This is a genomic window from Cobetia sp. PDI-23MA (assembly GCF_059507735.1).
On record NZ_CM183352.1, the window covers coordinates 1258543 to 1372864 of the forward strand.

98 protein-coding genes, 3 tRNA genes and 1 riboswitch (1 of these 102 cut by a window edge) are annotated in these 114322 nt (G+C 63.6%); of the genes, 60 read left to right on the top strand and 41 right to left on the bottom strand.

The features are described 5' to 3' along the window. Nucleotides 1–173 precede the first annotated feature (173 nt). Entirely contained in the window at nt 174–1037 is an 864-nt protein-coding gene (locus AC5WNJ_RS05405) for a lipopolysaccharide kinase InaA family protein (RefSeq protein ID WP_495930601.1), read from the bottom strand. Nucleotides 1038–1619: 582 nt separating this feature from the next. Between AC5WNJ_RS05405 and AC5WNJ_RS05410 the strand changes: the two genes are divergently transcribed. The 10 genes from AC5WNJ_RS05410 (at nt 1620) to AC5WNJ_RS05455 (ending at nt 11970) form a co-directional block, all read left to right on the top strand. Further along, nucleotides 1620–3236 (top strand): cytochrome ubiquinol oxidase subunit I, encoded by a 1617-nt coding sequence (locus tag AC5WNJ_RS05410; protein ID WP_495930602.1) that lies wholly within the window; start codon nt 1620–1622, stop codon nt 3234–3236. 6 nt (nt 3237–3242) lie between these two features. Next, complete coding sequence (gene cydB / locus AC5WNJ_RS05415; protein WP_495930603.1) at nt 3243–4376, top strand: cytochrome d ubiquinol oxidase subunit II; 1134 nt, start codon at nt 3243–3245, stop codon at nt 4374–4376. Between the two features lie 75 nt (nt 4377–4451). Beyond that, nucleotides 4452–4553 carry a cytochrome bd-I oxidase subunit CydX gene (gene cydX / locus AC5WNJ_RS05420; RefSeq protein ID WP_024951692.1) on the top strand — a complete coding sequence of 34 codons (102 nt, stop codon included), beginning with the start codon at nt 4452–4454 and terminating at the stop codon, nt 4551–4553. 58 nt (nt 4554–4611) lie between these two features. Next, the gene (locus AC5WNJ_RS05425) at nt 4612–4917 is read left to right on the top strand and encodes a cyd operon YbgE family protein (RefSeq protein WP_131431628.1); all 306 of its coding nucleotides are present in this window, start codon (nt 4612–4614) and stop codon (nt 4915–4917) included. A 518-nt stretch (nt 4918–5435) separates the two neighbouring features. After that, a complete protein-coding gene (locus AC5WNJ_RS05430) occupies nt 5436–6578 on the top strand; it encodes a glycosyltransferase family 2 protein (RefSeq protein WP_495930604.1) in 1143 nt (380 codons plus the stop codon). Further along, nucleotides 6568–7002, top strand: a complete 435-nt coding sequence (locus tag AC5WNJ_RS05435) for a GtrA family protein (RefSeq protein WP_495930605.1) — start codon at nt 6568–6570, stop codon at nt 7000–7002. The genes AC5WNJ_RS05430 and AC5WNJ_RS05435 overlap by 11 nt, the downstream gene beginning before the upstream one ends. Continuing rightward, a complete protein-coding gene (locus AC5WNJ_RS05440) occupies nt 6999–8198 on the top strand; it encodes a putative hexosyltransferase (RefSeq protein ID WP_495930606.1) in 1200 nt (399 codons plus the stop codon). Before AC5WNJ_RS05435 ends, AC5WNJ_RS05440 begins: the two co-directional genes overlap by 4 nt. Beyond that, complete coding sequence (locus tag AC5WNJ_RS05445; RefSeq protein ID WP_495930607.1) at nt 8173–8868, top strand: hypothetical protein; 696 nt, start codon at nt 8173–8175, stop codon at nt 8866–8868. The genes AC5WNJ_RS05440 and AC5WNJ_RS05445 overlap by 26 nt, the downstream gene beginning before the upstream one ends. Before the next feature lie 288 nt (nt 8869–9156). Continuing rightward, nucleotides 9157–9996: a mechanosensitive ion channel family protein gene (locus tag AC5WNJ_RS05450; RefSeq protein WP_495930608.1), complete on the top strand. Its 840-nt coding sequence runs from the start codon at nt 9157–9159 to the stop codon at nt 9994–9996. Nucleotides 9997–10140: 144 nt separating this feature from the next. After that, nucleotides 10141–11970 (top strand): glucosyltransferase domain-containing protein, encoded by a 1830-nt coding sequence (locus AC5WNJ_RS05455; RefSeq protein WP_495930609.1) that lies wholly within the window; start codon nt 10141–10143, stop codon nt 11968–11970. 132 nt (nt 11971–12102) lie between these two features. Here AC5WNJ_RS05455 and putP read toward each other — a convergent pair whose 3' ends face one another. From putP to AC5WNJ_RS05475, 4 genes are all read right to left on the bottom strand, one after another. Next, nucleotides 12103–13584 (bottom strand): sodium/proline symporter PutP, encoded by a 1482-nt coding sequence (gene putP, locus AC5WNJ_RS05460; RefSeq protein WP_176676658.1) that lies wholly within the window; start codon nt 13582–13584, stop codon nt 12103–12105. Nucleotides 13585–14049: 465 nt separating this feature from the next. Continuing rightward, nucleotides 14050–17229, bottom strand: a complete 3180-nt coding sequence (gene putA, locus AC5WNJ_RS05465) for a bifunctional proline dehydrogenase/L-glutamate gamma-semialdehyde dehydrogenase PutA (RefSeq protein ID WP_495931024.1) — start codon at nt 17227–17229, stop codon at nt 14050–14052. A gap of 632 nt (nt 17230–17861) precedes the next feature. Continuing rightward, on the bottom strand, nt 17862–18620 hold the full coding sequence (locus AC5WNJ_RS05470; RefSeq protein WP_285460260.1) for an AraC family transcriptional regulator: 759 nt from the start codon (nt 18618–18620) through the stop codon (nt 17862–17864). Continuing rightward, nucleotides 18620–18985: a hypothetical protein gene (locus tag AC5WNJ_RS05475; protein ID WP_043335450.1), complete on the bottom strand. Its 366-nt coding sequence runs from the start codon at nt 18983–18985 to the stop codon at nt 18620–18622. Before AC5WNJ_RS05475 ends, AC5WNJ_RS05470 begins: the two co-directional genes overlap by 1 nt. Before the next feature lie 200 nt (nt 18986–19185). Here AC5WNJ_RS05475 and AC5WNJ_RS05480 point away from each other — a divergent pair, with 200 nt between their 5' ends. Then, nucleotides 19186–19851 carry a helix-turn-helix domain-containing protein gene (locus tag AC5WNJ_RS05480; RefSeq protein ID WP_495930610.1) on the top strand — a complete coding sequence of 222 codons (666 nt, stop codon included), beginning with the start codon at nt 19186–19188 and terminating at the stop codon, nt 19849–19851. A 140-nt stretch (nt 19852–19991) separates the two neighbouring features. Here the strand turns inward: AC5WNJ_RS05480 and AC5WNJ_RS05485 are convergent, their stop codons facing one another. From AC5WNJ_RS05485 to AC5WNJ_RS05500, 4 genes are all read right to left on the bottom strand, one after another. Next, nucleotides 19992–21512 (bottom strand): tripartite tricarboxylate transporter permease, encoded by a 1521-nt coding sequence (locus AC5WNJ_RS05485; RefSeq protein WP_176676661.1) that lies wholly within the window; start codon nt 21510–21512, stop codon nt 19992–19994. Then, a complete protein-coding gene (locus AC5WNJ_RS05490) occupies nt 21512–21949 on the bottom strand; it encodes a tripartite tricarboxylate transporter TctB family protein (RefSeq protein WP_176676662.1) in 438 nt (145 codons plus the stop codon). Before AC5WNJ_RS05490 ends, AC5WNJ_RS05485 begins: the two co-directional genes overlap by 1 nt. After that, on the bottom strand, nt 21949–22935 hold the full coding sequence (locus tag AC5WNJ_RS05495) for a Bug family tripartite tricarboxylate transporter substrate binding protein (protein ID WP_495930611.1): 987 nt from the start codon (nt 22933–22935) through the stop codon (nt 21949–21951). Before AC5WNJ_RS05495 ends, AC5WNJ_RS05490 begins: the two co-directional genes overlap by 1 nt. A 948-nt stretch (nt 22936–23883) precedes the next feature. After that, nucleotides 23884–24951 (bottom strand): Bug family tripartite tricarboxylate transporter substrate binding protein, encoded by a 1068-nt coding sequence (locus AC5WNJ_RS05500; RefSeq protein WP_495930612.1) that lies wholly within the window; start codon nt 24949–24951, stop codon nt 23884–23886. A 322-nt stretch (nt 24952–25273) separates the two neighbouring features. Between AC5WNJ_RS05500 and AC5WNJ_RS05505 the strand changes: the two genes are divergently transcribed. Together AC5WNJ_RS05505 and AC5WNJ_RS05510 are read left to right on the top strand one after the other, a co-directional pair. After that, nucleotides 25274–26314, top strand: coding sequence for an adenosine deaminase (locus tag AC5WNJ_RS05505; RefSeq protein WP_495930613.1), 1041 nt, complete (start codon nt 25274–25276; stop codon nt 26312–26314). Between the two features lie 158 nt (nt 26315–26472). Beyond that, nucleotides 26473–26546, top strand: a tRNA-Gly gene (locus AC5WNJ_RS05510). 244 nt (nt 26547–26790) lie between these two features. Here AC5WNJ_RS05510 and AC5WNJ_RS05515 read toward each other — a convergent pair. Both AC5WNJ_RS05515 and AC5WNJ_RS05520 read right to left on the bottom strand, forming a co-directional pair. Continuing rightward, nucleotides 26791–27789, bottom strand: a complete 999-nt coding sequence (locus AC5WNJ_RS05515) for a TRAP transporter substrate-binding protein (RefSeq protein WP_495930614.1) — start codon at nt 27787–27789, stop codon at nt 26791–26793. 151 nt (nt 27790–27940) lie between these two features. Further along, on the bottom strand, nt 27941–29050 hold the full coding sequence (locus AC5WNJ_RS05520; RefSeq protein ID WP_495930615.1) for a TRAP transporter substrate-binding protein: 1110 nt from the start codon (nt 29048–29050) through the stop codon (nt 27941–27943). Between the two features lie 262 nt (nt 29051–29312). On the opposite strand from AC5WNJ_RS05520, the gene AC5WNJ_RS05525 reads away from it, so the two are divergent. From AC5WNJ_RS05525 to xylB, 10 genes are all read left to right on the top strand, one after another. Then, the gene (locus tag AC5WNJ_RS05525) at nt 29313–29906 is read left to right on the top strand and encodes a Yip1 family protein (RefSeq protein WP_175089801.1); all 594 of its coding nucleotides are present in this window, start codon (nt 29313–29315) and stop codon (nt 29904–29906) included. Nucleotides 29907–30087: 181 nt separating this feature from the next. Further along, entirely contained in the window at nt 30088–31044 is a 957-nt protein-coding gene (locus AC5WNJ_RS05530; protein ID WP_176676667.1) for a sugar-binding transcriptional regulator, read from the top strand. 396 nt (nt 31045–31440) lie between these two features. Continuing rightward, nucleotides 31441–32802, top strand: a complete 1362-nt coding sequence (locus AC5WNJ_RS05535) for an ABC transporter substrate-binding protein (RefSeq protein ID WP_495930616.1) — start codon at nt 31441–31443, stop codon at nt 32800–32802. 247 nt (nt 32803–33049) lie between these two features. Beyond that, on the top strand, nt 33050–33937 hold the full coding sequence (locus AC5WNJ_RS05540) for a carbohydrate ABC transporter permease (protein WP_495930617.1): 888 nt from the start codon (nt 33050–33052) through the stop codon (nt 33935–33937). Nucleotides 33938–33968: 31 nt separating this feature from the next. Further along, the gene (locus tag AC5WNJ_RS05545) at nt 33969–34853 is read left to right on the top strand and encodes a carbohydrate ABC transporter permease (RefSeq protein WP_176676670.1); all 885 of its coding nucleotides are present in this window, start codon (nt 33969–33971) and stop codon (nt 34851–34853) included. A gap of 89 nt (nt 34854–34942) precedes the next feature. Continuing rightward, nucleotides 34943–36190, top strand: coding sequence for an ABC transporter ATP-binding protein (locus tag AC5WNJ_RS05550; protein ID WP_495930618.1), 1248 nt, complete (start codon nt 34943–34945; stop codon nt 36188–36190). Between the two features lie 41 nt (nt 36191–36231). Next, nucleotides 36232–36942, top strand: coding sequence for an HAD family hydrolase (locus tag AC5WNJ_RS05555; RefSeq protein ID WP_495930619.1), 711 nt, complete (start codon nt 36232–36234; stop codon nt 36940–36942). 57 nt (nt 36943–36999) lie between these two features. Beyond that, nucleotides 37000–37809: an L-iditol 2-dehydrogenase gene (locus tag AC5WNJ_RS05560; RefSeq protein ID WP_495930620.1), complete on the top strand. Its 810-nt coding sequence runs from the start codon at nt 37000–37002 to the stop codon at nt 37807–37809. Between the two features lie 59 nt (nt 37810–37868). Continuing rightward, a complete protein-coding gene (locus AC5WNJ_RS05565) occupies nt 37869–38570 on the top strand; it encodes a nucleoside/nucleotide kinase family protein (protein WP_495930621.1) in 702 nt (233 codons plus the stop codon). Between the two features lie 24 nt (nt 38571–38594). Then, nucleotides 38595–40112 carry a xylulokinase gene (gene xylB, locus AC5WNJ_RS05570; RefSeq protein WP_495930622.1) on the top strand — a complete coding sequence of 506 codons (1518 nt, stop codon included), beginning with the start codon at nt 38595–38597 and terminating at the stop codon, nt 40110–40112. Between the two features lie 138 nt (nt 40113–40250). Here xylB and mgrA read toward each other — a convergent pair whose 3' ends face one another. After that, nucleotides 40251–41279 (bottom strand): L-glyceraldehyde 3-phosphate reductase, encoded by a 1029-nt coding sequence (gene mgrA / locus AC5WNJ_RS05575; protein WP_495930623.1) that lies wholly within the window; start codon nt 41277–41279, stop codon nt 40251–40253. A 194-nt stretch (nt 41280–41473) separates the two neighbouring features. Here mgrA and AC5WNJ_RS05580 point away from each other — a divergent pair, with 194 nt between their 5' ends. After that, complete coding sequence (locus AC5WNJ_RS05580; protein ID WP_495930624.1) at nt 41474–42379, top strand: LysR family transcriptional regulator; 906 nt, start codon at nt 41474–41476, stop codon at nt 42377–42379. A 126-nt stretch (nt 42380–42505) separates the two neighbouring features. On the opposite strand, the gene AC5WNJ_RS05585 is transcribed toward AC5WNJ_RS05580, so the two are convergent. The 4 genes from AC5WNJ_RS05585 to glcD all read right to left on the bottom strand — a co-directional run bounded on the left by AC5WNJ_RS05585 (nt 42506) and on the right by glcD (nt 47137). Next, nucleotides 42506–42913: a GlcG/HbpS family heme-binding protein gene (locus tag AC5WNJ_RS05585; RefSeq protein ID WP_043334532.1), complete on the bottom strand. Its 408-nt coding sequence runs from the start codon at nt 42911–42913 to the stop codon at nt 42506–42508. Between the two features lie 91 nt (nt 42914–43004). Further along, nucleotides 43005–44327, bottom strand: coding sequence for a glycolate oxidase subunit GlcF (gene glcF, locus AC5WNJ_RS05590; RefSeq protein ID WP_495930625.1), 1323 nt, complete (start codon nt 44325–44327; stop codon nt 43005–43007). Between the two features lie 28 nt (nt 44328–44355). After that, nucleotides 44356–45558 (bottom strand): glycolate oxidase subunit GlcE, encoded by a 1203-nt coding sequence (gene glcE / locus AC5WNJ_RS05595; protein WP_495930626.1) that lies wholly within the window; start codon nt 45556–45558, stop codon nt 44356–44358. A gap of 79 nt (nt 45559–45637) precedes the next feature. Next, nucleotides 45638–47137, bottom strand: coding sequence for a glycolate oxidase subunit GlcD (gene glcD, locus AC5WNJ_RS05600; protein WP_495930627.1), 1500 nt, complete (start codon nt 47135–47137; stop codon nt 45638–45640). Nucleotides 47138–47545: 408 nt separating this feature from the next. On the opposite strand from glcD, the gene glcC reads away from it, so the two are divergent. Then, the gene (gene glcC, locus AC5WNJ_RS05605; RefSeq protein ID WP_495930628.1) at nt 47546–48361 is read left to right on the top strand and encodes a transcriptional regulator GlcC; all 816 of its coding nucleotides are present in this window, start codon (nt 47546–47548) and stop codon (nt 48359–48361) included. 157 nt (nt 48362–48518) lie between these two features. Next, on the top strand, nt 48519–49103 hold the full coding sequence (locus tag AC5WNJ_RS05610; RefSeq protein WP_153635414.1) for a YqaA family protein: 585 nt from the start codon (nt 48519–48521) through the stop codon (nt 49101–49103). Nucleotides 49104–49107: 4 nt separating this feature from the next. Here AC5WNJ_RS05610 and dsdA read toward each other — a convergent pair whose 3' ends face one another. The 4 genes from dsdA to AC5WNJ_RS05630 form a co-directional block, all read right to left on the bottom strand. Beyond that, nucleotides 49108–50535: a D-serine ammonia-lyase gene (dsdA, locus tag AC5WNJ_RS05615; protein WP_495930629.1), complete on the bottom strand. Its 1428-nt coding sequence runs from the start codon at nt 50533–50535 to the stop codon at nt 49108–49110. A 614-nt stretch (nt 50536–51149) separates the two neighbouring features. Then, nucleotides 51150–51569, bottom strand: a complete 420-nt coding sequence (locus tag AC5WNJ_RS05620; RefSeq protein WP_175089817.1) for a CBS domain-containing protein — start codon at nt 51567–51569, stop codon at nt 51150–51152. Nucleotides 51570–51727: 158 nt separating this feature from the next. Further along, nucleotides 51728–53212 (bottom strand): dihydrolipoyl dehydrogenase, encoded by a 1485-nt coding sequence (locus AC5WNJ_RS05625; RefSeq protein ID WP_495930630.1) that lies wholly within the window; start codon nt 53210–53212, stop codon nt 51728–51730. Between the two features lie 113 nt (nt 53213–53325). After that, nucleotides 53326–54075 carry a glutathione peroxidase gene (locus AC5WNJ_RS05630; protein WP_107335176.1) on the bottom strand — a complete coding sequence of 250 codons (750 nt, stop codon included), beginning with the start codon at nt 54073–54075 and terminating at the stop codon, nt 53326–53328. Nucleotides 54076–54448: 373 nt separating this feature from the next. Between AC5WNJ_RS05630 and AC5WNJ_RS05635 the strand changes: the two genes are divergently transcribed. The 6 genes from AC5WNJ_RS05635 (at nt 54449) to AC5WNJ_RS05660 (ending at nt 60214) form a co-directional block, all read left to right on the top strand. After that, complete coding sequence (locus AC5WNJ_RS05635; RefSeq protein WP_495930631.1) at nt 54449–54727, top strand: hypothetical protein; 279 nt, start codon at nt 54449–54451, stop codon at nt 54725–54727. Nucleotides 54728–54890: 163 nt separating this feature from the next. Further along, a complete protein-coding gene (locus tag AC5WNJ_RS05640) occupies nt 54891–55052 on the top strand; it encodes a YqaE/Pmp3 family membrane protein (RefSeq protein WP_043334518.1) in 162 nt (53 codons plus the stop codon). Nucleotides 55053–55420: 368 nt separating this feature from the next. After that, entirely contained in the window at nt 55421–56569 is a 1149-nt protein-coding gene (locus AC5WNJ_RS05645; protein WP_495930632.1) for an ABC transporter ATP-binding protein, read from the top strand. 177 nt (nt 56570–56746) lie between these two features. Then, the gene (locus AC5WNJ_RS05650) at nt 56747–57883 is read left to right on the top strand and encodes an extracellular solute-binding protein (RefSeq protein ID WP_495930633.1); all 1137 of its coding nucleotides are present in this window, start codon (nt 56747–56749) and stop codon (nt 57881–57883) included. A gap of 174 nt (nt 57884–58057) precedes the next feature. Then, nucleotides 58058–59359 (top strand): ABC transporter permease, encoded by a 1302-nt coding sequence (locus tag AC5WNJ_RS05655; protein WP_054556762.1) that lies wholly within the window; start codon nt 58058–58060, stop codon nt 59357–59359. Nucleotides 59360–59362: 3 nt separating this feature from the next. Then, nucleotides 59363–60214 (top strand): ABC transporter permease, encoded by an 852-nt coding sequence (locus AC5WNJ_RS05660; protein WP_495930634.1) that lies wholly within the window; start codon nt 59363–59365, stop codon nt 60212–60214. Between the two features lie 232 nt (nt 60215–60446). On the opposite strand, the gene AC5WNJ_RS05665 is transcribed toward AC5WNJ_RS05660, so the two are convergent. Further along, entirely contained in the window at nt 60447–62573 is a 2127-nt protein-coding gene (locus AC5WNJ_RS05665) for a sigma-54-dependent Fis family transcriptional regulator (RefSeq protein ID WP_495930635.1), read from the bottom strand. A 438-nt stretch (nt 62574–63011) separates the two neighbouring features. On the opposite strand from AC5WNJ_RS05665, the gene AC5WNJ_RS05670 reads away from it, so the two are divergent. From AC5WNJ_RS05670 to AC5WNJ_RS05700, 7 genes are all read left to right on the top strand, one after another. After that, on the top strand, nt 63012–64166 hold the full coding sequence (locus AC5WNJ_RS05670; protein WP_495930636.1) for an ABC transporter ATP-binding protein: 1155 nt from the start codon (nt 63012–63014) through the stop codon (nt 64164–64166). Then, nucleotides 64166–65404 carry an ABC transporter ATP-binding protein gene (locus tag AC5WNJ_RS05675; RefSeq protein ID WP_495930637.1) on the top strand — a complete coding sequence of 413 codons (1239 nt, stop codon included), beginning with the start codon at nt 64166–64168 and terminating at the stop codon, nt 65402–65404. Before AC5WNJ_RS05670 ends, AC5WNJ_RS05675 begins: the two co-directional genes overlap by 1 nt. Continuing rightward, a complete protein-coding gene (locus tag AC5WNJ_RS05680; protein ID WP_043334509.1) occupies nt 65404–66273 on the top strand; it encodes a carbohydrate ABC transporter permease in 870 nt (289 codons plus the stop codon). Before AC5WNJ_RS05675 ends, AC5WNJ_RS05680 begins: the two co-directional genes overlap by 1 nt. A gap of 11 nt (nt 66274–66284) precedes the next feature. After that, nucleotides 66285–67085 (top strand): carbohydrate ABC transporter permease, encoded by an 801-nt coding sequence (locus AC5WNJ_RS05685; RefSeq protein WP_043334505.1) that lies wholly within the window; start codon nt 66285–66287, stop codon nt 67083–67085. A 73-nt stretch (nt 67086–67158) separates the two neighbouring features. Beyond that, the gene (locus tag AC5WNJ_RS05690) at nt 67159–67431 is read left to right on the top strand and encodes a DUF2160 domain-containing protein (RefSeq protein WP_176678314.1); all 273 of its coding nucleotides are present in this window, start codon (nt 67159–67161) and stop codon (nt 67429–67431) included. Between the two features lie 167 nt (nt 67432–67598). Then, entirely contained in the window at nt 67599–69641 is a 2043-nt protein-coding gene (locus tag AC5WNJ_RS05695; RefSeq protein ID WP_495930638.1) for a DUF4955 domain-containing protein, read from the top strand. A gap of 296 nt (nt 69642–69937) precedes the next feature. Beyond that, nucleotides 69938–71590 (top strand): ABC transporter substrate-binding protein, encoded by a 1653-nt coding sequence (locus AC5WNJ_RS05700; protein WP_225348116.1) that lies wholly within the window; start codon nt 69938–69940, stop codon nt 71588–71590. A 195-nt stretch (nt 71591–71785) separates the two neighbouring features. Here AC5WNJ_RS05700 and gcvP read toward each other — a convergent pair whose 3' ends face one another. After that, nucleotides 71786–74680, bottom strand: coding sequence for an aminomethyl-transferring glycine dehydrogenase (gene gcvP, locus AC5WNJ_RS05705; protein ID WP_495930639.1), 2895 nt, complete (start codon nt 74678–74680; stop codon nt 71786–71788). A 306-nt stretch (nt 74681–74986) separates the two neighbouring features. Next, nucleotides 74987–75379, bottom strand: coding sequence for a glycine cleavage system protein GcvH (gcvH, locus tag AC5WNJ_RS05710; RefSeq protein ID WP_043334495.1), 393 nt, complete (start codon nt 75377–75379; stop codon nt 74987–74989). An 878-nt stretch (nt 75380–76257) separates the two neighbouring features. Here gcvH and AC5WNJ_RS05715 point away from each other — a divergent pair. Continuing rightward, on the top strand, nt 76258–77619 hold the full coding sequence (locus AC5WNJ_RS05715) for an alanine/glycine:cation symporter family protein (RefSeq protein ID WP_495931025.1): 1362 nt from the start codon (nt 76258–76260) through the stop codon (nt 77617–77619). Nucleotides 77620–77761: 142 nt separating this feature from the next. Next, nucleotides 77762–78895: a glycine cleavage system aminomethyltransferase GcvT gene (gene gcvT, locus AC5WNJ_RS05720; RefSeq protein WP_495930640.1), complete on the top strand. Its 1134-nt coding sequence runs from the start codon at nt 77762–77764 to the stop codon at nt 78893–78895. 320 nt (nt 78896–79215) lie between these two features. Here gcvT and AC5WNJ_RS05725 read toward each other — a convergent pair whose 3' ends face one another. The 3 genes from AC5WNJ_RS05725 to AC5WNJ_RS05735 form a co-directional block, all read right to left on the bottom strand. Next, complete coding sequence (locus tag AC5WNJ_RS05725) at nt 79216–79422, bottom strand: cold-shock protein (RefSeq protein WP_495930641.1); 207 nt, start codon at nt 79420–79422, stop codon at nt 79216–79218. 635 nt (nt 79423–80057) lie between these two features. Next, the gene (locus AC5WNJ_RS05730) at nt 80058–80720 is read right to left on the bottom strand and encodes a 3-oxoacid CoA-transferase subunit B (RefSeq protein ID WP_495930642.1); all 663 of its coding nucleotides are present in this window, start codon (nt 80718–80720) and stop codon (nt 80058–80060) included. A 128-nt stretch (nt 80721–80848) separates the two neighbouring features. After that, nucleotides 80849–81550 (bottom strand): CoA transferase subunit A, encoded by a 702-nt coding sequence (locus AC5WNJ_RS05735; RefSeq protein ID WP_495930643.1) that lies wholly within the window; start codon nt 81548–81550, stop codon nt 80849–80851. Between the two features lie 410 nt (nt 81551–81960). Here AC5WNJ_RS05735 and AC5WNJ_RS05740 point away from each other — a divergent pair, with 410 nt between their 5' ends. Next, nucleotides 81961–82857, top strand: a complete 897-nt coding sequence (locus tag AC5WNJ_RS05740; protein ID WP_495930644.1) for a LysR family transcriptional regulator — start codon at nt 81961–81963, stop codon at nt 82855–82857. Nucleotides 82858–82914: 57 nt separating this feature from the next. Here the strand turns inward: AC5WNJ_RS05740 and AC5WNJ_RS05745 are convergent, their stop codons facing one another. The 5 genes from AC5WNJ_RS05745 to yihG all read right to left on the bottom strand — a co-directional run bounded on the left by AC5WNJ_RS05745 (nt 82915) and on the right by yihG (nt 87572). Beyond that, nucleotides 82915–83724, bottom strand: coding sequence for an alpha-ketoglutarate-dependent dioxygenase AlkB family protein (locus AC5WNJ_RS05745; RefSeq protein WP_495930645.1), 810 nt, complete (start codon nt 83722–83724; stop codon nt 82915–82917). An 85-nt stretch (nt 83725–83809) separates the two neighbouring features. Next, the gene (locus tag AC5WNJ_RS05750) at nt 83810–84361 is read right to left on the bottom strand and encodes a phosphatase PAP2 family protein (protein WP_495930646.1); all 552 of its coding nucleotides are present in this window, start codon (nt 84359–84361) and stop codon (nt 83810–83812) included. Then, the gene (locus AC5WNJ_RS05755) at nt 84333–85490 is read right to left on the bottom strand and encodes a glycosyltransferase family 4 protein (RefSeq protein WP_495930647.1); all 1158 of its coding nucleotides are present in this window, start codon (nt 85488–85490) and stop codon (nt 84333–84335) included. The genes AC5WNJ_RS05750 and AC5WNJ_RS05755 overlap by 29 nt, the downstream gene beginning before the upstream one ends. Nucleotides 85491–85726: 236 nt before the next feature. Continuing rightward, complete coding sequence (locus AC5WNJ_RS05760) at nt 85727–86680, bottom strand: LysM peptidoglycan-binding domain-containing protein (protein WP_495930648.1); 954 nt, start codon at nt 86678–86680, stop codon at nt 85727–85729. After that, entirely contained in the window at nt 86670–87572 is a 903-nt protein-coding gene (yihG, locus tag AC5WNJ_RS05765) for a 1-acylglycerol-3-phosphate O-acyltransferase, YihG family (RefSeq protein ID WP_495930649.1), read from the bottom strand. Before yihG ends, AC5WNJ_RS05760 begins: the two co-directional genes overlap by 11 nt. A gap of 271 nt (nt 87573–87843) precedes the next feature. On the opposite strand from yihG, the gene nhaD reads away from it, so the two are divergent. Beyond that, nucleotides 87844–89133: a sodium:proton antiporter NhaD gene (gene nhaD, locus AC5WNJ_RS05770; protein ID WP_495930650.1), complete on the top strand. Its 1290-nt coding sequence runs from the start codon at nt 87844–87846 to the stop codon at nt 89131–89133. A gap of 480 nt (nt 89134–89613) precedes the next feature. Here nhaD and AC5WNJ_RS05775 read toward each other — a convergent pair whose 3' ends face one another. Further along, nucleotides 89614–90396 carry a VOC family protein gene (locus AC5WNJ_RS05775; protein WP_495930651.1) on the bottom strand — a complete coding sequence of 261 codons (783 nt, stop codon included), beginning with the start codon at nt 90394–90396 and terminating at the stop codon, nt 89614–89616. 116 nt (nt 90397–90512) lie between these two features. Here AC5WNJ_RS05775 and AC5WNJ_RS05780 point away from each other — a divergent pair, with 116 nt between their 5' ends. After that, a complete protein-coding gene (locus tag AC5WNJ_RS05780) occupies nt 90513–91412 on the top strand; it encodes a DMT family transporter (protein ID WP_495930652.1) in 900 nt (299 codons plus the stop codon). A 148-nt stretch (nt 91413–91560) separates the two neighbouring features. Here AC5WNJ_RS05780 and AC5WNJ_RS05785 read toward each other — a convergent pair whose 3' ends face one another. The 3 genes from AC5WNJ_RS05785 to AC5WNJ_RS05795 all read right to left on the bottom strand — a co-directional run bounded on the left by AC5WNJ_RS05785 (nt 91561) and on the right by AC5WNJ_RS05795 (nt 95028). Next, nucleotides 91561–93318: a monovalent cation:proton antiporter-2 (CPA2) family protein gene (locus AC5WNJ_RS05785; RefSeq protein ID WP_495930653.1), complete on the bottom strand. Its 1758-nt coding sequence runs from the start codon at nt 93316–93318 to the stop codon at nt 91561–91563. Nucleotides 93319–93531: 213 nt separating this feature from the next. Next, complete coding sequence (locus tag AC5WNJ_RS05790) at nt 93532–93798, bottom strand: GrxA family glutaredoxin (protein WP_495930654.1); 267 nt, start codon at nt 93796–93798, stop codon at nt 93532–93534. A 177-nt stretch (nt 93799–93975) separates the two neighbouring features. After that, a complete protein-coding gene (locus tag AC5WNJ_RS05795; RefSeq protein ID WP_495930655.1) occupies nt 93976–95028 on the bottom strand; it encodes a YeiH family protein in 1053 nt (350 codons plus the stop codon). A gap of 214 nt (nt 95029–95242) precedes the next feature. Here AC5WNJ_RS05795 and AC5WNJ_RS05800 point away from each other — a divergent pair, with 214 nt between their 5' ends. The 3 genes from AC5WNJ_RS05800 to AC5WNJ_RS05810 all read left to right on the top strand — a co-directional run bounded on the left by AC5WNJ_RS05800 (nt 95243) and on the right by AC5WNJ_RS05810 (nt 98379). Next, nucleotides 95243–96151: a LysR substrate-binding domain-containing protein gene (locus AC5WNJ_RS05800; protein ID WP_495930656.1), complete on the top strand. Its 909-nt coding sequence runs from the start codon at nt 95243–95245 to the stop codon at nt 96149–96151. Nucleotides 96152–96289: 138 nt separating this feature from the next. Further along, entirely contained in the window at nt 96290–97114 is an 825-nt protein-coding gene (locus AC5WNJ_RS05805; RefSeq protein WP_495930657.1) for an alpha/beta fold hydrolase, read from the top strand. Then, the gene (locus AC5WNJ_RS05810) at nt 97111–98379 is read left to right on the top strand and encodes an MFS transporter (protein WP_495930658.1); all 1269 of its coding nucleotides are present in this window, start codon (nt 97111–97113) and stop codon (nt 98377–98379) included. Before AC5WNJ_RS05805 ends, AC5WNJ_RS05810 begins: the two co-directional genes overlap by 4 nt. A 113-nt stretch (nt 98380–98492) precedes the next feature. Here the strand turns inward: AC5WNJ_RS05810 and AC5WNJ_RS05815 are convergent, their stop codons facing one another. The 3 genes from AC5WNJ_RS05815 to AC5WNJ_RS05825 form a co-directional block, all read right to left on the bottom strand. Then, complete coding sequence (locus tag AC5WNJ_RS05815) at nt 98493–99797, bottom strand: ABC transporter substrate-binding protein (protein WP_495930659.1); 1305 nt, start codon at nt 99795–99797, stop codon at nt 98493–98495. Nucleotides 99798–99934: 137 nt separating this feature from the next. Further along, on the bottom strand, nt 99935–100702 hold the full coding sequence (locus tag AC5WNJ_RS05820; RefSeq protein ID WP_495930660.1) for an ABC transporter permease: 768 nt from the start codon (nt 100700–100702) through the stop codon (nt 99935–99937). After that, the gene (locus tag AC5WNJ_RS05825) at nt 100699–101451 is read right to left on the bottom strand and encodes an ABC transporter ATP-binding protein (protein WP_495930661.1); all 753 of its coding nucleotides are present in this window, start codon (nt 101449–101451) and stop codon (nt 100699–100701) included. The genes AC5WNJ_RS05820 and AC5WNJ_RS05825 overlap by 4 nt, the downstream gene beginning before the upstream one ends. Before the next feature lie 58 nt (nt 101452–101509). Then, a riboswitch (TPP riboswitch) is annotated at nt 101510–101623 on the bottom strand. 187 nt (nt 101624–101810) lie between these two features. Here AC5WNJ_RS05825 and AC5WNJ_RS05830 point away from each other — a divergent pair. From AC5WNJ_RS05830 to AC5WNJ_RS05840, 3 genes are all read left to right on the top strand, one after another. Then, on the top strand, nt 101811–102776 hold the full coding sequence (locus tag AC5WNJ_RS05830) for a phosphotransferase family protein (RefSeq protein WP_495930662.1): 966 nt from the start codon (nt 101811–101813) through the stop codon (nt 102774–102776). A gap of 137 nt (nt 102777–102913) precedes the next feature. Continuing rightward, entirely contained in the window at nt 102914–104623 is a 1710-nt protein-coding gene (locus tag AC5WNJ_RS05835; RefSeq protein ID WP_495930663.1) for a potassium/proton antiporter, read from the top strand. Nucleotides 104624–104820: 197 nt separating this feature from the next. Beyond that, a complete protein-coding gene (locus AC5WNJ_RS05840; protein WP_495930664.1) occupies nt 104821–105945 on the top strand; it encodes a GGDEF domain-containing protein in 1125 nt (374 codons plus the stop codon). A 164-nt stretch (nt 105946–106109) separates the two neighbouring features. Here AC5WNJ_RS05840 and AC5WNJ_RS05845 read toward each other — a convergent pair whose 3' ends face one another. The 3 genes from AC5WNJ_RS05845 to AC5WNJ_RS05855 form a co-directional block, all read right to left on the bottom strand. Further along, a complete protein-coding gene (locus tag AC5WNJ_RS05845) occupies nt 106110–107321 on the bottom strand; it encodes a DEAD/DEAH box helicase (protein ID WP_495930665.1) in 1212 nt (403 codons plus the stop codon). 222 nt (nt 107322–107543) lie between these two features. Further along, nucleotides 107544–107634: transfer RNA gene (locus tag AC5WNJ_RS05850), tRNA-Ser, on the bottom strand. A 233-nt stretch (nt 107635–107867) separates the two neighbouring features. After that, nucleotides 107868–107958, bottom strand: a tRNA-Ser gene (locus AC5WNJ_RS05855). Nucleotides 107959–108212: 254 nt separating this feature from the next. Between AC5WNJ_RS05855 and AC5WNJ_RS05860 the strand changes: the two genes are divergently transcribed. The 10 genes from AC5WNJ_RS05860 to rlmF form a co-directional block, all read left to right on the top strand. Next, nucleotides 108213–108881: a Bax inhibitor-1/YccA family protein gene (locus AC5WNJ_RS05860; protein ID WP_054557334.1), complete on the top strand. Its 669-nt coding sequence runs from the start codon at nt 108213–108215 to the stop codon at nt 108879–108881. 127 nt (nt 108882–109008) lie between these two features. Then, complete coding sequence (gene tusD / locus AC5WNJ_RS05865) at nt 109009–109398, top strand: sulfurtransferase complex subunit TusD (RefSeq protein ID WP_495930666.1); 390 nt, start codon at nt 109009–109011, stop codon at nt 109396–109398. Nucleotides 109399–109450: 52 nt separating this feature from the next. Continuing rightward, complete coding sequence (gene tusC, locus AC5WNJ_RS05870; RefSeq protein ID WP_495930667.1) at nt 109451–109861, top strand: sulfurtransferase complex subunit TusC; 411 nt, start codon at nt 109451–109453, stop codon at nt 109859–109861. Between the two features lie 121 nt (nt 109862–109982). Beyond that, nucleotides 109983–110273: a sulfurtransferase complex subunit TusB gene (gene tusB, locus AC5WNJ_RS05875; protein ID WP_495930668.1), complete on the top strand. Its 291-nt coding sequence runs from the start codon at nt 109983–109985 to the stop codon at nt 110271–110273. Nucleotides 110274–110328: 55 nt separating this feature from the next. After that, nucleotides 110329–110682 carry a TusE/DsrC/DsvC family sulfur relay protein gene (locus AC5WNJ_RS05880; RefSeq protein ID WP_175089848.1) on the top strand — a complete coding sequence of 118 codons (354 nt, stop codon included), beginning with the start codon at nt 110329–110331 and terminating at the stop codon, nt 110680–110682. Nucleotides 110683–110887: 205 nt separating this feature from the next. Then, nucleotides 110888–111616, top strand: a complete 729-nt coding sequence (locus AC5WNJ_RS05885; protein WP_495930669.1) for a YebC/PmpR family DNA-binding transcriptional regulator — start codon at nt 110888–110890, stop codon at nt 111614–111616. 326 nt (nt 111617–111942) lie between these two features. Further along, entirely contained in the window at nt 111943–112539 is a 597-nt protein-coding gene (gene rloA3 / locus AC5WNJ_RS05890) for a retropepsin-like aspartic peptidase RloA3 (protein WP_495930670.1), read from the top strand. A gap of 69 nt (nt 112540–112608) precedes the next feature. Beyond that, nucleotides 112609–113004 carry a thiol-disulfide oxidoreductase DCC family protein gene (locus AC5WNJ_RS05895; RefSeq protein WP_175089852.1) on the top strand — a complete coding sequence of 132 codons (396 nt, stop codon included), beginning with the start codon at nt 112609–112611 and terminating at the stop codon, nt 113002–113004. Nucleotides 113005–113145: 141 nt separating this feature from the next. Further along, nucleotides 113146–114027: a siderophore-iron reductase FhuF gene (fhuF, locus tag AC5WNJ_RS05900; RefSeq protein WP_495930671.1), complete on the top strand. Its 882-nt coding sequence runs from the start codon at nt 113146–113148 to the stop codon at nt 114025–114027. 98 nt (nt 114028–114125) lie between these two features. After that, on the top strand, nt 114126–114322 hold the 5' portion of the coding sequence (gene rlmF, locus AC5WNJ_RS05905) for a 23S rRNA (adenine(1618)-N(6))-methyltransferase RlmF (RefSeq protein WP_495930672.1). The gene runs 970 nt beyond the window's last position; only the first 197 of its 1167 coding nucleotides appear in the window; the start codon lies at nt 114126–114128; its stop codon lies beyond the right edge, outside the window.

Sequence of the window (114322 nt, forward strand, 5' to 3'; positions counted from 1 at the left end):
CGGATGTTACTGATTATTTCAGGGAAGTTTAATGTCTCACGAGTGAGACTTGTGGTGACGCATTCGAGCGACATCCTCATTCATCCTCGCGCAAGGTGATCAAGACCTTGGTCGCATGCCGTGTGCGAGGTCAGTAATCACTGCGCCAAAGATCGTCACCGGGCTCTGCAGACTCAGCGACGCTTGCGTGCGGCGCGTGCTTCCAGCTTTTCCAGCCACTGACTGACCTCTGCGCTCTGCGCATCCGAATCGCGATAGACGGCAAGAAATTGTCGCCATTCGTCGTGCTGCCAGCCCTTCAGGCGGCGCCACAGCACGTAGAGATCGCGCAGGCACTCGTGGCGGCGCAGCACGAAGCGGCGCGTCTTCTCGAGATCGATGATGACGGCGTCCATCTGCCAGGTGCTGTCCGGCGACTCACTCGGCGGGCGACTCAGGAAGATGTGCTTGGGGAACAGACAGCCATGCATCAGGCCAGCCTGATGGATCTCGCGAACCAGGCGAGCGCTGGCGGTGATGACCTGAGAGCGCATGCCGGTATCGAGTTCCGCCCAGCGTTGGTGCCAGTGATCCAGATCAGCGCGCCCGGCGAGATCGAAGGTGATCAGGATGGCACGCCATTCCCGGCCTGCGCGCCGCTCGCCGTACCAGCCGGCGTCCACTGCCGGTATCCCCAGCGTGTGATAGTGACGGATGGCACGCCATTCGCGAGAGAAGGTCGGTTCGCCCAGCGGTCGCGCCAGACTGCGGCCCAGATGGTTGGTCTGGCGCTTGAGGTAGAGGCGATGGCTGTTGCCGTCCTCATCCTCGAGTGTCAGCAGCGAGACCGTCGAGACGCCGCCGCGTTCACGATTCGGCGCGTCGACGTCGTGGGCTGCCACTTGCCACAGGGCATCGAAGCTATTGAGGTCGTGCTGCTCCAGCAGGCGGGCAAGTCCGGCTTCGCAGTAATCGCCGTGGCCGCGCGGCGCCGTGGCGCTGGGGCTGTTGGTGGCGGTATGACCAGCAGAAGGATGAACGGGGGAGCGATGCGTCATGTCAGGTAGGAATCACGGTCTCGGGTGATGGGCGGTAAGCGTGCACTGGCAATCCTTGTCGGTGAGCGCTGCGATGACTGGCCATGATAGTTAGCCTGCTGGGGAAGTGACAGGCCTGTGGCATAAAACTCTCCTTCCCACTGCGGCAATGGTGTGAAGGCGTGATGGTTTTGAGCGTGGCGCTGGCGCCGCTTGGGTGCGCCAGTCGGTCGCAGCGTGGTGCAACGTCGCAGTGTGGTCGATGGTCGCAGCGCGCGCAGGGGGTGAGGAGTCAGCGTTGAGTTGGCGCCAGGCCAGCGATGCCCGTCGTTCCAGCATCCATGCGGCTTGCAGCGGAGTTGTCCTGTGACGACAGCCACTTGGCTGAGATGGAGGGTGCGACATTCGCTCGGTGAGTGCGACAACCTGACATCTGGAGGCTGGCGCGGGAGGGTAGACAATGCCGACCAAGGTCTTGGTGCCACGGTGCCATTGCCTGTGTGCTTGCCGGCGACAGTCGGCCTGATATTCCGCCCGACGTCGGTGGCAAGCGCATGCAGGGACGGCGCCTGACCGTCCGCCTTATCGCAAAGGGGTTAAGACATGATCTCCGATACCGTCGTGGAGCTGTCGCGGTTCCAGTTCGGCATGACCGCGCTCTACCACTTCCTGTTCGTACCATTGACCATCGGAATGGCCTTTCTGCTGGCCATCATGGAATCCCTGTATGTCATGACCGGCAAGCAGGTCTACCAGGACATGACCAAGTTCTGGGGCAAGCTGTTCGGCATCAACTTCGCTCTTGGCGTGGCCACGGGCCTGACGATGGAATTCCAGTTCGGCACCAACTGGGCCTACTACTCGCATTACGTCGGCGACATCTTCGGTGCGCCGCTGGCTATCGAGGGCCTGGTGGCCTTCTTCCTCGAGTCCACCTTCGTCGGCCTGTTCTTCTTCGGCTGGGACCGCCTGAGCAAGCGTCAGCACCTGATGGTGACCTGGCTTGTCGCCTTCGGCTCCAACTTCTCGGCACTGTGGATCCTGATCGCCAACGGCTGGATGCAGAATCCGGTCGGTGCGGCCTTCAATTTCGAGACCATGCGCATGGAGCTGACCAGCTTCGCGGATGTCATCTTCAACCCGGTCGCCCAGGCCAAGTTCGTGCATACCGTGTCGGCAGGCTATGTGACCGGCGCCATGTTCGTGCTCGGCATCAGCGCCTTCTACCTGCTCAAGGGGCGTGATCTGGGCTTCGCCAAGCGCAGCTTCGCCATCGCCGCCGCCTTCGGTCTGTTCTCGGTGGCCTCGGTGATCGTGCTGGGCGATGAGTCCGGCTATGAAGTCGGGGATGTCCAGAAGGCCAAGATGGCCGCCATCGAGGCGATGTGGGAAACCGAGCCGGCGCCGGCGTCCTTCACGCTGATCGGTCTGCCCAACGAGGAGACCCAGCACACCGATTACGGCATCCATATTCCCTATGTGATGGGCCTGATCGGCACGCGATCGCTGGATACCGAGATCCCCGGCATCAAGGAGCTGACCGAGGAGCACCGCGGACGCATCCTCAATGGCATGCAGGCCTATGACCTGCTCCAGCAGCTGCGTGATGGCCAGGACGACATCGCGACCCGCAAAGCCTTCGATGCGGTCAAGGATGATCTCGGCTACGGCATGCTGCTCAAGCGCTACGTCGAGACGCCCTCCGATGCCACGCCGGAGATGATCGACAAGGCCGCCGCCGACTCGATTCCGCCGGTCGCGCCGATGTTCTTCTCGTTCCGCATCATGGTCGCCTGCGGCATGGCGATGCTGGTGATCTTCATCGCGGCGGTGTGGATGACCGCCAGGCATCGCTTCGACGTGCGGCCCTTCCTGTGGATCTGCCTGCTGTCCATCCCGCTGCCGTTCATCGCCGTGGAAACCGGCTGGTTCGTGGCCGAATTCGGGCGTCAGCCGTGGGCGGTGGGGGAGATCCTGCCGACCTTCATGGCGGCCTCGAGTCTGGATGAGTCCGACCTGTGGTGGTCCATCGGTGGCTTCCTGGCCTTCTACAGCCTGTTCTTCGTCATCGAGATGTGGCTGATGTTCCACTTCGCGCGCAAGGGGCCGTCTTCCCTGCACACCGGTCGCTATCACTTCGAGCGCGGCGGCATCCACCATGGCGCCATGTCCGAAGATGACGGCATGTCACTCAATCCTTCGCTGTCATTCAAGGAGTAACGGATCATGTGGGATTACGAGATCCTCAAGCTGTTCTGGTGGGTGGCGGTAGGGCTGCTGCTGATCGGCTTCGTCATCACCGATGGCATGGACATGGGCGCGGCGATGCTGATGCCGCTGGTCAGCCGCAATGACAGCGAGCGCCGTGTGGTGATCAATACCCTGGCCCCGCACTGGGATGGCAATCAGGTGTGGCTGGTCACGGCCATTGGCGCGGTGTTCGCGGTGTGGCCGGTGGTCTACGGCGCCGTGTTCTCCAGCTTCTATTTCGCGATGCTGGCCATCCTGTTCTCGCTGTTCTTCCGCCCGCTGGGCTTTGACTACCGCTCCAAGCTCGAGAACACCCAGTGGCGCGGCTGGTGGGACCGCGGCATCGTCGCCGGCAGCCTGATTCCCACCGCCTTCTTCGGGCTGATCTTCGGCAACCTGCTGCAGGGCGTGCCGCTGGAAGTCGATCAGTTCATGCGTGCCAGCTACGCCGGCAGCTACCTGGGCCTGTTCAACCCCTTCGCTCTGCTGTGCGCCGCGCTGTCCGTGGTGATGGTGATGCTGCATGGCGGCACCTGGCTGGTGGCACGTGCCGATGAGGCCGTCGCCGCACGCAGTGCGCGTCTGGTGCAGCCGCTGGGCCTGCTGACGCTGGGGCTGTTCGCGCTGGGCGGGCTGTGGGTGTGGTTGTCTGGCATGGGCTACAGCATTGATCAGATGGGCGACACCGCCTCGGCCCTCAAGCTGCTCGACAAGCAGGTGGGGCCGGGTAGCTGGCTGGATGTCTATGCACGTGAGCCGCTGACGTTGCTGGCACCGCTCAGCGCGATCGCCGGTGTGCTGGCCGCGATGGTGCTGTCGGCTCGGCGCAAGGGCGGCGCGGCCTTCACGGCAAGCTCCGTCGGGGTAGGGGGCGTGGTCGCCACCGCAGGCATCAGCATGTTCCCGTTCATCGTGCCGTCCTCGCGCATGAGCGAGGCCAGTCTGACGCTGTGGGATTCCGTTTCCAGCGAGCTGACGCTCTCCATCGTCACCGTGGCGGGTCTGGTGATGGTGCCGACCATCATCCTCTACACCACCTGGTGCTACGTGAAGATGTGGCGTCGCGTCACCGTCGCGCATATCGAGCAGGACGGTCACAGTCTGTATTGAGTTGAGCTAGCTGAGCCAATTGCTCCCATTTGCTATCAACAGGCGAGGGCAGTGCCTTCGTCAGGAGACGACACCATGTGGTATTTCGCCTGGATTCTCGGTGTGTTGCTGGCCTGCTTCGCGGGCATCATCAATGCATTGTGGCTTGAGCAGACCCACACCTTTGACGATGATTGAGTGAGGCGGCCCCAACGTTACTTCTGCGCCGCTGACCGTTCCGATCAAGGAGAGCTCGATGTCACGACCCTGGTACGCCTCACGACCACCGGCCTGGTGCCGAACTCGACCTGCCCATCTGGCCTCGCTGCTGCTGTCTGCCATGGTGGCCATCTGGATGCTGCTGGGGCCGGATGCGATAGCCTCGATGCAGACAGGGCCGCGCTATCTGATGTTGCTGGTCGCGCTTTGGGGGCTGGGCGCCGGCTTCACGCATGGCGTCGGCCTGGTGCCGCGCCATGCGACTCGCGCCTGGCTGCTGGGGGCGCCGCTGAGCTGGTGTCTTCTGCTCATCACGCTGGTGGTCCTCGCGTCCAGCCAGTAACGCGATTGCGCAGATTCCATTTATTACATCAACAAGCACGGCCGCTCCAGGGAGCGGCCGTGCTTGTTTTGGGCCAAAGGCATGGCTTGCGAGCCCTTGAGTGATTCAGGCTTTACTTGTCGAGGCCGCAGGCTCTGTGACGCAGCGAGGTGGTGTCGCGCTCATTGCACCGCACAGGCCGCTCTCACAGACCGCTCTCGCAAGCCCCTTGCCGGCCCTGCAGGCCCTCGTAATCGCTCGCGGTCCCTTGCCGACTTCTGGCGCTGTGCGGGGGCTTTTCACGGATTCTTGCAGTTGGCAGGTCCGTTCGCGCTGGTCACCGTCAGCATTGACGCTGCGTTGTAATCGTCGCCCTCGGCCCCAAGAGGTAATGGAGCGGAGGGAGGAGAGGCGCCGATCGAGAGCGAGAGTGTCTGGCAAGGCGCTGGTGCAGCCCCTGTGTCCTCTTCATTCTCATTTTGTCAGATGATGACGCCCTGGCGTGCATGATTGACGGGGCTCTCGATGGAGGAAATACCATGCGGTCCTCAGCTGATGCATCCTGCGGCCAGACGTCTGGCAGGCAGTCCTCGACTTCGTCGGTGCACATTCCCCGCGACATGTCGCGCCGCCTTTCCGGTGACTGGGTCTTGTCATTGGTGGTGCCGGTGATGAACGAGGAGGAGACCATCGGTCTCTTTCTGGAGGCCATCGAGAAGACACTGAGCTCGCAGGTACCGCATCTTGAAGTGCTGTTCGTCGATGATGGCTCGACCGACGGCACCCTGGCGTGTCTGGAGGCTGCGGCAGCCGGCGATGCTCGCGTGCGCTACCTGAGCCTGACACGCAACTTCGGCAAGGAAGCGGCCATGTCCGCGGGCATCGAGCAGGCGCGCGGCGATGCCATCGTGCCGATGGATGTCGATCTGCAGGACCCGCCGGAGGTGATCCTCGAGTTCATCAGTCAATGGCAGGCCGGCTACGACATGGTCTATGGCGTGCGCGCCGCGCGCCCTGAAGACACCGCCACCAAGCGCAAGACGGCAGGCTGGTTCTACCGCATCTTCAACCGCCTGACCTTCACCGAGATACCGCGCGATGCGGGCGACTTCCGCCTGCTGGACCGCCGTGTCGTCGAGGCGCTGCGGCGCCTTCCCGAGCGCAACCGCTTCATGAAGGGCCTGTTCTCGTGGCCCGGCTATCGCTCGGTGAGCGTCACCTACCAGCGCCCGTCGCGCACGGCCGGCACCACCAAGTTCAACTACTGGAAGCTGTGGAACTTCGCCCTCGATGGCGTGGTGAGCTTCTCGACCTGGCCGCTGCGGGTCTGGACCTATATCGGCAGTGTCGTCGCCGCTCTTTCCTTCCTCTATATCCTGGTGATCATCAGCAAGACGGTGCTGTTCGGCGTCGATGTGCCGGGCTATGCCTCACTGATGGTCGCGATCCTGTTCTTCGGCGGCATGCAGCTGATCTCGATCGGCGTGCTGGGCGAATACCTCGGTCGCCTGTTCATGGAAACCAAGCAGCGTCCGCTTTACCTGATCGACCATGACAGCCTGCACGACAGCCTGCCGGGCAGCGTGTCACCGGACAGGGGGCTCGACAGCGGCCTGAGCACTGCGCGCGTCGTGCGCGGTGGGCCACGCGATGCGGCGCGAGGTGAATCACTTGAGCGCTGATCGTGAAGGTGTCAGCGAGTCCGACAGGTCAGTCACTGCGCGCGCCAGGGAGGAGGCGGGCACCGCGACCCGCTTCGGGCTGGTCGGGCTGGCGGCGACGGGCGTGCACCTGGGCGTCGCCGCCTTGCTGTTGTTCCTGTGGCCGCAGCTCAATGAGTTCATCGCCAATCTCATTGCCTTCTGCGTCGCCTTTCAGGTCTCGCTGGTCGGCCATCGCCGGCTGACCTTCAAGCGCCAGGGCAGTGCCTGGCGCTTCGGGTTGGTCGCGGCGGGCGGCTTTGCGCTCAACAATGGCCTGTTGGCCCTGCTGATGCAGGGGCTGGACCTGTCGGGCTTCGTCGCCATCGCGATCGCCACGCTCTCGGTGCCGATCGTGACCTATCTGGCCTCACGGCTGTGGGCTTTCAAGGAAGACCCTGCATGAATGACAGTGTCACCGCAGGACCGCGCTCGACGCTGGGAGAGCGCCTCAAGCCCCTGGCGGCCGAGACGCCACCCCCTGCCGAGGCACTCGCGCGGGCGCAGGCCGTGCGCATTCCCTGGGGGCACATCCTGCTGGCGCTGCTGGTGACGCGCGCCGTCTGGATCGCCATCGCGCTGTGGGGCGATCACAGCTATCTGCACGCCATGGCGCAGTTCGACGGCAGCTGGTTCAAGGGCATCATGACGCGCGGCTACGATGTCGAGGCGCGCAGCATGAGCGATGGCGACGCCGCCAACTGGGCCTTCTTCCCGCTTTATCCGGCGCTGCTGTGGCTGGTGACGCTGGGCGGTCAGCTCGACCCCGAATTGATGGGCGTGCTCTTGAGCAATGCCTTGCTGGCCGTGGCGCTGGGGCTGGGCTGTCGCTATCTGGCCATCACGCGTCCCGGCGCGCCGTTGCAGCTGTTCGTGTGGCTGGCAGCCAGCATGCCGTACAGCTTCTATTTCAGCGCACTCTATTCCGAGTCACTGTTCTGGCTGCTGTGTCTGGCGTCTTTGATCGACTGGCGGTGTCAGCGCACCGGCCGCGTGATGCTCTGGACGCTGCTGTTGTCGATGACCCGCGCCACTGGCGTGTTCTGGGTCATCGCGATGGGAATCGAACTTGTGGCGCGCCTGCGCCTGCGGGCCTTCGCCGAGCTGTGGCGGCGGCCCGATTGGCTGCTGGTCGGCGTGGTGGGGCCCCTGGGGTTGTTTCTGTTCATGGCGCTGCTCTATCACCGCACGGGCGATGCGCTGGCCTTCAGTCACGTGCAGATCTCCTGGGGACGCGAGATGGGCAACCCCCTCATCAACCTCATTGAAGGGCTGAGCTACTGGCAGAGTGCGCCGGAGACGCTGCGTCCGGCGTGGCAGGCGAGCATGGCGCTGGTCGGTGTCGGTCTGATCGGCTGGCTGGGCGTGCAGCGGCGCTGGCTGGAGATGGGGCTGGCGGGCTTCACGCTGTTCATACCGCTGGCGACCGGGCTGGACGCCATTCCGCGTTACATGATCGGCATGCCGGTGTTCGTGCTGGCCCTCCATGACCTGCTCGTGCGGCTGCCACGCACGCTGGCCTGGGGCCTTGTCATGCTGGGTGCGCTCGCTAATCTCTGGCTGGTGGAGAACTGGTATGACGCCGTCTTCTGGCTCGTCTGATGCCCTGTATGGCGCGCCACGCTCGCGCCGCAGCCAGCGGATCTGGTGGCTGCTGGCCACCGTAGTGGTGCTGGCCTTCGAACTCACCATTCTGTGGCTGGCGCGCACGCCCAGGGTCGATGATCACTATCGGCGCTACTTCATCGAGCATGCCACCACCTGTTATCGGCCGATGGGCGAGGTTCCGGTACTGACGCCCGGTGAGCGCTACTCCGTCCGCAAGGGCGAGCCGCTGGGCAATTGCGGCGTGCTGTGGGCCGGTTTCTACTCGCCACAGCCAGACGTGCCGGTCAGTGCGCGGCTGGCGGAGGTCACCTTGCGTCTGCGAGTGGCGCCCGAGGTCTCGCCGGCAGGTTCACAGGCGGTGGTCGTGGCGCTTGAGCTGTCACGTTTTCCGGATTCGGCCACCGCGCTGCCGGTAGCGGTCATGATCAAAGAGCAGACCGTCACGCGTTGGCCAGTGGGCGGTGATTATGAGCGCTTCGAGGTCGAGGTGCCCGCCGCGCTGATCGCGAGCGATGGCAGCTTCAGCCTGACCCTCAAGGGGCCGCCGCCCATCGCGCCGCGTGATGCGGGTCTGGATGCCAACAAGTTTCCTGTGGGCCTGCGCCTGGACGCGCTGACGCTGCGCTCACCGCTGGGACTGACGCCCGCTCGAGCGCAGCCCTGACGTGCGCCCTGAATTTAAGTGCGCCCTGAATTGAAGTGCGCCCTGAATTGAGGACTGGCGTGATTGATGCCTTGATGAATGACGTGATGAGCGCAGAGCAGGGCACACGGCCCCAACTGCAAGAGCACTGACGTGACGCCGATAGTCAGGTAAATTGTGCGCGTGTGAATACCCAATGATCCATTCGGCCGAGTGTCAGTGCGTCCCCGGCGCGCGCCTCGTGCCCTATAACGATAAAGCACCCGGTGGTCTGCTGACTGCCACACAAGGGATGCTCAAGGAGTTGTCGTGGAATTTTTGAATGCCATTCCCATGGATACCAGTCAGCTGTTCGAGATAGGGCTGCAATGGGGCGGAACCCTGCTGTCGGCGCTGGCCGTGCTGGTCTTCGGCATGTGGGTCGCCAAGCGTCTTACCCAGTGGGCGACCTCGCTTCTGCACCGCAAGAGCATGGACGAGGCAGCGGCCGGTTTCGTCGGCCAGATCGCCTACGCCATCCTGGTGGTCATGGTGCTGCTGACCGCTCTGGACCAGCTCGGCGTCGATACCACCTCCATGATCGCCGCGCTGGGTGCGGCGGGTCTGGCGATCGGTCTGGCGCTGCAGAGCTCGCTGTCCAATCTGGCCTCCGGCTTCCTGCTGGTCACGCTGCGTCCGTTCAAGAAGGGCGATTACGTCGAAGCCGCCGGTACTTCCGGTAGTGTCGATCAGATCACCATGCTGCAGACCCGCCTGGTGACGCCGGACAACCGCAAGGTCACCGTGCCGAACTCCAGCGTCATGTCCAACACCATCACCAACTACTCGGCGCTGCCGACGCGTCGTCTGGACCTGGTCGTCGGTGTCAGCTATGACGACGACATCCGTCAGGTCAAGGCGGTGCTCGAGGAGCTGGTCGCCGGTGACGAGCGCATCATGAAGGAGCCGTCCCACCTGATCGCCGTGTCAGAGCTGGCCGACAGCTCGGTCAACTTCAACTTCCGCATGTGGTGCAGTGCGGCCGACTACTGGGCGCTGAAGTGGGACATGACCGAACGCATCAAACTTACCTTCGATGAGCGCGGCATCAGCATTCCCTATCCGCAGCGCGATGTGCACTTCCATCAGGCCAGCACGCCGGCCGAGTAACTCCCGCAAGACGTAAGCATGTCGACAACGCCACCCTCGGGTGGCGTTTTTGATGGGCTTTCGTCGGGGCATTCCATCGCGCCCCGAGTCAGGTACTCTCGACGTCATCCGTCCTGGGTATCGTTCTGATCGGGAGTCCAGTGCATGACAAGGTCGCAGCCGTTGTCCCAAGCGTGTGATGCCGCTGATGCCAGACGGCGTCAGGCATGGCGCATTCTGCTTGCCAGTCTTGTGGTGATCGGCCTCGGGCTTGTGCCGCTGATTGCCACGCGTGCGCTGTATCTGGATGACATGAGTCGCGCGCTGGATGGCTATTTCGGCTGGATGCTCAATGCACGCCCGGCCGCCGAGGGTATCATGCGTCTGCTGGGCTTCGGCGACGTGCTGGTCAATGTTGCGCCCTTGCCGCAGCTGGCGGCCTGGGGACTGGCGGCGAGCATGGCACTGGCCTGGTGGCGATGGCTGCCGGGGCTCTCGCTGGCGGGCTGCGTCGTGGGCAATGCGCTGATCTGGCTGACGCCCTTCACCCTGCAGAATTTCAGTTACGCCTTCGACAGCCTGCCGATGAGTGTGGCGCTGGCCAGTGCCATATTGGCCAGTCTGGTGTTGCGTGCTGGCGGGAAGACCAGAACAGAGGGAGAGCAGGCCGGCGGGGTAAACGAAAGACGAGGGCTATGGCAGGCCTGGCAGCCACCGCTGAGCGCCTTGCTGCTGTTGTTGCTGGCGCTGTGCTGCTATCAACCGGCCCTGAATGCCTTTCTGGTGCTGAGCCTGCTCGAAGCCCTGTTCGCGGGCCCTGCCAGCACGTCACTGTGGTCGCGTTGGCGGATGCTGTTGCAGCGTGGGGCGCTGGCCGCCGTCGCCTTGCTGCTCTATCTGCCCATCACGCGGCTGCTGGTGGCGGGGGAGTACAGTCAGCAGCATGGCCAGATGCTGCCCTTCGCCGACCCTCAGGCCTTGCTGGCGGGGCTCGAGCACAACCTTAACGTGGCGTTGGGCGCGCTGCGTGAGGGGCTGGGGCAGGTCACGCTGCTGCTCAGTCTGGCGCTGCTGGCCGGGGCGGCGCTGTTGCGACTCCTGCCTCACGGCGTGCCTTTACGTCACGCCGAGGCCACTGGCGCGCCCGCGGTCAGGTCTCGCTCGGCGCGCCAGCTATCGCTGCAGCGCATGAGCTGGGCCCTGTGGGCGCTGCTGCTGGCTCCCGCCCTGTGGGGGCCGATGCTGTTGCTGGCCGAGCCGGTATTTCATTCGCGCACCCTGATCGCCTGGGGACCGCTGCTGGGCGGTGCCCTGATGCTGGTTCTGAGTGCGAGAGCGAGTGCCGGCGCAACGCCGAGCATGACGGAAACGGCCAACACGCAGCGCAAGCCTCCTGTCTGGCGGCGGCTGAGGCAGTGCTCGTTGATGCAGTGCCTGTTGATCGTCGCCTGCCTGTTGCTGGTGCGCCATGAGGTGATCTTCGCCGCCTGGAGCAATGCGCTGGCCGCCCAGCAGGTCCATGAGACACAGCTGGCCCGCACCCTGGTAGCTCAGGCTCGGGAACAGGGGCTGCCGCTGGACTCGCCCCGCGATGCCGAGCGCTACCAGCCGCGCGATGCCTTGCCGGTACTGGTGCTGGGCGAGGCGCCAGTAGCGCCACTGGCGCGGGTCGCTCGCCAGCAGGTGGCGGCCGTGGGCCAGAATCTGGTCGCCGCCTTCACGCCCGACAACTACTGGGCCGTGGTGCGGCTGCGCCTGGTGGGCGCCAGTGCGGTGACCTTGCTGCGCGATGAGGCGCTCAAGGCACGCCTGCAAGCGCGGTCGCCCTGTGCGCCGGGCGATGCTGTCAGTCAGGCCTCCGATCAGCTCACCAGTCAGTCCTCAGCCCCTTCATCCGCTCAATCTCAAGTGCTGTCGCAAGTGCAATCGCCAGCGCTGTCACTGCAAGAGGGCGTCTGGGTGATCGATTTTCGCAAGCCTCGCCAATGTGATTAGGCCATATGAGAGAGCCATGACAGCGTGAGTCAGTGAGGACCAGTTGCCATGAACGACAACGCCGCCCCGAGGGGCGGCGTTGTCGTATTGCCGAATAGGTACAGGCTTCAACAGTGTCCTGTCACACCTCGATCAGGCGTGGTTCTCGACCTTGTCGAATTCCGTGGTGACCTCATCAGCCGGTGCTGCGCTCATGATGCTGACCACGTAGATGGCGATGTAGGCGAAGATGACGCCCGGCACGATCTCGTAGAGATCGAAGATGCCACCGGAAAGCTGCTTCCAGACCACCACGGTCACGCCACCGACGATGATGCCGGCCAGCGCGCCGAAGCGGTTCATGCGACGCCAGTACAGCGACATGATCAGCGCCGGACCGAAGGCAGCACCGAAGCCGGCCCAGGCGTAGGACACCAGACCCAGCACGCTGGAATTCGGGTCCAGCGCCAGGATCCAGGCGATGATGGCGATACCGACCACCGCGAAGCGACCGACCCACACCAGCTCGGACTGGGTCGCATCCTTCTTGAACAGCGCCTTGTAGAAGTCATCGGCCAGGGCAGAGGACGACACCAGCAGCTGGGAGTCAGCGGTGGACATCACGGCAGCCAGGATGGCGGCCAGCAGCACGCCGGCAACCGCCGGGTGGAAGATGAAGTTCACCATGACCATGAAGATCTTCTCGCTGTCGGCCAGGTCCTTCGGCACGTAGACGAGACCCAGCAGGCCGATGCAGATGGCTGCGAACAGACCCAGTGCAGACCAGACGACGGCGATGGTGCGTGCCGCGCCGATGTCCTTCTCGCTGCGGATGGCCGCGAAACGCGCCAGGATATGCGGCTGACCGAAGTAGCCCAGGCCCCACGCCAGTGAGGAGACGATGCCGACCAGGGTCAGCGCTTCGCCGGTGGAGGCGTCACGGAACCATTCCAGCAGCAGCGGGTTCTCGGCGGTGATGCGCGAGGTCGCTTCTGCCACGCCACCCATGTCGGTGAGTGCCACGATGGGCACCACGATCAGGGCCGCGGCCATCATCAGACCCTGGATCAGGTCAGTCCACGACACGGCGAGGAAGCCGCCGAAGAAGGTGTAGGACACGATGGCGATGGTACCGACGGTCACGGCGATGGTGTAGTCGAGGCCGAAGACGGTCTCGAACAGCTTGCCACCTGCCACCAGACCGGAGCTGGTGTAGAAGAGGAAGAACAGCAGGATGAAGACGGCCGAGATGACGCGCAACATCTTGGAGTTGTCGCGGAAGCGCTTCTCGAAGTAATCCGGCAGGGTCAGCGAGTCGCTGGCGACGAAGCTGTAGATACGCAGGCGCTTGGCGACGATCAGCCAGTTGAGCCAGGTACCTGCCAGCAGACCGATGCCGATCCAGGCAGCGGACAGGCCGCTGAGGTAGGCAGCGCCGGGCAGGCCCAGAAGAAGCCAGCCGGACATGTCAGACGCACCGGCGGAAATGGCGGATGTCCAGGGGCCCAATGAACGGCCACCCAGGATGTAATCCGACATGTTGGAGGTGCGCTTGTAGGCCAGCAGGCCAATGCCGAGCATCACCGCCAGATAGATTGCGAACGTGATGAGTATGGTGGGGCTGTTATCGACCATCGTGGAGTAAATCCTTTGCATTTATTGTTGTCGGACGGCGAGCGTCGTGATGATTTACTGCCAGTGACGGTTCCTGTCAGACCGTCACCGGGAGTCCTGCGTCATGCATCGAACGTCCTTCGAGGGCCATGTCGCGGCGGCTCTCGCAAGTTCCTACCAATCTTGCACGTTCAGACTAGCGCATAAACGAATCTTCTGACGTTCGTCCGTCCCCGCATATTGCTGTCGAGTCAAAAGGGGAAACGGCAACGGACACCGCAGGGCACGAGCATGGGGGGCCAGTCGCTGGCGATCCATGTCCGTGGGCGTCCCTGTCGGTGTCCGGGGCAGATGACGGCCTGGCGTGCTCGCCGTCATCCACTGGGCATCGTCCTGATGCCCTGTCACCTGGCTACCTCATGCACGTCCAGCATGCAGTCTTCCGCCAGGCATGACCTCTGCTGCCGCGAGAGCAGGTAGCGTCGGTCATTCGTCGCCCATGGCGAGAAGAGACGCGTTGCCGCCGAGAGCCGTGGTGTTGACGGTACGGGTCTTCTCGGTAGCGAAGCGGTACAGGTAGTGCGGGCCGCCGGCTTTCGGGCCAGTACCGGAGAAGCCCTGGCCACCAAACGGCTGTACACCTACTACAGCACCGATGATATTCCTGTTGACGTAGACATTACCAACACGAATTTTCTGTGCAACGGCATTGGCAAAACTTTCGTTTCGCGAATGCACACCGAAGGTCAGGCCGTAGCCGAGGCCATTGATGGTATCGATGACCTTGTCCACTTCGCCGCCTTTCCAGGTCGCGATGTGCAGTACCGGACCGAACTGCTCGCTTTCCAGGCTATCGATGCCGTCGATGCGCAGGGCGACCGGCGCGACGAAGGTGCCGTGCTCGGTGATGGTCTTGTCGACGGCGGCTTCGGCGATCACGCGGCCCTGGCTGCGATATTCCTCGATGTGCTTGAGCAGACCGGCACGCGCTTCCTCGTCGATGACCGGGCCGACGTCGGTGCCCAGGTCACGCGGGTCGCCGATCTTCAGCTCGTCCATCGCGCCCTTGAGCAGGCTGATGACGCGCTCGGCGACGTCTTCCTGCACGTAGAGCACGCGCAGGGCGGAACAGCGCTGACCGGCACTCTGGAAGGCGGACTGCACCACGTCGTTGACGACCTGCTCCGGCAGGGCGGTGGAGTCGACGATCATGGCGTTGAGGCCACCGGTCTCGGCGATCAGGCTCGGCAGCGGAGCGTTCTCACGCGCGGCCAGCGAGCGGTTGATGATCTGTGCGGTCTGGGTGGAGCCTGTGAAGCACACGCCAGTGATGCGCGGGTCGCTGGACAGCACGCTGCCCACTGTCGGGCCATCCCCCGGCAGCAGCTGGACGACATCGCGCGGCATGCCGGCTTCGCGCAGCAGTTCCACGACGCGGTGCGCGACCAGCGAGGTCTGCTCGGCGGGCTTGGCGACCACGGTGTTGCCGGTGACGGCAGCGGCGACCATCTGGCCGCAGAAGATCGCGACCGGGAAGTTCCACGGGCTGATGCAGGCGAACACGCCCTTGCCGCCGAGCATGATCTGGTTGTGCTCACCGGTCGGGCCCTGCAGCTCGGTCGGCTCGGCGAAGTCGGCACGCGCACGGTTGGCGTAGTAGCGGCAGAAGTCGACCGCTTCACGGATCTCGGCGATGCCGTCGGTGAGAAGCTTGCCACCCTCGCGGGAGCACAGGGTCATCAGCTCGGCGGTGTGGGTTTCCATCAGGTCACCGAAGCGCTCGAGAATCGCGGCGCGTTCCTCGACCGGTGTCTGCTCCCAGCGCGGGAAGGCAGCCCAGGCGGCGTCGATGGCCTTGGAGGCTTCCTCGGCGCTGGTCCACTGCACGTGGCCCAGGGTGTCACGACGGTCGAACGGGCAGGTGACGGCCTGACGACGCTCGGCATTGACCTCGACATCGAAGGCCAGCTGCGGACGCACGTCGTAGGTAGTGTCCATGTGCGTGGCCATCTCGTCGATCAGCGGCTGGTACTGGCTATTGATGTTCAGATTGATGCCCCGTGAATTCAGGCGGTCTGCGCCATAGATGTTCGGCGGCAGCGCGATGCGTGGGTTGTGGTAGGTCTTGTACTGATTGAGCGTGACCACCGGGTGGGTACACAGGCTCTCGACCGGCACGCGCGGGTCGACCAGCTGGTGAACGAACGAGGAGTTGGCCCCGTTCTCCAGCAGACGACGTACCAGGTACGGGAGCAGGTCCTTGTGCGCGCCGACCGGCGCATAGATACGGCACCAGGTCCCCTTGGGGGCACGCTTCAGCGCGGCTTCATACAGGGCTTCGCCCATGCCGTGCAGGCGCTGGAATTCGAACTGACGTGTCTCGCCGGCGTTGGCCACATCCAGGATGGTGCTGATGGTGTGGGCATTGTGGGTGGCGAACTGCGGGTAGATGCGTCCGCGGGTGTTCTCGGACAGCAGGAAGCGCACGCAGACCAGGTAGCTGACGTCGGTGGAGGCCTTGCGGGTGAACACCGGATAGCCTTCGACACCCAGCTCCTGGGATTCCTTGATCTCGCTGTCCCAGTAGGCGCCCTTGACCAGGCGCAGCGGGATCTCGTCGCCTTGCAGATCGGCGATGCGGTTCAGGTACTGCAGGGTCGGCAGGGCACGCGTCGAATAGGCCTGCACGACGAGGCCGAACTTGCCCCAGCCGCGGCAGGTGTCGCTCTCGTAGACGGCGCGGAACACTTCCAGCGAGATCTCGAGGCGATCGACTTCCTCGGCATCGATGGTGATGGCGACGTTCAGCTCGCGGGCGATGCCGGCCAGTTCACGCACGCTCGCCACCAGCTCTTCCAGCACCTGCTCACGACGGCCGAATTCATAGCGCGGATGCAGGGCGGACAGCTTGATGGAGACGGACGGTGACGGGGTGGATTCCTTCAGCTTGCGTGAGGTTTCGCCGACGGTGCGGATGGCACGCGCGTAGTCGTCGAAGTAGCCCTTGGCGTCGGCACGGGTGCAGGCCGCTTCACCCAGCATGTCGTAGGAATAGGTGTAGCCCTTGTCGAACAGCGGCTGGGAGCGCTTGAGCGCTTCCTTGATATCGCGGCCCAGCACAAACTGCTTGCCCATCACCTTCATCGCCTGGTACATGGCGCGGCGGATGACCGGCTCGCCGAGACGATTGACCATGCGATTGATGAAGGTGGCCGGCTTGCCGTCGCCCTTGGGCAGATCCATCTTGATGACGTTGCCGGTCATCAGAAGGCCCCAGGTGGAGGCGTTGACGAACCAGGACTCGCTCTGGCCCAGGTGGGACTTCCAGTCGGCCACGCCGAGCTTGTCCTCGATCAGCGCATCGGCGGTTTCCTTGTCCGGAATGCGCAGCAGCGCCTCGGCCAGGCACATCAGCAGCACACCTTCCTGAGTGTCGAGGCTGTACTGCTGCAGCAGCTCGTCGATGGAATCGACAGCGGTGTCCATGGTGCGAATCTCGCGCACCAGTTCTGCCGTCTTGTCGCCGATGCGCTTGACATCCTTCTCTTCGGCATTCAGCAGTCCGACCAGCTCGCTGACGTAGGCACTTTCATCGACCAGATAGTGGTCGCTGACGCGCGCGAACAGCGCCTCCGGAGACTGCTGCCAGGTGCTGGCGGCCAGCATCTGGTCACTGCGCAGGATGTTGTCCTTGAGCACATCGCCCTTGAGAACCCCTTGCTTGACAGTATTCGTGGACGAATTGTTCGAGGACTGGGCGGCTGTGGACGTGGCCGAGGCGATCGCGGCATTCACTGCACTGGACTGATCGGAGGAAGTGGAGGTGGTCATGGTGCGAACCCCTTGCTGCTGGGCGTCGAAGCGCCGAATGGGATTGCCGAGTCACAGCGCCGGGAGTGATGCAGAACGCATCAGAAAGCGCGACAGCGGCACGTCTGGATGTATGACTGAGAATGTAGGGTGGCGCAGGGGGGCGGGTCTTTCCAATTTCTCGGCTGCGCATGTCAAATTCACGGGCATGTCTGAAAAGTGACACGCTTCTCCGACCTTTGTCGAAGGATGTGCCGCGAAATGACGCGATCTTGTTATACCAAGGTGGTAGAGGTCTGGAGGAGAATTGGTTTGCAGCTGACGGTGGGGGTGCCGTTGAACGACGTGCGTGCCCCAAGCGACGCACTTCCCGCGCGGGGGAGGAATTGAAGAGCGGGGTGTCAGAAATGCGGCCGTGAATGAGGGAGGCAAGGGCGTGTCAGATACCCGAGGGGATGCGCACGTCCCATCGGCTTCTGCCAACTCGATCAGGCTTTGCGCAGTGCCGAGGGCGGGAAGCCGAGATGCTTGCGGAAAGCATGGGAAAGGGCGCTCTGGTTGGCAAAGCCGCAGCGATCCGCGATCTGGGACAGGGATAGCTCGCTGGTGCCCAGTAGCTGGCGTGCCTCCTCCAGCCGACGGCGCAGCAGGTACTGATAGGGCGAGAGGCCGGTCAGTACGCGGAAACGCTCGCTGAAATGCTGCTCGGAGAGATGCGACTGGCGGGCAAGATCCGCCACGCTGAGGCGCTGGCCGAGATTGGCGTCGATGAAGCGGTTGAGCGCGACCAGATCCAGCTGACGACCACTGGTGCTCAGCGCGCTCATCGGCTCTTCGATGCGCGTGTTGAGGCAGGCGAGGAAGGTGGCGGCGAGCAGGTCACCCGGCGCCTGCTGGTAGTCGTTGACTTCCGCGAGCATGAATTCGAGATAGCCGCGCAGGCGGGTGTCCAGCGTGAAGAAGCGTGGACGCTCGAACAGACGCTTGAGTTCACGGTGATGGCCGGTCAGGTAGGGCGCATCATCGGGCAGGTCGAGAATCAGCTGGCGATTCTCGCCGATGCCCGCGTAGTAGTGGACATGATCGGCCGGCACGATGCAGCCGGTCAGTGGGCGAATCTCGCCGCCCTGGCCCTCGATCTCGAACTCGGCCAGACCATCGAGGCCGATCACCAGCTGGTGGTAGCTGTGATCATGGTGCTCGCGCAGGTTGGAGAGCGGGATCAGGCGCATCTCGCTGGCGGCCATCAGGCGCGAGTCTCCGCGACACCGGTGCGGGCACGCAGATGGCCCAGCAGCACGTTGAGCTCTTCACGACCGGCGCGCGAGAACAGCGCGCCGCCCTGGGCCAGCTGCCACGGCCTGGCATGGTTGTCGAAGATGCCCTGGCAGCGGCGCCGCAGACTCTCCAGATACTCATCATGGCGAATCGGGTAGCCGATCACGCTGTGCCACTCGTTCTCGTTGATTTCGCCGCTGATCGCCTGATCCAGCACGCGGGCGATGTCGCTGTAGTCGGTACGAAAGCGCGGCGTACGCGACATCATCAGCATGGCCACGGTGCCGACGGTGACGATCAGGCAGACCACGAAGGTGATGATGAAGATGGACATGTGTGAACCCTGTGCGGACGTAACCGGAAATAGCGTCGTAGCTCACCATTCTACCACGCTGCACGGCCAGTATCGTCAGTGCGACAGGCGTGTCATGTTCTGTCTGTCAGAACGTTATGGCATGATTCAAGTCCTGTGAGGCGGCATGGCGCAAGCCGCCTGTCAGCCTCGTTCTTCACCTGCCGTGGGAGTCCCGCCGCATGGCCAATCAACGTGTGGAAGCGGTCGAGCGTGCCTTGACGCTGCTGGAAGCCTTTACCCCCGCGACACCTCGCCTGACGCTCAACGAGCTGGCCCAGGCCAGTGGTTTCTACAAGAGCACGATTCTGCGGCTGATGGGCTCGCTTGAGCACTTCGGCTATGTGGCGCGTGACAGCCACGGTATCTACTCCATCGGCGCGGCGCTGGGGCGTTTTGCCCAGTTGGCACCCGCGCTGCCGGCCCGCGAGGTTCAGCTGCGCGGCTGGCTGGCGGCGCTGAATGCCGCCAGTGGCGAGACGGCCAGCCTGATGCTGGTAGAGCATGGCTCGCAGGCCGAGGCGCGCCCGGTGGAGGGCGTGACGCGACCGCGTCAGGCAATGTGTCAGTACGCGCATGTCAGCCAGTGGCCGCTGCGCCATCAGCTGGAGGAAGGCGAGCTGGTCGATGAGGCGCTGTCCGCCTTGCTGCAGCAGTGTGTCGACAGTGGCGAGATCGAGACCGGCGAAGCCGCCGGCCTGTCGGTGGCGGCGTTGGCGGTCAGCGTCGCCCAGCATCACGACGAGGGGCTGGCACCGGCTGAGGTCATCGTGCTCAGTGGCCCGACGGCGCGCCTGACGCCTGCCCAGGCCCACCGCCTGCTCGCCCAGTGGCAGCAGGGCGACTGATGCGCGCTCACCAGTGTCAGGAGTCTTGAAGTGCTGAAATGACATCGCCCCCGCCGGCAAGACCGGCGAGGGCGATGTCATTTCAGAGCGCTGTCGTTCAGGGCGTGTCACCTCATGAGAGGCGTGGGCCCTGGCCTGGATCAGGCGTCGGTGGCAGCCTTGGCGGCGCTCATGCGGCGACGCAGGATGGGGCCGACGATCACCGGCAGCAGCAGACCGGCGATGGCGATGCACCACAGGGTCACGGCCAGGGGGCTACCGATCAGGATGGTCCAGTCGCCGTCGGACAGCTGCATGGCGTGACGCAGGTTCTTCTCCATCTCCGGCCCCAGCAGCATGCCGAGAATGACCGGCACCAGCGGAATTTCCAGCTTGCGCAGGAAGTAGCCGGCGACCCCGAAGGCGACCATGAAGTACAGATCGAAGGTCGAGTGGCTGATGGAGTAGATGCCCACGAAGGCGACCATGGTCACCACCGGCAGCAGGTACTTGGGCGGCACGGACAGCAGCTTGACGAAGATGCCGACCATCGGGATGTTCATCAACAGCAGGATGACGTTACCGATCAGCAGCGCCGCGATCACGCCCCACACGATGTCGCCGTGCTGGGTGAACATCAGCGGGCCCGGGGTGATGTTGAGCGAGATCAGCATCGCCAGCAGTACCGCGGTGGTACCGGAGCCCGGCACGCCCAGCGTCAGCATCGGCACCAGGGCGCCAGAGGCGGCACCGTTGTTGCCGGCTTCCGGGGCGGCCACGCCGCGTGGATCGCCTTCGCCGAAGTTGCCTTTCTTGCCGACGGTCTTCTTCTCCAGCGTGTAGCTGATGAAGCTGCCCAGCGACGCACCAGCACCCGGCAACACGCCGGAAATGAAGCCCAGCACACCCCCGCGGAAGGAAGTCGGCAGGATGGCGACGATCTCCTTCAGCTTCAGGGTCATCTTGTTCATGGCGATCATCGGCTTGCCTTCACCGGCGTGCTGTTCGATGAAGAACAGCAGCTCCGAGATGGCGAACAGACCGACGATGGCGATGATGAAGTCGATGCCCTCGAACAGCTCCAGCACATCAAAGGTGTAGCGCTGGGTACCGGTGGAGCCATCGATGCCGACGGTGGCAATCATCAGGCCGATGGCGGCTGCCATGATGGTCTTGACCGGATTCTTGCCGGTGATGCCGCCCAGGGTGGCGAAGGCCAGCACGAACAGCGCGAAGTATTCCGCCGGGCCGAAGGTCAGCGCGAAGCTGGCCAGCCACGGCGCCATCACGATCAGGCCGATGGTGGCGATCAGGCTGCCGATGAAGGAGGCGATCGCCGAGATGGCCATCGCTTCGGCGGCCTTGCCTTTCTGGGCCATCGGATAGCCATCGAGACAGGTCATCATCGCCGGCTCATCGCCCGGGATGTTGAGCAGGATCGAAGAGATGCGCCCGCCGTACATGGCACCGGCGTAGACCGAGGTCAGCAGGATCAGCGAGGTTTCCGGGCTCAGGCCCAGGGTGAAGGCCAGCGGAATCAGGATGGCCACACCATTGGCCGGGCCCAGGCCCGGCAGTGCGCCGATCAGGGTGCCCAGGAAGGCCCCCAGCACGGCGAACATCAGATTCTCAGGCTGCAGGGCGATGCCGAAGCCCTGCATCAAGAAGCCAAGACTTTCCATTACGCCACCTCCAGAATGCCCAGCGGCAGTGGTAGCTCAAGCACGAAGTTGAACAGGGCGAAGACGACGATGCCGCCGAGCAGGCCTGTCACGTAAGCGCGAATCGGCCTGGAACCCATGCGCCAGCACAGGGTGCCGACCGCAGCGGTGGTCGTGACGATGAAGCCCAGCGGCTCAAGCAGTGCGGTGTACAGGCACAGGATGACGATGGCCAGCACCATCTCGGCGCCGGTGCGGCTCCACGGCCATTGCTGGTCCGGGTCGGGGCGCAAGATCAGATACAGGCTGCTCAGCGCCAGCACGATCGAGAGCAACGTGGGGAAGGTTTCGGGCCCGATGGACTCGGCCCCGCCGAAGGGTTCCGGGAACTGCTGTGCACCCCAGCCGTACGCGACGGCCAGGGTGAGCATCAGCAGACCAAAGATGCGGTCATTCATCAGCGAATCAGCCCAATGTCCTTGGAAAGGGTCTGGATGTCCTTGATCTGTGCCTTCACGAAGGCATCAAACTCGGCACCCGATTTGTGGAACGGCATCAGGCCGCTCTTGGTCATCACGTCTTTCCATTCTTCGCTTTCATAGACGCTGTCCAGCGTGGTGGTCCAGTACTGCTCGGCATCGTCGCTGACACCGGCCGGGATGTAGAAGCCGCGCCAGTTGGGGGCGACGGCATCGATGCCCTGTTCGCGAGCGGTCGGCACGTCAGCCAGCTTGCCCGGCAGGCGTTCTTCGGAGAGCACGGCCAGCACTTTCAGATCGCCGGATTCCATGAAGCCCTGAATCTCGGAAATATCACCGGTGAAGGCCTGCACGTGGCCGCCGACGACCTGGGTGATGGCTTCGCCGCCGTTGTTGTAGGACAGGTAGGAGACCTTGGGCAGGTTCTCGACATCGGCAGCCTGGGCGGCGATCAGCACCTTGAGGTGATCCCAGCCACCTGCGGCACTGCCGCCGGCGAACTTGACGGATTTCGGGTCTTTCTTCAGCGCGTCCATCACCTCGCTCAGGGTGTCGTACGGCGAATCCTTGGAGACGGCGATGGCGCCGTAGTCCGCCCCCAGTGCGCCGATCCACTCGACCTGGTCCTGATTCATGCCCGGGAATTGGCCCTGGGCCAGACGGGTGGTGGTCGCGGTGGAGGCGGCCACCAGCAGCTGCTCGTCACCGGCACGCTTGGAGACGGTGTGCGCGAAGGCGACGCCGCCACCGGCACCCGCCATGTTGATGGTCTGCACGTTGCCCGGCACGAAATCGAGCTCAGACAGGATCTTGCCGACGCTGCGGCAGGTGAAGTCCCAGCCGCCGCCCGGATCAGCCGGCGCGATACAGTCAACCTTGCCCTTCGGTTCGAAGGCGAAGGCCTGGGCGGACATGGCGGTGACCATCGCAGCTGTCAGGAGTTTGAGTGTTATATGACGTGTCATGGCGACCTCTGGTGTTATTGGATTGTGGTAGCGGCACATGTCGTGGGTCAGGCGCTGGCAGCGGTTGAGCGAGAAGCTCGCCCTGCAGCCGCGAACCTGACACTAACCTTACAATTCTGTAAGGCGGAACTTTATTCTGTATGGTGAAATTAGACTGCCGCCCGACGGCTCGCAAGATACCCATTCGTCGCACCGACCTTGGTCGAAAGGTGTATTTGTGCACCTTTGTGGTGCATTTTTGTGCATGATCCGCCTGGATATCGTGTCGGTATCTGGCGGTTTACGACGCTCTGTTGCTCCTCTCTCGTCCCTCTTTTTTCTCTACTCACTTCTCTCTTGCTGCTCTTCTCTTGCTGCTCTTGCATGCCTCCTTCGCACCTCTCCCATCAGGCCCGAGCGGGGCGCTTGCGCCGCCTGTGTGAGTTGTCCGTCCACGGTTGCCCTGGTTTGCCAGTCGTGTTTGAAACGTTATGCGGCGTTGCAGCACAAGCGTGGCCATTTGGCTTTGGTCTAGCGTGTAGCCGGTGGCCAGACTGCGTGCTGACCGGGTGCCATCGGCAATCGTGCAGGGGACAGGGGAGGGGGGAAGGCTCATGGCCAAGGCGTTGGGCAGTGTGTGGGCATTGTTGCTGGGGAGCGGAGCTGACAACTGAGACAGAAGCAGCGCCGGAGGCAGAGCCTCGGTCACAGGCAGATTCAGAGATAGATTCTGAGCCGCACGAAGAGCGCGACCAGGTATCGTCCTATCAGTTCGACCCCGATCATCAGCCGCCCAAGGGGCCCTGGCCCTCCATGCCCTGAGATTGCAGGGGCAAGCCAGCCAGTCGCAAAAAGACGCCACCCTGGATGACGGGGCGGCGTCTTTTTTTGGGGGAAGCCTTGAGCGTTTGCCGGTGGGGGCGTGGCGCTCAGGGCTTGTGGGAGTCAGTACCTCAGTGTTTCAGTTGATCACTGCAGGCCCAGCTCCTGCGACAGCTGCTCCACATCGCTGACCTGCTGGGTGATGAAGCGATCCAACGCCTTGCCGGACTTGTGGAACGGCATCAGGCCGTTGTCCTGCATCACCTGCTGCCACTCGGGCGTCTCGGCCATGCGGTTGAGAGTCTGCTCCCACCAGTCGAAGGCGGCATCCGATGCGCCGCCCGGCAGGTAGAAGCCGCGCCAGTTGGGTGCGACCACATCGATTCCCTGCTCACGCGCGGTGGGAATGTCACTGTACTGACCGGGCAGGCGCTCTTCACTGAACACTGCCAGCAGGCGCAGGTGGCCGGATTCGACGAAGCCGCGGGCCTCGGTCATGTCGCCGGTGAAGGCTTCCAGGTGGCCGCCCATCACCTGGATGATGGCGACGGAGCCTGAGTCGTAGGCGAGGTACGGCAGGGCGCGCAGGTTGTCGATGCCCGCCTCACGCGCCGCCATCAACACCTTGAGGTGATCGAAACCGCCCGCGACATCGCCACCGGCGAAGCGCACCGTCTTGGGGTCTGCCTGCATGGCGGCCAGCAGCTCGGTCAGCGATTGGTAGGGCGAGTCCTGGGCCACGGCAATCACGCCGTAGTCGGCGCCGAGGGTCATCAACCAGCGCACGTCGTCGACCTTGCCGTCCTGATAGGCATGCTGCCCCAGGCGGGTGGTGGTCGCGCTCGAGGCGGCGACGATGACCTGCTCATCGTCATGGCGCTTGGACTTCACATGCGCGAAGGCGACGCCTCCGCTGGCACCGGGCACGTTCAGCGTCTGCATACCGGCGGGGATCAGGTTCTGCTCATCCAGCAGGCGGGCCACGCTACGACAGGTGAAATCCCAGCCACCGCCGGGCTTGGCCGGCGCGATGCACTCCGTCTTGCCCTGCGGGGCGAAGTCGGTCTGTTCATTCTGCTCCTCTTGGGCGGCGTTGGCGCTCAAGGGTACCAGCAGGCCAAGGCTGAGCAGCAGCGCAGCGGGCAGGACGCCAGCACGCTGTCGAGCATGCTTGCGGCGTGAGAAGGGATGGCGGGCAGGGGATGTGGCGTGCATGGCTATCGTGTCCTTGGTGTTCAGCGTCGATCGTTATGGTTATGTCAGTCAGCGCGGCATGGGGCTGCGCGTTGCTGGCTGCCGCACGCTTATGACTGTTGTGATGAGCTTGTGTCGTGAGCTTGCGAGAGTGCGAATGAACGAAAATAGCCTATTTCGGCGAGCCGCGAAAAGTCACGGCAGGTGGGCAGTGCGCAGAGAAATCGCATTTCCCGCGCCGTCTCTCCTCAAGGTGGTCTCGGGATTGCTAGAATTGCGCCATCAGGCTGTGGTGAGCGCTCCGCGATCTTCCAGCCGCCGCCTTTCATTGAGGAGACGGGCCATGACCCTTACCCCGCGCATGCACGACTTTCTCGCCCGCCTGCCCAAGGTGGAGCTGCACCTGCACATCGAAGGCTCGCTGACGCCGGCCTTGATGTTCGAACTGGCGGCGGAGCAGGGCATCACATTGCCCTACGCCACCCTGGAAGAGGTCGAGGCGGCCTATGACTTCGCGGATCTTCCCGCCTTCCTCGCGCTCTATTACCAGGGCATGGGCGTTCTGAATGACGAGTCACATTTCTATCGCCTGGCGCAGGACTACTTCCGCCGCGCCAGCGCCGATGGTGTCAAGCATCTGGAGCTGTTCTTCGATCCGCAGGCGCATCTCGCGCGTGGCGTGAGTCTGGAAACCCAGTTCGCGGGGCTGGAGCGCGCCTGTCGTGAGGCGGTGAAGGAATTCGATATCACCTCGGCGCTGGTGCCGAGCTTCCTGCGCTGTCATTCCGCGGAGTCTGCGCGTGAGCTGTTCGAGGCGCTGATTGCCTTCGAATCGCGCTTCGTGGGTGTCGGCCTGGACAGCGCCGAGATCGGCAATCCGCCGGAGAAGTTCACCGAGGTCTTCCAGCTTGCGGGGGAGCGCGGCTGGCATCGTGTCGCTCACGCAGGCGAGGAAGGGCCGGCTGCGTACATCCGCGCGGCGCTTGAGGTGCTGGGGGTGGAGCGTATCGACCACGGTGTGCGCTGTCTGGAAGATGCCGCCCTGGTCGCGGAGCTGGCCGAGCGGCGTATCCCGCTGACGGTGTGTCCGCTGTCCAATGTCGCGCTCAAGGTGGTGGAGCGCATGGAAGACCACCCGCTGCCGAAGCTGATCGAGGCGGGCCTCAATATCACCCTCAACTCGGATGACCCGGCCTATTTCGGCGGCGGCATGCTCGACAACTTCATCGCCGTGCAGCAAGCGCTGGATCTCAGCGAGGCGCAGTGGCTCACCCTGTGCCGCAACGCCATCGACGCCGCCTTCCCGCAGCGTGCCGAAGGTCTCGGCATGAGTGACGCCCGCCGTGGCGTGCTGCTGGCGCAACTCGATAGCTGCGCTGCCTGAGGATTATCACCGGCGCTTGAATAGTGAATGCAATCAACGGCTTGGCCACCAACATCGCCAGTACGATGCCGTCTGCGGCAACCACTCCATCAGATGTTGCTTGACCGCGCTAAGTCGTTGAGTACAATGCAGTTCTGGCGTGCGCAATGCACCGCCCTGCGGGTGTAGCTCAATGGTAGAGCAGAAGCTTCCCAAGCTTAAGACGAGGGTTCGATTCCCTTCACCCGCTCCAGATTCTTCAAAAAAGCCTCCCGAACGGGAGGCTTTTTTGTGTCTAGGATTCCATGCGGCACGCATGCGCATGGAATTCGTTCTTGATCATCTTTCCGGGACCATTTGTGTTGCTGTGCATGGATCATGGCCTGCGCCACGGCCGACGGCGTTCGTTCGCGACGGTGGCGGGCGGGGCGGTGCCTTCACTGATACTGATGGTCTTGTCGTGTCTGGAGACTTTGGATCATCAGGCGTTTTCGGGCTCAGCGCTCAGGGCGTGATTCGAGATACCTGCTCAGCAATTCGCGATCTTCACTGGTGACTTTCTGCTTCCAGCTTTCCACCACATGCTGGCTGGCCTCCTCGAGGGCATCCTGCAACTCAGGCGGGGCTGGCGTGATCAGCTTCGCGCCGTTCTCCTGCAGGGTGGCGTAGGCCTGGTCCAGCACGCTGTGGGTGGCCGTCCAGCCGGCAGACTCGGCGGCATGCGCGGCATCGATCAACGCCTGCTGCTGGGCCTCTGTCAGGTCGTCGAAGCTATCGCGATTCATGTGGATGATATTGAGCGGCATCGCGTAGTTGAGCGTGGTGAAGTGAGGCATGTAGCGGTAGAGCTCCGCACTGACGCCGCCCATCGCGGAGGTCAGCGCGCCGTGGATGCTGCCACCGGGCAGCAGGGGCTTGAGCTCTCCCCAGCTCATGACCTGAGGTGCCGCGCCCAGGTTGAGCAGTACTCGCTGCGTGTTGCGGTCGTAGGTGCGGATCGGCATGTCCTTCAGGTCATCACCGTCAGCGATGGGCGCTTTCGACCACAGGCCGCTGGGTGTCCACGGCAGGGCATACAGCAGGATCTGGTTGTACTCGGCGAGCAGTTCCTCGTAGCGTGGCTTCGCGACCACGTACAGGCGGTGAGCTTCATCGAGGTCGTAGGCGATCGCCGGCAGCGACGAGATGCCGAAGAAGGGGGCTTCCTCGGCGAGTGCACCACTGAGTGTCGCGGCGATGTCGATGACACCGCCGGCAGTGGCCTGCAGGTGACTGGCAGAGCGAATGTCCGAGCGCAGCGTCAGCGTCAGGTCACCTCCGGACTGGCTGGCGACCTGCTGGCTGAATTCGGCAGCGCGTTGGCCCATCATCGTGTCGGGCTGGTAATCGCTGCTCATGTTGAGGGTCGTCTGAGCGTGCGCGCTGAGTGCGCCGATCAGGCCTGCCGCTGCCAGCCAGGCGGACAACAGGGCGGCAATACGTGAGGAAGACGTCATGGGGAATCCTTTCTTTTTGTCTTTGGCCTTTGCCCGCTAGGGTAGTGCATGCCTGCGTTTATGCTCAGATGAATCGTGTCTCCACGGACTTTCAGCACTTCCATCGAAGGTGGCCGTCATGGCCAAGGATGGTGGCGTGGGAGCGCCTGGCTCAGAGGGCGTCGGGTTGTCGAAGATAGCGGTCCAGCAGTTCGCTTTCCTCGGGGGCGACCTTGCTGCGCCAGCTCTCGATCACGCTGACACTGGCGCGTGCCAGTGAGCGCTTGAGTTCGGGCGAGAGCGGATTGCTGACCGTCACGCCGGCCTCTTCCAGCTGGGCATGGGTCTGTTCCAGGACGCTGGCGATGGCGTTCCAGCTGGTGTCTTCAATTTCGGTCGCGGCAGCGAGAAGGGCCTCGCGCTGGGTGTCGTCGAGCGCTTCGAAGCGTGACCGGCTCATGTGAACGATATTGAGCGGCATGGCGTATTGCAGCGCGGTGTAGTGATCCAGCGTGCGGTTGAGCTCCGCCGTCAGGCCGCCCAGGGCCGAGGTCATCACCGCCTCGATACGGCCTTCGGCCAGTTGCTGCTGCATCGGCTCCCAGCCGAGCACGCTGGCGATGGCGCCGAGGTTGAGCAGCACGCGCTGGGTATTGCGGTCGTAGGCCCGCACGGGCACGCCCCGGAGGTCATCGCGTGTGGTGATCGGCTTGCGCGACCACAGCCCGCTGGGCGGCCAAGGCAGGGCGTAGAGCAGAATCTGGTCATGCTCTTTCAGCTGCGCTTCATAGTGGGGGCGCGCCAGACGGTAGAGTTCGCGCGCATGATGCGGATCATCGACCAGGGTCGGCAGCGAGCTGAGGCCGAACAGCGGCATCTCGGCGGCCAGCGCGCCGCTGTGGGAGTCGGCCAGCTGGATGATGTCAGCGCTGATGGCCTCGAGATGATTCACCGAGCGCAGCCGACCCAGCGGGCCTTCTCCGAAGGTGATCTCGAGCTCGCCCCCGCTGAGCGCTGCCACCTGATCGACGAACTGCTGGGCGCGCTGGCCCATCATGGTCTGGGGGCCGTATTCGCGGCTCATGGTCAGCTCGACAGGCTCCGCCCGGGCGGGCGTGCCCGGGACGGAAAGCCCCAGCGCCAGGGCCACGCCGAGCGCTCTCTTGATGCCGATCTCTCTCTTGATGCCGAGCATTCTCTTCATACCGAACATTTTCTTCATGTCGAGCACTCCCAGCATGACAAGCACTGCCTGCATGCCGCTACGCTGTCCGATTGGCATTCGTCGTCATCCATCCATAGGAGGTGAAATCAAGTATCCCTCAACGGTGCAGGATGCTGTCGCTGTCTCCGTCAACGCTTCCCCATTATGGCCTGTTCCATGCCTGCGCCGGCACGATTCGGAAGGGGTAACGGGCGTTGAACTGCCAGTTGGCGCAATGTGGTCTACGCTCAGTACAAGGCTGTGCAACTGCCCTGACACGCACTCCGCGCCGGGACCGCATGGCCGGATTGTCGACGACTGTCAACGGGAGGTAGACCACATGCTGACCCACGTATGGGGCTTGATGGCGCATCCGCAACGGGAATGGCAGACCATCCGCAAGGAACACGAATCCATCACCCACCTCTATGCACACCATGTGCTGCTCATGGCGCTGGTGCCAGTCATCTGTGCCTATATCGGGACCACACAGTTCGGCTGGAGCCTGACGGAAGGCCACGCCATTCTTCTGGAGCCACTGGATGCCTTCTTCGCTGGTATCGCGTTCTATATCGCCATACTGACAGCGATCGGCTTCATGGGCACTGTCATCCACATGCTCTCGAAGCGCTTCTCGGGGCACCCCAGCCGCCGGCGTTGCATCATCTTCGCGGGCTATGTCGCCACGCCGATGTTCCTCGCGGGGCTGGTCGCGCTCTATCCTGTCATCTGGGTGTGTATCCTCGCGGGGACCATTGGCCTGTGTTACAGCGCATATCTGCTGTATCTGGGGATTCCGCCACTGCTTGATATCTCCAACAAGGAAGGCTTCCTTGTCACCGGGTCGACACTGGGGATCGGGGTACTGGTCCTAGAGGGTCTGCTGGCGGTCACTGTGCTGCTGTGGGGGTATGGCGCACGCTGGTTCATGTAGTCCTTCGCGGCACGTAGGCGTCAGTCTGCTGACGCCATCGGCGCGAAAAAGCGTCTCTGCAACGCCTCGCCTTCATCGGCGGGGCGTTGTCGTTTCGTGCGCGGGTTGGCGCGTGGCACTTGTGCTCGGTGGCGGCGGCGTGGAAAGTGTTGGACTCAATCGACAGTGTGGAAGAAAGCGCATGGACAAGTTTGAACAGCGACTGGAGCAGGCTGCGCGGGCTGCATGGTTGTCATATGTCGGTGGACGGACCCAGGACGACATCGCGGTTCAGCTGGGGGTGTCGCGCCCCGGCGTGCAGCGCCTGCTGTCGTTGGCGCGCCAGGAGCGGCTGGTCAAGATCTCCATCGATCATCCCGTGGCCAGCAGCATGGCGCTGTCGGATACGCTGGTGGAGCACTTCGGGCTGAGCTTCTGCGATGTGGTGCCCTCTGACACCCAGTCACCGGAAAGCATCGCGGAATATCTGGCGGTGGCGGGTGCCGAACGCCTAGCGTTCTATCTCGGTCGCCAGCAGCCGCAGACCATTTCGCTGAGTACCGGGCGTGCGGTACGCGCAGCGGTGGAAGCGCTGAGTCGCAGCGAGCGCCCCCAGCATCGCATCGTGTCACTGGTCGGCAATGTGGCGTTGGATGGTTCTTCCAACCGCTATGACGGCGTGATGCTGCTGGCTGACAAGATCGGCGCTGATCGCTTTCTGTTGCCCGCGCCCGTGGTGGCGGCCAGCATCGAGGAGAAGGAGTCGCTGCTGAGTCAGAATCTGGTCAAGGCGGTATTCAAGGTCGCTTGTGAGGCCGATGTGGGCATGATCGGCATCGGACGTCTCGATGCCCAGGCGACGCTGTTCCAGGATCAGTTCATCAGCGCCGCGGAACGCGATGAGTTGATGGAAGTCGGCGCAGTGGGGGAGTTGATGGGGTGGCCGCTGGACACCCATGGCCGGCTGATCGATTGCCCGCTGGCGCAGCGCATCACCAGTGTGCCGCTGACCTCGCTCAAGGCGCAGCCGCTGATCGGGCTGGCGGGTGGGCACGACAAGGTGCCGGCCATTCTGAGTGCGTTGCGCGGTGGTTGGCTGCAAGGGCTGATCATCGATGAGGTGGCCGCCCAGCGTGTCTGCGCGGCCCTCAAGGAGTGAGCGGTGGCGGCCTGGGTCTGACAATCGCCCACCTTTATTCGTCTCGATGATGGCGCCTTGGCGTGACCTTCCTGGCGGATGTCATTTTATTAAACGCTGATATTTGCTCAGACTAATTTCAGCACCACCCCAGTGGCCATGCCGCCTTGTGGCCTACACCCAAAGGATCAGATCCCAAGGTTGTATAGCCCAAGGTATAGCGCTTCAGGGTTTGCTTTTTCACAGGTCTGATCCGATCATTTGTTCATTAAATGACGTTTTGATCGAACGTGTTTGCGTCGCGATGTCCCGCCAGGACATCCGTTCACCAAGCCGGTTGATGGGAAGGCAACGGTGCCCAAGGCGCTTTTGCCCTCGAAAAGAACAATGCCAATAACGCCCCGATGGAGTGCCCTCATGCGCCTACCTCACATCACCAAGTCCCCTCACATGACCAAGTCCCGCCGTCATCTGCTCTCGCTCGCCAGTGTCGCTGCCCTGGCGCCGCTCAGCGCCCAGGTCAGCGCCGAGACCATCACCGTCGCGACCGTCAACAACGCCGACATGGTGGTCATGCAGAGCCTGACCAGCGAATTCGAGAAGGCGCATCCGGACATCACCCTCGACTGGGTGGTACTGGAAGAGAACGTGCTGCGCCAGCGTCTGACCACCGATGTGGCGACCCAGGGGGGCCAGTTCGATGTCATGACCATCGGCACCTATGAAGTGCCCATCTGGGCCAAGCATGGCTGGCTGACCAAGCTCGACAACCTGCCGGAAGACTATCAGGTCGATGACCTGATCAAGCCGGTGCGGGATGGTCTGAGCGTGACCGAAGGCGAGAAGAAGGGCCTCTACGCGCTGCCGTTCTATGGCGAAAGCTCCATGCTCTACTACCGCAAGGACCTCTTCGAGCAGGCCGGTATCGAGATGCCGGAGCAGCCGACCTGGAGCCAGGTCAACGACTGGGCCGCCAAGCTCAACTCCGCGGATGAAGGCGTCTACGGCATCTGCCTGCGCGGCAAGCCGGGCTGGGGCGAGAACATGGCGGTGCTGGGCACCATGGTCAACAGCTTCGGCGGTCGCTGGTTCAATGAGGAGTGGGAGCCGCAGCTGGATTCCCCGGCCTGGAGCGAGGCCATCAACTTCTACGTCGACATGATGGGCAAGTACGGCCCGCCGGGCGCGACCTCCAACGGCTTCAACGAGAACCTGGCGCTGTTCTCCAGCGGCAAGTGCGGCATGTGGGTCGACGCTACCTCGGCGGCCGGCAAGCTCTACAATCCGAAGGAATCTTCCGTGGCCGACAAGCTGGGCTTCGCGCCGGCGCCGATCGCCAAGACGGAGAAAGGCTCGCATTGGCTGTGGTCCTGGGCGCTGGCGATTCCGGAATCCTCCAAGTCCAAGGATGCCGCCCAGACCTTCATCACCTGGGCCACTTCCCAGGAATACGTGAACCTGGTCGGCGAGCGTGAAGGCTGGGCCAGCATTCCGCCGGGCACACGTGTCTCCACCTACGAGAACCCGTCCTACAAGGACGCCGCACCCTTCGCCGGCTTCGTGATGGACGCCATCACCAGTGCCGACCCGACTGATCCGACCCTGGAGCCGGTGCCCTATGTCGGCGTGCAGATGGTGACCATTCCGGAATTCCAGTCCATCGGCACCCAGGTGGGGCAGATGATTGCCGCGGCGCTGGCCGGCCAGATGTCGGTCGAGCAGGCACTGTCCTCCGCCCAGCGTTCCACCGAGCGCACCATGCGCCAGTCGGGCTACTGATCTGATCCAGCCGATCTGATCCCCACGGATTTGATCTGAACGGATCTGATCTGAACGTTGCAACGGCCTCCCGCCTTGCCTTGAGCCTCAATCGACATTGGCTCGAAGCACGGCGGGAGCCCCGTCCGGCGCCCGCGGTACCCCTTCCTCTCGAGACTCTTGCAACGCCCTCGCGGCGTGGCACGGACAGCCTCGGCCTGAAGCCCACCGCATTGCCTGACTTCCTCACCGTATCGAAGGACTCACCATGCGAACGAGAGCATCCGGACGCACCGTCGGGGGATTGCGAACCCTGTCGCTGCAAGCCCCAGCCGTAAGCCTGTTGTTGATGTGGATGCTGGTACCACTGGTCATGACCCTGTGGTTCTCCTTCCAGCGTTACAACCTGATGATGCCGTCGGTGTCCGGTTTCGCCGGCGTCGACAACTATTACTACCTGCTGACCGACCCGTCCCTTTGGACCGCCATGGGCAACACCCTGCTGCTGGTGGGCTGGGTGCTGGTCGCCACCGTGGTCGGCGGCACGCTGCTGGCGGTATTGCTGCAGCAGGAATTCTTCGGCCGCGGCGTCGCGCGCCTGTTCGTGATCGCGCCTTTCTTCATCATGCCCACCGTGAGTGCCCTGGTGTGGAAGAACATGATGATGCACCCGGTCAACGGCATTCTGGCCTGGGTCGCCGGGCTGTTCGGTCTGCCGGCCATCGACTGGTTCGCCAGCCTGCCGCTGACCTCCATCGTGATCATCGTCACCTGGCAGTGGCTGCCGTTCGCGGTGTTGATCCTGCTGACCGCCATCCAGTCACTGGATGACGACCAGGTCGAAGCCGCGCGCATGGACGGGGCAGGGCCGATCGCGATCTTCTTCTACATCACCCTGCCGCACCTCAAGCGCGCCATCAGCGTGGTGGTGATGATCGAGATGATCTTCCTGCTGACCATCTTCGCCGAGATATTCGTCACCACCTCAGGTGGCCCGGGGCTGGCCTCGACCAACCTGGCGTACCTGATCTACATCCGCGCCCTGCTGGACTTCGATGTGGGTGGTGCCTCCGCCGGTGGCGTGATCGCCATCATCCTGGCCAATATCGTGGCCTTCTTCCTGGTGCGTACCGTCGCCAAGAATCTCGAGAACTGATGACAAGCGCTCAGCACAGGGAGACTCAATGATGTCGACTTCAACTTCCAATTCCGTGGCCGCCGCCAGCGCTGCCGTCAGCGCCAGTCGCGCGCGCCGCAGCGTGATCAACAAGAAGCTTGTCCTGACCCTGGTGGCCTGGACCATCGCGCTGGTGATGTTCTTCCCGATCTTCTGGATGATCCTCACCAGCTTCAAGACCGAGGCCGAGGCGATCGCCACGCCGCCGAGCCTGTTCTTCACGCCCAGCGTCGAGGGCTATATCGAGATCCAGGCACGCGCGGACTACTTCAAGTACGCCATGAACAGTGTGGTGATCTCACTCGGGGCAACGCTGCTGGCGCTGCTGATCGCGATTCCGTCCGCCTACTCGATGGCCTTCCTGCCCACCAAGCGCACCCAGGGCACGCTGCTGTGGATGCTCTCCACCAAGATGCTGCCGTCCGTGGGTGTGCTGCTGCCGGTCTACCTGATCTTCCGCGATCTGGGGCTGCTGGATAGCCGTACCGGCCTGATCATCATCTACATGCTGATGAACCTGCCGATCGTGGTCTGGATGCTCTACACCTTCTTCAAGGACATTCCCAAGGACATTCTCGAAGCCGGCCGCATGGATGGCGCCAGCACCCTGCAGGAGATCTTCCACCTGCTGTTGCCGCTGACCCTGCCGGGCATCGCTTCCACCGGTCTGCTGTGCGTGATCCTGAGCTGGAACGAGGCGTTCTGGAGCCTGAACCTGACCACCTCCAACGCCGCACCGCTGACCGCCTACATCGCGTCCTTCTCCAGTCCGGAAGGACTGTTCTGGGCCAAGCTGTCCGCGGCTTCCACGCTCGCCATCGCGCCGATCCTGATCTTCGGCTGGATGACCCAGAAGCAGATGGTACGCGGCCTGACCTTCGGTGCCGTCAAGTAACGGTTCGCCATACGCATGTTGCACGCATGCCATGCCACCCAAATTTGCCATCACCTGCCCACGGGCAGGTGCGGATAAGGAAACTTCCCATGTCCACACTCACGCTCAAGAACATCGTCAAGGAGTTCACCTCCGGCAGCGGCGCCAGCGCGACCACCACCCAGGTCATCAAGGGGGTCGATCTGGAAGTGAAAGACCAGGAATTCGTGGTCTTCGTCGGCCCGTCCGGTTGCGGCAAGTCCACGCTGATGCGCATGATCGCCGGGCTCGAGAACTCGACCTCCGGTGACATCCTGATCGATGGCAAGCGCATGAACGACATCGGCCCGGCCGAGCGCGGTCTGGCGATGGTATTCCAGAGCTACGCGCTCTACCCGCACATGACCGTGGGCGAGAACATGGGCTTCAGCCTCAAGCTCGCCGGCGTCTCCAAGGAAGAGCGCGCCGAGAAGGTCAATGCCGCCGCCGAGGTGCTGCAGCTCGGGCCGCTGCTGGACCGCAAGCCCAAGGCACTCTCCGGGGGACAGCGTCAGCGTGTCGCCATCGGTCGCGCCATCGTGCGCAACCCGAGCATCTTTTTGTTCGATGAGCCGCTCTCCAACCTGGACGCCGCGCTGCGGGTGCAGATGCGCATCGAGCTGGCGCGCCTGCATGCCGAACTCAAGGCGACCATGATCTACGTGACCCACGACCAGGTCGAGGCCATGACCATGGCCGACAAGATCGTCGTGCTGCAGGGCGGCGTGGTCGAGCAGGTCGGCTCGCCGATGGAGCTCTACCATCACCCGCGCAACCGCTTCGTGGCCGGATTCATCGGCTCGCCGAAGATGAACTTCCTCGATATCACCGTCACTGGCGTGGCGGACGAGGGCGTCACGGTGCGCCTGCCGGATGGCAGCGAGCGCCTGATTCCGGTGGCGAGCCAGACCGAGGATGGCGTCTCGGTCAACGTCGGCGACACCCTGACGCTGGGCGTGCGCCCCGAGCATCTGATGCTCGATGAGCAAGGCCCGTTCACGGGTCAGGTTCAGGTCATCGAGCGTCTGGGCGGGGTGACGTCGCTCTATCTGGCGACTCCGGATGGCTCCGGCGATGCGCCGATCGGCGGCCTCAAGTCCGACGAGCAGTCCGACAGCGGCTGGATCCTGATGGCGGATGGCGACGTCAACAGCCGGGTGGGTGACAGCATCCGCTACGGCTTCGATGTCGAGCGCGCGCACCTCTTCACCCGTGAAGGGCTAGCGCTGCAGAATCTCAACCGTCACCCGCTGACCAGCCTGACCCGTCAGGACAATTCCCTGTCCAGTGCCAGTGCCGCACAGGAAGCCCGCGCATGAACCGGGCAGCCGCGAATCGGGAAGCCAGAGAGGATGATGAGATGAGTACCCCCTTGCAGCAGGTGATCTTCGATTGTGACGGCGTGCTGGTGGACAGCGAAGTGCTGGCCGAGGAGGAGCTGTCGCGCCAGCTGGGGGAATGGCTGCCGGATCTCGACACCGAGGCCGAGCTGCGTGCGGCGCTGGGCATGACCACCGAGGCCATCCTGGGCCATCTGGAGGCCATGAGTGCTCACACCCTGCCACCGCAGGCAATGGAGCGCATCGATCACGCCATCGAATCACGTCTGGCGAAGGAACTTGCGCCCATCACCGGCATGGCGGAACTGCTTGGCGGGCTGTTGGCGAATGGCGTGGCCGTGGCGATCGTCTCCAACAGTGCCGAGCGCCGCGTGCGCGCCTCGCTGGCCGCCACCGGTCTGGATCGCTGGCTGGCGTCGGTGCCGCTGTTCACGGCCGAGCAGGTCGCGCGACCCAAGCCCGCGCCGGATGTCTATCAGCTGGCGCTGCGTCAGCTGGGGCGTGATGCCCAGGAGTGCGTGGTGGTCGAGGATAGCCTCGCCGGCGTCAGCGCGGCGGTCGCGGCCGGTCTGCGCGTGATCGGCTTCACCGGCGCCGGGCACATCCCGCCGGGCCACGCCCAGCGTCAGCTGGAGGCGGGCGCCTGGCAGAGCCGTGCGAGCATGGAGGAGGTCAGCGCCTTGATCAGCAAGCTGCGTATCGGTCAGGTCAGCGATCTGAGCGCCACATGAGCACCATCAGGGGGTAATGTCATGCACAAGGCGGCTAAACCCGTACAGACATCCTCAGTGCCAGCGACTCAGGCCGTCGGCAAGCTCGCCGGCAAGGTGGCGGTGGTCACCGGCGGTGCGGGCGGTATCGGCCTGGCCATCGCCACCCGCTACGTCGCCGAAGGCGCCTTTGTGGCGTTGGCGGACATCAACGGTGAGGCGGCGGAGCGTGCCGCGAAGCGACTGCGTGAGCAGGCCGGGCCGCAGGCACGAGTGCTGGCAGTGACGCTGGACGTGACCTCCAGCGTCTCGCGCCAGAGCATGCTGGAATGCGTGCAGGCACAGCTGGGGCCGATCGATATCCTGGTCAACAATGCCGCCGTCTTCGCCATGGCGCCGGTGCTGGAGGTCAGCGAGGGCATGCTGCGCCACCAGCTGGCGGTCAATGTCGAAGGCCTGTTCTTCACTCTGCAGGCGGTGGCCAGAACGATGGTCGAGCGCGGGCAGGGCGGCAAGATCATCAACATGGCCTCGCAGGCCGGACGACGCGGCGAGGCGCTGGTCAGCGCCTATTGTGCCTCCAAGGCCGCCGTCATCAGCCTCACCCAGTCCTGCGGGCTTGATCTCATCCGCCATGGCATCAATGTCAATGGCATCGCGCCGGGCGTGGTGGATACGCCGATGTGGGATCAGGTCGATGCGCTGTTCGCCCATCATGAACAGCGCCCGCTGGGCGAGAAAAAACGTCTGGTCGGTGAGGCGGTGCCCTATGGACGCATGGGGCTGCCGGACGACCACGCCGGTGCCGCGGTATTTCTGGCCTGTGAAGACAGCGATTTCGTCGTCGCCCAGACGCTCAATGTCGACGGTGGCAACTGGATGAGCTAAGGATGAGAGACGCCTTCCGTCCTGCTGCAAGGGTGCGCATCCATGAATGAGGTAGTCACGTGACATCTTTATCCGATTCCCGCCTGGCCCACATGTCGCCCTCGTTGGACGACATGGCCAGCCGTGTGCTGGCGGAACACGCCTCCAGTCAGCGCACACGTACCATCGTGGCCCTCGCCGGCCCGCCTGCGGCGGGCAAGTCGACGTTGTCGGAATCCCTGTGCGAGACCCTCAATGCGCTGGAACCCGGCATCGCCGTGGTGGTGCCGATGGATGGCTACCACTACGACAACGCCGTGCTGGCGCCCTTGGGTCTGCTCTACGTGAAGGGCGCACCGGAAACCTTCGATGCGCGCGGGCTCTATCATGATCTCGTCAGGGTGCGCGCCAATGATGGCCCGGTCGCCGTGCCGGTCTTCGATCGCCCGCTGGACCTGGCACGTGCCGGTGGCCGCGTGGTCGAGAATCACCACCGCATCGTGCTGGTCGAGGGCAACTATCTGCTGCTGCGCCACGCGCCCTGGGATGCGTTGCTCGACCTGTTCGACATCAGCATCTTCCTGGATATCGAGGATGAGGTGCTGGTGCCGCGCCTGCTGCACCGCTGGCGCGAGATGGGGCAGGATGCCCGTGGTGCCCATGAGCGTACCCATCACAAGGACATGCTCAACGCGCACCTGATCAAGCAGGACTCGCTCAACGCCGACTGGCGTTGGCGTCTCGCGAATGCCCCCATCGGCCCCGATGGGGAGGGCAGCTGAATGACGGATGGCAGGGAGAGCCGCATGTGGGTAGGTGTTGATTGTGGGACCCAGAGTACCAAGGTGGTGATCGTCGATCCGGCCTGCGGGAGCATCGTGGCCCAGGGCCAGCGCAGTCATGCGCTGCAGGAAGGCGCCAACGGGCGCCGCGAGCAGGACCCGCAGGACTGGGTGGCGGCGCTTGAGGGCGCCTTCGATGATGCACTGGCCACCTCGCGGCTGGACCCGCAGCGCATCGCGGCGATCGGGGTGTCCGGCCAGCAGCATGGCATGGTGGTGCTGGATGAGGCCGGCGTGCCGCTGCATCCGGCCAAGCTGTGGTGTGACACCGAGACCAGCGAGCACAATGCCGCGCTGGTCGAGGCGCTGGGAGGTGAGGCGGGCTGCCTGGAGACGCTCGGTCTGGTGCTGCAGACCGGCTACACCGCCTCCAAGCTCGCCTGGCTGCGTGAGCAGCATCCCGAGCGCTACCAGCGCATCGCTAGCATCCTGCTGCCGCATGACTATCTCAACTTCTGGCTGACCGGTGAGCGCGTCGCCGAATACGGCGATGCCTCGGGCACCGGCTATTTCGATACCCGTCGGCGCTGCTGGCATCAGGATGTCTTCGCGCAGATCGCCCCGGAGCTTGATGCCCGGCGCGTGCTGCCCCGATTGATCGAGTCCCAAGAGCCGGCCGGGCGCATTCGCCCCGAGATCGCCGCGCGCTTCGGGCTGCGTGACGACGTCATCGTCTCCAGTGGCGGCGGTGACAACATGATGAGCGCCATCGGCACCGGCAATATCGCGCCGGGGCGGGTGACGCTCAGCATGGGCACCTCCGGCACGGTATGCGCCTGGTCGGCGGACTATCCGGTGGGCTGTGATCCTCAGGTGGCCAGCTTCAGCGCCAGCGATGGTGGCTGGTTGCCACTGGTGTGCACCATGAATGTGACGTCGGCCACCACCCGAGTGCGCGAGATGTTCGGTTTCGACATCGCCACTTTCTCCGCTCAGGTGGCAAGCGCCCCGCGCGGAGCCGAGGGTGTGCAGGTGCTGCCGTTCTTCAATGGCGAACGCGTGCCGATGCTGCCGCGTGCCCAGGCCAGTTTCCATGGGCTGGACAGTCGCAATGCCACCCCGGCCAACCTGTGTCGCGCGACCATGGAAGGCGCAAGCTACGGCCTGCGTTATGCACTGGAGTGCATGGGGCCGCTGGCCAATGGGGCGCGCCAGATCCGTCTGGTGGGCGGTGGCGCCAAAAGCCCGTTGTGGCGTCAGATGCTGGCCGACATTCTCGGCCTCGAGGTGGTCTGCCCGCAGGTGACCGAGGCCGCAGCATTAGGCGCCGCCATTCAGGCGGGCTGGTGTCTGGGCCAGTCCGGCGATGAAGGGCAGGGTCGCCCCAGCGAGACGCTTGAGCAACTGTGTGAGCGGCTGGTCGCGCTGGATCATGCGACACTCGCCCAGCCCCAGGCAGAAGGCGTGGCCGCCTACCGCAAGGGCTACGCCGATTACCGCGCGCTGCTGGAAGCCGAGCACGGCATTGCCGCCGGCGGCTGAGCACGTTGTCAGAGCACGTTGTCAGAGCTCGATACATCAGCGCGTCACGCCAAAGCACATCGCCCCCGTCGAGACTCACTCGGCGGGGGCGATGTGTTTCAGGCACTTCACTGCTTCAGTCGCGGCTCAGGTACGGGCTCAGGCATTGGACGAACGCGCCCATAGATTGACGCCGCCATCGACGGCGTAGCGGTCGATCTCGTCGAGCTCGGCCTGGGTGAAGTCGAGATGATCCAGCGCCTTGACGCAATCGCTGACCTGTTCCGGGCGGCTGGCACCGATCAGTGCGGTGGTGACACGGTTGCCGCGCAGCGCCCAGGCGAGGGCCATCTGGGCCAGCGACTGGCCACGGCGCTCGGCGATGGCGTTGAGGGCGCGCACCCGCTCCAGATTGTCCTCGGTGAGGTGGTCTTCCTTGATCGCTCCGCCGCGTGCCAGACGGCTATCCTGTGGCACGCCACCCAGATACTTGTTGGTCAGCACGCCCTGGGCCAGCGGCGAGAACACGATGGAACCGATGCCCCCGTCATCAAGGGTGTCGAGCAGGCCGTCTTCCTCGATCCAGCGATTGATCATCGAATAGCTGGGCTGATGGATGATGCACGGCGTGCCCAGTTCGCGCAGGATGGCGGCGGCTTCGCGGGTGCGTTGGGCATTGTAGGAGGAAATGCCCGCATAGAGTGCCTTGCCGGAACGTACGGCGCTGTCAAGCGCGCCCATCGTCTCTTCCAGCGGCGTGTCCGGATCGAAGCGGTGCGAATAGAAGATGTCGACATAATCGAGATCCATGCGCTTGAGGCTCTGGTCCAGACTCGAGAGCAGGTACTTTCGGCTGCCCCATTCGCCGTAGGGGCCAGGCCACATGTGGTAGCCCGCCTTGGTGGAGATCACCATCTCATCGCGATAGCCGGCGAAGTCTCGCTTGAGCATGCGACCGAACATTTCCTCGGCACTGCCCGGCGGCGGCCCGTAGTTGTTGGCCAGATCGAAGTGGGTGATGCCCAGATCGAAGGCGGTCTGGCAGATGGCGCGCGCATTGTCTTCGTGGGCGTTGTTGCCGAAGTTGTGCCAGAGCCCCAGTGACAGGCGGGGCAGTTTGAGGCCGCTCTTGCCGCAGCGCTGGTAGTGCATGCGTTCGTAGCGATCTTCAGCCGGGGTATAGCGCATGGCGGAGTCCTTTCGCGAGTGGAGGCGTCGATGTCACACAGGGGGGGAGTGACATCGAATGACGCCTTCAGTCTAGGTCGCGTCTGCAGGCCTGATAAGCACATGCGAACGAATAGATTGTTCGCCAGAGCGTACAATACTGTGGCAGGCTCGATCACTGAAATTACGGGTGGCTGGCATGAGGAGCAGGCAGGATGCGGCATCACAAGCAGGTGGAGCGACTGATGTTGTTCGCTCAGGTGGCGGAAACCCTCAGCTTCACCCGGGCGGCCAAGGCGCTGGGCGTGTCGCGTGCACATCTTTCCGAGCAGGTGCGGCGGCTGGAGCAGGACATCGGGGCGCCCTTGCTGATCCGCACCACGCGGGCGGTCCGTCTCACCGAGGAGGGTGAGCGCATTCGAAAGCGCATGCAGTCGGTACACGGCGAGCTGCTGGCAATGGAGCGCGAGCTTGAACACGACATCGCTCAGTCGAGTGATTCGGAGCGCCAGGGCTACAGCGGCGTGTTGCGCATCACGGCACCGGTACTGTTCGCCGAGCGTTATCTGGTCGAGGTCTGCAATGCCTTTCAGGCCCGCCATCCGGCGGTCGAGCTGCGTCTGGACGTCAGTTACGAGAGCCATGACCTGACCCGTGAGCCATTTGATGTGGCATTTCGTGCCACGCGCACACCACCGGACAACATGATCGCGCGTCGCCTGCTCGATTATGTCCACTGCTGCTGCGCTTCGCCCGAGTATCTTGCCGCGCATGGCACGCCGTACACGGCCGCAGCGCTTGGCGATCATCGCTGCCACGTCTGGTCAGGGCAGTCCGGCTGGCCGCTGGCCAGTGGTGAGGTCAGTCTCGCGGGGGGATTGGCCATCAATGATCACCGCCTGCTCAAGCAGCAGGCGCTGGGTCATGCCGGCATCATCCGGGTCGCCCATTACCTGGTCGATCGTGAGCTGGCCGAGGGCCGTCTGGTGCGTCTGCTGGCGCATGAGGAGGGCGAGCCCAACAGCATCTACATGCTCTATCCCCAGCGCCTGCCGCAGTCGGGCAAACTGCGTGCCTTCATGGCGGCGGTGGAAGCCGCCATGCCACCTCGCAGTGCGTGATCGAAAGACACGGATGCAGGAGAGGCATATGCAAAAAGACCGCCGTGCCCCGAGGGGCGCGGCGGTCTTTTCATTCGCCTCATTTATTCAGACCGGTGAGGCCTCTTTATCCAGGCTGGCGGCGCCTCAAAGGCCCAGCGCGGCGACCCCGGCCTTGGCGATCTGGGCATCCTGCTCCGGCTTGACGCCGGACACGCCGATGCTGCCGGCGATCTGGCCTTCGACCATCACCGGCACGCCGCCGCCCAGCATGCCTTCAAGCTGTGGCGCTGACAGGAAGGCGGTGCGGCCGCCGTTGATGGAGTCCTCAAACAGCTGGGTCTCGCGGCGACCCAGGGCGGCGCTCTTGGCCTTCTCCTGGGCGAAGTAGCCGGTCATCGCCGGGGTGTCGTCGAGGCGACGCAGGCCCAGCGGGTGGCCGCCATCGTCGGCAACGGCGATGGAGACGGCCCAGCCATTGGCCTCGGCTTCCTTCTGGGCGGCATCCAGCATCTGATTGACGTCAGCGAGGGTCAGTACGTGGCGAGTGATCATCGGGCTTCCTTGGCAGTGGTGGGGGGAAAAGGACAGTGAAAGAGAGAGTGCAACAGATAGTGAAAGAGATAGTGAAAGAGATAGTGACGCTTCATTTCTGCGGGAGCGTCTCGGGCAGGGCGTCATCCACCAGTTCGATCCAGTGACTCACCGGCGTGCGTCCGGCGCTCGAGAGATGCGTCTGACAGCCGATGTTGGCGGTGGCGATGCGCGCAGGCCCGTTGGCCTCCAGCGCCTCAAGCTTGCGGTCTCGCAGCTGGCGTGACAACTCCGGTTGCGTGATCGAGTAGGTGCCGGCGGACCCGCAGCACAGATGGCCCTCCATGACAGGCGCCAGCGTAAAGCCCAGTTGCGACAGAATCTTCTCCACCTCGCCGCCCAGTCCCTGGGCATGTTGCAGGGTGCAGGGGCAATGGAAGGCCAGCGGCTGTTGGTCGGGCGCGGCCGCGAGACTCTGTCGATCATCGCGCCCGATCTCCTCGCCGAGTACCTCGACGATATCGCGGGCCAGGGCGCTTACGCGTGCGGCGCGCTCAGCATAGTCCGGGTCATCGGCCAGCATCTCGCCATATTCCTTGACGAAGGCCCCGCAACCACTGGCGGTCTGCACGATCGCTTCCGCGCCGGCCTCGATGGCCGGCCACCAGGCATCGATGTTGGCACGCATGCGCGCGCGACCGGCTTGCTGGGCGTTGAGGTGATAGTCGATGGCACCGCAGCAGCCGGCCTCCTGAATGGGCGTGACGCCGATGCCGAAGCGCGCCAGCACACGGGCGGTGGCGGCATTGATGTTGGGGGCCAGGCCCGGTTGCACGCAGCCCTCCAGCATCAGCACCTGGCGAGGCAGCAACTGATCAGAAGGCGTCGCGGTGACAGGGGTGGTCGGGTGCTCGGCTTGATGGTCGCGCTCGCGGGTCAGCGGGATCTTGTCGGCCAGCGCGCCAGGCGCGAGGGGACGAAAGCGCACGCCAAGTGCCAGCAGGGCCTTGAAGCGCGCGGGTTCGACCAGTGCATGGCGCAGGCCGCTGCGCAGCAGGCGCTCTCGCCACGGGCGGCCGACGCGGCGCTCCAGCTCCTGACGCCCGATATCGAGCAGGGTGTGATACTGCACGCCCGACGGGCAGGTGGTCTCGCAACTGCGACAGCTCAGGCAGCGATCCATGTGCCGCTGGGTTTCGCGGGTGATCTCGCTGGCCTGCTGGCGGGTGCTTGCGTCCTGGCTCTCGGGGTCGCTCTCCAGCAGCTGCTTGATCAGATAGATGCGCCCGCGCGGGCCGTCACGCTCATCGCCCAGCAGCTGATAGGTGGGGCAGGTGGCATTGCAGAAGCCGCAATGCACGCAGCTGCGCAGGACCTTGTCGGCCCGCTGGATATGCGGTCTGGCAAGTGCGGCGTCACTGAAGTGGGTCTGCATTCAGGTGCGTCTCCCGTCATGAAGTGAATCACATCTCGGCATATAGACGACCGGGATTGAGGATGCCGTGAGAATCCAGCTGCTGCTTGAGCTGGAGGTGATAGCGAGCATTGATGGCCGCCAGTGGCATCAGTGGACTGTCCTCGGCAGCGACGGCTTCCGGGGTGTAGCAGATGGCATGGCCACCCAGCCGACTGGCCAGCGAACGAATCCTGTCAGCGGGGGCGTCGCTGTAAAGCCAGCGCTGGGCGCCCGCCCAGTCACACAGCAGGTCAGCGTCCTCAAGATGACCCAACAGCTCGCCGACGGCGGCTTGCCATTCGACGTGATCCAGTGACAGCGGCAAGGACAGTCGCCACAGGGCCTGATGTGGTGCGCGTGCGGTGAAGAAGGGCAGGCGATGCTCACGCAACTCAGTCCAGTGCGCTGATGCCTGGTCAGTCGTCAGTGCCTGGCCACCCAATTGCTCGCGCCCGGCCTGGACCGAACGCTCGCCGCCTTCAAGGCGCAGGGTGAGGCAATCGTCATGCCAGCTGGTGGCCGTGACCGGCAGCGGCGTGCGCCCCCAGGCATCCAGGCGAGTCAGCGCCTCGGCGAGACTGAGCTCCAGGCACAGCGAGTCGCTCGCCACCGGGCGCGGCATCACCTTGAGCGAGACTTCGCTGATCACGCCCAGGGTGCCCTGGGCACCACACATCAGGCGCGACAGGTCGTAGCCCGCCACGTTCTTCATCACTTCGCCGCCGAAGCGCAGCGCCTTGCCATCGGCGCTGATGATGCGCGTGCCCAGCACCAGGTCGCGCAGGCTGCCGCTCCAGGGGCGGCGTGGGCCGCTGAGTCCAGAAGCGAGAGTGCCGCCGACGGTCGCTTCGGGGCCGAAGTGGGGCGGCTCGCAGCTCAGATGCTGGCCTTGTTCGGCGAGCACGGCTTCCAGCGTCGCCAGTGGGGTGCCGGCACGCACCGAGACCATCAGCTCCACGGGATCGTAGTGGGTGATGCCATGATGCGCGCGCATGTCGAGCACTTCCTCGGCCACGACCTCACGCCCGAGGAAGGCCTTGCTACCGCTGCCGGCGATGCGCAGCGGGCGCCTCGCCTCATGGGCGGCGCGGACCTGCGCGCAAAGTGCCTCGCTGGCATCCTGTTGCTGCGGGGGCTGGCTGGCGGCAGGTGTGGCGCACTCGGCATGGCCTGGCACCTGATCCTGGAGCGAATCATCTGGCTCTGGCATGGCATGTCTCTATTGAAGTGGCGATGAAGTGGCGATGAAGTGGCGAACGTCAGGTAGCGAAAGGTCCCGCCGCAGCTGTCTAGAAACGCGGAAGCTCCGGATGCGGCAGCTGGTTGTGATGCACATGCATGGCACCGAATTCGGCGCAGCGCGCCAGCGTCGGGATGTTCTTGCCGGGGTTGAGCAGGCCTGCGGGGTCGAAGGCGGCCTTCACGGCATGGAAGGCGCTGATCTCCTCGCGATTGAACTGGGCGCACATCTGATTGATCTTCTCGCGGCCCACGCCATGTTCGCCGGTGATGCTGCCGCCGGCGGCCACGCACAGTTCGAGAATCTTGCCGCCGACCTCCTCGGCCCGCTCAAGCTCCCCGGGCTGGTTGGCATCGAACAGGATCAGCGGGTGCATGTTGCCGTCACCGGCATGGAAGACATTGGCCACCGCAAGCCCCGATTGGCGCGAGAGCTCCGCGATGCCGTTCAGCACGGCGGGCAGCTCACGGCGCGGAATGGTGCCATCCATGCAGTAGTAGTCGGGCGACATGCGGCCCACGGCGGGGAAGGCATTCTTGCGTCCGGCCCAGAAACGCGCGCGCTCGGCCTCATCCTGTGCCTGGCGGATCTCGGTGGCGCCGGCGCGCTCCAGCACCTCACGGACTCGCGCGCAGTCATCGACGACATCGGCCTCGGCGCCGTCCAGCTCGCAGAGCAGGATGGCGGCGGCCTCGACCGGATAGCCCGCGTGGATGAAGTCCTCGGCGGCGCGGATCGCCAGGTTGTCCATCATCTCGAGCCCGCCGGGGATGATGCCGCAGGCGATGATGTCGCCCACCGCGCGGCCGGCCTTGTCGATATCGGCGAAGCTCGCCATCAGCACCTTGGCGGTCTCGGGCCTGGGCAGCAGGCGCACCGTGACTTCCGTGACCACCCCCAGCATGCCTTCGGAGCCGGTCATCAGCGCCAGCATGTCCAGGCCGGGCGAGTCGAGGCTGTCGGCGCCGATCGTCATCGCCTCGCCTTCGATGGTCAGCATCTCGAGCTTGAGCAGGTTGTGAACGGTCAGGCCGTACTTGAGGCAGTGCACGCCACCGGCATTCTCGGCCACGTTGCCGCCGATGGAGCAGGCGATCTGCGAGGAGGGGTCCGGCGCGTAGTAGAGCCCGAAGGGCGCGGCGGCCTCGGAAATGGCGAGATTGCGCACCCCGGGCTGCAGGCGCGCGGTGCGGGCGTCGGGATCGATCTCGAGAATCCGCGCCATGCGCGACATCACCAGCAGCACGCCTTGCGCCAGCGGCAAGGCGCCGCCGGACAGCCCGGTGCCGGCGCCACGTGTCACCACCGACACGCCCAGCGCATGACATTCACGCAGCAGGGCGGCGACCTGCTCGACCCGCTCCGGCAGGGCGACCAGCATCGGCATGACGCGATAGGCGGACAGGCCATCGCATTCGAAGGGGTGCAGGTCCTCCTCGCGGTGCAGCAGCGTCAGGTCCGGCAGCAGGGTGGTGAGATGCGCCAGCACCTGGCCCTTGTCGTGCTGGGCCAGCGGTCCATCCAGCGTCGGGTCATAGAGGATATTCATGCACTGCCTCCCGGGAGGTTGGGGTCTGCGCGGCTGCTGTCTGTCGTTTCTGTCTGCTGGTGCTGTCTGTCGTTACTGTCGGCTGATGCGGGGTTCGAGCGAGTCGCCTGTCGATTCCGCCGCACCTGATCTGCACACAATCTGGCCTGCCTCCCTGGCCTTGTCCATGCTTCACATCAGTGGTCTGACCAGACATTCGTCTAGTGTTTGTGCAAGGAAAACCACGCTTTACTGGCCTCACACCCACTGCCATCAGGCGCCTTTGCGCCCGCTGATTGACAGGTCTGACCAGTCGAGAATCGCCAGGCGCTGCCAGCGGGTCGATCAAGCGCCACGAGGGTGTTGATCAAGGCCCTGCACACGAAGGTTGGGCACACGAAGGTCGAGCACAGGAAGGGGAGGGGCAGGATGCTGCAAACCATCGCCGAGTCAGGAGCTGACCCCCGCGCCGCGGATCAGGCCGCGGCGCGCCTGGAGCAATTGATTCTGGATGGCGTGCTCAAGCCCGGGCAGATGATCCCCTCGGAGCGCCGGCTATGTGAGCGGCTGGGGATCTCGCGGGCCTCGCTGCGCGAGGGGCTCAGGCTGTTGCGTGGCAAGGGCATCATCGAGACGCGACACGGCAAGGGATCGAGCGTCGCGGCGCTGTTGCCGAGCGGCGATATCAGTCCGCTGATGCACCTGTTTCGGGATCAGCCGCGCACCCTGTATGACCTGCTGGAAGTGCGGGCCTTGCTGGAAGGGCAGTCGGCGCGACTGGCTGCCCTGCGCGGCACGCCGGCGGATAGAGTGCTGATCCGGCGTCATTACGAGGCAATGGCGGCCTGTGTGCGCGAGTATCCGCCCGACTTCGAATCCTCAGCGCCGGGCGATGTGGCGCTGCCGGATGCCCAGCAGCTGGCGCGTCACGATCACGCCTTCCACCACGCCATCTGTGAGGCGTCCCACAACCCGGTGCTGGTGCATACGCTCAAGGGCATCAATGACCTGCTGCTCAGCTCGGTATTCGCCTCGCTGCGCAATCTCTACCATCGCCCGATTCCTCGCGGCCAGATCAATGCCCAGCACACGGCCATCTACCGCGCGGTGATGGACCAGCAGCCGGAGGCGGCGGAGAAGGCGGCGCTGGAGCACCTGCACAGCATTCGCGACAACCTGCGCGAGCTGGAGGCGGAGGACGAGCGGCTGGTGCGCTCGGCCATGCGGCTGGAAGGCTTCGAGTAGCGCGTCAGGGTTTTTGGCTCAGGCTCAGGCTCAGGCGTGTGCGCTGGCTGGCATGGGGGCTGGAATGGAGTGCGCGCTGGCGGACAAGCAGGCTGGCAAGCGGGGCGGACTCAAGGCAAAGTGGTCAGCTCATCGCCCAGGACAACGTGCTGCCTTCATGTGGAAACTCTCTTCCGCGAGTGATTGGCTCGACCGCCTAAATCACTCCCGCCACGCCATGCTGTGGCTGTTCATCGCCTCGATGCTGGAAACCCTGCTGATCCCGATTCCCATCGAGGTCGTTCTGATCCCGTGGATGCTGCGCCACCCCGAGCGCCGCTGGCGCGTGGCCGCGGTGGCACTCGCCGGCAACCTGACCGCGGCGTTGCTGGGCTTCTATCTGGGAGCCTACGCGCTGGCGGCGTGGGGCGATGGGCTGATCGGCTTCTTCGGCGGGCAGCAGGCCTTCGAATCCTTCCAGCAGCGCTTCAGCGAGCAGGGCTTCCTTGCCATCATGCTGATCGGCATCGTGCCGATTCCCTTCCAGAGCGCCATGCTGGTCGCCGGTGCCAGCGGCTATCCGGTCGCGTTGTTCCTGCTGGCGGCGTTGATCGGGCGCGGGGTGCGCTATTTCGGACTGGCGGCCCTGGTGGCACTGGTCGAGGATCAGGCGCTGGCGCTCTGGCAGCGCTACTCGCGTCCGCTTGGAGTGATCGGGCTGGCGCTGACCGGCGTCTGGCTGTGGCAGGCCTTCATCGCTTGATCGCTCACTCTCGCCGGCTTGCGCTGGCCTGGGAGAGCAACGCCTTGCCGCGCTGATAGTCGGCCTGCCAGACCGCCTCGGGCACCATGCTGCCGCCGGTAGCCCAGACGACATGGGTGGTATTGGCCTGGACCTCCCGGTCATCCAGGCCGACAGCCGTTCGCCAGGCTTGCCACTCGGGCGCGTCATTGCGCAGTACGTGGTGAATACCGGGCACGCCGGCCAGCGCGGAGGGTTCGAGCTTGAGCCCTTCGCTGTCATATGCCAGCGCGAGCAGTTCGAGCAGATGCTCATCACGCACGGTATGGATGCCGCTGAGCAAGGGGGCCATAACACGCCCGACGAAGGCCGAGGCGCGACCCACCGCCAGGCCATCGGCGCAGGTGCGATTGTACAGCCCGATATCCTCGACCGCGATGCCGTCATGTTCGCCGGTCAACATGCCCAGCAGCATGCAGGGGGAGTTGACCGGCTCGGCGAAGAAGCAGTGCACGGCGTCACCGAAGACCAGCTTGAGGCCCCAGGCCACGCCACCCGGCCCACCGCCGACGCCGCAGGGAAGATAGACGCAGAGCGGATGGCGAGCATCCACCGGGATGCCCTGCGCCGAGAGCTGTTCCGCGAGGCGGCTGGCCGCCGTGGCATAACCCACGAACAGGTCCCGCGAGCTTTCGTCATCGATGAAGTGGGCGTTGTGCTGCTGCGCTTCCTGGCGCCCAGCGGCGACGGCCTTGCCATAATCTCCGCTGTGTTCCACGACCTCCGCGCCCCGCGCGCGCAGCAGGTCCTTCTTCCACTGCTTGGCATCCGCCGACATGTGCACGGTGACGCGAAAGCCGAGCCGCGCGCTCATGATGCCGATGCTGAGCCCCAGATTGCCGGTAGAGCCCACCACGACCTGGTGACCGGCCAGCAACTCGCGTATCTCATCCCGCTGGAAAGCGCGGTAGTCGTCGTCCTGACGCAGCAGCCCTGCGTCAATGGCGAGACGCTCGGCATGCTTGAGCACCTCATGGATGCCGCCGCGCGCCTTGATGGAACCCGAGATGGGCAGGGCGTTGTCGCATTTGATCATCAGGCGTCCGGGCAGCGAGGATTCGGCTGCGCTGAGGGGAGATGCAGTCGAGGCTATGCCGCTCAGCCCCTGCTGCAAGCCGTGCGCTGCCACCAGCGGTGATTCGATGCGCCCTGACGCGGCGGCGGTCTCGGGGAAGGCTTCGGCAATCCAGGGAGCGAAACGCATCAGGCGTGCGTCGGCATCCTCGATGTCGTGGGCTTCTACGCCACTTGTCTGCAGCGCAGGTGAGGCGAGCGCCTTGGCGGTCGCGACGCGTTCAGGGTTGAGCCAGCCGATTTCGCGGCCGGCCATCAGGCTGGTGATTTCCGGGTGACGCAGCGCCAGGGTGTGGAGGTCATGGGGCGTGGCAGACATGCGGTGTCCTTGTGGCGGTTCGATCCTGCGATCAGGTCAGGTCACAGGTTAGCGCGTCTTCCACTGGCAACGCACGTAGCGCAGCTTTCACATTCCGTAAAGGACAGTGACAAAAAAGACCGGATTTTTTGGCAACCGTCGGGATAGAAATGCAAAAGGTGCAGTCATAGTAAGCAAGGACATGATGTTATCGCGATGTTATGTCTGGCCTTAACTGTTCTTTGGTCCGCCACGGTTTTCCTGGCGGATTTTTTTATGCTTGAAATATGTGGGCTTTTGCCGGTTTTCGCTGGGGCTTTCGGATTCTCCCGGACTTTCAGCGACTTTCACCATGACCAGAAGCCTTGGTGGCAGGGCGCGGCACAGGGCTTTCCGGCGACTGTCGCCGCCCCGGGTTGCGGCGCGTAAATTGGTGGGCGTCAGGCTGGCGGCAGAGAGTGATTAGCCATTGGGTAATCTTCGAGGCGTTGGCCTGCTGGTGCAAGCATGCTGAAGGCGCTCTCGATGCACTCGGTTTTCTCAGCCATCGCGCACAGAGCCCCCAGCGGTGATGACCGCTGGGGGCTCTGTGCGTTAGGTCTGGCTCCAGGCAGTTTCTTGATGGATGAACTGTCTCAACAGCCGTTCTGCATCACCAGCAGTGCACTCAGGACATCGCGGCGGGTGACCATGCCGATCAAGCGGCCCTGCTCGACCACCGGATAGACCTTGGGACGCTGCCCATTCATGTGCTGCGCCAGATCCGTGATGCTGTCGTTCGGGCCGACGCTCAGGACTTCGTGACGCATCAGATCGCCGACCTGGGCATGTTGGCCGCAGTGATAGGCACTGTCGAGCAGCTTGCCGAGGATGTCCTGCTCGGAGATGAAGCCGATCAGACGGTCCAGATCATCCACGACCGGCACACCGGGCAGACGGTGGTGGGTCAGGCCCTGAGCGAGTTCGAGAATGCTGGTGCGTGCCTTCACGCGATAACAGTCGCGGGACATGATGTCGCGGATGGTCGAGGGCACCTTGAGCTGGGTGGCTTTCATGGGCAGATCTCCTGCGTCACTGCTCTTCGACTCTCCGGTGAGGGAGCCGTGCGATGAATGCCGGCAGCCACTCTCGTGACTGCCGGCGACATTCAACCTCTGTTCAGAGCATAGGGCATCACTGCGTGAGCTGCGCGTCTCGTTGCCTTGAGGGGGTATCAGTCACCCGGACCGCATTCCATGCAGCGCTCGACGATGGCCGGGCCCAGCTGCAGGTTGGCGTTGAGGTCACGCAGCGCGGTGCGCAGGCCTTCCTCGATCACCGGGTGATAGAAGGGCATTTCCAGCATCTGCTCGATGGTCATGCGTTGCTGATGGGACCATGCCAGCAGGTGGGCGAGGTGCTCGGCACGCGGGCCGAAGATCTCGGCGCCCAGCAGCAGGCCGGTGCCTTGCTCGCCATAGACACGCAGCATGCCCTTGTTCATGCGCATCACGCGGGAGCGACCCTGGCCGGTGAAGTCGACTTCGCCCACCGCGTAGCAGTCGCAGGCACCGTAGCGCTGTTCGATCTCGGCGGTCGAGAGGCCGATGGTGGCCATCTGCGGATCACTGAACACGACAGCGATGGTGCTCTTGCGCTGCCCGGCACGTACGTCGGGGAAGCGACCGGCGTTGTCACCGGCGATACGCCCCTCATCGGAGGCTTCGTGCAGCAGCGGCAGGTCGTTGTTGGCGTCGCCGGCGATGAAGACATGGCTCGGCGTGTCGTCGCTCAGACGAGTCTGCAGGGTGTGACGATTGAAGATCGGCACGCCGCGCTCGTCCAGCTTCAGGCCCAACGCCTCAATATTGAGGCGGTCGACGTTCGGGCGACGGCCGGTGGCCGCGAGCAGGTAGTCGAAGCGCTCGGTGAGGCGCGCTTCGCTGCCGCGCTCGATGAAGGTGATCTCGACACCGGCACCGTTCTCGTCCTCGACGCGTTCGATCTTCTCGACCTTGGCGTCCGGGTCGAGATAGAACTCCTCGTTGAAGACGCGATCGGCATTGGCACGCAGCTTCTCGTCACGCAGCGGGCCGATGGCGCCGCCGACACCGAACATGCGAATGCGCACGCCGAGGCGCGTGAGCGCCTGGCCCAGTTCCAACCCGATGACGCCCGGGCCGAAGACGGCGACGGATTCCGGCAGGTCGTCCCAGTCGAAGACGCTGTCGTTGATGATCAGGCGGTCTCCGGCATTCTCGAAGAAGCCCGGATAGCTGGGGCGTGAGCCGGTGGCGATCACGACACGCTCGAAGGTGACGCGGGTCTCGTTGTCGCCGATGATCAGGCTGTTGGCGGACTCGAAGCGCGCATTGCCGCGCAGCTTGTCGTGGGAGGGAATGCCTTCCACGGACTCGACCACGAAACCGACGAAGCGGTCGCGCTCACGCTTGACGCGGTCCATCACGGCGCGGCCATCCACCTTGACCTCGCCTTCGACATTGATGCCGAACGGTGCGGTATCACGGGCGTGATGCGCGGCTTCTGCCGCACTGATCAAAAGCTTGGACGGCATGCAGCCGACACGGGCACAGGTGGTGCCGTAGGGGCCACCTTCGATCATGACCACGGAATCGGTGTGTGCCTTGGCGGCGCGATAGGCACCCAGTCCGGCACTGCCTGCACCGATGATGGCGACTTCAACCTGGCGTTCGTTCACGTCGTACTCCTCAAGGCGCGCCAGTGGCGCACCTGACAATGGGGGCTCAGGCGCGGGCGTGGCCCGCGCGTGATGAAAAGAGAAAGTTATCGGGGCCTGTCAGCGTGATGCGTTCAAGCGCTGGTCAGGCTGCCGAAGTAGCGGGCGACTTCATCGCTGCCGCCGACATGCTCACCGTCGATCCAGACCTGCGGCACGGTGGCCTGGCCGGTCATGGCGCGCAGGGTGCGTGAGGTCACGCCGCGGGTGCCGACTTCGATGACTTCGTAGCTGATGCGCGCTTCGTCGAGCATCTGCTTCGCACGTGCGCAGTACGGACAGCCCGGCTTGCTGAACAGGGTAGCGAAACTGGGACGACCGGCGTCGGGGTCCAGATAGTCGAGCATGGTATCGGCGTCGGAGACTTCAAAGGGGTCGCCCGGCTTCTGCGGCTCGATGAACTGCTTCTCGACCACGCCGTTGCGTACCAGCATGGAATAGCGCCAGCTGCGCTTGCCGAAACCGATGTCGCTCTTGTCGACCAGCATGCCCATGCCGGCAGCGAAGTCGCCGTTGCCATCGGCGATCAGGCTCAGGTTCTCGGCTTCCTGATGCTCGCCCCAGGATTCCATGACGAAGGCGTCATTGACGGACAGGCAGACGATCTCGTCGACGCCGACAGCATAGAAGCGATCGGCCAGCTCGTTGTAGCGCGGCAGGTGAGTGGAGGAACAGGTCGGGGTGAAGGCCCCCGGCAGGGCGAAGACCACCACGTTGCGGCCCGAGAAGATCTCCTCGCTGGTGCGCTCGACCAGGCGGCCGTCGCGACGGATCTTGAAGCTGACGTTCGGGACCTGCTGGCCTTCGTGTGATTCGAGTTGCATGACATTGGCTCCGGTCTCGATGAGACGTATCTAAAAGGGATGGCAGGCGACCGAGGCTCGATGACGCTGTCGAGTGCATGAGAAATCAGTGCCTTGCGAACTGGAGCCAGTCTAGGGGCAAGCCTCTCGCGGGTGAATTTGATTGCATCAAGCGAGGCGATAGCTTTTCTTGATGATGGTGCTGACAGTCAGGCGTGGGCTGGCGCATGGCCTTGTTCTCGGCAGGAACGTGCTGGCCGGCAAGCGGTTTTTTGGCGGAAATAGTTATACAGTCTTGATATTTGCCCCTGTCAGCCATAGGTGGTGGGTAGATCACAGCATCGTCAGGCGTCGAGTCTGGCAAGCGAGGCAATAGATGAACGCACGAGAGTACATGGCGAAGCACGGCCTGGACGGCGACAAGGGCAAGGAGGAGGACAAGCCTCAGAGTCTGGAAGAACATGCCTGGGCACGTGCACGTGAGTCCGGCAGCCATCGGCCACGCACGGGGACGCCGCATGACTGGGAAGACTGGGAGCGCTACCACGAGCAGCTCGCGGCGGACTCCGAGAAGCTGTCCCAGAAGATCGATCGTCAGGCCCGCGCCGGCGGATCCGCCTCTGCGCACGACGATGACGTCGACAAGGCCGACGCTGATAAAGACAAACAATGATCAAGGCCGTCAGTCTTCAAGACGGGAGCTGTTATAGAAGACAGTGATCAAGAAGGACAGTGATCAAGAAGGACAGTGATCAAGAAGGACGCTGATCAAAACGAGCATCGAACATTCATGACCTCCGTGGAGTCACGGTTGTCACAATCGCAAGGAGCAACTCATGGATATCATTCGCATCATTCTGGCCATCATCCTGCCGCCGCTGGGCGTTCTCATGCAGGTGGGTGTCGCCAACAAGCATTTCTGGATCAACATCATCCTGACCTGCTTCGGTTTCCTGCCGGGGATCATCCACGCGGTATGGGTCATTACCAAATTCTGACCGCCGCTGAGCTTCCGATGCTCTGATATGGCTGCCCATCTCGGGCAACCCAGAGTTGAAAGACCCAAAGCCCCCGCTGCCTTGTGTGCAGCGGGGGCTTTTCAGTGGGCGCTCACCGGGGAGACGCCATGTGGCGTCGGTGAATCAGCGGCGGGGCCTGTCGAGGACCCTTGGCGAATGGCTGGCTACGGTAGTTCAACATGTAGGCTTTCGCATAGCCTGATTTCAACGCTTTTCAGCGAGCGCGGCGCTTGTCGCCTCTCGACTGTCACCGTAGGGTCAAATGGGACTGAGGGCAGCGATCAGGGCCAGTGAAGCCTGTTCGATCACATGCTCCACGATAACAACAACACGTATGGATACCCCGCATGGTCACGACTGCTGAGCCCGACGCGCCGCAGGAGACCAGCTCCTGCTTCGCGATCTTCAATGATGTACAAAAGAGCTATGACGGCGAAACGCTGGTGGTCAAGGGCTTCAATCTTGAAGTCCAGCGCGGCGAATTCGTCACCCTGCTGGGGCCGTCCGGTTCCGGCAAGACCACCTGCCTGATGATGATGGCAGGCTTCGAAACGCCGACCCACGGCGACATCCTCCTCGACGGTACCCCCATCAATGACTTGCCACCGCACAAGCGCGGTATCGGCATGGTCTTCCAGAACTATGCGCTGTTTCCGCACATGAGCGTGGCCGAGAACCTGGCCTTCCCGCTGGAAGTGCGCGGCATGAGCAAGGAGGAAATCTCGACCAAGGTAGCCAACGCGCTGGATATGGTGCGACTCGGCGAATTCGGCGATCGCCGCCCGGGGCAGCTCTCCGGTGGTCAGCAGCAGCGGGTCGCCCTGGCACGTGCGCTGGTCTTCGAGCCGGAGCTGGTGCTGATGGATGAGCCGCTGGGGGCACTGGACAAGAACCTGCGCGAGGAGATGCAGTTCGAGATCAAGCGCATCCACCAGCGCCTCGGCGTCACCTTGCTCTACGTGACCCACGATCAGACGGAAGCGCTGACCATGTCGGACCGCATCGCGGTCTTCAATGACGGCATCGTCCAGCAGCTGGCGACCCCCGAGGCGCTGTATGAAGCGCCTGAGAATGCCTTCGTCGCCTACTTCATCGGCGAGAACAATCGCCTCAACGGCCAGGTATCGCAGCTCGACACCCAGAGCGCGCATTGCACGGTGACCCTCGACAGCGGCGAGCAGGTACGGGCGCTCAAGGTAGCCGTCAATGAGGTCGGCGAGCGCACCCAGCTGTCACTGCGCCCGGAGCGGGTGCGTCTGCTGTCGGCGGAAGAGCCAGGCGCCGCGGGCACGCAAAGCCCTCCCGACAATGTCTTCTCCGCCGAGGTGCTCGAGGTGATCTATCTTGGCGATCATCTGCGCACGCGCGTGGCGGTATGTGGCAGTGACGAATTCATCATCAAGACACCCAACGCCGAGGGCTATCCGCCATTGCGACCCGGGCAGACCCTGCAGGTGGGATGGGACGCCTGCGATTGCCGGGCGCTGGATGCCTGAGGCCAGCAAAGGTCAGAACAGGCCAGTTAAGGACAGACTAGAAAAGCACAGGCGAGAAAAGGACAGGCGAGTAAAGACAAGACAGCAAGGAAGGTGAAGCACGCTTCCTCAGCAAAGCAAGAGCAGGTTTCGCGACAAGAGTGCAGCACAACAACAAGAAATCAGGGAGATTCATCCATGTCAGTCATCAATCAGTTCACCGCATCATTCACTACCTCGCGCCCGGGCATGCCGCTGCGCAGTCTGCTGGCGATTGCCGTGGCAGCGGCCGGCATGAGCGCCGGTGCGGCCCAGGCCGAGACGCTCAATATCGTTTCATGGGGCGGCGCCTATACCGACAGCCAGAACAAGGCCTATCACGAGCCCTGGGAAGAGAAGAGCGGCGACACCGTCGTCAATATCGATAAGTCATCCAATGCGCTTTCCGGTCTGCGCGCTCAGGTCCAGGCCGGCAACGTCACCTGGGACCTGGTCGACATGCTGCCCAGTGATGCCTTGATCGCCTGTTCGGAAGGCCTGATCGAGCCGCTGGACCCGGACACCCTGTTCGCGGCAGCGCCGGATGGCACGCCGGCCAGCGAGGACTTCATCGAGAACTCGCTCAGCGAGTGCTTCGTGCCGCAGATCGTCTACTCCAACATCGTGGCCTTCAATACCGAGATGTTCCCCGAGGACAAGCAGCCGGATTCCATCGATGACGTCTTCAATCTCGAGGAATTCCCCGGCAAGCGTGCGCTGCAGAAGAAGCCGATCAACAACATGGAGTGGGCGCTGGTGGCCGATGGCGTGGCCCCGGAAGATGTCTACGAGATGCTGGATTCCGAGGAAGGCATCGAACGTGCCTTCGCCAAGCTCGATACCATCAAGGACAGCGTGATCTGGTGGGAAGAGGGCGCACAGCCGCCGCAGCTGCTGGCGGACAAGGAAGTGGCTTTCGCCTCGGCCTACAACGGCCGCATCTTCGATGCCGAGGTCAACGAGAAGCAGCCATTCTCCATCGTCTGGGATGCCCAGGTCTTCGAGCTGGATGGCTGGGTGGTGCCGACCGGCAAGCTCGACAAGGTCAAGGATTACCTGATGTTCGCCACCGATACCCAGCGTCTGGCGGATCAGGCCAAGTACATCTCCTACGGGCCGGCGCGTACCTCCTCCGCGGCACTGGTCTCGACCCATGCGGACACCGGCATCGACATGAAGCCGCACATGCCGACCTATGGCCCCAACTTCGCGACCGCCATCCCCAAGGATGACGAATTCTGGGCCGACAACCTCGATGAGCTGAGCCAGCGCTTCAACGCCTGGCTGGCACGCTGATCCCTGCTCTGACCCGCTGGCCCCGGTGGCGCACACCCGCGCGCCGGGGCCTTTTTGATCATGCCTGATGGCCCCTCGGCCATGCTCGATTCCGCCAGCTTGGCTTCCGTCACTGTCACGCGGAAGCCGGCTGGCGGCCCAGGCATCCTCGGATAGCCGATCAAGGAGTGCAGGATGAGCGATTCCTCCGCCCCGGCCACGTCCGGAAGCGCAGCACATGACCCCAATGGTGCCCCCGGCGCGGCGCTGACCACCGCCGATGGCGTACCGCTGAAACAGAGCCTCAATCGCGCCATCCGTCGCAGCCGCATCAAGGCGTTGCTGCTGGTGGCGCCGTTGCTGGTCTTCATCGGGCTGGCATTCGTCATGCCCATCTTCGACATGCTGTCACGCAGTGTCGACAACCCGGAAGTCTCCACCTATCTGCCGCGCACCAGCGAGGTGCTGGTCGACTGGGACGGCGAAGGGCTGCCGGAAGAAGCCGCCTACGCCGCCCTGGCGCAGGATCTGGCCGCGGGACTCAAGGCGCGCAATCTCGGCCGCGTCGCCTCGCGTCTCAACTACGAAAAGTCCGGCATGCGGTCGCTGTTCATGAAGAGCGCCCGCCGTGCCGGTCGCATGGAGGCCCCCTACAAGGCCGCGCTGATCAAGGCCGATGAGGATTGGGAGGACCCGGATATCTGGCGTCTGATCAAGCGCGAATCGTCGCCTCTCACCGCTTCCTACTATCTGGCGGCGGTGGATCGCCAGTTCTCACCGACAGGGGAGATCGTCGAGAAACCGGAGTATCTGCAGATCCACGTCTCGCTGTTCATCCGCACCTTCTGGATGAGCGCCGCGATCACCGGGCTATGTCTGTTGCTGGCCTATCCGGTGGCCTGGCTGCTGGCGACCCTGCCGGCCAGTCGCGGCAATCTGCTGATGATCCTGGTGTTGCTGCCGTTCTGGACCTCGCTGCTGGTGCGAACCACCACCTGGATCGCGATCCTGCAGCAGCAGGGGGTGCTCAATGACATGCTGGTGGGCGTCGGGATACTCGCCGAGGAGGCGCGTATCCAGATGATCTACAACAAGACCGGCACCATCATCGCGATGACCCACATCCTGCTGCCGTTCATGATCCTGCCGCTGTACTCGGTGATGAAGACCATCCCGCCCAGCTACATGCATGCGGCGCGCTCGCTGGGCGCCGGGCCGATCACCGCCTTCCGGCGCGTCTACTTTCCGCAGACCCTGCCGGGCATCGGGGCGGGATCGATTCTGGTCTTCATCCTCTCCATCGGCTACTACATCACGCCGGCACTGGTGGGCGGGCAGTCGGGCCGCTTCATCACCAATTTCATCGCCTATCACATGCAGACCTCGCTCAACTGGGGGCTGGCAGCGGCCATTGGCTCGATTCTGCTGGTCGTGGTGATCCTCTTCTATCTCGTCTACAACCGCCTGATCGGTGTGGACAAGGTCAAACTGGGGTGACAGATGGCCATACCTTCCTATGCAACTCGTGGTGAGCGGATCTGGCATTGGGTGTTCTGCGTGCTCTGCGCGCTGATCTTCCTGTTCCTGATCGGGCCGATCCTGGTGATCATTCCGCTCTCGTTCAATGCCGAACCCTACTTCACCTTCTCGGAGAAGATGCTGTCGCTGGACCCCGATGGTTACTCGCTGCGCTGGTATCAGGAGTTCTTCACCTCGGATGAGTGGATGCGCTCGATCAAGAACAGCATCATCGTGGCGGTGTGCGCGACGGTGCTGGCCACGGTACTGGGCACGCTTGCCGCACTGGGGCTTTCCAGCCGCTTCATGCCGTTTCGCAATACCATCATGGCGATCCTGATCTCGCCGATGATCGTGCCGCTGATCATCAGCGCCGCGGCGATGTTCTTCTTCTTCTCGAAACTGGGGCTGACCCAGACCTATCTGGGCGTGATCCTGGCGCACACGGCGCTGGGCATTCCCTTCGTGGTGATCACGGTGACGGCGACACTGTCCGGCTTCGATCACTCGCTGACACGTGCGGCACACTCGCTGGGGGCCAGTCCGAGCCGCACCTTCTTCCGCATCATCCTGCCGCTGGTGACGCCGGGAGTGGTGTCCGGTGCGCTGTTCGCCTTCATCACCTCGTTCGATGAGGTGGTGGTGGTGCTGTTCATCGCCGGGCCGGCGCAGACCACCATCCCGATCCAGATGTGGTCCGGTATCCGCGAGGAGATCAGCCCGACGATTCTGGCGGTGGCCACGCTGCTGGTGCTGGTCTCGATCCTTCTGCTGGCGACACTGGAGCTGATTCGCCGTCGCAATGAACGTCTGCGCGGCCTGACGCCGAGCTGATCTTTGTCCTCTGCCCTCTGCTCTCTGCTCTTGAGTGCTGGGCGCTCGATAGCGGTGAGAAACAGGAGTCGCAAGAAACGCCTGTGCCCCCGCAGAGTCTGTCTGCGGGGGCGCGGGCGTTTCAGGGTCGGGCTTGGAGATAGGTTTTGGAGATAGGTTTTGGAGATAGGTTTTGGAGATAGATCTTGGAGATAGTGCTTGGAGGACAGGGCTTGAGAAAAAGCCTGCTTCGTCAGGCCGCGCCGAGTCGCTTGTAGAGCGTGGTGCGACTGATGCCCAGCTCCCGCGCGAGACGCGAGACGTTGCCGCCCAGCGCGTCCAGCGCGCTCTGCAGCTCCTCGGCACTGGAAAGATTCGGCAGCGAGGACAGGCGGCTCGGTTGAGAGGACTGGTGAGCAATCTCGCCCTCTGCTGCGGGACAGTCGCCTTCTACCGCGAGGCAGTCGCCCTGTGATGCGAGACAGTCGCCCGCCAGCATCACATGGCACGGCTCCAGGGTCGGCCCGTCGCACAGTGCCAGTGCCAGGCGCAGCACGTTGTCCAGCTCGCGCACGTTGCCGGGCCAGTCATGCCGGGTGAGGCGATCGAGGAAGGCGGGCGTGATGGGCGGCAGCTCACGTTGCTGCTCCCGGCACAGCCGTGTCAGCAGGGCACGACTCAGGCCGGCGATGTCGTGACGCTCCCTCAGCGGCGGCAGGGCGATGGTGGCGCCACACAGGCGATAGTAGAGATCCGCTCGGAAGCGCCCGGCCTTGACCAGCTCACTGAGGGGCTGATGGGTGGCGGCGACCAGTTCGAAATCGACCCGCTGCGGCTTGCCGCCGCCCAGTGGGGTGACTTCACGCTCCTGCAGCACGCGCAGCAGGCGCGCCTGTACATGCAGTGGCATGTCGCCGATCTCATCCAGGAACAGGCGCCCGCCATTGGCCTCGAGCAGGCGGCCTTCGCGTCCGGCGGGGTCGGCACCGGTAAAGGCGCCGCGCCGATAGCCGAACAGCTCGGCCTCGACCAGCTCATCAGGCAAGGCGGCGCAGTTGATGGCGACCAGCGGCTGATGGGCGCGATGACTGGCCTGATGCAGCGCCTTGACCACTTCCTCCTTGCCGACGCCGGTCTCGCCCTGCAGCAGCAGTGGCAGGCGGGCGTTCACCAGCCGCGTCAGCAGCTCGCAGACCCTGGCCCAGCCGGCATCGCCATGATGCAGGCGCGCAAGGCTCGGGTGGCACGCTGCCTCGCGAGTGGTGGTCTCGGCCGGTGTCTGGCTTTCCGGGGGCTCAGCCGGTGCGCGGGCCACGACCCGTGGCCTGGGCAGGACTGCGCGCAGGGTGTAGCCAGTGAAGCGTGGGTGCTGGGTGAGCGTCAGACACTGCGCATCGGCGAGCATGGCCAGCGGTGCCCAGTCCAGCTGCCAGCGTGCCAGCGGCTGGCCCAGCAGCAGGTGGATGTCGTCGCGAGTGGCGCAGCTATCGCTGTCCGCTTCATGGGGTGCGCTGTCAGGGGCTGACGGAAGCTCAAGATGAGACGCCAGCAACTGCAGCCCCCGGCGACTGGCAGCCGCGACCTGGCCTTGCGGCGTGACGGCCAGCAGGGCCGCGCTGGGTGAATCCAGCTGCGAGCGGTTGAGATGCAGGCGCAACAGGTGATGGTCGTGCCCGTGCGCCTCGCCCAGACGGCGTTGCTCGATGTCATCCGCCAGTACGCCGAGCATGCCAAGGCTGTATTGGCGCACACGGTAGGGATCGCAGATCAGTCCCAGGCACCCCTCGCAGGCGCCGGGCGTCAGGCCGCGACTGGCACTCCAGCTGGCGGGTGCCAGCAGAGCGGCACTGGCGCTGGCCAGCCCCTTGAGACATTCGGCGTCATGCGCCTCGAGGGCGATGCGCGCCAGACGATTGGCGCGCGGTGCATTCAGGGTCTCGGCGATGGCGTTGTGGCCCAATGACTCCTCACGCCAGCGCGCGCCGGGGTGCAACAGGGCGGCATCATGGCCCAGCAGCTGTTGATGGCCGTAGCTTGCCAGCACCACGCCGTCGCGGTCGGTCAACACCAGACACGCCTGCCAGTGATCGAGCAGGTTGAGGGTATGGCCGGCTACCGCTGACGCCACCGTCGCCATCAGGCTGGCGGCCTGACGCTGACGCCAGACGAGCTCCTCCGGCGGGCACCTGAGGGTTGAGGCCGGCAGCGCCGAGGGGAAAGAAGAGGGAGAAGAGGGAAGATCAGAGGGCAGAGCCGCCGCAGGCGTTGCGCAGGCGGCGCCTGGATCGAGCGCCTGATCCTCCGCGTGGCGGGCTGGATGCTTGGCCGAATTGTGGGCAGCGTGGCGCGCTGAATGCTTGGCGGCGTGGGGTAGTGGCATGCGACGTCCCTTGTGCGGCGGGCCTTTCAGGCCTCTGTTGTTATTGGTGCTTTGACCGGTGCTGTGATCGATGCTGTTTTCGGTGCTTTTATCGATCTGGGGGAGTGTTCACGGCAATGTTCACTTGCGCGTGGTGAGTGTTCAGTTCCGAGGACTCCAGTGTTCAGACACTGTTCACCAGAGTAGCGGCAGACGCGGCGGATGACGGGCTAGACCATGGTCTGCCCCTGCCTTGGTCGCATCTGGCAAGTCACTGAATGATCGACAAAAGAGAGGAATCTGGCGACCTCCGGTGGTCGATGGAGGGTGTCTGTGGGCAGGTGTCTGCGCGCGGCTGGCATAGGGTTCGCTTGAGGAGGGTCACCAGGTGGGCGTGAACACTCGGCAGTGGTTGGCCGTGTCCTTGCCCCGATGACTTTCACCAGACGAGACAGCGCCATGTCCTTGAGCCTTGAGGCGGTCACCCGCCGGGTTGGCCGCGAGACCCATATCGACAGGGTGGATCTGACCTTCGAGCCCGGCTCCTTCAATGTGCTGCTGGGACGCACCCTGTCCGGAAAGACGTCGCTGATGCGCCTGATGGCGGGTCTCGATGTGCCCAGTGACGGACGCATCGTAATGAACGGCGAGGACGTGACCGGCCGTCCGGTGCGCGAGCGCAACATTTCGATGGTCTATCAGCAGTTCATCAACTACCCGAGCCTGAGCGTCTACGACAATATCGCCTCACCTTTGAAGCTGGCGCGCATGGCGCCTGAGGAAATCCGCCGCCGCGTACACGAGATCGCCGAGCTGCTGCATATCGAGCAGTTCCTTGCGCGTCAGCCGGCGGAGCTGTCCGGTGGCCAGCAGCAGCGCACGGCCATGGCGCGCGCGCTGGTCAAGGATGCCGACCTGGTGCTGTTCGATGAACCGCTGGTCAATCTCGACTACAAGCTGCGCGAAGAATTGCGCCACGAGATGCGCAGCCTGTTCGCGACCCGCAACACCATCGCCGTCTACGCCACCACCGAGCCCGGCGAGGCGCTGGCGCTCGGCGGCACCACCACGCTGATGCATGAAGGGCGGGTGCTGCAGTCCGGGCCTACCGAGGCCGTCTACCATCATCCGCTGAGTGTCGAGGCGGCGAAGCTCTATTCCGAGCCGCAGATCAATCTGTTCGAGGCCGAGGTGCGCGGGCGTGAGCTGGCGTTCTCCGGCGCGGCCAGTGCCGGCGAGCAGGGCAGCCGTTTCGTGCTGCCCGCGCCACTGGCGGGGATCGAGAGCGGGGCCTATCGCTTCGGTATCCGCCCCAGCCATCTGGGGCTGGCACCGCTGGCCGATGATGATCTGGAGTTCGCCGTCACGGTGGATATCGCCGAGATCTCCGGCTCCGAGACCTTCCTGCATGTCAGCAATGCCGACCACTCGCTGGTCCTGCATCTGGCCGGCATCCACGACTTCGCCGTGGATGATGCCATCCGCGTCTATGCCCCCGCCCACAAGCTGTTCGTCTACGCCGCCGATGGCGGTGACGGTGCGGGGCAGCGTGGCGATGGGGCACTGATCCGCTCGCCCGAGCGACCCACCACGACTGGCGGAGGGCTGGCCTGATGGCGGAAATACACCTCAATGATCTGGCGCACAGCTACCTGGCGGCGCCCACCGCGGACAGTGATTACGCCATCCGGCGCATGAATCATGTCTGGCAGCAGGGCGGCGCCTATGCACTGCTCGGCCCGTCGGGGTGTGGCAAGAGCACCCTGCTCAACATCATCTCCGGTCTGCTGGCACCCTCCGAGGGCGAGGTGCGCTTCGATGATCGCGTGGTCAATCGGCTGCCGCCGGAAGAGCGCAACATCGCCCAGGTGTTCCAGTTCCCGGTGGTCTACGACACCATGACGGTCTTCGACAATCTGGCCTTCCCGCTGCGCAATCAGCGTCAGCCGGAGCACAAGGTGCAGTCTCGGGTGCGTGAGATCGCCCAGGTGCTGGAGCTGGAAGACCTGCTCACGCGACGTGCCAGCAACCTGACGGCCGATGAGAAGCAGAAGGTCTCGATGGGCCGTGGCCTGGTGCGCGATGACGTGGCCGCCATCCTGTTCGATGAACCACTGACGGTCATCGACCCCCACCTCAAGTGGAAGCTGCGCCGCAAGCTCAAGCAGATCCATGAGCAATTCAACATCACCATGGTCTACGTCACCCATGATCAGCTGGAGGCCTCGACCTTCGCCGACAAGATCGCGGTGATGTACGAGGGCCGCATCGTGCAGTTCGGCACCCCGCGCGAGCTGTTCGAGGACCCCGCTCACACCTTCGTGGGCTATTTCATCGGCTCGCCGGGCATGAACCTGGCCAGCATCACGCTGGAATCGCAGGGCGTGCGGCTCGGCACGGGGGAGGACGCACCCCTGCTGCATCTTCCACAAGCGCTGCTGGCGACACTGGCGGAGCGCAAGGGCGAGCTGAAGCTGGGCATCCGGCCGGAGTTTGTCGAGCTCGAGGCCAGCGACAGCTCACCGGCGGCGGTGGTTCCCGACACCCGCGAGCATTGGCTGAGTGGTCAGGTCACGCTGGTGCAGGACCTGGGGACCTACAAGGTGGTGGACCTCAACATCGGCGGCGGCTGCCTGTTCAAGGCGCGTATCGAGGAAGATGCGCCGCTGCCGGAAGGCCGCGTGCGTCTGCGCCTGCCGGCCCGCTGGCAGCGCTTCTATCTCGATGAGCATCTGCTGGATCTGTCACAGGCTGGTGCGCCCGACAGTGGCGAGGCAGACAGCTTTGCCAGGGGGGAGAGCGGCGGCTCTGTCAGAGGGGAAAGTGGAGAGCAGCCGGGAGGGAATGCCTGATGCAACGCACACACAACAATCGTGCCTGGTGGCTGGTGCTGCCGGTGGTCATCGTGGTGGCGTTCTCGGCCATCATCCCGATGATGACGGTGGTCAACTACTCGGTGCAGGACATCTTCGATCCCTCCACGCGCTTCTTCGTCGGCACCGAATGGTATCGCGAGATCCTGCGTGACGAGCGCCTGCACGACTCGCTGATCCGGCAGTTCGTCTATTCCTTCGCGGTGCTGGCCATCGAGATTCCGCTGGGGATCGCCGTGGCGCTCTCGATGCCGCGCAAGGGCTTCATGGTCTCGCTGTGCATGATTCTGCTGGCCTTGCCGCTGCTGATTCCCTGGAATGTGGTCGGCACCATCTGGCAGATCATCGGTCGTGAGGACATCGGCCTCTATGGCTGGGCGCTGGGCCAGCTGGGCATCGACTACAACTACGCCTCCAATCCGGCCGACGCCTGGGTGACGGTACTGGTGATGGATGTCTGGCACTGGACGTCGCTGGTGGCGCTGCTGTGCTATTCGGGGCTGCGTGCCATTCCCGATGTCTATTACCAGGCCGCGCGCATCGACCGTGCCTCGCCCTGGGCCGTGTTCCGCTACATCCAGCTGCCCAAGCTCAAGAGCGTGCTGTTGATCGGCATCATGTTGCGCTTCATGGACAGCTTCATGATCTACACCGAGCCCTTCGTGCTCACTGGTGGCGGGCCGGGTACCACCACCACCTTCCTGTCCCAGACCTTGACCCAGATGGCGATCGGCCAGTTCGATCTCGGACGTGCCGCTGCCTTCTCGCTGATCTACTTCCTCATCATCCTGCTGGTCTCGTGGCTGTTCTATACCGCCATGACCCATCAGGACAGTGACGACGCCTGAGGAGACGAGTGATGACCACACGCAAGCGTCTGGTAATGACGATCTATCTGCTGTTTCTGCTGGTGCCGATCTACTGGCTGCTGATCATGTCCTTCAAGTCGAATCAGGAGATTCTCGGCGGCCTGACCCTGTGGCCCGAGAATTTCACCTTCGACAACTATCGGGTGATCTTCACCGATCCCAGCTGGTACATGGGCTACCTCAACTCGATGAGCTACGTGGTGCTCAACATGCTCATCTCGCTGGCGGTGGCGCTGCCGGCGGCCTATGCCTTCTCGCGCTATCGCTTCCTGGGCGACAAGCATCTGTTCTTCTGGCTCTTGACCAATCGCATGGCGCCGCCGGCGGTCTTCCTGCTGCCGTTTTTTCAGCTCTATTCCTCGGTGGGACTGTTCGATACCCCGCTGGCGGTGGCGCTCGCGCACTGTCTGTTCAACGTGCCGCTGGCGGTCTGGATTCTGGAGGGCTTCATGTCCGGTGTGCCCAAGGAGATCGACGAGACGGCCTATATCGACGGCTACAGCTTCCCGCGCTTCTTCCTGACGCTGTTCATTCCGATGATTCGCCCGGGAATCGGGGTGACCGCCTTCTTCTGCTTCATGTTCTCGTGGGTGGAGCTGTTGCTGGCGCGAACCCTGACCTCGACGGAGGCGAAACCGATAGCGGCGGTCATGACGCGAACGGTCTCGGCCTCGGGCATCGACTGGGGCGTGCTGGCCGCCGCCGGTGCCCTGACGCTGATTCCCGGCATACTGGTGATCTACTTCGTGCGCAACCATGTCGCCAAGGGCTTCGCCCTGGGCCGGGTATGATCGGCACCAGGTCGAGCGCCGCTGTCATTGCCGTCAGCAAGTCTCTGCTGGCGGCTCACAAGAGGACATGATGATGGAATGGATGGCCTGGACACTGCCCACGTCACTCTTCTTTGCCGGTATCGGCATCCTGCTGCTGGGCATGACCGCCTGGCAGTTCGTGACCCCGACGTTGAGTCGTCAGGGCTTTCTGCCCATCGCGACCACGCGGGGCGACAGACTGTTCATCGGCCTGCTCTCCAGTGGCTGGCTGCATCTGCTGTGGTTGGGCTTTACCGACCAGGTGCTGTGGATCATCAGCATCGTGTGTGTCGTCTGGATGCTGGTGTTGATGAAGTGGGGATGAAGTGGGGATGAAGTGGGGATGACATGCGGGGAGATGTGCAGAGGAGAGAGCGCTTACGACAGGCAGCGTCGCCCGGTGGCAACACGGAACCGGACAGCCTGTGGGGAGTCCCAAGCGGTTCTGACTGGCATCCGCCAGTGTCATTCGCCGCTCTGGAATCTCATTGCATGTCGTCATCTCGCTCACCGCATCGCTCGTCTACAGGTAGTGCTTCAAAGGGGGCTTCACATGGCGACTCTCCCTCGCCGAGCAAGAACCGCCGTCGTCTCTGGGCGGGCGTGACAGGGCTGAGCATTGCCTGCGTTGTCGCCCTCGGTTGGTGGGCCGGTACACCGCTCGACAACCCGGACGCCACGACGCCTGATCAGCAGGCCGGGGATGGCGAGGCGGGGCAATCAACAGTGTGGCAGCAGTATCAGCGCCAGTGGCAGGCCAATCAGGCCCGCTCACCCGAGGCGCGCAAACCACTGCCTCTGCCTGACGTTTCCCGCGCCGGCTACCACCAGGGCGAGGCACTTCCGGCGCTTGAACTCGAGCCGCGTGAGGCGGGTGAAGCGCCAGGAAAGGGCTCGGCAGAAAAGGGCACGGCAGATGAGAGCGAAAAAGGCGCGCTGCGCCGCTTCGATGTCACGGCCTACGGCGCGGATGGCAGTGACACCCTGAGTGATCGCCGCGCGATCCTCAGGGCGCATGCCGCCATGCGTGACTGGCAGCGCCAGGGCAGTAATGACGCCGACCGCCCCGCGCGCCGCGGCGTGCTGTATTTCCCGGCGGGGGAGTACGTGGTGTATGGGGCGGCCGAACGCGACTGGTTTCACTCCCGCCTAGTGGCACTGAAAGCCGCGGTGGCGGATGCAGAACACCAGCAGGCGCTGCGCGAGGCATTGCTCAAGATGCAGGGGTTGAGTCTGGCAGGCAGCCACTGGACCTTGATGGGCGCGGGCAGTGATGTCACGCACCTCAGGCAGACCCGGCCGATGCTGCCGTTGCACGCCAGCTGGTACTGGAGCACTCCCTGGCTGCTGCATCTGGGCAATCTGGCCGAGGGTGGCAAGCAGGAAGAATGGCAATCCGTCACGCCGACGAGCCACCGGCAGCCGGCGGATACGCAGGACACGATCACGCTGGCGGATGAGGCGGGTCAGTCGGACGAGACAGATGGCGCAGCACTCGCGCCAGGCGATGAGGTGCTGCTGGAGAGCATCGACAAGCGGCCTGAGGCAGTGGCCCGTGCCCTGGCGCCCTATCAGATGGAAAAGGATGCCAAGACCGGCAAGTCGCGTTGGTTGATCGAGCGTGACGGAGTGATCAAACGGGCGCGCTACCGCGTGGTGGCACGTGACGGCAAGCGCCTCACGCTCTCGTTGCCGGTGGTGCATGAGCGCTTTCCCGATGAGCAGTGGCGCATCGCTCGTCTGCACCCGGCGCGGGAAGTCGGGGTGCAGGGCATCACGCTCAAGGGCAACTGGCGTGGGCACTTCAAGCATCATCGCAGCGCCGAGGATGACAGCGGCTTCGGCCTTCTGGATCTGGATGGCATCACGGATGGCTGGGTACGTGATGTACGGCTCGATAGTTTCAATCAGGGGGTGAAGGTGCGCCACAGCTCACAGCTGACACTCGAGGATGTGACGATGACCGGCAAGCCCGGGCATATCGCGATGACGATCAGTGACAGCAATCAGGTACTGGCCCGCCAGGTAGTCGACCAAAGTCATGCCTGGCATGCGCCCGGGGTGGCCCGCTACGCGACCCATAACGTCTACCTTGAACTGGAGCACGCCGGTGACAGTGGTATCGAGCTGCATGGTCAGCAATCGCGCGACAACGTGTTCGATCGCAAGCGTGGCGGTCATGTGCGCGACCGTTGGGGCGCCAGTGTCGGCCATCAGCCCAATCATCTGCGCGGGCTGGTGCTGTGGAATCCGGTCAATACCGGCAAGCCACATGCTGCCTGGCCCTTCATGCGCGCCGACTCTCATTTCGGCAAGGTGATCATGCCGACGGTCGTCGGGGCGACCGGGCATGCGCTGGGCATCGCCAATCGTCATGACTATGCCCGGGTGATGAATGCCAAGGGCGTGACCGAGTATGACCCCTTGCCGTCGATGGATGCCTTGCAGGCACGCGTCGAGTCACCGGGCGAGGCCGTGAAGCCCGCCTCGCTCTACCGTGCCCAGCGCGAGCTGCTGCGGGAGACGCGAGAGTGACAGCAAGCCGCTGAGCATCAGGGCAGCAGAGCAAGCAGGGCAGCAAGGACAACAGAGCAGCAGCCAACGACAGCCGATTGGAACGGCAGGAGGACGAGCAGCACCGAGAGCAATCAAGGCGGCGAATCGCGCCGCGCGACACGTGATTGACGGAAGTGGTTGTTGGAAGACGCGACACAACAATAACGCCAATGAAGGGACATCCCATGAGTCAGCACATCATTCGACCCGCACGCCTGCGTTACGCCATCGCCTTCGCCACGGCGGCGGGGCTCGCCGGCCTCTCCAGCCAGGCCATGGCCGATCAGTATCAGGATGCGGCAAGGAAGTGGATCGATCAGGAGTTCTCACCCTCCACGTTGAGCAAGGACGAGCAGATGTCCGAACTCGAGTGGTTCATCAAGGCCGCTGAACCGCTGCGCGGCATGGAAATCAAGGTGGCCTCGGAAACCCTGACCACCCATGAATATGAGTCAAAGGTGCTGGCCAAGGCCTTCAGCGAGATCACCGGCATCAAGCTGACCCACGACTTGATTCAGGAAGGCGACGTCATCGAGAAACTCCAGACCCAGATGCAGTCCGGGCGCAATATCTACGATGGCTATGTCAATGATTCCGACTTGATCGGCACGCACTTCCGCTATGGCAAGGTCGTGCCGATCAGCGACATGATGGAAGGCGACGGCAAGGCCTTCACCTCGCCGACGCTGGATCTGGACGACTTCATCGGGCTGGATTTCACCACCGGCCCGGATGACAAGCTCTATCAGCTGCCGGACCAGCAGTTCGCCAACCTTTACTGGTTCCGTGCCGACTGGTTCGAGCGCGAAGACCTGAAGAAGCAGTTCAAGGACAAGTACGGCTACGAGCTGGGGGTGCCGGTCAACTGGTCGGCCTATGAGGACATCGCCGACTTCTTCACCAATGACGTCAAGGAAATCGACGGTGAGCGCGTCTACGGCCACATGGATTACGGCAAGAAGGACCCGTCACTCGGCTGGCGCTTCACCGATGCCTGGTTCTCCATGGCGGGTGCCGGCGACAAGGGCCTGCCCAACGGCCTGCCGGTGGATGAGTGGGGCATTCGTGTCGAGGAATGTCAGCCGGTGGGCTCCTCGGTGACGCGTGGCGGCGCGGCCAACGGCCCCGCGGCTGTCTATGCCACCACCAAGTATGTCGACTGGCTGGGCAAGTACGCACCGCCGGAAGCCCAGGGCATGACCTTCTCCGAGTCCGGTCCGGTGCCGTCCCAGGGCAACATCGCCCAGCAGATCTTCTGGTACACCGCCTTTACCGCCGACATGACGCGGGATGGCCTGCCGGTGGTCAACGACGATGGCACGCCGAAGTGGCGCATGGCGCCGTCGCCGCATGGTCCGTACTGGGAAGAGGGCATGAAGCTTGGCTATCAGGACGTGGGCGCCTGGACCTTCTTCGATTCCACCCCGGAGAAGAACCGTCACGCCGCCTGGTTGTACGCGCAGTTCGTCACCGCCAAGACCGTCTCGCTCAAGAAGACTCTCGAAGGCCTGACGCCGATCCGCGAGTCGGATATCCAGTCCCAGGCGATGACCGATGCCGCGCCGAAGCTCGGCGGTCTGGTCGAGTTCTATCGCAGCCCGGCGCGGGTGCAGTGGTCGCCGACCGGCACCAACGTGCCGGACTATCCCAAGCTTGCTCAGCTGTGGTGGCAGTACATCTCCCAGGCCGCCAGTGGCGAAGCCACGCCACAGGAAGCCCTCGATGGCCTGGCCAAGGCACAGGACCGCATTCTCGAGCGTCTCGAGCGCGCCAAGGTGATGGACAACTGTGGGCCGAAGCTCAACGAGGAGCGTGATGCGGAGTACTGGTTCGCCCAGCCGGGTGCGCCGAAGGCCAAGCTGGACAACGAGAAGCCCAAGGGCGAGACCATCGCCTACGACGAGCTGCTCAAGAGCTGGAAGGAGTAAACGCGACTGGCGCGACACTGCGCCTTCGAGCAGTCTCGTGAAAGACAGCTGCAACGAAAACGCCCCTGCCGGTTTCCCGGCAGGGGCGTTTTAGTGCCAGATCGATCAGCGACAGCGTTTCATCACTGCCTCATGGCTGGCTTGCTGTTACGGCCTTCCATTACCGCTCTCAGTCCCGGCCCTCAATCGCCGCTCTCAATCACGGTAGAGATCGATGCTCGGGCAGGAGCAGATCAACTGACGATCGCCGTGCACGTTGTCGACCCGGTTGACCGCCGGCCACTGCTTGGCGGCCTTGACGTGCTCACTGGGGAAGGCGCCGATCTCACGGGAGTAGCTGCGCGTCCACTCGGCGTCCATCAGGTCGGCCTGGGTGTGCGGAGCGTGCACCAGCGGGTTGTCTTCCAGTGTCCACTCGCCTTGCTCGACACGGGCGATCTCGGCGCGAATCGCGATCATCGCCTCACAGAAACGGTCGATCTCATAGAGCGACTCGGACTCGGTCGGCTCGACCATCAGGGTGCCCGCCACCGGGAACGACATGGTCGGCGCGTGGAAGCCGTAGTCGATCAGACGCTTGGCGATGTCCTCCTCGCTGATGCCGGAAGCGGTCTTCAGCGGGCGGATATCGATGATGCACTCATGCGCCACGGTGCCGTTCTTGCCGCGGTAGAGCACCGGATAGTGTCCATCGAGACGCATGGCGATGTAGTTGGCGTTGAGGATCGCAAGCTCGGTGGCTTCACGCAGCCCCTGCGCGCCCATCATCTTGATGTAGGCCCAGGAGATCGGCAGGATCGCCGCGGAACCGAAGGCGGCGGCCGAGACGGCGGTGCACTCCGGTTTCACGCCTTCCAGCGGGGTGACCACGTGGTTGGAGACGAACGGCGCCAGGTGGGCCTTGATGCCGATCGGACCCATGCCCGGGCCACCGCCACCGTGGGGAATGCAGAAGGTCTTGTGCAGGTTGAGGTGCGAGACATCGCCGCCGAAGTCACCCGGGCGGCAGATGCCGACCTGGGCGTTCATGTTGGCACCGTCGATGTAGACCTGGCCGCCGTGGTCGTGAACTACCTGACAGGCCTCGCGCACGGTTTCCTCGAACACGCCGTGGGTGGACGGGTAGGTGATCATGATCGCGGACAGCTTGTCGCTGTGCTGCTCGGCCTTGGCACGCAGGTCTTTGATGTCGATGTTGCCGTTGGTGTCACACTCGACCACCACCACCTTCATGGCGGCCATCGCGGCGGAGGCCGGGTTGGTGCCGTGGGCGGAGCTTGGGATCAGGCAGATGTCGCGCGCGCCTTCGCCGATGGAGGCCTGATAGCGACGGATCGCGACCAGGCCCGCGTATTCCCCCTGGGCGCCGGAGTTCGGCTGCATGGAGATGGCGTCGTAGCCGGTGATCTCGACCAGGAAGGCCGACAGCTCATCGATCATCTGCTTGTAGCCGACCACCTGATCCGACGGTGCGAAGGGGTGGACGTTGGCGAATTCAGGCCAGGTCACCGGGATCATCTCGGTGGTGGCGTTCAGCTTCATGGTGCAGCTGCCCAGCGGAATCATCGCGTGAGTCAGTGACAGGTCCTTGTTCTCCAGACGCTTCAGATAGCGCAGCATCTCGGTTTCCGAGTGGTAGCGGCTGAAGGTCGGGTGGGTCAGGAAGTCGCTGTCACGCTGGCAGGCCGCCGGAATCGCGCTTGCGCCCTTGGCCAGCAGGTCCTGGTCCAGCGCGGCGACGGACAGGCCGTGCTCCTCGCCGAGCAGCACGTCGAACAGCACGCCGACGTCAGCGGCGGTGGTGGTCTCGTCGAGGTTGATGGTGATGCGGCCGTCGCCATGGTGGCGCAGGTTGATCTCGTGGGTCAGCTCGCGACCGTGGATCTTGCCCTCATCCACGCCGGTCACGGTGATGGCATCGAACCAGCTGTCGTGGGCCAGTGCCATGCCGCAACGGCTGACGCCCTCGGCGAGAATGCTGGTCAGGCGATGCACGCGGGTGGCGATGCGCTTGAGGCCCTCGGCACCGTGATAGACGGCATAGAAGCCGGCGATGTTGGCCAGCAGCGCCTGGGCGGTACAGATGTTGGAGGTCGCCTTCTCGCGGCGGATGTGCTGCTCGCGAGTCTGCATCGCCATGCGCAGTGCCGGGTTGCCGCGTGAGTCCCTGGAGACGCCGATGATGCGGCCCGGGATGGAGCGCTTGAGCTTGTCGGTGGTGGCGAAGAAGGCCGCGTGCGGGCCGCCGAAGCCCATCGGCACGCCGAAACGCTGGGAGGTACCGACGACGATATCGGCACCGAGGCTGCCCGGCGACTTGAGCAGCACCAGGCTCAGCAGGTCGGCGGCCACCACGGTCATCGCGCCATTGGCGCGCGCGGCGTCCAGCAGCGGCGCGAGGTCGCGCACCTGGCCGGTGTTGCCCGGATACTGGAAGAGGGCGCCGAAGATGTCGTGCTCGCCGACGTTCTCGGCGGCATCGATGACCAGCTCGAAGCCGAAGTAGTCGGCGCGGGTGCGCATGACGTCCAGGGTCTGCGGCAGCACGTCATCGGCGATGAAGAAGCGCTTGCTCCTGCTCTTCTTGTTGCCGCGCTGACACAGCGCCATGGCCTCGGCAGCGGCGGTGGCTTCGTCCAGCAGGCTGGCGTTGGCCAGCTCCATGCCGGTCAGGTCCATCACTGCCTGCTGGAAGTTGAGCAGCCCTTCGAGACGGCCCTGGGCGATTTCCGGCTGATACGGCGTGTAGGCGGTGTACCAGCCCGGATTTTCCAGCACGTTGCGCTGGATGACTGCCGGCAGGTGGGTGTTGTGGTAACCCTGACCGATATAGGTCTTGAACACCTTGTTCTGACGCGCGAGGCGCTTCAGGTAGTCCAGTGCTTCGGATTCCGTGCGTGGCCCTTCGAGATCCAGCTCACGGCCCAGACGAATGGCGGTGGGCACCGTGCGGTCGATGAGCGTGGCGATGCTCTCTTCACCCAGTGTCGCCAACATGCGCGTCACATTGGCATCGGTCGGCCCATTGTGGCGGGAGATGAAATCGTCGTGTCCGGCCAGCTGGGCCAGGGTAAGCGTCTCGTGAGCCATGCAAGAAATCCTGTGCTGCAACGGGGACTGCAGGGGGCAGTCCGCGGGAGGAACATCACCGTGCCAGCGAGGAGGCTGCGGGCAGGGCGTCGGGAATCATGGGGGCATCGACATCACTGCCGAGCATGCTGCAGTTGCTTCACTCCCGGCGCGCTCAGGGGCGGCCGTATGAGGAGCGTCGTGCCATCGAAGCGGGCCATCTAGACGGGCCATCGAAACGGGTGGCGCAGTCACGAGGGTGGCTGTGCGCGAATGTCGCAACCTCCTGCCCCGCGGATCTCGGCATGGGCAGGAGGCTCAGGCGGATCAGGCTTCGCTTTCGACCAGCTGAGAATAGGCATCAGCGTCGAGCAGCTTGTCGAGTTCGGCGCTGTCAGCGACCTTCATCTTCAGAATCCAGGCATCGTCATAGGGGCTCTCGTTGACGGATTCCGGCGCGTCTTCGAGGCTCTCGTTGACGGCGATGACTTCACCGGCCAGCGGTGCGTACAGATCAGAGGCCGCCTTGACGGACTCGATGACCCCGAACTCTTCTTCCAGTGCCAGCTCACGGCCGACTTCCGGCAGTTCGACGAAGACGACATCGCCAAGCGCTTCCTGGGCGTGGTCGGTGATCCCGATGGTCACGGTGCCATCGCCGTTGTCCTGAACCCACTCGTGACTCTCGGTGTACTTCAGCGTGGCGGGAATATTGCTCATGAGTGTTTTCCTATGTGAAAAGATTTTCTGATTCAGGGAATCGGTACGTCATTATGCCCCAAGGCCCCGGCGTGTGGCAGTGGCAGACTGCCGCGTGATGCTACGACTTTGGGCGTGTGCTGCTGACGGCCGTCCCTCTATCGTGGTCTGTCACTCTTCGGGCGTCCAGTGTCTTGCGTGGTTCACTCATGAAGCCCGCCATCATGGGCCTGCCTGGCCAATTGCTATGCATCGTTGGCCGGGCCGCCCGGCGCCTTGCCAGTGCGCCGTGACACCTCGTGAGAGGTTGAGCACCTCGCAGCAGTGCGGGAGATCGGTCGTGCCAGTGGGCGAGGATGTCCGAGTCACTATTGCGAGGCGCTCAAACTCGCGTTATGGTGCCGATAGTTTCTTATCGGAAACTTATTTCCATGTTGTGTCGTGAAGACCCGGCTGTCAATGCCTGATGCGTTCAAGCAAAGCGAACCTGATGAGCGCGCTGGTGGAGTCTTTACCTGAGGGTTACCGCGCCGGGCCTGCGGCTCGGCTTTCGGTTCGTCATTTGTCTCGACATCTGGCTTGGCTTGTTGTGAGACTTTTTTCGACAGTCTCGAGATCACCGGGCGCAGGATCTGCTGCCAGAAGACACGATGAGGCGATGAAACATGCGAGTTGGCGCAGTCTCATCGTACTTTTTACGCAATGATTGCCTCACCTGCCAGCGTAAAGCCCTGTTGGGCTAGTGAAGTGAGATAGCTTCCGCTAATGTGAACTGTCCCAACGGTGAAAATGCCGTGGGAGGCTCGTCGCGGGTCGATCACCCGCCTGGGGATGGCACCGCCACGAGTCACTGCGCATCGTGTGATAACAACAATTCAGCGGAGGAAATCTGCGTGGAAATGATCAGTTCCGTCTTTAGTGCCATCAATGGCGTCGTCTGGGGCCCATTGATGCTGATCCTGCTGCTCGGGGTCGGCTTCTATCTTCAGGCAGGCCTCAAGGGCATGCCGCTTCGCAAGTTGGGTACCGGCTTCAAGCTGTTGTGGAGTGGTCGTGCGCCGGGCAAGGATGGCGACGGCGAGATTTCTCCTTTCAATGCCCTGATGACGTCGCTGTCCGCGACCATCGGCACCGGCAACATCGCGGGCGTGGCAACCGCCATCGCGCTGGGTGGCCCGGGGGCGATCTTCTGGATGTGGATCACCGCGCTGGTCGGCATGGCGACCAAGTACGCCGAGGCCGTGTGTGCCGTGCGTTATCGTGAAGTCGATGACACCGGCAACCATGTCGGTGGCCCGATGTACTATATCCGCAACGGTCTGGGCGCCAAGTGGGGCTGGCTGGGCGGTGCCTTCGCCTTCTTCGGTTGCTTCGCGGCCTTCGGTATCGGCAACACCGTGCAGTCCAACTCGGTCGCGGATGCGCTGGAAACATCCTTCGCGATCCCGCACTGGGTCTCCGGTGTGGTGATGATGGTGCTGGCTGGCGCCGTGATTCTCGGTGGCATCAGGCGTATCTCCAGCGTGGCCGGCAAGCTGGTGCCGTTCATGGCCATCGCCTACTTCCTGGCCGGCATCCTCACCCTGGTGATCAACGCCGACCAGATCGGCCATGCCTTCGGCCTCATCTTCACCTATGCCTTCAATCCGGTCGCGGCGACCGGCGGCTTTGCCGGGGCAGCGGTGATGGCCGCCATCCGCTTCGGTGTGGCGCGCGGTATCTTCTCCAATGAAGCGGGTCTGGGCAGTGCGCCCATCGCCCACGCGGCGGCGCAGACCAAGAACCCGGTACGCCAGGGGCTGGTCGCGATGCTGGGGACCTTCATCGACACCATCATCATCTGCACCATCACGGCGCTGGCGATCATCACTTCCGGCCTGTGGTCTTCCGGGGAAACCGGCGCTGCCCTGACCTCGATGTCCTTCGATCAGGCGCTGCCGGGCGTGGGCAACCACCTGGTGGCCATCGCGCTTGCGGTCTTCGCTTTCACCACCATCCTTGGCTGGTCCTTCTATGGTGAGAAGTGCTTCCAGTACCTGTTCGGTACGCGTGCCATCATGCTGTATCGCATCGTGTTCGTGATCGCCATTCCTCTGGGGGCGATGGCCAAGCTCGACCTGATCTGGCTGATGGCGGACACCTTCAATGCCCTGATGGCGATTCCGAACCTGATCGGACTGGCACTGCTGTCGCCGGTGGTCTTCAAGCTGACGCGTGACTACTTCGACGGCAAGGAAGTGCTGGCAGGCGAAGACCGCTGAATGCAGGGACTCACCCCGTGACCGCAGGTCGAGATGGGGTGGGTCGTGCAGAGAATCCTATCCTGATAATCCGCCTTCGGCGGTAGCGGTCCATACACCGCGACCGCCGAAGAGACCTTGCGTGCCACCCTGGAGAAAGATGATGTCCGATTCCGCCGCTGTCACTGGCCTCAAGCAGACCGCCCTTAATGACCTGCATGTCGAGCAGGGAGCGAAGATGGTCGAGTTTGCAGGCTACTCCATGCCTGTCCAGTACCCGCTGGGTGTCAAGAAGGAGCATGAGCACACCCGCGCCAAGGCCGGGCTGTTCGATGTCTCGCACATGGGTCAGCTGATTCTGCGCGGCGAGAATGTGCAGGCAGCGCTGGAGGCCCTGGTGCCGACGGATATCGTCGATCTGCCGGTGGGCATGCAGCGCTATGGCCTGCTGACCTCCGACACCGGCGGTATCCTGGATGACCTGATGATCGTCAATGGCGGTGATCACCTCTACGTGGTGGTGAACGCTGCCTGCAAGGATCAGGACATCGCGCATCTGCGCGTAGGGCTGCCGATGGATATCGAGCTTGAGGTGCTGGATGATCGGGCGCTGCTCGCACTGCAGGGGCCGATGGCTCATGCGGTGATGCAGCGTCTGTCGCCCGAGGCCTGCGAGCTGACCTTCATGCATCATGCCCACGTCACCATCGAGGGCATCGAGTGTTGGGTCAGCCGCAGTGGCTACACCGGCGAGGATGGCTTCGAGATCTCCGTGCCTGATGCCGACGCAGAGCGCTTCGCGCGCCTGCTGCTGGCGCAGAAGGAAGTCGAGTTCATCGGGCTTGGGGCGCGGGATTCCCTGCGCCTCGAGGCAGGCCTGTGCCTTTACGGGCACGATCTCGATACCACCACCACGCCGGTGGAAGGCAGTCTGATCTGGGCGCTGGGCAAGGTGCGTCGTCAGGGCGGCGAGCGTGAAGGCGGCTTCCCGGGGGCCGACGTCATCCTGACCCAGATCGCCAACAAGGATCACACCCGCAAGCGGGTAGGGCTGGTCGCCCAGGGGCGTGCGCCTATCCGCGAAGGGGCTGAGCTCTATGATGCCCAGGACAACCGTATCGGTGTGGTGACCTCCGGCAGCTTCGGGCCAACCTATGGCAAGCCGGTGGCGATGGGCTACGTGAGCATCGCTCACAGCGCACTCGAGACCGAAGTGTTTGCCGATGTGCGTGGCAAGCGTCTGCCGATGACGGTGACGAAGATGCCCTTCGTCGAGCAACGCTACTATCGCGGATGAGTCCGGTCGCAAGGTGCATGGATGGCTGTGAGCCGGATGGATCGCTCTGAACTGGGCAGTCCGTACTGAAGGTACAGGATGCAAGGGAAAGGGGCTGCTTCGGTAGTCCCTTTTTCTTTGCCTGTCAGCGGCGTCAGGACGCGAGCGGTAGCCTCGGCGCTGGCCCGGTGAGCGGCTGTTACCTGAGATGCCGGCATGCGGTGTCGAGGCAAGACGCCGTGCGGGGCAGCCAGGGGCAAGGCTTTCCCAGACGCAGAAAAGCCCGCCGAAGCGGGCTTTTCCATGGAAAGAGACTCAAGTCTCTTTCTGCCAACTCATGATCAGTCGATGACCTTGATGTTGGCGGCCTGGAGGCCTTTCTTGCCCTGGGTGACGTCGAAGGAGACCTTCTGACCGTCTTGCAGAGACTTGAAGCCTTCAGCCTGGATTTCGGAGAAGTGTGCGAACAGGTCGTCACCGTTGTCGTCCGGAGAAATGAAACCGAAACCTTTGGTGTCGTTGAACCACTTGACTGTGCCAGTTGCCATGATCGTAATTCCTTACTGATGATATTGCCGGGAGTTACCCGATAAACGTGGGTAAAAACAAGGAGGATATACACCAGGTACCGAAGTGCTTCGATCACAACTGACGATATTCGACTTGCTAACCAACGAGACCAATACTGCGCTGCTCGGACATCAAGGTCAAATGAAATATCAGAAACTTATCCTTTTGCCTAATGATCTTGCGCACAATTCGCCGATAAAGCCATCCCGACGGTGCTGAGAATTTCGCCACACCTGATGCCGGCTGTGGGCTGGTTTTTTATCCCGTTATCATGCTCTCGGCGAAGACAGTGGCCTGGAAAAGGCCCGGTTGCAGTCCTGTCCGTCGAGCTCCTAGACGGCCGCAAGGCCCCGAATGGCGGACGATGGACATAAAAAAGCCGACAGCGATGGCAGCGCTGTCGGCGGATGGCGACGACGCCATCAAGTCTCTCGGAGAGAGGATGTGATGCGCCCATCACATCATGAGAGATTTTCCTCAAAAGCGGCGGGGAAAATCCCCGCGATACACAGCTCGTGATGCCTCATCCTTTGGCGCAATGGCCACGTGGATCATGAGGGCCCTGGCGCAGAAAGCAGTGCCCGAGCGAGGGCTGCTATGCGCACAAGCTACCTCAGGCATCCAGTTGCATTTCGGGCACATGCTCCGGCACGACCAGCTTGCCGGCGGTCAGGCGCTCGATTTCCTCGACGCTCACGCCCGGTGCGCGCTCCAGCAGGTGGAAGGCGCCGTCCTTGATCTCTAGGAAGGCAAGGTCGGTCAGGACGCGACGGATGCAGCCGGCACCGGTCAGCGGCAGTTCGCACTGGGTGAGCAGCTTGGACTCGCCATGCTTGGAGGCGTGGGTCATGGTGCAGATGATGTTTTCGGCGCCGGCGACCAGATCCATCGCGCCACCCATGCCCTTGACCAGCTTGCCCGGAATCATCCAGCTGGCGATGTTGCCATTCACGTCCACCTCGAAGGCGCCGAGCACCGTCAGGTCGACGTGACCGCCACGGATCATGGCGAAGGATTCGGCGGAATCGAAGATGGCGGCGCCATCGATGGCCGTCACGGTCTCCTTGCCGGCGTTGATCATGTCGGCGTCGACTTCGTCTTCATAGGGGTAGCGGCCCATGCCCAGCAGGCCATTTTCTGACTGCAGCATCACCTCGATACCATCGGGGACATAGTTGGCCACCAGGGTCGGGATACCGATCCCCAGATTGACGTAGGAGCCGTCCTGGATTTCCTGAGCCACTCGCTGGGCCATCTGTTCGCGTGTCAAAGCCATGATTGTTTCCTTGTCTTGGGTGCCATCAGCCATGAGGCACTGTGCCGTGTCGTGAAGGCGGTCGAGAAAGTTCGCCCCGGAGCACAAGGGCTCCGCTAGCAGCGGGACGTGCAGGCGGAGCCGTTGGCTCAACGCGTGCGGACGGTACGTTTCTCGATGCGCTTCTCGAAATCGCCCTTGATGACGCGGTCCACGTAGATGCCGGGCGTATGGATCTCGGCTGGGTCCAGTTCACCCGGCTCGACCAGTTCCTCGACTTCGACCACGGTGATCTTGCCTGCCGTGGCAGCCAGCGGGTTGAAGTTGCGCGCGGTGTGGCGGTAGACAACGTTGCCGTAGCGGTCCGCCTTCCAGGCCTTGACGATGGCGAAGTCGCCCTTGATGGATTCTTCCAGAATGTAGGGGCGGCCATCGAATTCGCGCACTTCCTTGCCTTCCCCGATCGGTGTGCCGTAACCGGTGGCGGTGAAGAAGGCAGGGATACCGGCGCCGGCGGCACGCATCTTTTCTGCCAGCGTGCCCTGGGGGGTGAGAATCACCTCCAGGTCGCCATCGAGCAGCTGCTTCTCGAACAGCGCATTTTCGCCGACGTAGGAGGCGATCATTGTCTTGATCTGGCGGTCTTCCAGCAGTACGCCGAGCCCGAAGCCATCGACGCCGCAGTTGTTGGAGACCACGGTGAGGTCCTTGGCGCCGAGACGCTTGATCTCCGCAATCAGATTCTCCGGGATGCCACACAGGCCGAAGCCGCCGGCGATTACCGTCATGCCATCTTCAAGGCCTGCCATGGCCTCCGCGTAGCTGGTCACCACCTTGTTGAATCCTGCCATGCGAATCTCCTTGAGTATCCAAGCTGTTGTTGTCGGGATGTCTTCATCATTGCCGACAATCCTGAGTCTGTATATATTTAATAAGTTTGTTTTTTCTATTCATTGATCAGTTTTTGATAAGAATTGATTTGCGACTTCTCGAGCGTGCTGGCGAGGAAAAAGCCTGACAGACCCCATGCTGGCAGGGTTCGAGCGCTAGCAGGGCGGCATGACCTGAACTATGCGGTCAGCCATGTCAGAGTTTCGTGGTCGTCATCCATGACCAATGTCTGGGGTGACCCATGACCTGTATGACCCATGACCAATTACCAATGACCAAGGTGACCAGTCAGCACCTAGCCTGCGAGCGCGAGACGGCGAGCTGCGCCGCTCGTGACATCCCCTGGCATTACCCTGAGACAGGACACGACATGACGCTGAAACAGTTGAAGGCCTTCGTGGCGGTGGCGCGCACGCTGTCCTTCGCCGAGGCCGGCACCCTGGTGCATCTCTCGCAGCCCGCCCTGTCGCTGGCAGTCAAGAATCTGGAGGAGTCATTGGGCGGGCGTCTGTTTCAGCGCTCGACCCGACAGGTCAGCCTGACCCCGGAAGGGCGCGCCTTCTTTCCGCTGGCCAGGCGTCTGCTGTCGGACTGGGAGCATGCCGAGGATGAGATGCGCCAGCGCTTCAGTCTCGGGCGCGGACGTGTGGCGCTGGCCGCGATGCCGACCTTCGCCGGCAACCTTCTTCCCGGCGTATTGGCCGATTTTCGCCGCCAATATCCGGAGATCACCATTGAGGTGAATGATGTCATCGCCGAGGAGGTGGTCGAGCGGGTCACTGATGGTCGCGTCGAGCTGGGGATCTGCTTCGACCCCGGCGTACGCCAGGATCTGGTGTTCGAGCTGCTGTTCGAGGACCGCTATGTGGCGATCATTCCCCCCGGCCACGCCTTGCTGGCAGAGGCACCGACCTCCATCGAGTGGTCACGGCTGCTCAAGGAAGACTTCATCACGCTGCAGCGGCCTTCGGGGGTGCGTCGCATGCTCGAGCAACGCCTTGAAGCGGAGGGCATGTCACTGCATGTCGCCTTCGAGACCCACCAGTTGGTCACCTGCGGGCGCATGGTGGCGGAAGGTCTGGGTGTCAGCGCGGTGCCGGCGATGAGTGCGGCACAGATGAGTGCGCTGGGCTGTGAGTGTCTGCCGCTGACAGGGCCGGAGGTTCAGCAGCGGGTCGGGGTGATCCGCCGCGGACGCCATGAGCTGTCGGTGGCGGTACAGGCGATGCTGGAGACGCTGCGCGTGCGCTACCCAGCGATGGAATGACGCCGGGGCCTGGGGCTGGGAAAGGACAGACGCAGGACGCCAACCAGACAGCTGGCCTCAGCGCGACGGCGTCAGCAGTTGGCGATAGGTCAGACTGATGCGCAGCCCGTCGAGCTTGCGTGGCGGCAGCGCATGGTGGAGGCGGTCCTGACAGCCACGGCCCATGACCAGCAGCGAGCCATGTGGTAGCCACAGATTGAATGCCGGCGTATCGGCATAGGGGCTGCTCGGGTGGCCCTTGAAGCGCAGGGGGCGTTCCCGTCCCAGCGAAATGGCGAGCACGATCGGGCGAGTGCCCAGCTCCGGCTCGTTGTCGCTGTGCCAGCCCATGCGGTCGGCGCCGTCGGCGTAGCGATTGGCCAGCAGGCTGTTGAAATGCTCCGGGATCATGGGCTCGCTGCGCCCCAGGTCATCGCGTCGCGGGCTCAGCTCGTCATTGATGGCATGACGCGCCAGCTCGCCCAGTTGCCAGGCGGTCATGTGCCAGGGGGTGGGTTCGAACAGACTGCCGGAGTAGCGATAGCGGGCGCCGACATCGCCCATCCACACCTGGCGGCGTGGAATCGGATGCGTCTTGCCATGCACACTCAGGCTGGGGCGCTGCCAGTCGAGATCGCCCTCCAACGTGACGAGGGCCTGATCGGCCTGCAGCGGCGTCAGGGCGCGCGGCTTGAGATACAGCGGATGCAGAGGATGGCGGTACCAGCCGTGCGCGAGGGTGAGCCAGTCCTCGGGCAGCTCGCGCGGGCGAGCTGTCAGGACCGAGCCATCCGCCGCCGTCTGGCGCGCAGCTCCATCAGCCACGGGCGACGAATCAGAGGTCGAGCGGGTGGCGAAGAGATCATCGCCAGCAGAAGGAGTCGTCATGCGGCGAGAGTGCCAGAGCCGCCTTCGGTTGGGCAAGTGGCTCATGATTCGCGCCGATCCGGGGCTGACGCATGCCTCGCAAGCGTCAGGTTGTCAGCAATGTCTCGAAGCTCAGGATCGCGAGCTCGGCAAGCCCCAGTCCCAGCAGCGCGCCGGCCAGCACGTCACTGACGTAATGCAGGCCGAGAATCACCCGGGAAAGCGCGATCAACAGCGCCAGCGGCGTGATCAGCAGGGCAAGCTCCGGCAGCTGCTGCGCGGTCAGGCTGGCGAAGAGTGCCGCGTGCAGGGTGTGGCCACTCGGGAAGCTGTAGCGGTCCAGCGGTGGCATGGTGCAGTTGATGGTGTTGAAAGTGATGAACGGGCGTTCACGACACAGGCGCGTCTTGAGGGCGCGGTAGAGCAGCGCCCCGGCACCGGCCGCGAGACCGAATTCCAGCAGCAGCCAGCCGCCCATGGGGTGTTGAAGCGGCAGGCTCAGCGTCAGCAGCGCCCATACCGGCCAGTCGCCCAGCCGCGAGACGATACGAAACAGGGTGAGTATCGGCCGGAACAGTGCCAGGCGAGCGACCTGGCGGCACAGGCGCCACTCCAGAAGGTCCAGCCGCTCAAAGACGGGAAGGCTGCGATCGTGCATCGGGCTTCTCCTCGACGTGACGCAGGCAGGTCAGAAAGCCCTCGGCGATGCGGCTCCAGGCCAGTGGCTCGACGCGCACGCGGGCGGCGCGTCCCAGTCTGGCGATGCGGGCCGGTCGCTGACAGACCTCCACCGCCTGTTCGATGAAGCGTTCCGGCTGGCTGCAAGGCGCCAGCAGGCCCTGATGATCATCACGGATCACCTCGGCGGCCGCCGCATAGTCGAAGGCGACCACGGCCAGACCGCTGGCCATGGCTTCCAGCACCACATTGCCGAAGGTCTCCGACAGCGACGGGAAGAGGAACAGGTCGGCACTGGCGTAGTGGGCGGCCAGTGCTTCTCCGGTCTGGAAACCGGCGAAGATCGCCTCGGGCAGACGCTGTTCCAGGCGCTCGCGCAGCGGGCCGTCTCCCACCAGCACCAGAGCGAGGTCCGGTTGCACGGCCAGCATGGCCTCATAGGTGCGGATCAGCAACTCGATGTTCTTCTCGGCGGCCAGGCGTCCTACGTGCAGTGCGACGGGTTGCTGTGAGCTGACGCCCCATGACTTGCGCAATGCTTCGCTGCGATGACGGGGCGAGAAGCGCTCGCAATCCAGGCCGCGCCCCATCACCTGCACATGCTCGTAGCCTTGCTGCATCAGACTGTCTGCTTGGGTGCGCGTCGGTACCAGCGTCATGTTGGCGGCGTTGTGGAAGCGGCGCAGACCGCGCCGTACCAGCGGGCGTAGCGCCTTGAGCCGGTAGTGGGTGCTGTATTGATCGAAATTGGTATGAAAGCCCGCGACTACCGGCAGGCACAGACGGCGGGCGACCATCAGCGCGCTGATGCCCAGCGGGCCTTCGGTGGCGATATAGACGACACAGGGGCGATGCTCGCGCCACATGCGCATCAGGCGCTGCGGAGCCGGCACGCCGATCTGAACGCTGTCATATCCGGGCAGACGCAGTCCACGTACCTGAAGTTCATGCCGGACACGCGGTTCCCGGCTGCCATCCTGGGTCGCGGGCCGGATGAGCTGAAGTTCACAGCCGCGTGCGATCAGCTGGTCACACAGATGGCTCAAGGTATGAGCCACGCCATTGATCTCGGGGTGCCAGGTTTCACTGACGAAGGCAATGCGCTCCATGACGTCTCCCTGGATGACTGTTGTGGTCATTGTCGAGAGAAGGAATGACGGCGGCATAACAACAAGGTGACGAAGCGATGACACGCCTTCAGACCCTCACTGTGCAAGGTATGAGGCTTGTCTAATGAATCGTCAAGCAAGGACGACAGTCACCGGCGTGGTACCGGCGCTGTCGTCATCTGGCGTGGGGGGGAGGGGCGCGCAGCCCGGGGCTGGCGGCGGTGGGCAACGGAGGTTCAGCGCTTCTCGAGAATCTCGCGGGGATTGATCGGCTTGCCACCGTGGCGTACGTCGAACAGCAGTTCATGCTGACCGTCGTTGCCGCGTGCGACACGACACAGTGGTGTGCCCGGGGTCACCTGCTGCCCGACCTTGACCAGAATCTCGCCGCACTGGGCCAGCACGCTCTGCAGGTTGCCGGAGTGGTGCAGGATGACCACGTTGCCCAGTTGGCGCATGGCGTCGGCGAAGCGCACTTCACCCCGTGCCGGCGCGCTGGCGATGCCGCTGGCGGCGGTACGAATCTGCATGGGCGCCAGCTGGCCGTTGCCGTTGGTGCCGAATTCACGCGTCACGCTGCCGGCGGCAGGCCAGCGCCATGACTGGCCCGGCTTTTGCAGCGGGCCGGGGTCCGGGCGGGCGACCAGGCTGCCGCCGCTGGCGCGTGCGGCCGGGGCGCTGCGGCTCGGGCCACCGTTGAGTGGCACCGAGATCAGCATGCCGACGTCGAGATCATTGGGGTCCTTGCCGGGGTTGGCGGCCTGAATGCGCTGCGGGCTGGCGCCGAAATGGCGTCCGATCTTGGAGTAGGTATCGCCGGGGCGCAGCTGATAGCGATACGGGCCGCCGGAGGGCGCCCGCTCGCGCGCGGTGGGCACCAGAATGCGCTGTCCGACCTTGAGGTCACGCACCTTGACGCCCGGGTTGAAGCGCGTGAGGCGCAGCAGGGGAATATCGGCATCGCGCGCGATCTGCCCCAGGGTATCGCCCTTCTGGATGGTGACCCACTGACCGGCCGGCGAGCCGGAGTAGCTGCCGGTCGCGCAGCCGCTCAGCCACAGGGCGAGACAGATGAGCGAAAACCAGCGCAACGCGAGGGTGGCACGCTGCAGAAGTGGACGGTTCACGTCAGGTTCGGCCTGAACTCGTGCCGTGAAGCCCGCGGCATTCAAGCCACATTCAGTGTTCATCAATCTCATTCCCTGCACGTGACAGTCGGGCATCCTTGTCCTTCCAGACCTGGTTGAGCCATTGCTGGAAGCGCTCGCGATAGGCGGCGTCCGCATGATAGTTGCCGTCCAGCATCCAGGGCGCCAGAGGCCGCTGGGTGATGACGAGCGTGATGTCGCCCCCGCGACCGCACAGGAACTGCCAGAAACTGGCATCGGCATGTCGGTAGTCGAGGGTGGCATCCAGAATACCGGAAAGTCGATCGCCAAGTGTGTTGATCACCTGGGCACTGCCGCCGGCACGCGGCTTGAGCAGATGCTGGAAAGGGCTCTGCTGCTGGCGGTGCTTGGCGGGCGTGAAGCGGGTACCTTCCACGAAGTTGAAGATCGCCATCGGCGCCTGACGCGAGCGTTCGCACATGCGTCGCGTCGCCTCGCGATCACGCTCGGCGAGCCGTGGATTGCCGGCCAGTTTCTGCTGGCTGTAACGGCGCATGAACGGGAACTCCAGCGCCCACCATGCAAGGCCGATTACCGGCACCCAGATAAGCTCCTGCTTGAGGAAGAACTTGGGCATCGGCGTACGACGATGCAGGGCGTACTGGAGGACGAAGATGTCAGTCCAGCTGCGATGATTGGCGATCACCAGCCACCAGCGACGTCGGGCAGACCCATCGCGCAGCGATGGCGGCACGTGGATGTCCCAACGCGGGCGCAGTACGTGGCGAATCCACAGATTGTTGGTGCCGATCCAGCCCATGGCGAGGCGGTTGAGGCCCTCCAGCATGTGCAACTGCAGGCGGCGCGATGGCGTGATCAGCTTGAGTGCGGCCAGCAGATACAGCGGCAGCGCCCAGCACAGGGTATTGATGATCAGAAAGACAAGGCTGATGACACCTCTGATACTCGACATGCATGACTCCTTCATCAGGTGGCGCCATCGTAATTCACCCGGGAGTGGATGCCCACCCCGCTTGCGTGGGGAAGGGCAACCCTGGGTTGCGTCAGGCGAACGCCCCGCAGGTCGAATGGCGGGACATGCCTGGCTGTGGTGAGATGCATCACCGGTCGTGTGACGGGTCGGTGCAAGGGAAAGGTGGTGACAGCGCTCACGCTGAAGTCACGCCGGGCACCGTCAATCATCGCCGCCGCTGCGCGGCGATATCTCAGGGAGTGAGAGTGGCATGTGGTTGCAGGGACTGTTGATCGGGCTGGCGCTGGCCGCCTTCGTGTTGATTGCCATCGAGGACGTGATCCATCTCAACAAGGCCAAGACGACCTTGTTGCTGGGCACCTTCAGCTGGTTGCTGCTGTTCATCTTCGGCCCCGCGGCCCTGGCGGTGGAGGATGTCCCCGAGGCCCTGAACGAGAACCTGCTCGAGATCGCCACCTTGTGGCTGTTTCTGATGGCGGCGATGACCTTCGTGGCCTTTCTCAATGCCAAGGGGCTGATCGCCAATCTGATCTACCGCCTGCTGCCGAAGCGCATCGGGGAGCGCGGCCTGCTGTATCTGACGGGGCTCTTTGCCTTCGCCTTTTCATCGCTGGCCGACAACATCACCGCGACGCTGGTATCGCTGACCCTGGTGCTGTCGCTGGGCCTGGCGCCGAAGAAGACGCTGCGCTTTGCGGTGCTGGCGGTATTCGCCGTCAACTCCGGCGGCGTGGCGCTGATCACCGGGGATGTGACCACGCTGATGATCTTTCTGGCGGGCAAGGTGCGCATCAGCGAGCTGATGCTGCTGGCGCTACCGTCCTTCCTCAGCGTGATGCTGCTGGCGACGCTACTGCTGCCCGGGCTGGGAGGTGAGGTGAATCTGGTGCGCGAGTCGCGCGAGACCCGGCGTCTTGATCGTCTGGTCGCCTGGCTGTTTCTGGCCACCATCCTCTCGACGCTGGGGCTCAATGTGCTGTTCGGTGTACCGCCGCTGCTGACCTTCCTGTTCGGGATGTCGTTGATGTTCCTGCTCGGCCATGTCGCGGAACAGCGCAGTGACAGCGAAGAGCGTCGGATACTCGATTATATTCGTATTATTGAATTTGATACGTTGCTATTCTTCCTCGGCATCCTGCTGATGGTCGGGGCGCTCAAGGAAGCGCGTCTGCTGGAAGGCCTGGCACAGCTCTATGCCCTGATGCCGGCGATGCAGGCCAATTATCTGGTCGGGCTGCTTTCGGCGCTGGTGGACAACGTGCCGCTGACCGCCGCAGTGCTCAAGGCGGATGTCAACATGAACGATGCCGAATGGCTGGCGCTGACCTATGCCGCAGGCGTGGGTGGCTCGCTGCTGGTGATTGGCTCCGCCGCCGGGGTGATCGCGCTTTCCAAGGTGCGCGAGGTGAGCTTCATGAGTTATCTGCGCTTCTTCCCGGCGTTGTTGCTGGCCTACAGCGTGGGCTATCTGGGGGCGTATTGGTTGGGCGGGCAGATCACGAACACGCCAGTGACATTGGCGCTGTCCTCTCTGGGCTGATGTTGGGTTGCTGGAGGGCGTTCACTACGGCCACAGCCGCTGCCGCGGTCGCTGCCACAGTGGCCGTCTGATCTACTCTTGGACGCACTGCCGGATGCGCTGTCGGGAGGGGAATAGGCGCTGTTCCTGGTCAGCTGATCATTTTTTGATCAATCTGTCTGCGCTCGCCTGATCTCGATGGCGATACCTAGATGTGCAGAGATTCTTCACAGCTTTTTCCACAGCTTCTGTTGATAACCTGTCTGCGACGTTAGGTTTAGAGGCTCAGGCACAAGGCGCAGGCATGGCGAGGGAAAGCGGCGGGGGAAGCGGAGAGTCATGCGATGATGACACCATGGGGTGATGCCATGAAGGGTGGTGGCAAGAGGGGGAAGAGTATGGCATGACAGGACATGCCACTCTTTGAGCACAAGAGCCCCCTGCGCATGCGTAGGGGGCTGAATGCGGTTCATCTCGTTGCGCAGTGCTGCCAAGAAGCCATTACGCGCTGAGCTGGCACAGCGTATGTTCCGGCAGCAGTTGTTCTGCGGGACGCTGTTTTCCTTCTTGCTGAGTCGTCACCGTTGCCGTCGCCAGCAGGGCGATGCCGCCCAGCACCACCATATGCTCGTCACCGTCCGCGAATACCATGCGCTGGGCGTGGGCCGGGTAGTAGTGATACTGCAGCTTGGGGTTGATGGGCAGTACTGCATGATGACGCCCGGTCTGCGGTGCCATGCCGTAGGCCAGCATGCCCTCGCAGACCGCTTCCAGCGTTTCGCCAAGCTCTTCGGCATTGAAGCCGACATGGTGCAGGCGCGGCCCCATCACGGAGAGCCAGGCTGCCAGCGGGTTGGCCTCGAGCAGGCGCTCGAAGGTCGGCCAGTCCGGCATGTCCCACGGACGGCAGGGCGCGAGCAGGTTCTGACCCTTGCAGTCATCACGATGACTCTGACTGATCAGGCGCTTGAGCAGGTCGCGATGCATCGGCGGCAGGCTGTTGGCCTGCAGTTCCGCCAGCATGACGGCAGCGCCACCATCCGGGGGAAGCAGCAGATCGACCAGCAGGCCGCGGTCGGCCATGGCGTACTGTTTCACGCGGCGATAGCCCTGGTGATACAGGCTGGGCAGCAGCTTCTCGCTTCTGAAAGGCCCTTGGTTCAGCGTCAGGAACATCAGGTATTCAGGATTGATGCTGTCTGGCCAGATATCCAGCGCCCCGATGTCGGGATGGCGGTGGACGAAGTCCAGCCATAGCTGCTGTTGGAATTCCTTGCGTTGCATGATGCCTCCTTTGACGGCCTCTATGACCTCAGTGCTGGAGCGATTATAGGTAGTCGTGCAAAGGGTCATTCAACGCCATTATCCGTTTTTTCGCGTTTCTTGATCGGAGAGTAAAAATGCCAGTGCTGGTGGCGTATTGCGTGGTTCTCATGGTGTGGTCGACGACACCGCTGGCCATCTCGTGGAGCGCCTCGGGCTGGCTGCCTGCCTGGTCGGCGATGGGCAGAATGTTAATTGCCGCATGCCTTGGTTACCCACTGTTACGCATGATGGGGCTGAAAATGGACCTTTCGCGTAGGGCATTGCGCAGCTACTCGGCAGCTGCTCTGGGTATCTGGGGTGGCATGTACTTCGCCTACCTCTCTGCGGCCTGGTTACCAAGTGGTATCATGTCGTTACTGTTTGGGCTGGCCCCCTTGCTATCAGGACTTTATGCGCGCTGTTGGTTGAAAAGTGCCCCACTTGACAAATTGCAGTGGATGGGGTTCGCGTTGGCATTGAGTGGGCTGGCCGTCGCGGTCTCGGATTCCCTGGCGTTGCCGCCGGGCAGCTGGAAGGGAGTCCTGACCATGCTGCTGGCCGTCAATTGCTTTGCCGCCTCGGGGGTACTGGTGCAGCGCGAACGGGCAGGGCTGCATCCGCTGGTGCAGACGGAGGGTGCGCTGCTGGTCTCGCTGCCGCTCTATCTGGTGTGTGCGCTGACCGTCGATGGCGTGCCGCAGGCGCTACCGGAGGGGCGTCCAATGGCGGCTATCTTCTATCTTGGCGTCTTCGGCTCGCTGATCGGCTACCTGTGCTACTACTTCGTGCTGTCACGCCTGTCGGCCAGTACGGTGGCGCTGGCGACCTTGATCACGCCCATCTTTGCCATGAGCCTGGGCGCGGTGCTCAATGATGAGCTGATTTCCAGCCGTTTGCTCGCCGGGGCCTTGCTGATCGTGGTCGGGCTGTGCGCCTATCTGTTCGGCCCGCAGTGGCGGGCGCGCCTGATGTCCCGGCGCCTGTCGCAGGGCTGAGCAGGCCTCGGGCCGCCCGTCTGTCTCTCGAGAGGGCGGGTCTGCGCGCAAGGCCTTGCCGAGTGTATCAACGACAAGGGCCGCCCCTGCCGAGACGGCCCTTGTATCCTTTCAGGCGCGACTGAGCGCTCTGGCGAGTCGTGCGACGTCAGTCCTGATTGTTCTGGAACAGACGCTTGAGCTCGATCATGGCGGCTTGCTCGCTGTTGACGAGCGCTTTCTGGTCGTGACGATGCTCGTAGTTCTGCTTGAGCATGTTGTCATCCATTTCCCGGAAGGCGCGCGCCACTTCCGCCGCGCGAGCATTGGGGTAGCCCATCGCTACCAGCAATTCTCCGCCCATCTCCAGGCTGCTGGCATAGGTGTCACGAATCACGTGCTCCACGCCCAGTTCCATCAGCTCCCAGGCATGGTGGCGGTTACGGGCACGCACGAACAGCTTCAGGTGCGGGAATTGATGGCGCACCATGCGCACGATACCGGTCGAGGTCTCGGCATCATCGACCGCCACCAGCATGATCCTGGCCTGATCGGCACCCGCCGCCCGCAGCAATTCGGCGCGGCTGGCATCGGCGTAGAAGATGCGCGACCCGAACTGACGCACGAACTCGACCTGGGTGATATTGGGGTCCAGCGCGGTGAAGTTGATGCCCTGGCTCTTGAGCATGCGCGCGCTGATCTGGCCGAAGCGGCCGAAGCCGGCGATCAACACCTGCGGTGTTTCCTCACCGAAGTCCTCATCATAGGGACGCTTGGCTTCGCTGGTGGCGCCGAGGTGGCGGGCATAGCGATAGAGGAAGGGCGTGGCAGCCATCGACAGGGTCACCGCACTGATCACCAGGCTGGTGAGGGTCTGATCGAAGATACCGGCGGCCATGCCGGCGGTGAGCAGCACGAAGTCGAACTCACCCCCCTGTGACAGGACCGCGGCCAGCGGCAGGGCCTCGGCCATCTTGAGGCGTGCGACGCGTCCGACCAGCGTGATGACGATGACCTTGCCGAACATCAGTGCCAGCGTCAGCGCCAGGACGGTCAGCGGACGTTCCATTACCAGCGACACGTCCACCGACATGCCGACGGCCATGAAGAACAGCCCCAGCAGCAGCCCCTTGAAGGGCTCGATGTTGGCTTCCAGCTCGTGACGGTAGACGGTATCGGCGAGCAGCACCCCGGCCAGGAAGGCGCCCAGGGCCATGGACAGGCCCACCCATTCCATCAGCAGTGCCGTGCTGATCACCACGAACAAGGCCGCGGCGGTGAATATCTCGTGGATCTCGCTGCGCGCGACCATCTTGAGCAGGCGCGGCACGACAAGGCGGCCGACGATGATGACCGCCGCGATCATGCCGATGCCCTTGGCGATGCCGATCCAGTTGGTGCCGGTGGAGGCATCGAAGTTGTCAGCGAACAGCGGCATCAGGGCCAGCAGCGGGATCACCGCCAGGTCCTGGAACAGCAGGATGGCGAAGGTCGACTGGCCATGCGGCGTCGCCAGTTGCTGATTCTCGCTCAATACCTGCAGCGCGAAGGCGGTCGAGGACAGCGCCAGAATCAGGCCCAGCAACACGGCGGCGGGCAATTCCAGTCCCAGCCACAGGCCGACGGGGGTGAGCAAGGCACCGCACAGCAGCATCTGGGCGCTGCCCAGGCCCGCAAGCTTGAGGCGCATGTCCCACAGGCGCTTGGGTTCCAGTTCCAGCCCGATCATGAACAGCAGCATGACGACCCCGAATTCGGCGAAGTGCAGCACTTCGCCAGGCTCCGAGATGAAGCCGATCAACGATGGACCCAGCAGTACCCCGACGGCCAGATAGCCCAGGATGGAGCCGAGGCCCAGGCGCTGGAAAAGTGGCACGGCAACCACCGCGCACCCCAGCAGCACGGCGCCTTCCATCAACATGTTCATGTGCGTGTCCTTGTGCATACACGGGCGGAGAAGGCAGCGATTGTCGCTGGCCCCTCCTTTTGTCGCAAGCGGCAAGTGCGCAAGACGCGACCTTGTATTCAGCGCGGTGGTGCGAGCGAGTGTCGTGACCAGGGGCGGAAGATGGTGGCGCAGGCACAAAAAAGCCCTCGCCAATGGCGAGGGCTTCAGCTGTGAAGCGGCTGATGGCGGCGATCAGGCCTGCGGCATCAGAGCTTCGTCCTGCACGTACTGGTTGAACTCGGTGAAGCCACCGATGTGGGTCTGATCGACGAAGATCTGCGGCACGGTCTCGACCGGCTTGCCGATGGTCTTTTCCATGTCGGCCTTGGTGATGCCTTCGGCATGGATGTCGATGTAGCGGAAGTCGAAATCATCGCGCTTGGCGGTGAGCTCTTCCGCGAGGTCCTTGGCGCGGACACAGAAAGGGCAACCCGGACGACCGAAAATGACTGCAAGCATGAGATTCTCCTAAGGTTCGTGACTCTCGTTCAGCCCGTACTGGGTGGGCCGAGAAAATGGCGCCGGCACTGCCGGTGAGTAATCGATGACCGCCATTGTGCTTGAGCCTGCCCGGGTTTGCCAATTGAGCCGTACTACCAAAGTCATTGGGGCAATCAATCACTGCCGTGCCGGGGACTAGCCCATCAGCAGCAGATTGGCGCCAAAGCCGCCGACGATCAACAGCGTGAACAGGATCAGCGCGAGCAGGAAAGGCTTCATGCCCAGTGAGCGCAGACGATCGATGCGAGTCTCGACGCCCAGGCCCGCCATGGCCATGGTCAGTGCCACGCTGCCGAGGGTAGAGAGGCTTGAGTGCACTGCCGCCGGGATCGCGCCGGTGCTGTTGATGCCGGCCATGGCGATGAAGCCCAGCGCGAACCACGGAATCGTCATGCTGCCGCCGGTCTCGCGGTCATCACCTTCGGTACGGGCACGCATGGCCCAAAGCTTCGGCAACAGCAGCAGGAAGGGCACCAGCATCATCACGCGCATCAGCTTGACGATCAGCGCATTGGCCAGGGCATCCGGCCCGACCGCTTCACCCGCGGCCACCACCTGGGCAACTTCATGGATGGTGGAGCCGATGTAGATGCCGAACAGGCCTTCATGCATGCCGCTCAGCGGATAGAGCAGCGGATAGACCAGCATCGCCAGCGAGCCGAACAGCACCACCGTGGCCACGGCCATGGCGGTGGCCGCCGGGCGTGCCTTGATCATCGATTCGGTCGCCAGCACCGCCGCGGCGCCACAGATGGCGGAGCCGGCACTGGTCAGCAGTGCGGTGTCGCGGTCCAGCCCCAGCCAGCGCGTGCCGATAAAGTAGCCGCTGCTCAGCACTGCGGTGATCACCAGGATATCGAGAAATACCACGCTCCAGCCCAGGCCCAGAATCTGCTGCAGGGTGATGGAAAGGCCGAACAGGATGATGCCCAGACGCAGCAGTTTCTTGGTCGCGATGTGCAGTCCCGGGGAGAGCGCCGCAGCGTGACGGCTGGTGATCGGCAGGTTGCCGACCACGATACCGCACAGCAGGGCGAAGACCAGTGGGCTGATGCCGGTGGAGGCCAGCGCCGGAATGGAATGCAATGCCAGTCCGACAAGGGTCAGGCCGCCACACAGGGCGAGGCCCGGCAACATGCGGCGCAAGCGCTCGGCAGTGGCGGGGGGAGTCAGGGTCTGTGCGTCCATGAGCATTCTCCTTGAGGAAAGTGGCCTATCCCGTGCGGAACATGGCCTGTCTTGTTATGGGTCGTGCGCTGGCGTGGGGTGCACGGCTGTCATCGCCAAGGGCGCTTGAGTCTGCGTCGCTTGCTTAGTGCCTCCGGTTTGATGATTAGTCTATTCGGGAATATTATTCGGAAGTTAGTCGATTATTCTTTTATTACATACCGGAAAAACCGATATGCAGATCCACATCACGCTGCGCCAGCTGCAAGTGTTCGTGGCGGTGACCCGCCACGGCTCCGTCAGTGCCGCGGCGCGCGAGATCGGCCTGTCGCAATCGGCGGCGAGTCAGGGGCTATCCGAGCTTGAGCGTCATCTCGAGGTGCAGTTGTTCGAGCGCCTCGGTCGCCGCCTGGCCCTGAACGCCAATGGTCGCCGCCTGTTGGCGCGCGCCGAGCAACTGCTGGAACAGACCCACGCGCTCGAACTGGAAGCCCGAGAGCCGGGCGTGGTGGATGGCAACCTGCGTGGCGAGCTGGAAATCGCCGCCAGCGCCACCATCGGCACCTGGTTGCTGCCGGGGCTGGCGGGGGCCTTCATGCGCGAACATCCGGGCACCGAGCTCAATCTGCGCCTGCGCAATACCCACCAGGTGGTGGAAGCGGTGCTCAACTATGACGCCGAGCTCGGCTTGATCGAGGGCGACTGCCACGCGCCGCGCCTGATGAGCCAGACCTGGCGCGAGGATGAGCTGGTGGTGGTGGCGCCGCCGAGCCATCCGTTGGCCATGCGCGGTACGGCGCTCAGCGATGAGGACCTCGCCACGGCCGACTGGATTCTGCGCGAGGGTGGCTCGGGCACGCGAGCGGTCTTCGAGCGTGCGCTGCACGGGCGGATCGAACGTCTCAAGGTGCGCATGGAGCTGGGCCAGCACGAGGCCATCAAGCAGGCCGTGTTCGCCGGATTGGGGCTGGGGTGCCTGTCGCGTCTGTCGGTGGCGGCCGAGATCGCGCGTGGCGAGCTGGTGGTGCTGGCCACCCCTCAGCTCGACCTCAAGCGGCGCTTCTCGATGCTGTGGCACCCGGAGCGTTACCGCAGCCCGCTGTGGCAGGCGGTCAAGGTCTACCTGGAAGCCAGCCCGCGCTGAGCCGTCGAGGATGGAGCCGCCGCGCGCTTGATAGTTTGCTAACATAGGCGCTCCCCGCGAGCCACGCCGCTGAGCCTGAGCTACAGCGCCTGAGCCACGCGGAGCCTAACGGTCTGTCTAGCGTCCATGGAGATGATGATGAGCACAACGGTCGAGCTTTATTACCACGAGAGCGATGCTCGTGATGGCGCCGAGGAACAGACAACGAGCCAGCAGGACGCGACGCCGCTGGTCATTCTTCACGGCCTGTTCGGCAGTGCCGACAACTGGCGTTCGCATATCAAGTCATGGTCGCGGACGCGCCGTGTGATCGCGGTGGATCTGCGCAACCACGGCCGCAGCCCTCACGTGGCCGGCATGAGCTACCCCGAGCAGGCCGCGGATGTCATCGCGCTGCTCGACCGCCTTGCCATCGAGCGCTGTGACCTGCTGGGCCACTCGATGGGCGGCAAGGTCGCCATGCAGGTCGCGCTCGAGGCGCCCGAGCGTCTGCGCAGCCTGCTGGTCGCCGATATCGCGCCGGTCGCCTATGGCCACGGGCATGACGATATCTTTGCTGCCTTCGAGGCGGTGCGTGACGCGCGCCCGGCCTCCCGCAAGGAGGCCGACACGCTGATGGCGCAGCATGTCGATACCCCGGCCATCCGCCAGTTCCTCGCCACCAATCTGGTGCGTCTCGACGATGGCGCCATGGGCTGGCGCGTCGGGCTGGACCATATCGCGGCGGGCTACCCGCAGATCGTCGAGGCGCCGCACGGTCAGGGGCCGGTCGAGTTGCCGGCATTGCTGCTGTGGGGCTCGCGCTCCAACTACGTGCAGGCAGAGGGCCTGGCGACGATGCGCGAACACTTCCCTGCGCTGGAAGATGGCTCCCTGGAGGCCGGCCATTGGCTGCATGCCGAGCGTGCCAGCGAGTTCCAGCAGGCGGTGGTGGCGTTCCTTGATCGCGTCGCACGCGCTTGAGTACGTCGAGCAGTCACTCCGGAAATCGTCAGCCGGCCGCGAGCGAGCGGGTCATCCCGCCGGTGACCACCCACGAGCGCCTGGTGGTGGCGCTGGTCACCCTGCTGCAGTTCGCCGTCATCATGGGCTTCACCATGGTGATGGCGCTGGGCCCCGACTTTGCCACCTCGCTGGGCATTCCGCTGGATCACCTCGGCTATATCGTCGGCAGTTATCCGCTGGCCGCCGCGGTGGGCACTCTGCTGTGGACGCGACACGCTGATCGCTTCGATCGCCGCTGGGCAGTGCTGGGTTTCCTGTTCGGTGCGGCGCTCTGTCACCTGATCGCCAGCTTCGCCACCGACTTCGAGACCCTGCTGGCAGCGCGCATGCTGGGTGGGTTGTTCGGCGGGCCGGCGGCGGCGACGGCGCTGGCCATTGTGATCGACGTGGTGCCGGGAGTCCGCCGGGGGCGTGCCATGGGCCTGGTGATGGGTGCCTTCTCGGTGGCCTCGGTGCTGGGGCTGCCGTTTGCGCTGTGGTTGTCGCAGGGCTTCGGCTGGCAGGCACCCTTTCGCGCCGTGGCACTGCTGGCGCTGCTGGTGTGCGGACTGCTGGCCTGGATACTGCCGCCGATCCGTGGCCATCTCGATAACCCCGAGACCCGCCTGCGCAGCCGCAAGGGCACCACGATCCTGAACATCCTGGCCCAGCCCGACCATCGCCTGGGGCTGGCGCTGATCGCCACGGCGATGTTCAGCAACTTCCTGGTGATTCCCAACCTGGCAAGCTATCTGCTGTTCAATCTGGGCCTGCCAAGGGAGGATCTCGGTGGGCTCTACATGATCGGTGGCGGGCTGTCGCTGGTGGGCATGCAACTCACGGGGCGGCTGTGTGATCGCTATGGCTGTGTCTGGCCGGGCACCATCACCTGCCTGATGACGGCGCTGGTCGGCTGGGCTTTCCTGCTGCATTCGCCGGGGCCGTCGCTGATCTGGATCGGCTTTGGCGCCTACATGCTGTTCTCGTCGGCGCGACGTGTTACCCAGAATACGCTCAACAGCTTCATTCCCGCCGACCACGAGCGAGCGGCCTTCACCAGCACCCAGAGCGCCGTGCAGCATCTGAGTTCTGCCGCCGGCAGCTATGTGGGCGCCGGGCTGCTGGTAAGCAACCCGAGCGGCGCGCTGGAGGGCATGCCGCTGCTGGTCGCGGTGCTGATGATCGCGCTGGTGATCCAGCCGTTGCAGATCCTGTGGCTATCGCGTCGCCTGGCTCGCCGCTAGCGCTTGTGGAATAGGCACAAGGCGGCGAGAGTGAGCTGGTCCTGAACCCAAAACGCCCTGTCGGAATCTCCGGCAGGGCGTTTTGCATGGGGTACGCTCAAATGCTCAACGTCTCAGGGCGCGTTGACGTCGGCGGCCAGGTGGCTCAGCGACTGGCGCTTCTTGATCATGCCGCGTTCGAACAGGAAGTCCTCGAAGTCACGGTAGCGGCCGGCATCCAGCGCGGCAGGACGCAGCGCGAAGCGCGGCAGGGTGGCGTACCAGGCTTCCTTGTTGAGCTCGGTATCCAGTGCTGGATCGGAGTCGCGGAACATCTCCCAGCCCTGGTCCGGGTGGTTGATGATCCAGGCGGTGGCTTCGCCGACGGCGGCGAGGAAGCCGGCGTACTGCGCCTGCTTGCGCTCGTAGCTGTCGCTGTTGGCGACGAAGATCAGCTCGTCATAGGTCGGTACGCCTTCTTCCTCGATGTAGAAGGCGCGGCCCTTGACGCCTTCCTGGGCCATCTGGGCCAGCTCGAAGTTGCGGAAGGCGCCGGTGACGGCATCGACCTTGCGCGTCAGCAGTGACGGCGTCAGCGAGAAGTTGACGTTGGTCAGCGTGATGTCATCCAGCGTCAGGCCGCTGTGCTGCAGCATGGTGGAAAGCAGTACTTCCTCGACACCGCCGACCGAGTAGCCGACCCGCTTGCCCTTGAGGTCGGCGATCGACTGGATGTCGCTGTCGGCGCGCACCACCACCACATTCAGCGGCGTGGCGACCAGGGTGCCGATACGCACCAGCGGCAGGCCCTGATCGATCTGCAGGTGCAGTTGCGGCTGATAGCTGATGGCAATGTCGACACGCTCGGCGGCGGCCAGCTTGGGCGGCACGCTCGGGTCGGCGGGGGCGATCAGCTCGACATCAAGGCCATGCTTCTTGAACAGCCCCAGCTCCTGCGCCAGCACCAGCGGGGCGTGACCGGGGTTGGTATACCAGTCGAGCATGACCTTGAACTGCGTCAGCGGCTGCTCGGTGGTGGCAGCGTCCTTGGTAGCGTCATTGGCGACGCCCTTCGAGTCAGCATCAGCGCTCTGTTCGTCGCCGGCTGGCATGGCTTCCGCGGTCGGTTCAGCACCGTTCTTGGCCTGTTCGGCGGCGCCGGCAGTCGCCTCCACGGCTTCCTGGCTCGCCACCGGCGCGGAGGCGGCCGAGTCACCGTTCACTCCGACCTCGGCCTGCTGAGAGACGATTTCCGGCGCTGACTGGGTGCTGGTCGCGGCGGGTTCTGCCTCGGCGGCGTGGGCCGACATGGCAGTGGCTGGCAGGCTGCTCAGGCACAGCGTGGTCAGCAGGGTGGCGAAGGCGGTGGACAGCAGCGAGGCACGCGGTGAACGTGTCGGCTGCGCTTTGCGCCGTGGCGCCGATGACGAAAGAGACATGGCGGAGTTCCTTGTGATCACAGGGTAGTGGTGCTGCCGTTCGTGGGCGGCAGTCGTCAGGCTCATGCAATTTGTGTCGAGCGTCGTTGCGTCTTTCGGTAACGCGATCTTGCGGTATTTTCCGCAGGCAAGGCGTGTCAGCTCAGACGTGTCAGCCGGTCGCGGTGCCAGGGCATCAGGGTGCGCAGCAGCGCATCCAGCGAGAAATAGAGCAGCAGGGAAAAGGCGACCAGCACCAGCAGGGCGGCGAACATCAGGTCGATCTCCATGCGCGCGTTGGCGTTGAGCATCAGATAGCCCAGCCCCTGACTGGCACCGGCCCATTCCCCGATGACGGCGCCGATGGGGGCGGCGGTCGCGGCCATGCGTATGCCGGAGGCCAGTGCCGGCAGCGCGGCGGGCAACTGGATGTGGATCAATCTGCGCCATGGGCTGGCGCCCAGGGTGTGGGCCAGATCCAGCCAGCCCTGCCGGGTCTGGCGCAGGCCGTCGTAGCCAGTGGAGGCGACCGGGAAATAGATGATCAGCGTCGCCATCACTACCTTGGACAGCATGTCATAGCCGAGCCACAGCACCAGCAGTGGGGCGATCGCGAACAGCGGTATCACCTGGCTGATCAGCAGCATCGGCAACAGCGTGCGGCGCAGGCGGGGGATGAAGGCCAGCGCCAGCGCGGTGGAAAGCCCGAGCAGGATGCCCAGCACCAGCCCGGCCAGTATCTCGCTGATGGTGACGCCAGCGTGATGGGCCAACAGCGGCGCCTTCTGGATCAGCACCTCGAGCACGGCCTGGGGCGTGGGCAGAATGTAGGGCGGCACGGCGGTAACGGCAATGATCAGCTGCCAGAGCCCCAGCAGAAGCAGCGCGCTGATGACAAGGTGACGCATGGCGTGCAGGCGTTTCATGCGGCCTCCTCGCTATCACGCAGGCGGGCGATCAGTTGCGCCTGCGCCGGCGGCAGGGCCGGGTCATCCAGCGGTACCGGTCGCACGGCGCCAAGCCCCGGCAGATGCTCAAGCTCGGCGCCGTGGCCCGGGAGGCTCGACGGGCGCAGCACCAGCAGTTGATCGGCGAGGCGCAATGCCTCCAGCGGGTCGTGGGTCACCATCAGGACGGTGCGGCCCTTGAGCAGGCGGCTGGCCAGATCATGCAGCTCCAGACGGGTGATGGCGTCCACCGCCGAGAACGGCTCGTCCATCATCACGACCGGCGCCTGCTGATAGAGCGTGCGGGCGAGAGCGACGCGTTGGCGCTGGCCGCCGGAGAGGGCGTCCGGCCAGGCCTGCTCGCGACCCTCGAGCCCGACCGCGGCCAGAAGCTCATGGGCGAGTTCGCGATTGCACGGCCGCCGGCGCAGGTCATCGCCCAGCCACAGGTTGTCGATGACGCGCCGCCACGGCAGCAGCAGGTCCTGCTGCGCCATCCAGGCCACGCGGTCGGTCAGCGGCTGGCCATCATCGGTGGCGAGGTCGAGCTGGTGGAGGTCTGACATCTCCAGGCCAGCCAGCAGGCGCAGCAGCGAGCTCTTGCCGCAGCCGGAGCGCCCCAGCAGTGCCGTCCAGCTACCAGCCTCCAGACGCGCGGAAATATCGCGGAACAGCGTGTGGCCGGCGTAATCGATTCGTGCGTTGTTGAGGGTGAGTCCCAGCGACACAGGCAATTCCGTGGTCAGGCGGCGTGCCGGCTGGAGGAAGCAGGTGACGCGCCGTGCAGGGCACGCGTCGGGGATTCCCTCCGCCGGTATCAACCGGATCAGGTTCCAGGGGTTGTCGCGCGACGTATCGCTGCGACTCTCAGCCCATTCTCGGGCACCCCCATCCAGGCCGACAGTGTAACGTCACTGTCTTGCCGGTGTCTTGTCCGACGCAAGTCGGGGCAGGGGAGACGGCGACTTTCTTGAGTGGCTTACCTGATTGGCTTTCCTGAGTGGGGCGAAACGGACTATGCCGATGTGCCACGCCTTGGGTATGCTGAACATGACTGTAACAAGACGTGTAGCCCAAGGAGATCATCATGCCCGACACACCGGATCTCTCGACCTGTTCCAGCTATCCCGTTCCCCCGCGGCGGCCGAGCGCAGCTGACGCCACAGGGGAGCCGCGTCCCGTGCCCAGGGGCTGGCCCGAGGAATCACTGACTCGACGGCTTTCGACCTATCTGGGGCAACCGCTCGAACCGCTGGCACTCGTCTGGCCGGATAGCGCCAACTGGCTGTGGCGCCAGCGTGGCGGCACGCCGGGGCTGATCAAGCTGGCGCGAACCGGGCCAGACCACGACCCCTTCTGGCGCGCCATGCGCGGGGTCTTCGGTGCCGATCGCTGGGCGACGCCGGAGGGTTTGACGCGACTGGCGGGCGCCTTGCCCGCGCGCCTGCCGATTCCGCCGCTGCCCCTGACCTTTCTGGGGCGTCTCGATGGCGCGCCCATCTGGCACCTGCCGTGGTCCAGTGGGCAGCCGAGTGATCTCAGCATCACCTTCTGTGAGCTGCTCGGCGACCAGCTCGGTCGCCTGCATCAGGATACGGTGTCGGGCTTCGGTCAGCCGCTGGCGCAGCCGATGCCGCTGTTGCACTGGAATGCCCGCGTCACACGCTTTCTGGCCCATCACCCGCGTCGCGCGGAGCTTGGCGCGCTGCTCAAGCGCACCTTCCCGGCGCCGACTCGCGCGGTGTGGTGTCTGCCGGACATGCGCGCCGATCAGTATCTGTGCGCCGCCACCGGCTGGGTATGGAGCGATTGGGAGGCACTGGTGTGGGCGCCGATCGAGTTCGACTGGGCGCTGGTGGAGTTGCTGCTGGAAACACCGGAGCAGCGTCAGGCCTTCATGAAGGGCTATTCGCGCCATGGGCGCATGATCGATCTCGATGGCCAGCGTGAGCTGTGCCGTGCGCTGTTGTGGGCGATGGAGGCATTCGGCCCGCGGTCCTATGCTGAGCTTGCGGCAGCCCCTGCCTGGGTCTCGCCGCGCAGCCTGGCGTGAAATTCGCCTGCTGTACACTGCAAGTCCATGAAAGGTGTGAAATTTCTCTGCAGCCCCATCGCTGACATGGAATACTGTGGGTGAGTCGTCATGGACGTCACTCGAGATCTGATGTAGGGCTTGGCGGGGGAGCACTCGTGGTAGAGAACCTGAATTATTATTTCCTGCTGGCAGGCACGCTGATTGCCTTGAGCGTGTTGGCCAGCCGCGTCTCGGCGCGTCTTGGCATGCCGCTGCTACTGCTGTTCCTCGGCCTTGGCATGCTGGCGGGGGAAGATGGCGTGCTGGGCATCCAGTTCGACGACGCCTCATCCGCTTACATGATCGGCAATCTGGCGCTGGCGCTCATCCTGCTCGATGGCGGCCTGCGAACGCGGCTGTCCACGTTTCGTGCCGGCCTGAAACCGGCGCTGGTGCTGGCCACCGTCGGGGTCTTCATGACCAGTGGCCTGGTGGGCCTTCTGGCCATGTGGCTGTTTGATCTCACCCTGATCGAAGGTCTGCTGGTCGGGGCCATCGTCGGCTCCACCGATGCCGCGGCGGTCTTCTCGCTACTGGGCGGTCAGGGCGTTCACCTCAATGAGCGTGTCGGTGCGACGCTGGAAATCGAGTCGGGCACCAACGACCCGATGGCGATCTTCCTGACCATCACGCTGGCCGAGATCCTGACCGGTCAGCTTTCCGGCGTCGCGTCGGGTATCATGAGCTTCCTGCTGCAGTTCGGTGTCGGCGCCGCCATGGGGATCGCCGGCGGCTGGTTGATCGCACGCCTGATGCGTTATCTGGACCTCGCTCCCGGTCTTTATTCGCTGCTGGCGCTGGCACTTGGCTTGAGCCTGTTCGCCACCACCAACGAGATGGGCGGCAGCGGTTTCCTCGCCATCTATCTGTGCGGCCTGATGATCGGCAATCACCCCGGTCGTCATCTGGAGCACATCCTGCCGGTGCATGATGGCATGGCACACCTCTCGCAGATCGTGCTGTTCCTGATGCTGGGCCTTTTGGTCTCACCCTCGACCATGCTGCAGTTCGCGCTGCCGGCCGCCATCCTCAGCGTGGCGCTGATTCTGGTGGTGCGCCCGCTGGCGGTCATCCTGTGTCTCAAGCCGTTCTTCCGCTTCCGCTGGCGCGAGCTGTGGTTCATCAGCTGGGTCGGGTTGCGAGGGGCGGTGCCGATCGTGCTGGCGATCTTCCCGGTGATCACCGGGGTCGAGAATGCCGGTCTCTACTTCAATGTCGCCTTCTTCGTGGTCATCATCTCGCTGCTGGTGCAGGGCTCGTCGCTGGCGCCGATGGCGCGCAAGCTGCGGGTGGTGGTGCCGCCGGGCGCACAGCCCAGTCGCCGCAACCTGCTCGGCATCATGCCGGTCAATGACTACGAGATGCTGGTCTATCGTGTCGACAACACGGCGCTGGAAGGCGTGGCGCTGCGCATGCTGCGCTTCCCGTCGGGTGCCAAGGTCGGGGCGCTGTTCCGCAACAATGTGCTGATCCACCCCAAGGGCAGCACCTGTCTGCATCAGCAGGATGTGCTGTGCGTGGTGGGACGTTCGTGTGATGTGCCGAGCCTAAACCGCATGTTCAATGGCGAGAGTCTGCAGCACGAGCAACGCGCCTTCTTCGGGACCTTCACGCTGGAAGGCGATGCCAGCATGCAGGATATCGCCGATGTCTACGGCTTGACGCTCTCTCAGGGCGAGCAGCACCTGACCATCGCCGAGTTCATCACCCGTCGAGTCGGCGGGGTGCCGGTGGTCGGCGACGATGTCGACTGGCATGGTATCCACTGGGTAGTGAACGAGGTGGAAGGCAATCGCATCACCAAGGTCGGTCTGCGACTGCACTGAGTCTGAGTCCGTTTCTGGGCCTGAATCTGTGTCAGGGCCTGCGCCTGCGCTTCACACGATACGACGCCCCCATTGCACTGCGTGTAATGGGGGCGTCGTGTTTGGACTCATCAATACCGTATTCTGTTGATGTCAGGCCAATCTGTCCGTGACAGCGCCTGGCCACCGATTGTGGTCAGCGACAAGGAGGTGACTTCATGGCCAGCCCACACCCGCATCTCGCGGGCTTTCTGCGACGATTCGAGCAATTCCCGCCCGGACTCACGGCGGATGAGAAGACCTTTCATGCCACCTTCAACATGGTCTACGTACTGGCGGTCAGCTGCCATCTGCTCTACGCCATCCTGCTGTTGTGGCTGGGTGAGATGGGCATTCTGGCGCTGAATCTGGCGATGCTGATCGTTGATATGGTCTGCCTGCAGCTGCACCGTGCTCGACGTGAAGCGCTGGCAGCCACGTTGATAGCGCTGGGCACCTGTGCGCAGGTCAGCTTCTCGCTGCGCTATTTCGGCTCTGAGGCCGGGTTTGACTACTTCTACTTCGGCGCCTTGCTGTGCATCTACTCGATCCGCATGTCGTTCATGCGGCGCGTTCTTCTGTGTGTCGCCTGTCTGAGCATGCCGTTGCTGGCCTATATCAGCCTGATGCTGGAAGGGCCGACCAATCCGCTGCCCGCCGGCTGGATGCTGGCATTTCGCATCATCAATCTGGGCGTCTTGACCATCTTCTTCACGCTGGTGCTGGTACAGATGGGCTGGTCGGTGGAGCGCCTGCAGCAGCGTTTCGAGACGGGAGGGCGCTTCGATGCGCTGACCGGCGCCCTGAGTCGCGCCGAGCTGGTCGACAGCGGGCGCGGCATGTTGATCAACAACGGGGCGCTGAGCGTGATGATGGTGGATGTCGACCATCTGGCGCTGATCAACGAGACCTGGGGTCGCCAAGCCGGTGATCAGGTACTCAAGGAGCTGGTGCGGCGCATGCGCAGCATCCTGCGCGGAGAGGATCTGGTCGGGCGCTATGGTGGCGAGGAATTCGTGCTGCTGTGCCCGGGGCTGCATGGCGAGCGCGTCGACCAGGTGGCAGAGCGCCTATGCAAGGGCGCTTCGGCGTTGCCGTTCGTCATCAATGACGGCCTCAACAGTCTGGATGTCAATCTGTCGATCGGTGTCGCTCTGCGTCAGTCCGGCGACAAAGACCTGGAAGACCTTATCGCCAAGGCTGACGTCAATCTGTTCCGCGCCAAGCAGGATGGCGGCAATGGCTTTGTCAGTGACACCCCGCTGGGCCCCGTGGGTGGGCCGAGCATTGCCGCCCTCAATTGAGCGCTACACTACGCATCGAGATTTGCGCACGGAGATTTGCGAACAACGCTTGCTATACAACCCAGCACGCCCCCGGAGAATGATGTTCATGTCTCCGGGGGCGTGCTTGTGTCAGAGCGTTATCAGGTCTGTGCGAGGGGGCATCAGACTTGTCCTGAGAGGTGTCAGCGGCGGTTGGACTGGCGACGACGGCTCTTGTTGGCGGACTTGGGGGCGTAGTCGCTGTTCGAGGCCGGCACCGCGAGCTTGGGCGCAAAGCCTTCCACGACTTCGCGCGTCACGGAATAGCCCAGATGCTGCTCGATGGCACACAGGTTGCGGAAGTCATCACGCGAGACCAGCGAGATGGCTTCACCGCTGGCTCCGGCGCGACCGGTACGTCCGATACGGTGGACATAATCCTCGGCGGCGTCCGGCAGGTCATAGTTGACCACGCGCTGCAGGTCATCGATGTCGATGCCCCGCGCGGCAACGCCGGTGGCCACGAGATACTTGATGGTGCCGGCCTTGAAGTCGGCCAGCAGCTGCTCGCGCATTGCCTGGCTGCGACCGCTGTGGAAGGACTCGGCGGCGATGTCACGCTTCTCCAGCTGACTCACCAGCTTGGCGGCGCCGCGCTTGGTCTCGATGAAGATCAGCGCCTGCTGCCACTGCTTCTCATGAATCAGGTGGCTCAGAAGGGCGGACTTGAACTCCTTGTCGACCGTGATCAGATACTGGCTGATATCCGGCGCGGTGACGTTCTCCGGTGCGACCATGATCTCGACGGCGTCCGTCACTGCGGTCTTGGCGAGCACGCGCACCTGGGTCGAGAGCGTAGCCGAGAACAGCAGGTTCTGGCGCTCCTTGGGCAGCTTCTCGACGATCTTGTTGATGTCGGCGATGAAGCCCATGTCGAGCATGCGGTCCGCTTCGTCGATGACGAGGGTGCGTGTCTCGTCGAGGTGGATCGCGCGGCGGGTCAGCATGTCCAGCAGGCGGCCAGGCGTCGCCACCAGGATGTCCACGCCCTCGATCAGGCGTTGTTGCTGGGGTTCGATCTCCACGCCGCCATACATCGCCATGGAGCTGACTTCCAGATACCGGGCGTAGTGCTGGATGTTGTCTTCGACCTGAATCGCCAGCTCCCGCGTCGGCGTCAGGATGACGGCATGTACGCGCTTGGCGCGTACCTTGGGCGCCTGCTGCAGGGTCTGAAGGATGGGCAGCACGAAGCTTGCCGTCTTGCCGGTACCCGTCTGGGCGGCGGCTATCAGGTTGTCACCGGCCAGCACGACGGGAATTGCCTTCTCCTGGATGGGAGTCGGGGTCTGGTAGCCTTGCTCGGTGATGGCCTTGACGATGGGATCGCTCAAACCAAGGGCAGAAAATGGCATGGTGTCTCGACTTGTCTAAAGGGGGAGGGGCAAGCGCACATTCTGCGGCAAGGAATGTCTGGCGCAGTGATGCTCTCTGTAGCCGAAAGCCCGCTGACGGCCCGGCGCATCATTGGCCATCGCTGCTCAGGCAGGGTAGCGAAGTGGCGGCGATGGGCGTTGCGCGGCAACAATGAAAAAGCCCCGCCTACCTGAAGTAGACGGGGCTTTCGGAATTCAAGGTGGTGGAGGGACAGGGATTCGAACCCTGGGTAGGCTATTAACCTACGCCGGTTTTCAAGACCGGTGCATTCAACCGCTCTGCCATCCCTCCGACTCACGGAGCGAAATACTACCGAACCTGATGAGAATAGCAAGAGGTAGGCGAAGAAAAATCTTCGGAAAAGCCATCGAGGACAATCACTTGCAGCAGGATTGCGCTGGGGTGAGGCCGCGGGAAGCCGCCTGCTGGTACCAGACCATGATTCAGGTCATGACTCGGATCATGAATCATGACCACGAAAAAGCCCCGTCTACCTGAGGTAGACGGGGCTTTCGGAATCAAGGTGGTGGAGGGACAGGGATTCGAACCCTGGGTAGGCTATTAACCTACGCCGGTTTTCAAGACCGGTGCATTCAACCGCTCTGCCATCCCTCCGATTCACGGGATGAAATACTACGGATTTTTCAGTCAGCGTCAAGGACTTGGCGTAAATTTCCTTGTCGTTCAGATGCTTGAAAGGTCGCACATGCCACAGTAGCCGCAGAGACTGACGATGTCGTTGCCTTGCGCGCGCCGGATGGTTGCCTCAATGGGGCTTTTCATCGTTCTGTCTCTTGATTAGGCAAACCCCTGAGGGCATGCTGGGGTCAATTCGATGAATCCATCGTAGCAACCTGAGGATAGACACCATGGCTAACAGCTCCTGGCAGGTCTCGCAGGATACCGCGAGCCGCTCGCTCAGTACTCACAAGGTACTGCGCAACACTTACATGATGCTGGCAATGACGCTGCTGTTCTCCGCGCTGACCGCTGGCGTGGCGATGAGCATGGGCGTCGGCCGCATGAACATCTTCGTGCTGCTGATCGGTGCCTACGGCCTGATGTTCCTGGTTCACAAGACCGCGAACTCCACCGCCGGCATCTTCGCGACCTTTGCCTTCACCGGCTTCATGGGCTTCACGCTCGGCCCGGTACTGAATGCCTACCTGAGCCTGCCCAATGGCGGCCAGCTGGTGATGACCGCGCTCGGCATGACCGGCATCACTTTCGCCGGCCTGTCCGCGGTGGCACTGGTGACGCGCAAGGACTTCTCGTTCCTGGGCAACTTCCTGTTCGCCGGCGCTATCGTGCTGATTCTGGCGATGCTGGCAGCGATGATCTTCAACATCAGCGGCCTGGCTCTGGCTGTCTCCGCCGGCTTCGTGCTGTTCGCCTCCGCGGCGATCCTGTTCGAGACCAGCCAGATCATCCACGGCGGGCAGACCAACTACCTGCTGGCGACGGTGAGCCTGTACGTCTCCATCTACAACATGTTCGTCAGCCTGCTGGCCCTGCTGGGCTTCGCTTCCGACGATTGATCGTCAAGCGAAGGAACATGAGACCTGCAAACGACCCCGCCTCGGCGGGGTCGTTTGCGTTCGGGTGTCAGGTGGCGTGACTCGCGCTAGAATGGCGGCCATTCATGAGCAGTCACACGAGGTTCGCATGCGTTATTCTCTGGCCGTCTACGGCGGCCCCTACAGCCAGCAGGCCAGCCATTCGGCGCTGCGCTTTGCCGATGCCCTACTGGCGCGCGGCCATCAGCTGACCACGGTGTTCTTCTATCACGATGGCGTCTACAACGCCGCCAACATGATGGCGCCGCCTCAGGACGAGCCGCATCTGCGTGATCGCTGGCTGTCGCTTGCCGAGAACCACGCCACCCGCCTGCAGGTGTGTGTCGCGGCGGGCCTGAGGCGCGGCATGCTCGATGAGCGCGAAGCGGCGCGGCATGGCAAGCAGGGGCACACCCTCGAGGCGCCGTTCGAGCTGACGGGGCTTGGCCAGCTGGTCGAGGCGACGCTGGACAATGACCACCTGATCACCTTTGCATGACGTCATTTCTTGTCGTCACTGATGATGTCACTTATCGAGTGAGGAGCAGACCATGAGCGATGTGATGACGGCGCCCCTGGCAGGCGATGACACCGGGATGGCCGCCGGTGATCTGCTGGTCATGCTGCGCCATGGCCCGCATGGCAGCAGCTGGCTGCGCGAGGGACTGGAGGCGGCGATGGTCGCGGCGGCCTTCGGGCGCGAGGTCGGGCTTCTTTTCACCGGCGATGGCGTGATGGCGCTGCTGGAGGGGCAGCGGGTCGGGCCGCTGGGGCAGAAGGGCAGTGACAACCTGCTGGCGGCGCTTGAGATGTATGACGTCGAGCGCTGCTATGTCGATGCGGCGGCGCTGCGCGCACGGGGCCTGACAGCGCAGGATGTCACGCTGTTGCCGGTCACGCTGCTCGAGCACGACGAGGTGGTCGCGCTGACAGTCGCGTTCTCGCGCGTGCTGAGCTTCTGACATGTCACTGCCGCCAACGCTGGCGACTGATATGCTCGCTTCAGTTTCCTGATGCCATGTCGTTGATATCTCTCCATTGATGGCCAGCGTCAGCCCCAGCTTTCCTTGCCTGGATAATTGCATGAATCTACATCTACTCAATCGTTCGCCATTCTCCAGCCGCATCCATGATGATGTGCTCAATGCCATGGGCCCGGAAGACCAGCTGCTGTTGATCGAGGATGGCGTCAATGGCGCTCTCGACAGCGCCGAGCAGCACCTTGCCGGGCTTGAGGGACGGCTGTTCGCGTTGCGCGAAGACCTCGAGTCCCGCGGCCTGCTGGGACGCTGCGCGGAGAACGTCATCGTGGTCGACGTCGACGGCTTCGTCGCCCTGACCGAGGCCGCCGACAAGACCGTCAGCTGGTTCTGAGGCGCCAGGCGCTTCTTCCTTTCAATTTTCATGCAAGACGTGAATCAGGATCTGTATGGCCAGTAGTGAAACGGTGCGCACACTGACGCTTGATGGGCGTGATATCGGACTGGATGCGGAAGGCTATCTGGTCGATCTGGATGACTGGAGCCCGGCGCTGGCGGAAATGCTGGCCGCCGAGGAGGGGCGTGAACTGACGCCGGAGCACTGGGAGGTGATCGAGGTGTTGCGCGACTTCTATCAGCGCTTCTCGCTCTCGCCGGCCATGCGCCCGCTGAGCAAGGCGATGACCCAGCGGTTCGGCTCCGACAAGGGCCGTTCGCTGCATCTGATGCGGCTGTTTCCGGACAGCCCGCCCAAGGTGGGCGCGCGCATCGCCGGGCTGCCCAAGCCGACCAACTGTCTGTGACGGTCAGCTGCATGCATGAGTCGCCTTGCCCGTCGTGGTGCGCTGCGCTCAACGCGCAAGACCCGGCAGGGATGGCGACGTACGGCGTTGTCTGCGTTACTATTCGTCACAGCGTTGCAGTGTCGGCCAGGAGGCCGACACTGCTTCAGGTCCCGCGACATGGTCGCAAGGGCATTTGAATTCAGGCGGACAAGAGTCGACTTGCATGGGAAGAGCATTCCAGAACCGTAAAGAATCAATGGCGCGTACCTCTCTCAACAAGGCACGCGTGTATTCACGTTACGGGCGCGAGATTTACGTCTCGGCCAAGAACGGTGGCCTCGACCCCAACGGCAACCTGAGCCTGCGTCGTCTCATCGAGAAGGCCAAGAAGGACCAGGTGCCGACTCACGTCATCGACAAGGCGATCGACAAGGCCAAGGGCACCGGCGGCGAAGACTTCGCTCTGGCGCGCTATGAAGGCTTTGGTCCGGGCAATGTCATGGTCATCGTTGATTGTCTGACCGACAACAACAACCGCACCTTCGGCGAAGTCCGTACCTGCTTCAACAAGGGCAAGGGCAAGCTGGGCGCTCAGGGTTCGGTGTCGCACATGTTCGACCATCGCGCCATCCTGGCCTTCAAGGGTGCGGAAGAGGACGAGGAAAAGGTCCTGGAAGCGCTGATGGAAGCCGACGTCGATGTCAGTGATATCGAGCTCGACGACAGCATCATCACGGTTCTCGCGCCGACGACCGAGTACTTCAAGGCCAAGGGTGCGCTGACCGACATCTACGGTGAAGACCTCGACTTCGAAGTCGATGAGATCAGCTTCATTCCGCAGATTCACACCGAAGTCGGCGGCGATGATGCCGAGCTGCTCAACAAGATGCTCGAGCTGCTGGATGATTGTGAAGACGTGCAGCAGGTCTATCACAACGGCGAGTTCGTCTAAGTCAGCGTCTTGAACGTGATGCGACTGACGGCGTCACCCTGACTGGGGTGCGTATGTCAGTGTGAAAGCTCTCGTCAGCGAAAAGCCCTGTCGGCATGCCGACGGGGCTTTTTTTGTGCTCAGTATCTATTGGGTATCGAGAGAGAGGGGGATAGAGGCGGACAGGGGGAGGGGAGCAAGGGAGTTGCGCTGACGAGATGGTGGTTTCACGACTTGTTAACCTTGTCGCAAGCCTCCATGGTAAAGGATATCGGGCGTTGTTCATTCAATGTCCTCCCTATGTTCATACAATGTCTGTCCCTGTCAGCACTGCCCCAGGAGTCATGATGTCGAGATCTGTCGTTGCATCCATTGTACGTGCCACCCGTCAGTTTGCCGGTGTCGGCCTGATCGCCTCGCTTGCCGCGCCAGCCGTGGCTCAGGCGGCAGACGATGAAGTCTTCGGCTGGGTGGAAAAGGCGACCATCGAGCCGTGGGGCGTGATGGTGAAGGCCAAGCTGGATAGCGGCGCGCTGACCTCCTCGATGCATGCCGAGAATATCGAGACCTTCGAGCGTGATGGCGAGGAATGGGTGCGTTTCGATGTCGAGGTCGAGGATGAGGCCAAGGGTGAAAAGGTCGAGAATACCTTCGAACGCCCCCTGTATCGTGACCTGACGGTGTCCGGTGCAGGCGGACGTGATACGCGCCCGGTGGTGCTGATGACGCTGTGCATGGGCGGCGAGCGCTACGAGGAGCAGTTCAGTCTGCGCGATCGTGATGGCATGAATTATCCCGTGCTGCTGGGGCGTCGCACCATTCAGAGCCTGGGTGTGCTCGATGTGCGCAAGACCTTCCAGACCAGCCCGGACTGCGCCGAGGACGCGCCGCTGCATCGCTATGAAGACAAGGAATATTCCGACCGCATCGGCGCGGCATCCTGATCTCATGTCGCGCTAAACGCTCATTGAGGAACGTGTACCGCGCATATTCATCACAAGAGGGAGGCCAGCATGTCGGATGCCGCCAGCCAGCGACCTCAGCGTGACGGTTTGCCACTCATCAGGATCTACTACGACGCTCGCTGCCCGGTGTGTCGTCGTGAACGCGCCCGCTACGAGCGGCTGTCGCGCCAAGACGCCAACGTGGAGTGGTGGGATGCGACGGATAACGCCGAGCACCTCGCCGCTCGCGGCATCGGCCTTAAGCAGGCATTGCTGTCGTTGCATGTCGAGACAGCGCAAGGGCAGATCCGTGAGGGCATGCCGGCGTACCGCCTGCTGCTTGCGCGCATCCCCGGTCTTGCCTGGCTGGGGTGGCTGATCACGCGGCCGCTGATCGAGCCGGCGCTGACACGAGTCTACGACGCCTGGGTGCGGCGTCGACTGTGTCGGGATGGCAGGCTGTGAGTGCCGACGAGCCTGATGCAGCGAGCTGACAGCCTCATGGGAAGCTCTGGTGGTTTATCATGCTCTTTTGATATGCAAATGCTAATAGTTTTCGTTAGTATGTGAGGCACTGTCTGTTTCTTCACGTCTGCGAGCTTCCCGATGATCGACGCGCTTTCCCCGCTCTTTGCCGGTCCGATGGTTGCCTATCGGGACCTGATCACTACCTACGCTCAGGTGCAGGCAGGCGATGAGGCGTCGCTCCAGCGTGTCGTGCCGGCGCGCGATGTGCTCAGCCCCGGTTGGCTGGCGGCGTGCATCGCCGCGCATGGCATGCAATACGAGACCAGCGCGGCAGACGCCGCTTATCACCACAGCGGCCCCGATGAGCAGGCGCTGCTTTCCCAGTGGTCCAAGTACCTGTTGTCCTCGATGGTATCGCTGCCGCTGGCGGCCAATCTGCTGCTGGACCATCAACTGCCGCTGGAGCTTCGGCACCTTTCGCTGCGCCTTGGCGAGCATGGCGTAGTCACTCAGCTGATACTCGATGATGCGGCGGGGCAGGGCGCAAGCCTCCCGGCGGAGATCGACTCGGCCGATGAGGCGACGCGTCTCCAGGCGCGCTTCCAGGGCTACCTGGCACATCTTGAGGCCGTCATCGAGCGCCTTGTGCCGCACACTGCGCTGGGGCCCAAGGTCTTCTGGAGCAACGCGGCGCATTACTTCGTCTATATCGTCGGCATGCTGGAAGAGCAGGGCTGGGTAGCGCAGGCAGCGCCGGCACGCCAGCTGATGGCGACCAGGATTCTGGCCGACGGGCGGCGCAATCCGCTCTATCAGCCGGTCAGCGACGTGATGGACCGCCACGGCGAACGACATACGCCGCGCAAGGTGTGCTGCGTGCGTTATCGCATCGAGTGTCTGGGCTATTGCAGCAATTGCCCGCTGAGCATCGAGCGTGCACCGGCCCGCCGCGCCCAGACGCGTCGGGTCGATCAGCGTGCCAACTCGCGGGCGGCGCTGATCGGTAGCGACCTGTCCTGACAGGTAGCGTCCTGAGTGGCAGCTGAGGGGCAGCGTCCTGTGTTGTTCGGTGCCCTCTGGTAAGATGGCGCCCCCCTGTCATTGTCCGGTATGTCGTCATGTCCTCGTCTTCGCGCCGCCCACGCGGTGCTTCCCTCGCCAAGTCCGGCGCATCCTCCCGACACGACTCGGCTGACAGACGTCAGCAGGCCGCCCCGGCTGACCGTCGTGATCCGACCGCGCGCGAGAAGCCTGGCGCGGCCAAGGCGCCTTCTATCAAAGCGCCTTCCATCAAGGTGACCCCGGCTCGCAAGGG

Bases quoted from the DNA above. Each gene is read 5' to 3' on its own strand.
- AC5WNJ_RS05885 (WP_495930669.1), top strand. From the start codon at position 110,888: ATGGGAAGAGCATTCCAGAACCGTAAAGAATCAATGGCGCGTACCTCT.
- AC5WNJ_RS05645 (WP_495930632.1), top strand. From the start codon at position 55,421: ATGGTCACGACTGCTGAGCCCGACGCGCCGCAGGAGACCAGCTCCTGC.
- AC5WNJ_RS05535 (WP_495930616.1), top strand. From the start codon at position 31,441: ATGCGCCTACCTCACATCACCAAGTCCCCTCACATGACCAAGTCCCGC.
- AC5WNJ_RS05490 (WP_176676662.1), bottom strand. From the start codon at position 21,949: ATGAATGACCGCATCTTTGGTCTGCTGATGCTCACCCTGGCCGTCGCG.
- AC5WNJ_RS05880 (WP_175089848.1), top strand. From the start codon at position 110,329: ATGGCCAGTAGTGAAACGGTGCGCACACTGACGCTTGATGGGCGTGAT.
- AC5WNJ_RS05410 (WP_495930602.1), top strand. From the start codon at position 1,620: ATGATCTCCGATACCGTCGTGGAGCTGTCGCGGTTCCAGTTCGGCATG.
- AC5WNJ_RS05505 (WP_495930613.1), top strand. From the start codon at position 25,274: ATGACCCTTACCCCGCGCATGCACGACTTTCTCGCCCGCCTGCCCAAG.
- AC5WNJ_RS05545 (WP_176676670.1), top strand. From the start codon at position 33,969: ATGTCGACTTCAACTTCCAATTCCGTGGCCGCCGCCAGCGCTGCCGTC.
- AC5WNJ_RS05610 (WP_153635414.1), top strand. From the start codon at position 48,519: ATGTGGAAACTCTCTTCCGCGAGTGATTGGCTCGACCGCCTAAATCAC.
- AC5WNJ_RS05800 (WP_495930656.1), top strand. From the start codon at position 95,243: ATGCAGATCCACATCACGCTGCGCCAGCTGCAAGTGTTCGTGGCGGTG.
- AC5WNJ_RS05585 (WP_043334532.1), bottom strand. From the start codon at position 42,913: ATGATCACTCGCCACGTACTGACCCTCGCTGACGTCAATCAGATGCTG.
- xylB (WP_495930622.1), top strand. From the start codon at position 38,595: ATGTGGGTAGGTGTTGATTGTGGGACCCAGAGTACCAAGGTGGTGATC.
- AC5WNJ_RS05820 (WP_495930660.1), bottom strand. From the start codon at position 100,702: ATGAAACGCCTGCACGCCATGCGTCACCTTGTCATCAGCGCGCTGCTT.
- AC5WNJ_RS05670 (WP_495930636.1), top strand. From the start codon at position 63,012: ATGTCCTTGAGCCTTGAGGCGGTCACCCGCCGGGTTGGCCGCGAGACC.
- AC5WNJ_RS05895 (WP_175089852.1), top strand. From the start codon at position 112,609: ATGTCGGATGCCGCCAGCCAGCGACCTCAGCGTGACGGTTTGCCACTC.
- AC5WNJ_RS05745 (WP_495930645.1), bottom strand. From the start codon at position 83,724: ATGACGACTCCTTCTGCTGGCGATGATCTCTTCGCCACCCGCTCGACC.
- AC5WNJ_RS05780 (WP_495930652.1), top strand. From the start codon at position 90,513: ATGCCAGTGCTGGTGGCGTATTGCGTGGTTCTCATGGTGTGGTCGACG.
- AC5WNJ_RS05785 (WP_495930653.1), bottom strand. From the start codon at position 93,318: ATGAACATGTTGATGGAAGGCGCCGTGCTGCTGGGGTGCGCGGTGGTT.
- AC5WNJ_RS05695 (WP_495930638.1), top strand. From the start codon at position 67,599: ATGTCGTCATCTCGCTCACCGCATCGCTCGTCTACAGGTAGTGCTTCA.
- AC5WNJ_RS05475 (WP_043335450.1), bottom strand. From the start codon at position 18,985: ATGTCCATCTTCATCATCACCTTCGTGGTCTGCCTGATCGTCACCGTC.
- AC5WNJ_RS05495 (WP_495930611.1), bottom strand. From the start codon at position 22,935: ATGACACGTCATATAACACTCAAACTCCTGACAGCTGCGATGGTCACC.
- AC5WNJ_RS05525 (WP_175089801.1), top strand. From the start codon at position 29,313: ATGCTGACCCACGTATGGGGCTTGATGGCGCATCCGCAACGGGAATGG.
- AC5WNJ_RS05540 (WP_495930617.1), top strand. From the start codon at position 33,050: ATGCGAACGAGAGCATCCGGACGCACCGTCGGGGGATTGCGAACCCTG.
- AC5WNJ_RS05425 (WP_131431628.1), top strand. From the start codon at position 4,612: ATGTCACGACCCTGGTACGCCTCACGACCACCGGCCTGGTGCCGAACT.
- mgrA (WP_495930623.1), bottom strand. From the start codon at position 41,279: ATGCGCTATACCCCGGCTGAAGATCGCTACGAACGCATGCACTACCAG.
- AC5WNJ_RS05660 (WP_495930634.1), top strand. From the start codon at position 59,363: ATGGCCATACCTTCCTATGCAACTCGTGGTGAGCGGATCTGGCATTGG.
- AC5WNJ_RS05730 (WP_495930642.1), bottom strand. From the start codon at position 80,720: ATGGCTTTGACACGCGAACAGATGGCCCAGCGAGTGGCTCAGGAAATC.
- glcC (WP_495930628.1), top strand. From the start codon at position 47,546: ATGCTGCAAACCATCGCCGAGTCAGGAGCTGACCCCCGCGCCGCGGAT.
- AC5WNJ_RS05470 (WP_285460260.1), bottom strand. From the start codon at position 18,620: ATGGCCGCCAGCGAGATGCGCCTGATCCCGCTCTCCAACCTGCGCGAG.
- AC5WNJ_RS05725 (WP_495930641.1), bottom strand. From the start codon at position 79,422: ATGGCAACTGGCACAGTCAAGTGGTTCAACGACACCAAAGGTTTCGGT.
- AC5WNJ_RS05555 (WP_495930619.1), top strand. From the start codon at position 36,232: ATGAGTACCCCCTTGCAGCAGGTGATCTTCGATTGTGACGGCGTGCTG.
- AC5WNJ_RS05805 (WP_495930657.1), top strand. From the start codon at position 96,290: ATGAGCACAACGGTCGAGCTTTATTACCACGAGAGCGATGCTCGTGAT.
- yihG (WP_495930649.1), bottom strand. From the start codon at position 87,572: ATGTCGAGTATCAGAGGTGTCATCAGCCTTGTCTTTCTGATCATCAAT.
- AC5WNJ_RS05775 (WP_495930651.1), bottom strand. From the start codon at position 90,396: ATGCAACGCAAGGAATTCCAACAGCAGCTATGGCTGGACTTCGTCCAC.
- AC5WNJ_RS05430 (WP_495930604.1), top strand. From the start codon at position 5,436: ATGCGGTCCTCAGCTGATGCATCCTGCGGCCAGACGTCTGGCAGGCAG.
- AC5WNJ_RS05640 (WP_043334518.1), top strand. From the start codon at position 54,891: ATGGATATCATTCGCATCATTCTGGCCATCATCCTGCCGCCGCTGGGC.
- AC5WNJ_RS05620 (WP_175089817.1), bottom strand. From the start codon at position 51,569: ATGAAAGCCACCCAGCTCAAGGTGCCCTCGACCATCCGCGACATCATG.
- AC5WNJ_RS05665 (WP_495930635.1), bottom strand. From the start codon at position 62,573: ATGCCACTACCCCACGCCGCCAAGCATTCAGCGCGCCACGCTGCCCAC.
- AC5WNJ_RS05690 (WP_176678314.1), top strand. From the start codon at position 67,159: ATGGAATGGATGGCCTGGACACTGCCCACGTCACTCTTCTTTGCCGGT.
- cydB (WP_495930603.1), top strand. From the start codon at position 3,243: ATGTGGGATTACGAGATCCTCAAGCTGTTCTGGTGGGTGGCGGTAGGG.
- AC5WNJ_RS05675 (WP_495930637.1), top strand. From the start codon at position 64,166: ATGGCGGAAATACACCTCAATGATCTGGCGCACAGCTACCTGGCGGCG.
- glcD (WP_495930627.1), bottom strand. From the start codon at position 47,137: ATGAATATCCTCTATGACCCGACGCTGGATGGACCGCTGGCCCAGCAC.
- putP (WP_176676658.1), bottom strand. From the start codon at position 13,584: ATGGTCGATAACAGCCCCACCATACTCATCACGTTCGCAATCTATCTG.
- AC5WNJ_RS05530 (WP_176676667.1), top strand. From the start codon at position 30,088: ATGGACAAGTTTGAACAGCGACTGGAGCAGGCTGCGCGGGCTGCATGG.
- AC5WNJ_RS05480 (WP_495930610.1), top strand. From the start codon at position 19,186: ATGGCCAATCAACGTGTGGAAGCGGTCGAGCGTGCCTTGACGCTGCTG.
- glcE (WP_495930626.1), bottom strand. From the start codon at position 45,558: ATGCCAGAGCCAGATGATTCGCTCCAGGATCAGGTGCCAGGCCATGCC.
- tusC (WP_495930667.1), top strand. From the start codon at position 109,451: ATGAGCGATGTGATGACGGCGCCCCTGGCAGGCGATGACACCGGGATG.
- gcvH (WP_043334495.1), bottom strand. From the start codon at position 75,379: ATGAGCAATATTCCCGCCACGCTGAAGTACACCGAGAGTCACGAGTGG.
- AC5WNJ_RS05405 (WP_495930601.1), bottom strand. From the start codon at position 1,037: ATGACGCATCGCTCCCCCGTTCATCCTTCTGCTGGTCATACCGCCACC.
- AC5WNJ_RS05680 (WP_043334509.1), top strand. From the start codon at position 65,404: ATGCAACGCACACACAACAATCGTGCCTGGTGGCTGGTGCTGCCGGTG.
- nhaD (WP_495930650.1), top strand. From the start codon at position 87,844: ATGTGGTTGCAGGGACTGTTGATCGGGCTGGCGCTGGCCGCCTTCGTG.
- AC5WNJ_RS05760 (WP_495930648.1), bottom strand. From the start codon at position 86,680: ATGAACACTGAATGTGGCTTGAATGCCGCGGGCTTCACGGCACGAGTT.
- AC5WNJ_RS05715 (WP_495931025.1), top strand. From the start codon at position 76,258: ATGATCAGTTCCGTCTTTAGTGCCATCAATGGCGTCGTCTGGGGCCCA.
- AC5WNJ_RS05630 (WP_107335176.1), bottom strand. From the start codon at position 54,075: ATGCAACTCGAATCACACGAAGGCCAGCAGGTCCCGAACGTCAGCTTC.
- gcvT (WP_495930640.1), top strand. From the start codon at position 77,762: ATGTCCGATTCCGCCGCTGTCACTGGCCTCAAGCAGACCGCCCTTAAT.
- putA (WP_495931024.1), bottom strand. From the start codon at position 17,229: ATGCTGGCCGCCAGCACCTGGCAGCAGTCTCCGGAGGCGCTGTTCGCG.
- AC5WNJ_RS05650 (WP_495930633.1), top strand. From the start codon at position 56,747: ATGTCAGTCATCAATCAGTTCACCGCATCATTCACTACCTCGCGCCCG.
- AC5WNJ_RS05580 (WP_495930624.1), top strand. From the start codon at position 41,474: ATGCGGCATCACAAGCAGGTGGAGCGACTGATGTTGTTCGCTCAGGTG.
- tusB (WP_495930668.1), top strand. From the start codon at position 109,983: ATGAATCTACATCTACTCAATCGTTCGCCATTCTCCAGCCGCATCCAT.
- AC5WNJ_RS05485 (WP_176676661.1), bottom strand. From the start codon at position 21,512: ATGGAAAGTCTTGGCTTCTTGATGCAGGGCTTCGGCATCGCCCTGCAG.
- dsdA (WP_495930629.1), bottom strand. From the start codon at position 50,535: ATGTCTGCCACGCCCCATGACCTCCACACCCTGGCGCTGCGTCACCCG.
- rloA3 (WP_495930670.1), top strand. From the start codon at position 111,943: ATGTCGAGATCTGTCGTTGCATCCATTGTACGTGCCACCCGTCAGTTT.
- AC5WNJ_RS05795 (WP_495930655.1), bottom strand. From the start codon at position 95,028: ATGGACGCACAGACCCTGACTCCCCCCGCCACTGCCGAGCGCTTGCGC.
- AC5WNJ_RS05500 (WP_495930612.1), bottom strand. From the start codon at position 24,951: ATGCACGCCACATCCCCTGCCCGCCATCCCTTCTCACGCCGCAAGCAT.
- AC5WNJ_RS05790 (WP_495930654.1), bottom strand. From the start codon at position 93,798: ATGCTTGCAGTCATTTTCGGTCGTCCGGGTTGCCCTTTCTGTGTCCGC.
- AC5WNJ_RS05655 (WP_054556762.1), top strand. From the start codon at position 58,058: ATGAGCGATTCCTCCGCCCCGGCCACGTCCGGAAGCGCAGCACATGAC.
- AC5WNJ_RS05455 (WP_495930609.1), top strand. From the start codon at position 10,141: ATGACAAGGTCGCAGCCGTTGTCCCAAGCGTGTGATGCCGCTGATGCC.
- AC5WNJ_RS05735 (WP_495930643.1), bottom strand. From the start codon at position 81,550: ATGGCAGGATTCAACAAGGTGGTGACCAGCTACGCGGAGGCCATGGCA.
- glcF (WP_495930625.1), bottom strand. From the start codon at position 44,327: ATGCAGACCCACTTCAGTGACGCCGCACTTGCCAGACCGCATATCCAG.
- tusD (WP_495930666.1), top strand. From the start codon at position 109,009: ATGCGTTATTCTCTGGCCGTCTACGGCGGCCCCTACAGCCAGCAGGCC.
- AC5WNJ_RS05830 (WP_495930662.1), top strand. From the start codon at position 101,811: ATGCCCGACACACCGGATCTCTCGACCTGTTCCAGCTATCCCGTTCCC.
- AC5WNJ_RS05685 (WP_043334505.1), top strand. From the start codon at position 66,285: ATGACCACACGCAAGCGTCTGGTAATGACGATCTATCTGCTGTTTCTG.
- AC5WNJ_RS05440 (WP_495930606.1), top strand. From the start codon at position 6,999: ATGAATGACAGTGTCACCGCAGGACCGCGCTCGACGCTGGGAGAGCGC.
- AC5WNJ_RS05755 (WP_495930647.1), bottom strand. From the start codon at position 85,490: ATGGAGCGCATTGCCTTCGTCAGTGAAACCTGGCACCCCGAGATCAAT.
- AC5WNJ_RS05520 (WP_495930615.1), bottom strand. From the start codon at position 29,050: ATGCCAATCGGACAGCGTAGCGGCATGCAGGCAGTGCTTGTCATGCTG.
- AC5WNJ_RS05840 (WP_495930664.1), top strand. From the start codon at position 104,821: ATGGCCAGCCCACACCCGCATCTCGCGGGCTTTCTGCGACGATTCGAG.
- AC5WNJ_RS05445 (WP_495930607.1), top strand. From the start codon at position 8,173: ATGACGCCGTCTTCTGGCTCGTCTGATGCCCTGTATGGCGCGCCACGC.
- AC5WNJ_RS05515 (WP_495930614.1), bottom strand. From the start codon at position 27,789: ATGACGTCTTCCTCACGTATTGCCGCCCTGTTGTCCGCCTGGCTGGCA.
- AC5WNJ_RS05700 (WP_225348116.1), top strand. From the start codon at position 69,938: ATGGCCGATCAGTATCAGGATGCGGCAAGGAAGTGGATCGATCAGGAG.
- AC5WNJ_RS05815 (WP_495930659.1), bottom strand. From the start codon at position 99,797: ATGTCTCTTTCGTCATCGGCGCCACGGCGCAAAGCGCAGCCGACACGT.
- fhuF (WP_495930671.1), top strand. From the start codon at position 113,146: ATGATCGACGCGCTTTCCCCGCTCTTTGCCGGTCCGATGGTTGCCTAT.
- cydX (WP_024951692.1), top strand. From the start codon at position 4,452: ATGTGGTATTTCGCCTGGATTCTCGGTGTGTTGCTGGCCTGCTTCGCG.
- AC5WNJ_RS05860 (WP_054557334.1), top strand. From the start codon at position 108,213: ATGGCTAACAGCTCCTGGCAGGTCTCGCAGGATACCGCGAGCCGCTCG.
- AC5WNJ_RS05750 (WP_495930646.1), bottom strand. From the start codon at position 84,361: ATGCACGATCGCAGCCTTCCCGTCTTTGAGCGGCTGGACCTTCTGGAG.
- AC5WNJ_RS05635 (WP_495930631.1), top strand. From the start codon at position 54,449: ATGGCGAAGCACGGCCTGGACGGCGACAAGGGCAAGGAGGAGGACAAG.
- AC5WNJ_RS05550 (WP_495930618.1), top strand. From the start codon at position 34,943: ATGTCCACACTCACGCTCAAGAACATCGTCAAGGAGTTCACCTCCGGC.
- AC5WNJ_RS05740 (WP_495930644.1), top strand. From the start codon at position 81,961: ATGACGCTGAAACAGTTGAAGGCCTTCGTGGCGGTGGCGCGCACGCTG.
- gcvP (WP_495930639.1), bottom strand. From the start codon at position 74,680: ATGGCTCACGAGACGCTTACCCTGGCCCAGCTGGCCGGACACGACGAT.
- AC5WNJ_RS05845 (WP_495930665.1), bottom strand. From the start codon at position 107,321: ATGCCATTTTCTGCCCTTGGTTTGAGCGATCCCATCGTCAAGGCCATC.